Source organism: Streptomyces sp. x-80 (assembly GCF_046549095.1).
GTDB classification, from domain to species: domain Bacteria; phylum Actinomycetota; class Actinomycetes; order Streptomycetales; family Streptomycetaceae; genus Streptomyces; species Streptomyces celluloflavus.
This window is the reverse complement of sequence record NZ_JAJPWM010000006.1, coordinates 401392-509453: the sequence shown is the minus strand read 5'-3', so window position 1 is coordinate 509453 and position 108062 is coordinate 401392. Positions and strand designations below refer to the sequence as shown.

Sequence of the window (108062 nt, the reverse complement as noted above, 5' to 3'; positions counted from 1 at the left end):
GGAGATCCGGCGGCGGGACCTGCCACGGACCCTGACGACAGGAGTGTGGCCACGGCGGCCCCAGGTGCGTGCACGAGGCGGCGTCATCGCAAACCCTGCCTCGTCCTCGAAGACGATCCAGGCGCCGAGCGCCGCCGCGGCGCTTTTACCTGCGGCCACACCTCCTTCTTCCACAACTCCACCGCATGTTCGTCCCGTTCCAAGGCCCTGCGAGCCGGCGCCTGCCATGACCAGCCACGCCTTTTCAGCAGCCGCCACACAGTCGCTACCGACACACTCACCCGCAAGCGGCGGGCGATCACCGCTTGGACCCGAACCAAGGTCCACCGCTGATCTTCGAAGCCATGGGCCGCCGGGCCCCTGCCCAGTTCCTCCTCCATCACTGCAAATTGGGCATCTGAGATCCTCGGCACCTTCGCCGGCCCAGCGGAACGCAGGGCCTTTGGACCACCCTCCCGCCAGGCTCGACGCCAGCGTTCCACCGAACGCTCGCTCACCCGCAACTCCTTTGCGATCACCGCGGTCTTCTCGCCCGCTGCGAACCGCCCGCCGGCCTCCAGCCGCACCTGTTCACGAAACGCCCGCCGCTCAGCAGTCAGGCCCCCACCGTCCGCATACCGCATCCCACCGGCATAGCGCAGGGATCATCAACAGTCACTCCCCGACGACAAAGCGAAAACCTCAGTAATCCTCAGAATTTCTGGCGCATCACACTAGCCGAAGGTGGCGGCCGGCCGTCCACCGGCCGCAGCGACAGTCCGGCCAGTGAGGCTCTTGGAGCCGACCCGGGTACCCGCCGGCCCCACTTTTGACCGTCCGCCACTGCACTGGCCGTTGACGGACGCCTCGTCCGCATCGATGCGGTAGTGGGAACGGTGCGCGAAGGTCCCGGCCTGCCCTCGCCATTCGCGCCCAGGAATGATCACCGGGCGCCCACCGACGGCCTTGCCGCCGAAGGCGGATGAGACGGGTTTCCGCCAGCTCGCCACACCCACCCCGCCCCGGCGCCTCATGCTCGAAACCAGCCCGTACAACCCGCGACCAGCTGAAATATCCACCGAATCATGGGAGGTGGGTGAAACCTATGATCAGCACGACTATTCTCAAATTATCCCCACAACACCTCAGGCCATCCCATGCGGCAGCCCTGTCAAGCTCGTTCACACTCTTCGCAAAGAATCAACGTCGCCCCAGCTCACACCCGACGCGCATCCCAACCAGCGGCCGCGGAACGACATCATCGAGCCGTTCCGGGTTCCCCTCGGGGAAAATGGCCGATCTCGCGCTATGGCCGAACTTTTGCCTTGTTATTCGGTGTTGTTGACGAAACAGGTGTTGCCCAACGTAAGCTCTGTGAATCCGATAGCCGCTTGAGCAGAGAGTGGCTCGGGTCAGGTCGAGAGTGCTTCTGTTCCGCTTCGTGACGGTTCCGGTAAGTGTCAACATCGTCGACCGAGGGGCTCCCGGTGGCTGAAATAGTTCAGGCCGATTCACCTCTGAAGAGCAGCTACAGAAACGTTCCTGCTGCTGGAGTCCAGGGGAGCGGCCTATCGGTCGGACAACGGACCACTCGTATAGCGACCAGGTCGCTGTTGGCAGCCGACTCACCTCGCAGCACCGGAGAGAACGCCGAGCACATCCGCTTGCTCGCCGATTCCGGAGCTCGGCTGCCACCCATCGTCGTGCAGCGCTCGACCATGCGGGTCATCGACGGGATGCACCGGCTGCGGGCTGCCGCGCTCCGCGGCGAGACCGAGATCGAGGTGCGGTTCTTCGACGGAGCGGAGGAAGACTCCTTCCTCCTCGCGGTCAGGTCCAATATCGCCCACGGACTGCCACTGTCCCAGGAGGAGCGCGCCGCGGCCGCCAAACGCATCATCCGCTCCCATGCCCAGTGGTCCAACCAGGCGATCGGCGAGGTCACCGGGCTGGACGCGAAGACGATCGCGGCATTGCGACGAGACTCCAAGGATGTACCGCAGCCGGACGCCCGGATCGGCAGGGATGGACGGGTGCGGCCCGTCAACGGAACCCAAGGGCGCAGGCTGGCCGGCGAATTGATGGCCGAGCAGCCGGACGCGCCGCTGCGCAAGATCGCACATGCGGCAGGGGTGTCGCTGGGCACCGCCTCCGACGTGCGCCGGCGGATCCGCAGTGGCCAGGACCCGGTCCCGGCCGGACGGCGGACGGCTGACCCGCAGCCACCGGCCCGGTACACCGCGTCGGAGGGCCGACGCGGTACGACTGCTCCGCAGGCCGCCGAGCAGAACCGGCGCGTCCTGCTGCAGAAGCTGCGCAAGGACCCCTCACTGCGTTGCAATGAGGCCGGGCGTGCCCTGCTGCGCTGGCTGGAGGTGCAGGCAGTGGAGGGCGGGGAATGGGAGCGGCTGCTGGACAGCGTGCCGATGCACTGTACGGCAGCCATCGTGGAACTGGCGCGGGGCTGTTCAGGCGTCTGGCAGGAATTTGCCGCGCAACTGGAACGGCGTGGACGGGAAAGTGCGTGAAACGCGCAGAGTTCGGATCTGCGCGTTTCACGCAGAACGAGTTCCCGACGCTTCCTCGATGACCTCTCCTGTGAACCAGGGAGACCAGCGGCAGGGCTTCGGCGCAGACCTTGTCCGTAACGGTCAGCTGTCGAGTTCGGCGAGCCTCGTCACCGAGGAGACCCACCGGGCCGAGCTCCCGGGGCGCGACTACGGAAAGCCCGGCCCCGGACATCCCCATGAGCTCGGCGGAGAGGGGCCGACGACCGGGACGGACTCCTTGCCGGAGGCGGCCAGGGCAATCGGCCGGCTCCGGCCCGGCGGCTTCCGGACCGCGTCGCACAGTCGGCGGCCGCAACGGACGGTGGTGTTCAACCCAGGAAAATCCTTGGTTGAACACCAGCGGGGCGGGCGGGTGCGGTGCGAATGTACGGGGACTTGTACGTGAAGGGGAACGGGGATTGACTGCCGGGGGACAAGGACGATTCCCACGGGAATTCCCGGGCCGACGGCATGCCGATTTCGGGGTGCCGAGAGGGATGCGCCTGGGGCAGCAATCCACGCCCCCCATTCCGCCTGCTCAGCGGGAAAACCTCGACGCCAAGACCGAGAAAGACCTGACGGTGTCCTATGAGAAGTCGGCGTCGATGCCTGCCTGACTCCCGGCCTTGCCCGGACTCAGGTGTGTGCTCGACACTTCTTGACGCTCTCCCTCGTCACACCGGGATCCACCGGTGAAGACGCTGGAATGAGAAAACCCTTCACAAGTGCACCCGCGTCACGGAGGCACACCAGAAGTGCCTTGGGACAAGGAAATGAGGCTGAACTGTGCTGGATACGGCGGTAATCGGGTCGGGCATGGCGGGGACGGCGGTGGCCACGGAACTGGAACGACTGGGCCGCGACTACCTCGTGCTGGAGGCAGGCCCACACCAGGGACGCGCGCATATCGCCGCGGACGAGGGCACCGCTCACCTGGCCGAACCGGCGCAGGATCCGGCCTTCACCCCATTCCTCGCTCAGCCCGGGACACCGTACGGCCCGTTATCGGGGTACCGGCGACGCGTCGGCGGGCGGAGCCTGTACTGGCGCGGGATCTGCCTGCGCATCGAGGACGACGCGCTGCGCGAGTGGCCGACCGAGGTACGGCGCGCCTTGCTGGGAACGGACGGCGAACCGGGGCTCTACGCGCGAACCGAGGCGGCCCTGAGGGCGTGGTCCGGCGGAATCCGGCTCACGCAGGCCCGCACCGAAACAGAGGAGGCGATGGCGAAGGAACTGGCCGGGCTCGGATACCCGGCCGTGCCGACCCCCCGGGCCATACGGACGCTGGGCCAGGGCCGTTGGGAAGCGTACTCCCCGGTCACCGGCCTGCCGTCCGAGCGCATCCGCACGGGGCAGCGCGTCAGTGCCGTGCGGAAGCGGGCCGAAGGCGGCTACTCGCTGATCCTCGACGACGGGGACGGGCCCGCACTCGATGCCCGGCACGTCGTCCTGTGCGCGGGCACCGTCGGCAATATCGAGCTTGTCGACGGTCTGCTGCACGGTCGCAACCGCGAGGCGCGGCGGTACTCCCTCGTCGACCACGTGGCCTGCGGCATGCTCGTCGTGGAGGACGGCCGGCACGAGGCGATGGAGTCCTCGGTGCACGCGGGGTTCGACGCGCCGTCCCGCTCCAATCTGATCGTCGAACGCCAACGGCACGGCAACGGTGTCCTCATGGACGCCTGGGCCATGGGGGAGCAGCCGCCGGAGGCGGCGTCCACCGTCCTGGTCGGAGACGGGACGAGCATCGTCCTGGAGCCCCCGGCCCTTGCCGCTCTCGAAGCGGTGCGCCGGGAACAGCACAGTCTGCTGAGGGAATTGGCCAGGCGCACGGGGCTCAGGCCGCGCTTCCCCGAGGAGTACGTCTCGTTCGACGAAGCCTTGGCCCAGGCCGAGGCGCAACCAGGCACCGCCGTCATCTACGACGCAACGATCGGGGAACTCGACCACGAGAGCGGGGGATTGCCGCTGGGCGGGGAGCACGTAGACGTCAGGGGACACCTGCGGGAGGCCCCTGGCGTGGCCGTCGCCGGCCCGTGTCTCATCCCCCGGGCGGGAGCGGCCAACCCGAGTTTCACCACGCTGGCCCTGGCGCGGTACGTCGTCCAGCACCTGCGCTGAGCACCCCGCGACGCCGCGCTCACCGGGCCGCGGTATCCGCGGAACGGGATCGTGCCCACGGCCGGCCGCGGGCCTGTGGGCAGCGGCGCCGCCCACGGTCAGGACAGCCCTTCGGGAAGCGGGTCACCGGCGATCCCGTGTACCGGATGAGCCCGCCGGGTACGTCACGCCGCTTCTTGTAGCAGCAATGGCTTTCCCCCAGAAATTCTGTTTCGGCTCACGCGCATTGCAGGATTGTCCGAGCCTCTTGAGGAGAACCTGCGTACCGCGGGCGCGCTCTTCGGATTGACGGGGTATTTCTCGAAGTTCCGTACGGCCGGCAGCTCACGGATGATGCCAAGGGACGTCGGCAGGGCCGCCTTGTTTCCCTGTCCCATTACGTCAATTCTGTCTGGTACAACGTCAGTTGGGGCGGTAGGGTCGGCAGCATTGAACGGCCGTGTGGGTCCTTACAGGTAGCTATGCAGCACTGCTTGGAGAAGAGCAGGTCGTGCGGCAGTCGTGGATCGGCCGTTTCCGCTATGGGCGTGTGGGGGAATATGCAGAGTGGTATGTCGGGTGATTCCGAAATTTCCTGGGATGGTGAGTTCTGAGTCCGTGAACCCAGTGCAATCGTTGATGCGGCCGAATGCTCTCCAGGTTCCATGGATATGCAGGATCTCCAGGATTTCCGGAGGAACAGCGTTGGCGGGCGTGATCGCACAAGCCCTCTCCACAACGGAGGGCTACGCGCGGCGGGAGTCACCGACGGAGAACTCGCCGACCCACGCTGTGCGAAGGCTGCACCACTCCTGCCGCGCACGCGGACAACATATCCGCGCAGCGCCCAGGGATGCCGATTCCACCGCCTTCCTCGACGGAGGGCACTCGCCCACGGCCGCAACGCCGGTCGTGGCGGTCCGGCGCACGGGGGAAGCCGGCGTCGCTCGACGTCATCTTCCAGGCGGCGCCCCGGACATGACGGCGAGGGCATCGCGGGACCTGGACCGGACCGCCGATGAGCGAATGGCCCACCACCGACACCGAACAAGGAGCCAAGCGCATGATCGAGGTCACCGGCCTCGGCCGAGTCTTCGTCAAAAAGGGGCGGCAGGCGAAGCGTGCCAAGCAGAGCGGACCGACGGCGCGGGACAGCCGTGTCGTCGCACTGGACAGCGTGAACCTGTCCGTTCCCGAGGGCGAGACCCACGGCGTCCTCGGGCCCAACGGGGCGGGCAAGACCACCCTGGTCAGAATTCTCAGCACCATGCTCCTGCCGACTTCCGGCCGGGCGTTGGTCGCGGGACACGATGTGACCACGGAGGCCGACCAGGTCCGCCGGCGCATCGGTATCGTGTTCGGCGGCGACAACGGCCTGTACACCCGGATCACCGCCCGCCAGAACCTGGTGTTCTGGGCGACGATGTACCGCGTCGACGCGAGTGTGGTGAAGCGACGCAGCCAGGAGCTGCTGGAGCGAGTGGGGCTCGCAGACCGGGCCGATGAGCCCGTGGAGGGCTTCTCCCGCGGTATGCGACAGCGGCTGCATCTGGCGCGGGGCCTGATCGGTGACCCGGCCGTGCTCTTCCTCGACGAGCCCACCATGGGCATGGATCCCCTCGCCACCCGTGACTTCCGCGACCTGGTCCACGAGTTGAAGGCCGAGGGACGCACCATCCTGATCACTACCCATGACATGTCCGAGGCCGAGGCCCTCTGCGACCGGGTGTCCCTCGTCGACCACGGGACGATTCTCGTGACCGAGCCGACCGCCACCATCGGGCGGATGCTCTCCGGACACGACCGGATAGACATCACCCTGCGGGAGGACCAGTCGCCTCTGCTGTCCGAACTCGCCGGCCTGCCGCAGGTGGAGCGTGTCGACAAGCTGTCGGAACCGGGATCCGTACGGATCCACACCGTGTCGGCCGACGCCAACCCCGTCGTACTGCGCTGGTTGCTGGACGCGGGCATCGACGCACTGCGGACGGGGCGGCCCACTCTGGAAGAGGTCTATGTCCACCTCGTGGGGAACCGGGGGCTGACCGTATGAGCGTGCGCGTCATGGCGGCCGCGGCCAAGGTGCAGTGGAACACGAGCATGCGGGCGCCCGAGCACATGCTGATCGTCGTCACGGCACCGGTCATGTCCGTGATCTTCCTGTCCATCGTGCGGTACAACGACCGCGACGACCTCATGGCCAACGCCGTCATCGGCACCGGGCTGTTCGGTATCTGGTTCGTGGCGGTGGATGTCGCCGGCGGCGTCATCCAGAACGAGCGGTGGATGTCCACCTTGGATCTCGTCCTCGCGGCGCCACGGGCCTTCGCCCTGGTCGTCTGTGGACGCATCCTGCCCGTGATGCTGATCGGCGCCTTCACCCTGGTGGAGTCCTGGCTGGTGGCCACGGTGGGCTTCGGTGCCCAACTGCCCGTGCGGCACCCCGGTATCGCGCTGATCGCCCTGATCGTGACATTGCTCGCCACCGCGTGCACGGCGACGATGCTGGCGACGTTCTTCGTGATCAGCCGTGACACGACGATCTACCAGAACGCGCTGAGCTATCCCTTCTACATCCTTGGCGGCGTGGTGTTTCCGCTCTCCGTCCTGCCGGACTGGATCCAGCCTCTGGGACGCGTGATCTTCCTGTCCTGGTCGGCCGATCTGTTGCGCGACAGCCTGTCCGGTGACGAAGTCCATGACGTGGTGCCGCGCCTGGGTGCGATCGCGGGTCTGGGTGCCATCGCGCTCCTCCTTGGCATCGTCCTCATCCGCAAGGCCGCGGACCGCGCCCGGCGCACCGGGATGGTGAGCCTCGCATGAGGGTGAATCAGGTCGTAGGTCAGGCCGCTTTTGTGGGCTTCTCCGAGTTCAAGCACGTCTATACCCCCAAGACCTGGCTGACGGGATGGATGCTGCGCCTGGTCAGCCAGGTGGTCTTCTTCGGCCTGGTGGGCAAGATGGCGGGCGACCACATCACGGCCGAGTACGTCCTGCTGGGCAATGCAGTGACGGTGATCGCGATCGAGGCCACGCTCGTGATCACTACGGCGTCGCTGGAGCGGTACCAGGGGACCTATCCCATGCTCGTCGTCTCGCCCACGAACATGGGGCTGGTCTACCTCGGCCGCGGTCTGCACTGGGTGCTGGCCGGACTGGGCAGTTCCGCCCTTGTTTTCGCGCTGGTGTGGGCGCTTTTCCGGCCCGACTGGAACTGGCGGGCAGCGGTCTTTGCCCTGCCGTGCCTGATAGTGATCGGGATCGGCGCCTATGTGTACGGAACGTTCCTGGCCGCGTGTTCGCTGCGCCACTACAAGTTCCGCTGGGTGTACCTGAATTTCGGCTTCATGGTCCTGATGACCTTCTGCGGTACGAACGTTCCGCGGTCTTTCTGGCCCGCGCCGATCGAGTGGGCCACCCAGGTCCTGCCCCTCTCGCACGGACTCACCGCCATGCGCACCCTGGCGGCCGCCGGCCCGCTCTCCGATGTCCTCGGCCAACTGGGGCTCGAGGTCTGCGTCGCAGCCCTGTGGGCGGCACTGACGTTGCTGTTCTTCGAACGCATCGCGAGCAAGGGCCGCCGGGACGGGTCGCTGAACTTCACGTCATGACGCTTCCGGGCGGTGGTGCCGGCCAACAGGCCCGGCACCACCGCCCGGCAGGCATGCGCCGTCCGGAGTTCGCTGTGCGGGCAGCCGGCCGTAGGGAAAGGCACATCGAATGGCGACCGCGGGGAACGGGCGGCGTGCCGGCCGCCCCATTCTTTTGGTCCGCCAACACCGTCCATATTCATGCGGTGCTGTCTCACCCATCAATCGGTGAATTCCTGGAGCGTTTCTCCCGAATGGGAGGAAAGCGATGTACTCTCACCAGGAGTCCTCTCCCTGGAGGCATGATGATTGGCTCGCCGCCAGCGATAGTTCCCCCACTCGTCGAGGAGATTGATACAGCCGTCGAGTGCGATCGGCGCCAGGGTTTACGCTCACTCTCCCTGCTTCCGGAATCGCGGACCGGAGAATTGCCTCGCCTCCTCGGAGATTGCTTGTCTCCAGGCAGGGATCTGGATTTCCTGGGCCCCGCCGCCGAGTTCCGCTCTTCGAGGCCGCACCTGTTTCTCTTCGCATTCGGCGACCGACTCGCCCACGAGCGCGATGAAAGGCTGATCGAGCCCGGTATCGACGAGACCGTCATGGCCGCCGGCGGCGAGCTCGTGAGGTGCGACCGGGAACGCCGGGCGCCACCACGCCCGCGGCGCCAACATGGAGCGGCCGCCGGGCGATACGGGGGCCGACGAGAAGCCCGCCGCACGGTGCCGCGCCCTCGACGCCGACGATCGCGGTGTGCACGACCTGTGGTGCACGGACGATCGCCACGACCACCGGGCAGCGGCTGTTCGCCCGTGACACCTCCCTCCGCCCCGCACCACCCCTGAAAGGAAGACGGCCCGATGAGCCGCAACATCCGTGTGGACGTGGCAGTGGTGGGCGATGGCCTGATAGGCATGTCGACCGCCCTTCATCTGCGTCGCCGGTATCTGTCCGTCGCCGTCGTCGGTGGGACGACGCAGGGTCGTGCGTCCACCGCGGCCGCGGGCATGCTCACCCCGGCGTGCGAGTACGACCCCTGGATGCCGCAGGAGTTCTACGACCTGTTACGTGAGGGGCTCGACTATTACCCCCACTTTCTGTCCGCCTTCGGCTTCACCCCCGAGTCGGTCGGATTCCGCTCCACCGACTTCACACTGCTGGACCTCGTGGAACGCCCGGACAGCCTCCAGTCCCGTACGGAGTGGATGGACAAGTACGGCATCGAGAACAGGTGGCTCAGCCCCGCGGAGGTCTGCGACGCGGAGCCGCATCTGTCACCTCAGACCTTCCGCGGGGCCATCCGCATCAAGGACGAGGCGGTGGTCAATCCGAGGGCTCTGCTCCAGGCGATGACGCAGTGGGCGTCCGCCGAGGAGTGCCCGGTGCTCGGAGGTGGCCTGACCGGGGTCGATGACGAACAGGACCGGCTGCGCCTGACCACGGGCGAGGGCGACACGGTCGTCGCCGACCAGGTGGTCGTCGCGGCGGGCTCGTGGAGCGGGCAGGTGGGCCGCGCCTTCGGCCTGGACATTCCCGTCTGTCCGGTGAAGGGGCAGATCGTACGGCTGGCCGGCCCTCCCGGACTGCTGCGGAGCGTGGCGTTCATGCCCAGTGGTGGCTGCGGATCGATCGTGTCGCGGTCACCCGGCGAATACATCGTGGGCACGAGCGAGGAGTACCTGCGGCCGGAGACGGACAACACGGCCGGCGTGGTCGGTACCATCCTCAGCCGGCTGTGCGCCGTCGTCCCCGAGGCCGCGGAGTGGCGCATCGAGGAGATGTGGAGCGGCTTCCGCCCCATGACCTCGGACGAGCTGCCCATCCTCGCGCGGGCGGACGACCCCAGGATCGTGGTGGCAACGGGACATCACCGCAACGGGGTGCTGCTGACCGCTGTCACGGGCCGGCTCGTGGCGGCCCTGATCGACGACGAGGCCCCCGGTCTGAGCCTGGACCGCTTCCGCTACGGGCGTCCACTGCGCCCGCACACCCGATTCGCCACCAAGTACTGACGGGCCCGGAGACTGCCATGAATTCCTTCACCATCCGTGCGGCGCGTCCGCATGCGGACGAGACGACGGCCCTTCTCGACTGGAGCGTCGGCCACCTCGCCGAACTGGAGCGCTGGGCCATCCGCCGCCAGGTGCCCATTCCGGGGCCGATCCTGGCCGGGATCCGGCGCCGGTACGCCGAGGACGGCGGCCGGGCACCGGCGTCGGTTCCTCCCGTCTGGGACCAGAAGCCGGTCTCCGTCCCCGCCGGGCAGGTCCCCGAAGCCGCCCTGCTGGCCGCGCTCGAACGTGACCTGCTGTTGTACGCGGCGTCCTTGGCGGAGGGACGCATCGACGATCTGACGGTGACGACGGTGCCGGGTGTTCCCGCGGCGTTCTACGCCCCGGAGAGCCGTCGGCTGTTCCTGCCCGACTGGTTGGCGGAGGCGGTGTCCGGCCGCCTCTTCGCACCGACGGCGCTGTTCCCCGAGCCACCGTCGGCCACGGTCTCGTGGCTGTTCTTCCAGAGTCTGGTCCTCACGCCGCCGTCCCTGCCGTCCGGTCCGGCGGCACACGTCCTGGGCATCCGGGAGTCCGACTGAGGTCAGGTCCTCCTCGCCGGGGCACCAGGGCCTGCTGTCCATTGTGGTCAGCGGGCTTGCCGGAGGCCGCCGGTCCGGAGGGCCGTTGCGCGGAGGCGCATTCGGACGAGGTGGTTCTCAAGGAGGCGTCGTAGCGGGTGACGACACCCCGCCGACTGCATCCTCTTGACGTCCCGTACGGCGCTGTGGCGATCGCGCAGAGCCGGTCGGTGGCCGGGGGATCTCGTCGGTCACCCGCCGCCCGCCGCCGGGCCCGCTGCCGGCGTATGCCACGGTGGTCGGGGCGGGCCGGGCGCGCTCGGCAGGGTAGCCGCCGGATCCCCCCGGGCCACTCACGCAGCCGCACGGGGCACGGACCGACCTGCCGCTCGGCAGGAACGGGGCTATGAACGTCCCTTCTCACCGGCGAGTTGCGCACGCGTCGCGCTGGTGTCCCACCCGACCGCCCTGCGTCGGCGCGCGCGGCCCGTGTCCGAATCCCCCGGCCAAGCCTGGCAGTACGCGAACACGGCGGGTCGGCGCCGAGTTCGGCGGCCCGGCGGCGGCCGAGGGCCCGGCGCCCTCCCCCGAGGAGGTGCGCTTCGTGGGCGCGCGGTCGCCGCCCGGTGGCTGGCCCAGCGCGGCCGCGGCTGGGTCGCCGAGCTGCTGCCCCCGCGCCCCGTGTCCGAATCCCCCGGCCAAGCCTGGCAGTACGCGAACGGTGTGCAGAAGCCGACGGCGACGCATGGGCCGTTCCGCCACACATCGTGCTGTCGGCCGGCGGGGGAGACCACATCACGCTCGGTGGCTGTGCGGTATGAGCGTGACATGGTCAGGTCCTCCGTCATCGGCCGGAGCCGTGCGGCAGGCCCTCCGGTACCTCTTGAGCCGCGCGGCGGGTCCCGTGGTGTCCTGGCGAGGAGACGCACCAGGAGACGGGCACCGTGCCGACGGGAGGCGAAGGAGGACCGACCCGGCCGCCCGACAGGTTGTCCGTGGAGGCCCCTTCCGTCGCGATCCGGGGCGGGGCGTGCAGCAGCGTGAAGTCGCCGGTCAGCGGGGGAGGGGCAGCCCCGCCAGCTCGGCCACCTCCGCCAGGTCGTCGAGCAGTTCCAGGTCGAGGGGATTGTTGATCTGCGCGTAGAAGCGGACGGCGCCGGCGTCCCGGTATGCGCGCAGGGCCTCAGCCACCTGCTCCGGAGACCCCACGGCGCCGAAGTCCGCGATCTCCGCGGCGGGCTCGCCGGTGTCGGTCACCCGGCGCGCCAGCGTGGTCCGGTCGCTCCCGGGGCACAGGACGAGCGACGCGGACACCGTGATCTCCCGGGGATCGCGTCCGGCCTCCTGACAAGCCACCGCCACCCGCCGCGCGGCCGCCCGCACCTGCTCGGGGGTGGTGAACGGAGCGTTGAACTCATGGGCGTAGCGCGCCGCGAGACGCGGTGTCCACCGCTTGCCCAGACCACCGACCAGGAGCGGGGGGTGCGGCGTCTGATGCGGCCTGGGCAGCGCCGGACAGCGGTCGAGGCGTATGTGCCGCCCCTGATAGGAGACCTCCGCTCCCGGCTGGGCCGTCCACAGCCGCCGGATCACCTCCAGCGTCTCCTCAAGCCGGGAGAACCGTTCCGTGACGGAGGGGAAGCGGATGCCGTACGCCTGGTGCTCGCGTTCGTACCAGGCCGCTCCCAGGCCCAGCTCCAGGCGGCCGCCGCTCATCACGTCAACCTGCGCCGCGGTCAACGCGAGGACGGACGCGTGGTGGAACGTGACGGCGGACATCATCGAGCCCAGCCGGATGCGGTGCGTGTCCCGGGCCAGGCCGGCCAGCAGGGTCCAGGCGTGCAGCGGGCCGGGGCCGGGGGATCCGTCGCCGATGCGGACCAGGTGGTCGCTGGTCATGAGGGCCTCGAAGCCGAGCTGCTCGGCCCTTTGGGCGAAGGCGCACACGGCGTCGTAGGTGGTGCCCTGCTGGGGCTCGACGAGTAGACGGAGGGTCATGGCGTCCATACCTTTCCTCGTGGCTGATCAGGGACATGCGTGGCGCGGGACGCCCGGCGGCTGCCGGTCGTGGTGTCATGACGGTGCCGCGCTCGTGGTCTGAGATCATCGGCCGCCCGGCGTCCCGCGACAACTCGGCCGCGGGTTGTCGTGATGCGCGAAACCGCGTCGGTGCGTTCGTCGAAGGCCGCTTCCGCGGGGAGCCCGGCGCAGTGGTGAGCACCGGCATGCCCGGCGTCGAGGAGATGTCCGGTGCGGAGTCCGTCGCCGCCACCGGCACAGCGATGTCCGCCCTCGGCAGCGGAGACCGGCTCGCGGGCGTCACCGGGCTCCGTCGGACCTTCGGGACGGGCACGCCTCGCACCGCTGCCGCAGCGTCATGAGACGGGCACCGGCGGGACCGTCCTGACTCGGCATCGGGAGGGAGATCCGTTCATGGGGGAGTCGAGCGGTCGGCCGAGCGGTCAAGGGAGTGGGGCAGTAGAGACCGGGTGCTCACGTGGACCGCCGGTGCGTGCGTACCGCGGTCCGTGGTGCGCACCGCGAGTGCCGCGTACAGCGGAACGCCCAGGTCGAGGGGGCGCAGTTGCCAGTCCTCGGCGTCGGCCCAGGCGCCTGCGTCGACCAGCACGGAGCCGGCCGCACGGAGGTCGGTGCGTATCGCACTCAGGCCGCCGCGTCCGATGCCGTGCCCGGTGGCTTTGGCCAGGGCCTCTTTGAGAGTCCACACACGCAGCAACTCGGCCCTGCTGACCGGGCCCGGCGTCCGTTCGGCCGGGTGCAGCACGCTCTTCGCCATGGCCGGTGGCACCGGCCGGTGCACCGCGGGCTCCGCCTCGATATCCAGGCCGAGAGGGAGCGGCCCCACCGCGCAGGCGATCCAGTCACGGCTTCGACTCGGGCTGAACCCCAGTTCCAGGCGCCGCCCACGGTGCGCGGCCCACGGCCGGCCCCGGGTGTCACGCCGCAGGTCGACGTCGCGGGCCGGTACTCCGGCGTACTCGCCGACCAGGATCCGGGTGAGCAGCCGCCGCCACAGCAGGCGGATCCCGTCACGGCCGGCCACGAACCCGCGCGTGGCCCGGTGGTCAGCCGGGGCACAGCTCTCCACGGGAGGGCAGTGAGGTGGTACCCGGGCGACGACGATCCGTACGGTGCCGGCCGGCGAGTGCCGGGCCGGGCCGTGCTCGGTCACCGGTACGTCCGGAGTCCGGCCGAGGCGTCGGGAGATGACAGCCAGCGCTCGCTCAGTGCCTCCAGGCACCGTGCTGCTGCGTCCCCCTCGCCGTAGCAGACGATGCCCGGACGCCGCATCGCCTCGTACGCCTGAGGGTCGTCGAGCAGCCGGCCGACCTCTTTGACGATGAGTGCCGGGTCGGTGCCCACCAGCCGGGCACAGCCCGCGGCGATGCCCTCGGGTCGCTCCGTGCGGTCCCGCAGCACCAGTACGGGCTTCCCCAGCGTCGGTGCCTCTTCCTGCACGCCACCGCTGTCGGTCAGGACCAGCACGGCCCGGTGCATCAGCTTGATGAACTCGGAATAACGTAACGGCTCACAGAGCAACACCTGCGCGAGGGAGGAGAGGTGGCTCCGGAAAACACGGCGTACTTCTGGATTGGGGTGCAGCGGGATGACGAAACGCAGCGTGGGCCGGGAGCGGCACAGTTCCGCTACGGCGGCGGCGACCCGGCCCATGGGAATTCCCCAGGACTCTCTGCGGTGCATGGTCAGAAGGACGGTCTGCTGACCCTGGGTGAAAGCGTCCAGCTCACGGTTGGTGGAATCATCGGGACGGTCCAGCACGAGGTGCAGGGCGTCGATCACCGTGTTCCCCGTGACGTACACGTCATCGGAACGCACCCCTTCGGCGAGGAGGTTGCCCGCGGCGTCGGCGGTCGGGGCGAAGTGCAGATCGGCGAGCTGGGTGATAAGTCTCCGGTTGATCTCCTCGGGGAACGGCTCGAACCTGTCTCCGGTGCGCAGGCCGGCCTCCAGATGGGCTACCGGTATCCGCTCGCAGGACGCGGCGTAGGCGGCGGCGAATGCGGTGTTGGTGTCTCCCTGCACCACGGCGACGTCCACGAGTTCGTCGAGCAGGGGGTCCCCCAGTTCGCCGACGATCCGGCTCGCCATGGTGCTGAGCCGCTGACCAGGACGCATGATGTCGAGGTTGTACCGGGGACGTAGGCCGAAGAGCTCGTTGATCTCGTCGAGCATGTCCCGGTGCTGGCCGGTGGTGATGATGACGGGCTCGAAGCCGGGAGCGGCGTCGAGCGCGAGCACCAGCGGCGCGAGCTTGATGGCTTCGGGGCGAGTTCCGTAGACGATCCCCACGCGCAGGGCCATATGTTCCTTCTCTCGGGCGCCGAACAGCGAAGAACTGAACGGAAAGCCGACTCTCAGTTCACTGACTTCGACCTGAAACGGCCTGAAACGACCTGCAATTAATGCCTTGAACTCCCCCGTCACACGGTTGATTTGCTTGACCTGTAGGGGGAGTCGAAACGGGTGTGATGGGCGCGATGCGGTCCTTATGTTCGCCGACCTGCGCCAGCCTTTTCCCGCAAATGGCGGGCAGTTTCGATCTGGGTAGCCTTACACACACTCAGTGTCCGGTCAACGAGCTTTCGGGAAGATTGATCTGTTGCCTCTTGCGCGACCATCCGGTCGCTGTGTTAGCGTGCGGCGCACTCCGGCTGCGGTAAACGAATGACGAGCAGCCGGCGAGTGATTGACAACCGGCACGTTCTTTCTCAGGTCTGTAATGACTGTCCGACATGCACGCCGCATCTGTGCGCGTTCATGAACAATCTCGGAAAAGAGAGATCGGGGACCCGTGTGAACCATGCCATGGAAATCGTTCAGGCTGGTGGGGACAGCACGCTTCTTTCGTTCGGCCGCCCCACCTACGACGAACGCGAGATCGAGGCCGTCGTAGCCGCTCTCCGTTCCGGGGAATTGGCAACGGGGGTTACCACCAGGGAATTCGAGACCGAATTCGCCGAATCCTTCGGCTTTGCGCACGCCCTCGCGGTGACGTCCGGCAGCACCGCGAATCTCCTGGCCTGCGCGGCCATGCTCGAACTCGGCCGGGCCCAGCCGGGCGACCGGGTCATCGTGTCCGGCGCGACCTTCGTCAGCGCGGTCACTCCCGTCGTCCAACTCGGCCTGGTCCCCGTCTTCGTCGACGTGGCCGCCGGTCACGTCAACGTCGACCTCGACCTGGTCGAGCAGGCCGTCATCGAACACGGCGCGCGCGGTGTGCTGCTGCCGCACACCCTCGGCCAGGCGCTGCCGATGGACCGTCTCGCCGAGATCAAGCGCCGCCACGGTGTCTTCGTCATCGAGGACTGCTGCGAATCGCTGGGAGCCGCCGACGGGTCCACCCCGGTGGGTTCCGCCGCCGACGTGGCGACCTTCAGCTTCTACGCCGGCCATCACCTCACCATGGGCGAGGGCGGCGTGGCGGCCGGCCACTCCGAGGAGATCGACTCCGTCCTGCGCAGCCTTCGTGCCTTCGGACGGAACCCGGACTACCGACTCGGGCGCTTCGAGCACCCGGTGGACGATCGTCCGCTGGCTCCGGAGGAGCGGTATATCCACCTCAGGCTGGGCTACAACGCCAAAATCACCGATTTCCAGGCCGCGTTCGGCCGCGTGCAACTGACGCGCCACGCGGAGCTCGCCCGGCAGCGCCGGCAGCTCGCCCATGAACTGGCGCTCGTCCTGCGGGAGTTCGGCTGGGGTGTCCTGGGAGACCCCGTCTCGCCGGGCGCCTCCCCCTTCGCGGTGGCGACCCTGCTTCCGGAAGGGCTGCCGCTCAAGCGCGCCGTCGATGTGCTGGGAGAGCACGGCATCGATCCGCGTGGCTTCCTCGGCGCGTCACAGCCGCATCAGCCCTGCTTCGACGGCGTGACCACGGTCATCCACGAGCCGTACATCCATACGCGAACGCTGGCCAGACGCGGGCTGCTGCTGGGCTGTCCGCCCCGGACCGACCGTGCGGCAGCCGTCAAGGCGCTGCGTGGAGCCCTGGAGACGCTGTCATGAAGATCCTGCTCGTGGCGGAGAAGTATCCCCCCATCGTCGGCGGCGGCGAGACGCACCTCCACCAGCTGGCCGAGGGGCTGGTGACGCGCGGCCACGAGGTGACGGTGGCCACCGAGGCCGTCCCCGACGGTCCGGAGCGCCGGCTGTACCGCGAGGGGGCGGTGCGCGTCCACGAAATCACCGGGTTGATGGACGCCTGCCAGCGCCTGGACGCCAAGGCGGCGGTGGCGAGCCTGCACTCCGTGCTCACCACCGACGACGCCGACATCGTCCATGTCTTCAACTACGTGCCGGCGCTCCTCACCAGCTGGCTCCGGCCGGCAATCGGCGCCAAGCTCGCCGTCTCGCTGTTCGAGACCCATATGCCGGGGCAGCGGGTCTTCGACCTCTGGGGCGACTACCCGCTGGAGCGGGCCCTGCAACGCGGGCTCGTCGACAACCTCCGGGCCGATGTGATGGTATGCGGCTCGCAGGCTTACCGGCGCTGGGCACTCGACGCCGGCTTCACGGACCGGAACATCCACGTCGTGGAGTTCGGCACCGACCTCGACCGCTTCCGTGACGACGGCGCTGCCCGCACTCGCTGGCGGACCCGCCACGGCGTCGCCGATGACGAAACGGTCTTCCTGGTCCCCGCCCGGCCCGTACCACGCAAGTGCATCGAGGACGCCGTGACCGCGCTGGCCCAGCTGGCCGGGCGGCACCCGCGGGCCCGCCTCGTCCTGACCACCCCGACCGCGCGCACGCTGGACTCCTACGCCGAGAAGCTACGGGCCCTGGCCGACGAACTCGGCGTCGCGGACCGGGTGATCTGGGAGCAGGGACTCTCCTGGCACGACATGCCCATGCTGTACGCCGGCGCCGACGCGGTGGTACTGCCCTCTTCTCACGAGGGGTTCGGCATAGCCCTCGTCGAGGGGATGGCCGGCCGGCGTCCCGTGATCACCTCGGATGTCGAGGGCCACGACGAAGTCATCGACCACGAACGGACCGGATTCCTCTACCCGGCCCGCGACGTCGAGGCACTGGCCCGGTGCATGGAGCGCGTCATCATCACCTCGGACCTGGAGAACCTCGTGGCGGCAGCGCACGCCGAAGCGGTGCGCCGCTTCTCGTCGACGGCGGTCGCCGCCGGGCACGAACGTGCCTACGAAGTGGCGTGTGGTCAGCCGTGACCGGACACCACGTACTGCCCCAGTCAGCCCCTGAGACCGAAGAGCGGGATATGAGCTCACACCAAGCCCTGGCCGATCAGGTGTCGCAGGTACCTGCCGAACGCGCGGACCGGCTGGCGAGGGCACTGGCCGCCTGGCTCCGCGGCGGCGGCACCCAGCGGGCCGACGGCGCCTACTGCGGATGGCAGACACCCGACGGCCGCCTTTCCTACCCGTATCCGGAAATCACCGGATACATCTTGACGTTCTTCGCCCACGAGACACTGGACGCGCCCGAGCGACAGCGGGCGGACGCGGCAGCCTCCTGGCTGGCCGACCGCATCGACAGCGGGGACTACTCGTGCCGCCCCGATCACGGTGACGGCGGAGTCTTCCTCTTCGACATCGGCATGATCACCCACGGTCTGCTGTCCTACGGCCGGCGCACCGGTGACCAGCGACTGCTCGCCTCGGGACGCGCCGCGGCCCGATTCCTCCTCGACCACCTGCCGACCCATGGCCACCCCCACCCCTTGGCCACGGGACACCGTCCCGAAGGATCCGAGCCGACCTGGTCGAACTCCGGCAGCGCCCATCTGCTCAAGCTTCTGCAAGCACTGATCAGCGCGGACGACGCGGGCGTCAGTGGAGCGGCAGAAGCCGCCGAGCGACTGGTGGACACCCTGCTCGCCGACCCGTGTCCGCCCTCCGCGGCGCCCGTCACGACCTGCCCGGACAGCGATCTGATCAGCCTGCACGCCGCTTGCTACGCCGCCGAGGGCCTGTGGATCTGGGACACGGCCCGCCGCCGGCCGCAGGCGCGGGAGCGCGCGGTCCGTATCACCGAGTGGGTGTGGCAACAGCAGCTCACCGAGGGCGGCTTCACCACATACGCACACCGCACGGGCGGCCCCGCTTCCGACCGGATGCAGTCCGACGTCCTGGCTCAGGCGATACGTCTGGCCAAACTGCTGGGCCTGCGCCCCGACGGCTTCGACAGCGCGGTCTCGACGCTGGCCGACAGCCTCCACACCTACGACGACAAGGCAGCGGTCCTCTACCGGCCCCAGGCCGCGGAGCCGCACCGCAACTGCTGGAGCTCCATGTTCGCCTGCCAGGCCCTGCGCCTGTGCGGCGGCGAGGCCGGTCCGGCCTGGCACGAACTGGTCTAGTCGCGCCACTCCGAAAGGCTCACGACATGAGTGACTCGGTCCTGCTGTCGGCGCGTCAGCCACTGCCGCCGATCGACTACAGCCATGCCGCGGGAGCATGGATCCACACCGCCGAAGGCGACCGTCTGCTGGACGCGGCCAGCGGTCTGGTCTGCGTCAACATCGGGCACGCCCACCCGCACGTGGTCGAACAGATCGCCCGCCAGGCACGCACCGCCACCTTCGCCTCCCCCGGGGTGCTGCTCCCGGCGGTGCAGGAAGAGCTGGCCGTCCGGCTGACCGAAGCCGTCAACCGGCCGGGGGACGGAGCGAGCCTCGCCTGCTCCGGAACCTCCGCGGTGGAACTGGCCATCTCCTACGCACGGCTCATCCAACGCTCGCGCGGCGAGGACGGCAGGCATCACATCCTCACCGCCCGGCTCGGCTACCACGGCAACAGCGCGCTGACCCTGGGGCTGTCCGGACACCGCCGGCGACGCCCGCACCCCGACGACGCCCTGGGCCTGGCACCCGCCTTCGACCCGCCCTACCCCGGACACCACCGAGACTGCCCCCACGACCGGTGCCGGGCGAGCTGTGCCGACTCCGTGGCCGAGGCCATCGACCGCCGTGGGGCCGAGTCCGTCGCGGCGGTACTCATCGAACCGGTCAACGGCACGACGGGCGGTGCCTATGCGCCACCCCCCGGTTATCTGGCGGCGCTGCGCCGGGCCTGCCACGAACGCGGTGTGCTGGTCATCCACGACGAGGTCCTGACCGGCCTGGGACGGACCGGCCTGCCACTCGGCGCGGACCACTGCACGGACGCCGCGGCGGACATCGTGGTGATCTCCAAGGGACTGTCCGCCGGATACCTTCCGCTGGCGGCGGTGCTCGTGAACCCCGCCGGAGTGGCCCAACTCCGTTCCTCCCCACGGCCACTGCCCCTGATGGGCACCATGTCGGCGACCCCCCTCCAGGCCGCGGCGGGGCTCGCGGTGCTCGACGTGCTCGGCGAGATCGGCGCTCTGGACCCCACGCGCGTCCGGGGCGGGGACGTCACCACTGCCGTACGGGCGGTGGCCGGGCTGCCCGTGGTGCAGGAGACCCGGGGAGTGGGCTACTTCCACGCCGTGGAGCTGGCGCCCGGCACCCAGGCCGCCGCCCTCGCCGCCGCCCGTGACGAGCGGCTGCTGCTCTACCCCTTCAACGGATTCCACGCCGACGGCACGGGCGAAGGACTGATCGTCGCTCCGCCGCTGAACTCCACCCCGTCCGACGTCGAATTCCTGGCACAAGGGCTGCACCGTGCGCTCCAGCGCGTGGCCGCCCGGTCCGAAGACTGATCCCACCGCTGAAAGGCACCTCTTGATGTCACCCACGACCACGCACTGGGCAGGACGCCAGGTGCTCGTCACGGGAGCCGACGGATTCATCGGTTCGCACCTCACCGAGACCCTGGTGAGCCGCGGCGCCCGAGTCACCGCGGTCGTCCGACGCGTCTCGGCCGCACAGGTGACACACCGGCTCCGCAATCTTCCCGCCGCGACCGTCGACGCCCTTGAACGGGTGGTGCACGTGGACCTCGCAGGGCCCTCGGCGGTCGACGTCCTCAGCCGACTGGAGGCCGACACCTGGTTCCACCTCGCCGCGGACGCCTACGTACCGGCCTCGCTGGACCAGCCCGCCGATGTGGTGCGCACCAATGTGATGTCCACTCTCCATGTCCTGCTGGCAGCCCAGCAGCGGCAGCCCGCGCATCTCCTGGTGACGAGTTCGAGCGAGGTCTACGGCAGCCAGCAGGACGCGATCACCGAGCGGCATCCGCTGGAACCGGCCACGCCCTACGCGGCGTCCAAGGTGGCCTGTGACCGCCTGGCCTGGTCCTGGCACCACACCTACGGCCTGCCGCTCACCATCGTCCGGCCGTTCAACAGCTACGGGCCCCGCCACGTCTATGACGCGGTGCCGCTCTTCCTGGCCAGAGCGCTGCGGGGAGAGCCGATCACCATCAACGGCAGCGGTGAGCAGACACGCGACCTCACCTTCGTGGCGGACACCGTCGCGGGGTTCCTCGCCCTGGCGGAGCTGCCGGCCACGGGCGAGACGTACAACATCGGCACCGGCACGGACCACCGCATCATCGACGTGGCCCACGCCATCGTGGAACTGACCGGGTCGCACAGCGAGATCGTGCACGGTCCGGCACGCTCCGGCGAAGTGCTCAAGCTCCAGGCCGACCCGGCGAAACTCACCGCGGCCACCGGGTGGCGTGCCGAGTACGACCTGGCCGAGGGCCTGGCGGACAACCTGGTCTGGATGCGGGAACACGTGGAGACGGTATGGCCGACACGATCCTGATGGACGCCGGCGGCGTCCTCTTCAACAACGTCACCGAAGAGACGGATTTCCTGGACCGCCTGGCCGCCCGCCACGGTGCCGACACCCAGCGACTGCGCAGGGAGATCGACGCCCGCGACGCCGCGTACGAGACCGGACGCGCCCATGTCCACGACGTCCTGCGCGACGCCCTCGCCGCCGCCGGGGCCCCGGCCGGCGTCGCGGTGGACGCCCGATGGCTGGACGACCTGTACCGGGACTGCCTGGCCGTCCACCCCGGGGCGTTCACGGCGATCGACGGTATCCGCCGGCATCGCCCGGACATCCTGCTGGTACTGACGAACAACGAAGCCGCCCACTGGGACCGGGTCAAGGACGACCGGTTCGGGCACCTCGGACGCTTCGACGTCATCGCCTCGTCGTGGCAAGTGGGCGAGGTCAAACCCACCAGGGAGTTCTTCGAGGCCGTCGCCCAGCGGTGCGGCCGCTCGCTCGACAACGCCGTCCTGCTGGACGACAACCCGGACGTACTCGCCGAGGCCCGCCACCATGGCCTGCGCACGCTGCACGTCGAATCGCCCGGCACGCTTCCCGAGGCAGTGGCCCGCCTCCTGCATTTCCCCGTCACCGTGGCCGATAGGAAGGGCCGGAAATGAACGCGACCTCCCCCGAGGACATCCCGGCCGCGCAGGGCACACCCCTCCTGCCGGAGCAGCGCCGCTTCCTCACCCGCAACCTCCCCGACGAGCACCACTGGAACCAGGTGGCACTGCTCAAGGCCCCACCGGAGCTGACCGCGCACCACGTCCGAGAGGCGTTCCGGGCCGTCGTCAACCTCCACGACGGGCTCCGGCTGTGCCTGTCCGCCGAGGAGCGCGGGCCGATGGGCGTGCAGGGACGGCCGCTGGACGAGCTGCCGGTCGAGACCTTCGACCTGCGGGACCGGGACCCCGCGGCCGCCGAGGAGGCGATCACCCGCGAATGCACCCGGATCCAGGGATCGATGCGCATGCACCGGTCCCCGCTCGTCCGGCTGGCGTATTTCACCCTGAACGGCGACGAACGACGGGTGCTGCTCGTCGTCCACCACTTCGTATGTGACGGGCTCTCGTTCGGAATCGTCCTCGCGGACCTCGAACGCGCCTGCCGGGCCCTGCTGGCCTCCCGTCCGCTGTCCCTCGCCCCGCCGGGCACCACCGGCGCGGATTACGCACGGTGGCTCACGAAACTCGCCGCCGAGCCCGAGCTGCGCGAACAGCTGCCACTCTGGCGGGACCTGGGACGCCCGGCACCGCCCGTGCCCTTGGACCGGGACAAGGAAAACACCATGGCGACCACGGACACCGTGGTCGCGCGGCTGAACCGGGCCGAGACCGCCCGGCTCATGGACGAGGTGCTGCCGGGCCGCGGCCTGGGCATGACCGACGTCTTCCTCACCGCCGCGATTCCCACCCTCCAGGGCGCGGGCGGACGCCGCGCAGTGCGCTCCAATCTCATCGGCCACGGTCGCCGGGGCCTGCCGGACCAGCCCAACGTGGCCCGGACCGTGAGCTGGCTCTCCACCCGCTACCCCGTCTCCGTCGAGGTGGACACCTCCGAGAGCTTCGCCGCACAGCTTCGGACGGTGACCGGCCGGCTGGCCGGCATCCCCATGGACGGCGCCGGTTACGGCATCCTCGCCCATCTGGGCGACGAGGCGACGCGCGAGGCGCTCGCGGCCCAGGGCGAGCCCGACATCACCGTCAACTACCTGGGCAAGGTGGGCGGCGGCGCCACCGCCAGAATGCTGCCCCGGGCCCAGGAGGACCCCGGACCTGATGAGACGGCGACCGGGCTGCGCGAGCACGTGCACGGAATCGACGTGCTGGTCACCGACGGGGAGTTACGCGTCGTCTGGTACTACAGCACCCACCAGTTCGACCGCGCGACGGTCGAGGGCTACGCGTCCGAGCTGCTCGACCGGGTACGAGGCGGGCTGCTGCGATGACGGCCGCCGTCGACTCACCGGAGGACCTGGCACCGATCCAGGCACGGACGCTGTTCGTGATGCAGGACGGCAGGCTCACCGCGATCAATGACGTCGGCCGCCCCGCCCCGCCCCGGTGCTTCCTCTCGTACACGGCCTCCGCCGTGACGGCGTGGACCAGCACCGCCGTGCCGGCGGACCTGGCCGACGCACTGCACCGATGGGCCGCCGACCAGCCCCCGGCCACCCTGACCGAGACCGTCGGCCCCCCGGCCGACGTGGTCCGGCTGCTGGCGCGGCACGCCCCGGTGACGCAGAGCTTCGCAGGCCCGGCCTTCGCCGTGCCCGACTCCGCAGGCACGCCGGCGCCGCCGGGCATCACCCTGCGGGACTGCGATCCGTCGGAGTCGTCCTTCTTCCGCGAGACCTTCCCGGAAGTGGCCGGCACCCTCGCCGAACGACAGCCGGCCGTCGCCGCGTTCGACGGCCACCGAGCGGTCGCCGTCTGCTGCGCGGCCCGCGACGGCGGCGAGGCATATGAGGCCGGTACGGAGACGCTGCCGAGCCACCGCGGCCGCGGTATCGCCTCGGCACTGGTGACCCGCTGGGCCCGGCTGGTGCGCGCCCGTGGCGCCCGGCCGCTCTACAGCACCGAATGGGACAACCACTCGTCCCTGTCCGTGGCGAAGCGGCTGGCCATGGAGCAGTACGCCGTCAACGTCAGCCTCTACTGACCTTCCTGACCACCCCCGACCTGCGGCCGGCCGCGCCTTCCGTGGACGCGGCCGGCGGCGGAAAGGCCGAGCCCCGGTGCCGGACAACGAGATGGCCCGAGATCTGCTGCGCCGTGCCCGGAATGCCGTCCGGGACGACGCGCACACCACACTGCGACAACTCGTCGGCGAACTGGTCGACAGGGGCAGCACCGGCGAGATCCTCTCGCTCAGCCGCATCCTTGAAAACGGCGGGCCACCTCCCGGCGCGCCCCGCATCAGAGTGGCGCTGATCGGCAGTTTCACCGCCGACCTCCTCGGCAGGGTCCTGCGCGTCACCTTGCGCCGGTGCGGGATCGACGCCGTGGTGGACGTTTACGGCATCGGACAGTACGGCAGCCTGACCGCGGATCCGGGCAGCGCTCTCTACCGCAGCGACCCCGACTTCGTCGTGCTCGCGGTCCACCACGACGAACTGGGCCTGCCCGATCACTCCACCGCCCCGGACGAGGACGTCGAGGCGGAGATCCGGCGCTGGCGCTCACTCTGGCGGAGAATCCAGGCCAACAGCCGTGCGCGCGTGGTGCACTGGCTCTTCGCGCTCCCCGACGACCTGGTGGTCAACGCCCTGGACGTGCGCCTGCCCGGATCCCGTTACCGCATGGCGGTCCGCGTCAACGCCGGGCTGGCGGCAGCCGCAGGCAAGGATGTCCTGGTCGTGGACTGCGACCGGTTGGCCGGGGTGGCCGGGAAGCTCGCCTGGTTCGACGACCGGTCCTGGCGGATGGCGAAGCAGCCCTTCGCGTCCGACGTGCTGCCGCTCCCGGCCCGGGAGACCGCCGGTCTGATCGCGGCGGACCTGGGCCTGGCCAAGAAGTGCCTCGTCCTGGACCTGGACAACACCTTGTGGGGCGGGGTGATCGGCGAGGCGGGGGTGCACGGCATCGTCCTGGGCGGTGACGCGGGTGAGGGGTTCGTGCGCTTCCAGCGGCACGTCCGGATGCTCAAGGAACGGGGGATCATCCTCGCCGTCTGCTCCAAGAACAACCCCGCGGACGCGGAGTCGCCCTTCCAGGAGCACCCGGACATGCTGCTGCGGCTCTCCGACATCAGCTGCTTCAGCGCGTCCTGGGAACCCAAACCGGAACAGCTGCGCCGCATCGCCGAACACCTGGGTATCGGCCTCGACTCGCTGATATTGGTCGACGACGACCCGGTGGAGCGCGCCCAGGTCCGCGCTCTCCTGCCCGAGGTCGAGGTCGTCGACCTGCCGGAGAGCTCCTGGGAGTACGTCCGGGCCGTACGCAACCACCCGCTCTTGCAGCAGGCATGGGTGACCGAGGAGGACGCCGCCCGCACGGATGCGTACCGGGCCCGGGACCGGGCCAAGCAGTACGAGGAGGAGAGCGACACCCTGGAGGACTTCTACCGCGGCCTTGAGATGTCCGCCCGGTTCGCACCGGTGGACGCGAACTCGCTGCCGCGCGTGGCCCAAATGGTCGTCAAGACCAATCAGTTCAACGTCCTGAGCCGTCGCCACTCGGCGGCCCGGCTGGCCGAACTCGTCGCCGGGCCGGGAACCCTCCACCTCACCGCCCGGTTGCGCGACCGGTTCACCGATCACGGCCTGGTCGGATTCCTCCTGGCACGGACGGACGGCGACACCGCCGAGGTGGACTCCTGGCTGCTGAGCTGCCGGGTCATCGGCCGTGACCTGGAGCGGTCGATGTTCGGCGCCTTCGCCCGGGAGGCAGCGGCGACCGGACTGCGACGACTGGTGGGGGAGTACCTCCCGACGCAGAAGAACCACCTGGTGGCCGATCTGTACCAACGGCTCGGATTCAGGCTCGTGCGGGAGGCACCGGACGGTGCCACGCGGTGGCAGTACGACCTGGTGCAGCAGGGACTCCCCGAGTCCAGTCCGTTCATCAAGGAGGAGAGCTGATGCCCATGGCACCCGACGAGCTGGTCGCCGTCATCGCCGAGGAGGTCGAGGACCTGCGCTTCGGCGAGATCCTCGCCGCGGACATCACGAAGGAGACGCTGCTCTGGTCCGTCTCCGCCGACACCAAGAGCCTCGGACTGGAGTCCGTGGAGCTCTTCGAGCTGGTCTACCGGGTGGAAGCACGCACCCGGCTGAAATTCCCCGAGGATTTCGAACTGGTCTCCATCACCTCGGTGGGAGACTTCGCCCGGCGCCTGCTGCCGTCGTGACGACGGATTTCGCCGACCGATGCGGACGGGTGGGATACGGATGAGTGGCAGGCCGGGCGGCCACGCGACGGTGCGCGACCGGGCGACCCGTGCGGCGCATCCGGGCCGTCGGCCGCGACCGCAGCCCGCCGGCCCTCCTATGGACCGCCCACCCTCGTCGTCGGCCGGCAAACCACCGAACAGGGAGGCAGCGACGCCGCCTTGGTGACACACCCGGCCGGCCGCGCCCGGTACGGCTCGCACCGCGGCATCAAGATTCTCGAACGCCGGATGCCCGGCCGCGCAGGCAGCCAACTCCCCGCAGGCGGAGCCTCCTCACTCGGTAACCCGGTCAGTGCCGCGCTCGGCCGGGACATACGATGGGGGCGTGACGATCACGTACGAATGGCGGGGCGATTTCGACAACGCCGCTCTCAACGCGCTGCACGCCGACGGTTTTGGTCCCCCGGTCGCTCAGACCGATTGGCGAACACGACTTGAGCGCCACAGCCTCGGCTGGGTCTGCGCATGGGAAGACGGCGGGCTGATCGGATTTGTCAATGTCGTCTGGGACGGCGGAGCTCATGCCTTCATCCTGGACACGGTCGTCGCCCAGCACTGCCGGTCGAGAGGAGTCGGCGCCGCGCTTGTCGCCAACGCGGCCGAAGAAGCCCGCGCCGCGAACTGCGAGTGGCTGCACGTCGACTTCGAGGAGCATCTGCGCGCGTTCTATTTCGATGCCTGCGGCTTCAAGGAGACGACGGCCGGGCTGATCGCCCTGTAACGAGGGCGCCCACGCCCCGGCTGTTGCCTGCGACCAGGGGGTGGTGTCAGTCGAACCCAGGGTGAACGGTCGATCGCGAGGCCGTGCTTGATCAGGTGGGCGTCCCCGCACGGCTGATGGGGATCCGCGCATGTGGCGCTGACCGCGATGTCGTGAAACCGAAGATCGGAACGGGCGACGAAAGATCGTTCACCCTCACTGGTTGTCCGAGCCTCCGCACTGTCGGCGCAGGCCCAGCCCACCCCTGAGGAGCAAGGTGTTCGACCACCCCGTGCCACCCGTGCTCAAACACCTCGGGCACGGCTGGTCGAGCGTCCAGCGTGCCTCCGATGGCTGACGTTCCGGCGGCAGTTGAGGCGCTGCGGCTATGGGGAGTGTGGCGCCCTGCGGTGCAGGGAACGCGTCGCAGAGGCGGTTCGCCTCCGCTTGCGTGGCGAGCACCGGCCGAGAGTCAGATCAACACGATCGCACCGGTTCACGTCCGCCTGTGCGGAGAGCGCTCTTCTATGACGGTGGAGAAGAGCAATGCGCTCGACGTCGGGAAGGGGACCGCAGCGGTGAGGAGTTGACCTACCGCGTCGTCCGTGCAGGGGGCCAGGGCGGACGGTGACATACGCAGGTCTCGCTTGAGATCCGCCTCGCGGAAGCAGGAAGCCGTAGCCCAGGGCGGGACGTTCGACACTGTGGTGGGCTGGTGGGCAGTGAGGCGATGCGCAGAATCCCCGATGCCGGCGGCCGGACCGCGGCGACCGAGGAGGCCGTGCGGGTGCTCCGGCCCGGCCGCCCGTACCGTGGGAGCTACTTGGTCAGTGATGTGGCGGCCTTTTTGATGTCCTGGACCGTGGTGCCGAAGGTGCGTATGCCGCTGACGATCTCGTTGAGGGACGCGGTGAAGAGGCGCTCGCGCTCCGCGTCGGTCCGGTGCGGGGTGCCCTTGGGCGGGACGGTTGCCTCCTGGCAGTCCTGGGCCCCGTGGTGCACCTGGTTCAGCGCGGCGGACCAGTTCTTCTGGAGGTCCTGGTCCGGGACGGGGAAGTAGTCCCGGGCCTCCTCGACCCGCCGGCCCAGGGCGCCGCAGAGGCGGTGGAACGCGTTCTCGTCCAGCGCGACCTTCCCGTCCGCGTTGCGCTTCCCCGAGGCGGTTTTGAGGAGTTCGGAGTCCAGCGCGATCGAGGCGGCGTTGATCTGCTGTGCATGCCGGGTCCCGCCGTCGTTCAGCCAGGACGCCGCCTGCCAGGCGCGGGTCTGCGATGCCTGCGCCGGCGGGGCGGGCCCGCGTTGCTTCCCGGCCGCATCGGCCGCTTCCTGCCACTGGTGGGAGTCGTCGGAGGCGGTTTCCTGGGTGAAGGTCACGGCGGCCAGCGCCACCGCCGGTACGGCGAGCGCGAGGAGCGTGCCCGCCTTCAGGAGCATCGAGGGCGGGCGGACGGCCGCGCTCGATGCCGGTGCTGCGGCGCTGTCCGCGGCCGGCCGGCCGCGGAACCGGCGCACCGCCCACGCCAGACCCGCCCCCACCAGCGCCGCGCAGGCCGATCCGAGGACGGCGTTGACGAGCGTGAGGGAGGTGACCGTGCCGTCGATGAGCAGGCCGTTGCGGGGGCGCCACCGGCATACGTCGAAGGCGGTGTTCAGCGGCCCCAGGCAGCCGTCGGCGGAGAAGAGGAGGAACACCTCGGCGTAGGCGAGCAGTTGGACCACCTGCGCGGCGAGCAGCGCCCGCAGCAGCCAGAACCGGTGTCCGCGGGCGGCCACCACGGCGGCCGTCAGCAGGCAGGCCGCCAGGACCGTCACGGTCACCCACCACGTATGGACGATGAGGAAGGGGCCGGCCGGCCCCTTCGCCATTGTCGGCCGCGACTGGTTCATCATGAGCTGGGCCAGAACGAGGCCGGCCCCGCACACCAGGGCCCCGGCGAGGCCGGCGCCGAGCGTCCGGCGCAGCCGCAGCCCCGTGCCCGTCAGCCCCGTGCCGGTCGGCCCCGTGCCCGTCAGCCCCGTGCGCCGGAGCAGGGCGAGGGCCACCGGTACCAGCCACATCAGCAGCGCGGCGGCCCCGGCCAGGATCTCGCGGCTCAGCGGGGTGAGGAGGGTGAGGCCGGTGGTGAAGGCGGAGAGGTCCGGGCCGTAGCCGTGCCAGTCGCCCGGGACCGTCCGGGTGTAGTAAGCGGCCAGTTCCGCGCCGCGGTCGAGGACGCCCAGCGAGAGCGGCTCGCCCCCCGTCCGCCACCATCGCAGCCCGGCCCACAGCACCGTCGCGGTCACCAGCGCGCAGCACACCGCGGCCGACCAGCGTTGCCCCCGCCGGGGCAGGGCGAGTGCCAGGCGCAGGGACTGGGACCACCACACCGCGGGCACGGTCGCGATGAGCAGGAACGCGAGCAGGTACTGGGGCCGCGGCAGCAGCCAGTCGATCCGGTACTGGCCGCTGGACACGAACTCGCCCAGCAGCAGGCCGAAGCCGAGCCAGAGGCCCGCCGCCGCGGCGGACCGCCCGGCTCCGCCGGCGGTGCCCGAGGCCCGTACGAGCGGCAGTCCCAGGGCGAAGCAGAGCACCGGGGTCACCGCGCCGACCGTGATCCAGATGGAGCCCGGCCCGTCGGAGAGGACCGGAAGCGTCATCAGGGACTGGTACAGGAGCGCCGCCGAGATACCGGTGAGGAACATCGCCAGTCGGCTGACCTGGTCGAGGTGGCCGGCGTCGGCGAGCGCGCGCCAGCGCTCCGCCCACCGCGGATGGGTCCCGAGCAGCCCGGCCGTCCGGCGCAGCCACGGTGCCACGGGGCCGGCCGGGTCGGGGCGCTGCCAACTGGCGACGTCCGCGCCCCAGGCGACTGCCCGGCGGTCGGCGTACAGTTCGCGCCGCCGCAGCAGGTCGGCACGGGCGAGGTGCACCAGCCCGGCCAGCAGCAGTCCGACCAGCACGGGGGCCAGCAGCATGGCCGCAGCGCCGGGCCACCACGGGGACTTGGTGCCGGACAGCGCCAGGACGAGGATCCAGCCGGTCACGGCGAAGGTCGGGATCAGGGAGAGCAGGACATAGGCCCGCCACAGGGCGGTACTGGCGTAGGCGTAGTCCACGTCGCGGTGGTGCACATGGGCGAGTTCGTGCAGGACGACGGCGCGGAAGCCCTCGGGGTCGGTGCCGAGCCGGGGGAGCAGACCGGAGTGCAGGGAGACGGTGTAGCTCCCGGAGCGGCCGTGGACACTGGCGCCGGCGGTCGTCCGCGCCGGGTCGACGCGGAAGCGCAACCGCGCGCGGAGGCCGGTGCGGGCGCACAGGGCGGCGAGCTCGGCCCGCAGTGTGCCGTCGGGGTCGACGGTTTCGAGCGGCACCGTCCGGCGCCACCGTTCGCGGGCCGCCGGCAGCCACCAGTACAGCCCGGCCGCGAGGGCGAGCAGCACCAGGGTGGCGAGGGCGCCGCGGTACGGGACGAGCGAGTGGTCGCCGAGGCACTTCTGCAAGGTGCCCGGCCGGCTCAGAGCCGTCAGGAGGTTCGCCAGATCGCTGCTGCCGGGGTCGAATCCGGCGGCGTACAGACAGCCCGACGGGCCGTGCAGACCCTCTCGGCCGTCGCGCAGGCCGAGGAGCACCGGGACGTCCTGGAACAGCGTGTCGAGCGTGGGGATGCTCGACGCCACGACGAGGACCATCAGCAGCGCGAAGCGGGGGCCGGTCCCGGCCGCGCTCCGGAGCGCGACGAGGGCCTTCACGAGGCGGTGCCGGGGGTTTCGGGGGGTTCGGGGCGGTCTTCGTCGGCCGCGGCCGACGTCGCGATCCGCGCCACGACGCTGTCGGCCAGCGCCTCGGCCTGCCTGCGGTCGGCGCCCAGCTCGGTGGCCCGTGCCACGATGTGCGTTCTGACCAGCGCCAATTCGCCGGGTTCCAGCGCGACCAGCGTGCGGTTCGCAGTGGCCGGCGCCCGGCGCAGCAGCTTGCGCACACCGGCCCGGCCGCGCGTCAACAGGCCCTCCGTGGCACGGTCGACCGTGCGGCGAGCCGCCTGATCGAGGACGAGCCAGACGACCGGCGTGACCAGCGCGGACATCTCGGCATAGCCGAACCCGAGCGGCTCCCGCTTCCGCCCGCCCCCGGCGAGGGTGCGGACGACCCGGTCGTCGTCCAACGCCCGCAGACTGTCGACGAGCGGCAACTCGTGCGCCGCGTGCTCCGCCACCACTTCGCGTACCAGATCGCGCACATACAGCACCGGGCAACCTCCGTGCGTAGCAGTCCAGTTCAATGCATTGCAGCACCCTAGGGGGAGCGGAGGGTACCCCCGAGGGGGCACGGCGACGGACCGTGGCAACGGCGCGCGCCGGCGCGGACGAGCCGTCACTGACGAGCTGTTACGGACCAGCCGTCACGGACGAGCCGTTACGGACCGGCCCGGCGGCGCAGTGCGTACGACCGGCTGCCCGCACCGCCTCGACCCGGGGTCCCGGTCAGCGGCCGCCCGGCTTGTCGTCCCCGTCGGCCACCGCCGTACAGCCCCAGCGGACCAGTACGGCCGCGGGGGCGGCGTCGCGCCTCACCACGGGTCCCTCAGGAGCCCGGCGATCTCCGTGAAGCCACGCCGCTCGGCGTGCTCCAGGGCCGTGACGCCGTCGCCGTCCGGGAGGCCGGGCGTGGCCCCCGCCGTGATGAGCAGCTGCACGATCTTCTGGTGCGCGCGGCCGCCGTCACCGAGGACCACGGCTTCCAGCAGGGCGGTCCAGCCGAGGCCGTTGACGTGGTCGACGTCGGTGTCGGTCTCGCGCAGCAGGGCGCGTACGTAGTCGACGTGGCCGCGTTCGGCGGCCGGGATGAGGGAGATGCCGCCGAAGCGGTTGCGCAGCTTCAGATCGGGGCCCGCCGGGAGCAGGACGCGCATCATGCGGACGCCGCCGGTGACCCCGGTGACCAGCCAGGGACTGTCGTCACGGTCGTCCTGGGCGTTCGGGTCGGCACCCGCGGCGACGAGCGCCTCGGCGGCGGCCACGTGATCGCCGAGCGCGGCCAGCAGGAGGGGGTGCGGCGGTGCCGGTCGCGAGCCTCGGCGCGGGCACCGGCGGCGAGGGCGGCCCGCACGGCGTCGGCGTCGCCGCGCTCGGCGGCATCGAGCAGGGCACGGTCGTTCGGGGTCATGGTGGCTCTCCTCTTGACTGCGGTTCTCCCCAGGGCGGACATCGTGGCTGCCGTGATCCTCCCCGCGGAGATCCGGGCGCCCGAAATCCTGCTGACGGAGATCCGGACGGCGGTCGGCAGCGGCATGGGCGGGGTCCTTGCGGCCTTCCGGCTTTTTGGTTTTCCGGCCTTGCGGTCTTCCGGTCTTCCGGCCTTCCGGGGCCATGGGGGTTCTCCGGGTTCTGGGTTCGTCCGAGCTCGTACGGGCGCCGGGTGCGGGCGGGATCCGTACGGGCGCGGGCCGGGCCGTGCGCAGGCAGGATGCGACCGGGCTCGGACGAGGGCACGGAACGACGGGACCGGCGGTACCCGGTACGGGGGAGCCGGGTACCGCCGGGGTCCAGGGGGCGGACGGGGCGGGTCTTAGCTGAGCGCGGCCACGCCGGCCTGGGCGAACTTCTCGTCCAGGTCGCCGGAGGGGGCGCCCGCGACACCGATGCCGGCGATCGGCGCGTTCTTGGCCGTGACCGGGGCGCCGCCCGCGAGGAACAGGGTGCCCGGGATGTCCTTGAGGTTCGGGGCCTGCTCAAGGCGCTTGGCCAGCTCGGAGGTCGGGGCGTTCCAGGAGACGGCGGTGTACGCCTTCTGCTCGGCCGAGACGTAGGACTGCGGGCCCGCGCCGTCGCCGCGCAGGGTGACGACGGTGTTGCCGTTGCGGTCGACGACCGCAACGGTGACGTGCTGGTTCTCCTTCGTGGCGGCGTCGAGGGCGGCCTGCGCGGCCTTGGTGGCGGCGCCGATCGTCAGATGGGTGGACGTGGTCGTGGCGGTGGTCTGCACATTCGCCGCGGGCCGCGCGGTCGTGGCGGCGCTCGCCGAGACGGTGCCGAACGTGCCGGCGGCCACGGCCGCGAGGGCGACGCCGGTGGCGATGCGGGCACGCTGGGAGTACTGGGAGATCTTCTTCATGGCTCGGCAACTCCTGTGAATCGTGGGCGGCGTCGGTGCGTCGACGTCCGTCGGCTGTCCGGCGCTCCGGGCTGCGGCGCCGGGTCCGGGTTCGGGTCCGGTGCGGACCCCGGTGTCCGGGTTCCTCGGCCGGGAGGGCGTCCGTGCTTCGTCGCCGTCCCGCTCCGGTAGCCATCCTGGTTCCGTATCCGGGTCCGGACCGTCGGCGTACCGGCTGGCCCCGGCGGGCCGAGCGGTCGATGCGGGGGTCAGCCGATCGGATGACCCCGGCTCTCTGCGGGTGTCGGAGAATAGGAGTGTTTGCCCAGTTCATTTGGGGTTTCCCGGGCTGGTCATTCGGGGTTTCCCAGGTTGGTCATGCGGGGTTTCTCGCACGAGTTCCGTTCCCGACAGCCTGAGCGAGTTCACCAGCCGGGGCGAGTTCACCAGCCGGGGCGAGTCCCCGGCACGAGACGAGGAGGCGGGGGAAGCGGACATGCCTGCACACCGGTTCCGGGCCGCGGACCGACGCGGACCGCGGCGGTCTCCAGCCGCCCCCGCACCGTCCGAAGCCACGACACCGTCCGACACCACGACACCGGGCCCAGGCCCGGACCAAACCCCCTCAGGCCCAGCCCCAGACCCAGCCCCAGCCCCGGCCCCGGCCCCGGCCACCGCACCGACCGGCACGGCCCCGGACACCGCTGACGACGCGCTGCCCCAAGAAGCCCTCGACCCGGACGCGCGCTGGCTCAGGGCCGTGCTGCACGGGGCGTTCTTCCTGCTCCTCGGCTCGTCCCTGGCCCGCTTTCTGATACGTCACAGCGGCTCGGCCTACCTCCCGTGGATCACCGCCCTGAGCGTGGTGCTGGCAGTGCTGTACGTCCTCGGGCCCGGCCGGGACCTCCGCCCGGCTTCGCGCGCCAGGCTGCCGCGCCACACCTGGCTGTGCGCCGTCGTCACCGTCTGGGTGGTGCTCGTCGTGCTCGCGCCGAGCTTCGCCTGGTGCGCGGTGCCGCTCTTCTACACGGGTCTGCGCACGTTGCGGCCACGCGCCGCCATCGGCCTGCTCACACTGCTCGTCATCCTCGTGGTCGTCGCGCAGCTGGAGCTGTCGGGCCGGTTCGACCCGGACCTGGTGTTCGCACCGCCGGCCGTCGCCGCGATCGCCACGGGCGTCTTCATCCGGATGGAACGCCAGTCCGCCCGTCAGCGCCGCCTCATCGACGACCTGATCCGCACCCGTCGCGAACTCGCCGCGGCCGAGCGCCGCGAGGGGACGCTGGCCGAGCGGCAGCGCCTGTCCATGGAGATCCACGACACCCTCGCCCAGGGACTGTCGAGCCAGCAGATGCTGCTCCAGGCGGCGGCGCGGATCTGGGGCACGGACCCGGTCAAAGCCCGCGCCCATGTCAGGACCGCCGAGTCCATCGCCGAACACAACCTCACCGAGGCCCGCCGCTTCGTGCACGACCTCGCCCCCGCCGACCTCGCGCGCGGCGACGGCCTCGACGAGGCGCTGCGTGCCCTGGCCGCACGAGAGTCCGGCGACCGCCTCGCGGTGCGCGTCCACATCGACGACGGCAGCAGAAGCCCTCATCTGCCCGACCGCGTCCAGTCGGCCCTGCTGCGGATCGCCCAGGGTGCCCTCGCCAACGTCCGCGAGCACTCCGGCGCCACCGCCGCCGCGCTCACCCTCACGCTCCTCGACGACCAGGTCGTCCTGGACGTCGCCGACAACGGCCACGGCTTCGACGCGACGGGACCGCCCAGCACCGCGGCCGGGGTGCGCGGGCACGGACTGCCCGCGATGCGCGCCCGGGTGGGCCAGCTCGGCGGCACACTGACCATCGAGTCGGTGCCCGGCGAGGGCGCCGTACTGTCCGCCGCGATCCCCCTGGAGACGCCGTCATGACCGGCCCGGCAGCACCCCGCCCCGTCCGCATCCTGGTCTGCGACGACCATGCCGTCGTACGGGCGGGCCTGCTCGCCCTCCTCGACAGCGCGCCGGACATCGAGGTGGTGGGCGAGGCGGGCACCGGCGAGGAAGCCCTGGCGCTCGCCGCGAAACTGGCGCCCGACGTGGTCCTGATGGACCTGCAACTGGGCACGGGCATGGACGGCGTGGCGACGACGCGCCGCCTGACCGCGGGCCCCGGCGACACCCCGCACGTCCTGGTCCTGACCACGTACGACACCGACGCCGACATCACCCGGGCCATCGAGGCGGGCGCGACGGGCTATCTGCTCAAGGCCGAGCGCCCGGAGGAGCTGTTCTCCGCCATCCAGGCCGCAGCGCAGGGCCGTACGACGCTGTCGGCCCCGGTCGCCGGCCGGGTCGTGGCCCGTATGCGCAGCCCGCGCCCCTCCCTCACCGACCGCGAACGCGACATCCTCGCCCAGCTCGCCCAGGGCCTCGGCAACCGTGATATCGCGCGTGCCCTGTTCATCAGCGAGGCCACGGTGAAGACCCACCTGGGCCGCATCTACGACAAGCTGGGCGTGGACACCCGGGCGGGCGCGGTGGCGGTGGCAAAGGAACAGCGCCTGCTCGGCTGAGCGAGGAGACCTGCTCGGCCGTCCATGGCCTGCACGACGTCGGTGCTGGCCACCATGTTCCCCGCGGAAGCGGGGCAAGCCCTCCGGTAACTGAGGCCGACCGCTCGACGGCAACCCGGCCGACCAGCCGTGCCGCTGAGCGACCGGCAAGGCGGCCCCCTGTTCCGGGACGGACAGCGGAGCCGCCTGACGCATGCCCGGGGCAGAGGGGCCCGCCGCTGAACTCGATCGGGCGGTGTCGTCAGACCACTCGACCGGAGGGGTGGGAGTGGGAGTGGGGCGGGGACATCGTCTGGGGAGCCCCCGCCCAACGCTCGATCAGCTCCAGGTCATGTTGATCTCACGCTCGAAATTGATGTATCCAGCGCGCCGGAAGGCGTTCGCCATCGGGATGTTGCCGAGGTCTGTGGCGGCGCGGACGCGGGGGACGTTCTGCTCGGCGAGGATGCGGGTGCCCTCGGCGAGGATGTCGTCGATGTAGCCGTTGCCGCGGTGCGTGGGCAGGACCGCGAGGTAGGCGATGATCGGGTTGTAGTTGTTGCGGGCCGGGATGATGAACCCCACCGGCTCTCCACTGGGCAGTGTGGCGATTCGCCACCAGTCCCGGGGGCTCGTGTAGCGCGCGAGCTCGTCCTCGTAGTGCTTGACGGCCGCTTCGTGGACGGACATCCGGGTCAGGTCGTCACGGCCATGTGCGTCCAGCGTTCCGTCCAGCACCAAGGCCATCAGAGCCACGAGCTCCTTGTCATCGTGGACCGGCCGGAACGCGAGGCGTCCGCTGGGCGCAGGAACTGGCGACTGCGGACGCCATTCCAGCCGCAGTCGTTCGACGAAGAGCTGGGCACCGGTCCGTTCCAGTACCGTCATGCGCTCCCCGACGGCTTGTCTGGTTGTTGCGTTTTCACGCCAGTCGGGCGGGACGAAACGGCTGTACTCAGGGGGACGCGACCCGTTCGGGAGGGTAGCTGCCGTCGCGGTGCGCAGGAGTCGCGCCCCGATGTCCACGCGATCGGGACCTGGGGCGCTGTCGTCGATGTCGAGGACATCCAGGATGAATGGTGCGTCGCCGTCTCGTCGGCTCCACCAGGCGGTCCTGGCCAGCAGTCGGTCCCCGCGCAGGGCGACCCACATCCATGCGGGACGTCGGCGGCCGGCGGCGAGGTCGTCCGCCAGTTCCTCGTTGCGGACGTAGGGCAGTTGGGAGAAGAGGTCGAGTTCTTCGCGTCCGGTGATCGGACGCATGGTCAGGTCGTTCTGTTCCACGGTCAAGGCACGCTCCGGTGAAGGCGCCCGTCCGCTCCGGGGTCAGATGTGGTCCGCGCCCCGGGAGGACACAAGCGCGGTGATCATGGGGATCATGGGCTTATCCCTCCTCTCACTGTCGTGGCCCCTCAACCCTCTCGGTGCGGGGTCCAGCCGTAACGTCCATCCAACCGCAGCCCCGCCCGCCTGCTCAAGCTCGCCTGCTCAAGCTCGCCTGAACGCGCCGCCATCAGCCGGCGCGGTCCGCGCCGGAACTGCGGCTTCGAGGTGAGGCGAACCCGGTGTCACGTCGGCCCGCAAAGCCCGGCTGTGGTCTTGCGGGCCGACGTCGTCGCACGGGGAGGGCATCGATCCGGCCCGTGGCCCATGCCCCGGTGCTTCGGGGAGAGTCCGGCGCGACGACGGTGTCCGCGGGCGTCCGCAGCCGTGGGCGGCGGGATCCGTTGCAGGTGGCCGGCGCCGACCGCTGGGCCCGAGCCTGTTGGCCCTGCCGGGGACAGCGTCTGACCCGCACGCCTCCCACGGCCGGCCCGTGCCCACTCGGGAGGAGGACCTCCGCCCCTCGCTTCCCGGCGAGCGCGGCGAACCGTTGCACGTACGGGCGGGGCAACGGGATCTGCCGACCGCCGACCGCGAGGTCACCGATCTCCGGGCCGCACAACGCAGGACAGCGGGCGAACTCGCCCGGGGCGGACCCTCAGCCCTGGACCCGCGAGGGTCCCGACAGTGCCCGACCTGTCGCGGCGAGCGGGACGAGAGCCGCCGGATTCGCTCCGGCGATGTGAGATCCGGTGATACGTGAGAGGGCCGGGCGGGTGAGTGAGACACCGATGCGCACCCTGCAATACCGCCTTGACGGGCCGGAAGACGCCCCGGTCCTGATCTCGGGTGCCGCACTGGGTACCACCTGGCACAGGTAGGCGAAACCGTCTTCTGGCGTCTACGTGATCCAGGTCGGGATCGTTTGGACTGGTCAGAGACTTGTGGTTCAGGCGCGTCGACACTGTTGGTGACATGCGTGTGACCGCTGTCACCGATGTGGCCCCCCGTCGGCTCGATCCGGCGGGGGTCTCTGCGTACGGGGACGGGCCTGGTTGAGCGCTGGTCGACGAGGTGTGCTCTGCTCGGGTTCGCTGTTCCGGGCTGCGAGCGAGGGCGGCTGTCGCGAACCTTGAAGGCGTGCCATCGAAGTTGAGCGGCATGCGGGTCAGCGCCCCGCCGCATGAGGAGGGGGAGCAGTGTCACCACGGCGACACCGACGACGAGGGCGGCGCGAAACGACGGTTGCTCGAAGGCGACGTACACAGTGCCGCAGCCAACGAGCATGAGCAGCACCGTCCGTTGATCTATCTGCCCGAAGTTCATCGCCCCTTGTCCCCCTTGACCGGATTCGGATTCCGGTACCGCTTGGCGGCATATCCGTACGGCGGCTTCCCGATTTCCAGCCCTCACGGATGTGTGCGCATAGGCCATCCCAGGATGTCTCAAGCGCGTTGTGCACCTCGTACTCGGCCACCGACTGGTTGATCCGGCGCTGCAAGATCTGCTGCGACCTGCCGCCATCCAGCCCGACCGACTCAGTCCAGGCTGCGATCGCCCGGGGGGTTCGGTCTGAGGAGGCGGCGGCCGAAGCCGGGGTGTCGCCCGCGGTCGGGACACGGTGGTTTCGCCGCTCTGGGGGCGTGGGACCGAATCTTTCACCGGCGGTGTCGGGACGCTATCTGCCGTTCTCAGAGCGCGAGGACATTGCTGTGTGGCGCGCTCAGGACGTCGAAGTCCGTGAGATCGCGCGTCGGCTCGGCCGGTCGCCGTCGACGATCTCGCGGGAGCTTCGCCGGAACGCGTCAACGTGCCCCTACCGCCTGGAGTATCGGGCGTCCACCGCGCAGTGGCATGCGGAGCGGCGGGCTCGGCGGGGCAACTCGGTCAGGGCCTCGCCGACCAGGGTGTGGGCCCGGCCGCACGACGCCCGTCACCCATGACGGCGGTGCTTCAGCCGCGAGCCGAATAGGAAGACGCCGCCGCCCACGACGAAAGTGCCAGCGGCCAGCAGAATCAGATCCTTGGTGTCCTGGCCAGTCATCGCGGTGGTGCCCTGCACCGTAGCGTCGGCATGGGATGGCGACAGAGCCGACGCCCCGGCGGAGGCCGAGCCGGTCGTGGCGCCCGTGCCCGAAGTGCCGGACGCGGGCGAGCCGGTCGTTGTCCCTGTCCCTGTGATCGCGAACGATGCTACGACGGGTGACTGGTGTGCATCGAGCTTGCACGCCGGGTTGACCTGGCCCAGGGGTTTGCCGTTCGCCTGCTTCCCGACGAGCGTCAGGTTGAGGTGGCCGACGGCGATCCGCACGGTGCCCGGCTTGTGGAACGTGCGAGAGGGGACGGTGCCGGCCGCCGTGACGGCAAAGGCACGGTCGGACTCGGGAATGGTGACCTTATTGATGCTGAAGCGTACAGGGGTTTTGAAGTTTCCCTGCTGCGACCGCAGTTCGACGTTCGTGTCCGCCGTGCCCTCAACGGACTTCAAGTCCCCGAGGAGCGCGTGCATCAGGTGTGTGTCGTCCTTGCTCGCCGTCGTCGTCGCGGCGAATGCGAATTCCGGGCTGGGCTTGCCGACTGCGACCGAATCCGGGACATCCGCATGGATCTCCATCGGGATGGACCGGCTGACCCCAGAAACTGAGCATGTGTAATTCAGCGTGATCGAGACCGGGTGCGCGGACGCGGTGCCGGACCCGGGAGCGCCCACGATCCCGACCGCAACTCCTGCTGCCGTTACGAACCTAAGGGCGAACCTCGCCTTTGGCCTTCCCGAACTGTTCCCAGTGCCCATGAGTTGTCCCCCATCAGTTGATCAGTTGCGATATTCATCGGTCAACGCCTGTCGGGAATCCCCGTGTTCATGGCGACGTTCGTCCGCTCTCCCATGGTTCCCGGCTTGCCCACCGGTTGAACTCCGCGGCCGGTGCGGTCCTGGCGCGCCCGGTAGACGTGGGCCAGGTGGGCTTCGAGCTGAGCGTGGCGGAATTGGTAGACCGCACCGGCCTTGCGCAGCACGCCTCGATCGTGGGCGTCATCCAGGAAAGCGATCACTGCCCAGGGCAGACGCCGGGTCAGCGGCAACCACATTCGTGACAGGGCCACCCACTGACCCCAAGCGGTGAAACTCAGCCCGTACCCGAGCCCGCCCGCGAACGCGCCCTCCATCCCGAAGACGAGCCCGGCCAGCAGCCCGAGCACGGGCCCGGACGCGAACCCGCCTACGCGTCCGGGCGCGAGGCCGATGGCGATCCCTGCCGGGACCCCGAGCACGAGCAACCACACAAGCATATGGACGAGCGCGTTCTTGCGGTTCGTCCTCAACAGGTCCGAGGCGCTGATAACGGATGCGGTGTCAATAGGAGTTTCAAGCCACGCCATGATGGCAAAGGCGGTTCCGGCGCCCAAACCGAGCTCCACCGGGAACAGCAACGCCCCCCTGAGCCCGCCGCTGAGTCCGTCGTCGAACCCCAGCGGCCCGACGACCAATCTGTCCATGAGCTCCAGCGCGACTGCGCTCGGCACCCCGAATACGACCCCCAACATGAACCTCCGGGCGATCTCGGCACCATTGCGCCGGGTCTCGCCGAAGATCTGTATGCGCAGAGTCGACGGCTTGGACGCCGCCCCTCTGGGCGCGAACTCGTACACGACCCCGAACACCAACCCGGCCACCAGTCCGTGCAGGAGCCAGACCAAAAGCCCCCGCACGATCGCGAACCCGAGCCCATGCGAGGTCGCGACCAAGTCCACGGGCAGGTTCCCGATCCCGGTCGGCACCCCCAAAGCCATCCCGGCGAGGAACCCGATCACGAGCATGCGCGAAGAACGGCGCATCGTGGTGCCCAGTTGCCACCAGGCGAGGTCATGGGTCTCAAGTTGTTCCAGGTGCGCGGCGAGGTAGCCGAGCCAGTGCTGGGCCTGTTGGGGCGTCCAGTGACGGCGGTGACGGGGACCGTCGGCGTCACGATCGTCATTCGGCGCGGATTTGTAGACGGCGGGGACGAATGCGGCCAGGAGATGGTCTTGAAGGGCTTCAGGCGTGGGGAAGTGCAGCAGCTTTTCGGGGTCGCGTCTGGGAGCGTCGCTGTAGATGGTGCGGGCCAGGGAGACCATCAGCGGGGTGGTGAGAACCTCGGCGAGGTTCGCCGTGCCCAGGGTGTATGGCCCTTCGCGCAACCGGGCCAGGACGGCATCCCATACCGTGCGGTCTGCGCCGCCCCCTCTGATCGTCCGGCTGGCGCGGATCAGGTAGTCGGCGTAGTCGTCTACGGTGAGGCCCTCCAACTCGATGACTGCGGCGCCGGTGAGCACGTCGGAATCTTCGGAGTCGTTGACGGCCTTGGCGTATTCGTCGGGGCGGCTGGTGAGCAGCAGTGGCATGGTGGTGGCCTGGTTGAGCGCATTGAGCGCTATACAGTGCAGGCCGCTGGGGATCTCGTCGAAACCGTCGAGAACGGGCAGGATCTTGCCCTTGTCGAGCAGGACGCGGGCAAGATTGCCTCCGCGCGCGGCTGGAGCCGCGAGGAAGGGATGGTCACGCACCAGCTGAGCGCACATCCAGTCGCGCAGCGAAGTCGCGGCCGGATCCCAGGAACCCAGGCCGAAGATCACCGGTACTCGGTCGCCGGGGGTGCGGGCATCGAGCCAGTCGACGAGGAAACGCAGGGTCAGGATCGACTTGCCCGACCCGGCCTCACCAAGCACCACCAGCCGACAGGACGGGACGGAGGCGTACGCGTCCACAATCTGGTCGAGTTCGCCGTCCAGAGGGAGGGGCTCTGCGGCCGCCCCGCGCGGGAGCTTGCGGATGTTGGCCCAGTTATCGAGGACATCCCGGTCGGTGCACCGAAAGCGCACGGGGAGCGGGAACGGGTCGTGCACCCGCTGCTGCTCCTCCTCCTTACGCCACTGCTTGGACACCTCGTCGGCGAGGGCCTCGGCCGGGTCACCCTCAGCCGGCGGTGGATGTGACGTCGGCGGTGGGAGCCGCGTGAGGTGGACGGCGCGGGCCGGCAGGCTGATCAGCTCGCCCAGTTGATCGATCTGGGCTTGAGTGAGGCGTTTGTACCAGCGTTGCACCCTGCTTGCCGTGAGCCTGCCGGCTCCGTCGGTGAGGTGATGCGCGCTGACCACTCCGATCAGGCACCCACCGCTCCACACCGCGGCTCCCGACATTCCCTCCCATGGGGAACGGCCCTCCGGATCGGGCCCCGGAGCGCCCACGGAGATCTCCAGAGTGCCCCTGCGCAGGTCCGCCCACGGCGTGGTCTTGCCCTGCGCATAGTGGGAATCCCGGTACCGTACAACCCTATTGAGCTCCGACGATGCGTTATCGGGGCGTAGCTTGAATTTGGGGAACCCCAGCGCTTCACAATCCACCGGCTGAGTGATGAGGCCGAACCGCACCGGCCGGACCTCGGCGGCGTAGAGCTCATGGCTGTCCGTGTCGTTCGAGATCTTGAGCACCGCGACATCGACGTCGGAGTCCTCCCACAGCGGCTCCGGCTCGCCGGACAACTCCGTTACATCACCGTCCTCGGTGAGAAAGCGCAGCGTGACCGAGACCGCGTCCCGCACCACATGCGCGGCTGTGAGTACCGCATCCCCGCTCACGCGGTAACCCGATCCGCGCCACTCCTCGCTTCCGCGCCGGGTGATGACGACTTGGACCACTCGACGTACGTCGAACTCGTCCGGCCCGGATGCCCTCGATGCGCTGCCGTCCGCAGGGCTCATTGCTCGTTCCGGCCAGCACGGCCGGAGACGAATGGCGGGTCAAGCGACCCTTGGAGGGTCGGCCGCAAAGCCAGTTTGATCAGCTGCGCCGAGGTGGCGTTCACCGTCGCGTCCGCACCGGACTCGACCACCCAGAACCGCACCTTTGCCCCCGCGTGCCCGGTTCGCTCCAGTGCGACCGACAATTCCAGCTCGATCGTCCCCAACTCGAAGCGCAGCGTCTCACCCTCCGCCGCGACGACCGCCTGCTCCAACTCCTCCCGCAGGTCCCTGATCACACTGGCTAACTCGATCACCCACGCCCCCTACACCGATACCAGTTGTCAGTCACCAACGACTCTAGCCCTGTCAACCGCCTGTGCGGAGCGGTTCGGAGCGGTCGCCTCGACGTCAGATCACCCTGCCCACTTTGTAATCTTCTGCGTCAGATCATCATGGTATTTATGATGGCCTGTTCGATGTCCAGCCGGTCGGGAAGAAGACCCGGCTCACCGACCGTCTGGAGGAGACCGGAGGCGAGTCTCTGGTCACCGGCCCGTACGGGTGGCTGATCCGGCGGGGCCTGGTGCAGCGGCCCGCCTGCTCGGACCGGCGCTGCGACGACGGGATCCGGCTGGACACCGACAGCGAGTGCGAGAACTGCCACAACGTGATCCACCTGCGCCGGACCCGCCGCGCCCGGATCGGCGCGGAGACCGGCCGGGAGCTGCCCGGCCTGTCCGACGGCGAGCGCCGACAGGCCCTTGAGGAACGGCTGCGCGAGCAGGCCGCCATCGAGGCGGAGGACTTCGCGTGGCGGCGGGAGCAGGCCCGCACGGAGCAGGCCCGGCGCGATGAGGCCCGTGCCGCCGCGCAGGAGCGGTCGGAGCGCGAACGAGAGGCCGCGGCCGCCGCCGACGCGGTCCGTCAGGCGCCGGCGTGCGAGGACTGCGGGCAGGAGCAGGCCGGTGGGCTGTGCGAGGCGTGCGGCTACCGGCGCCGGACCGAGGCCCTGACGGTGGAGGCCGGACTGGTCGCGGCGACCTGGGCGGCCGTGCTGGATGACCCGGCCGACGTCGCCGCCGTCACCGCCGATGTCCGGGCGTCGCTGGCGGCCGACATCGAGCGGGTCTGGGGCGAGTTCCTGGAGCTGGTGGAGCCCGGCGATCTGGACGCGGATCCGGTCGCGGCGGCGTCCGCGCTCGCCTTCGCCGCGCTCCAGGCGGTGGAGCAGGCGCTGCCGGAGTACCGCAGCAGCGCTCTGGGGCGGCTGGGCCGGACCGAGGAAGCTGAGGCGGAGGCCCGCCGGGCGTTCAAGACCGAGCAGGGCCGCCGCTGGTTCCAGCACAACCCGACCGGCGCGGACGCCATCGCGGCGGCGACGAAGGCCGCCGACGCGGCCCGGGAGCGCGTCGCGCAGTTCCTGCTGGCGGCGCGGCTGGAGCAGCTGCGCGAGCAGGCCGCCGCCCTGGGCCGAGACGCCCGCGGCCGCGCCGTGGACGGACCGGCTGCCCGAGCTCGCCGCGCGACCGCTGGACGACGACGCCACCGGAGCGGTGATGGCGTGAGCACCGAACCGCAGCGGCGAGGCTGCCTGCCGAGCCCCAGCCCGACGACGCCGGGGAAGCCGCACAGGCGCAGGAATCGTGTGAGGTCAATCCGCGCCGGTATCTTGCTGCCATTTCCGGTGGGTGGCAGCGCGGCGCTGGATTTTCGGCGCGCATTTGTAGCACAGCCACCCTTCACTGACCGGCATCACCGTCCCGTTGTGGCAGTGCTCGCCAGCACAGACGGTTCTCTTCGGCCCGAAGGCGGCTTCGAGGGGGCCGGGGTGGGGGCGTTGCTGGGGCAGCAGGTCCGCCGGACGCTGATGGAGAATGTGCGCGTCGTGGCGCAGTGCGCTGAAGTGGACCCACTCCGGCGCTTCCGCGTCTGGTGCGGAGTTCTTCCAGTGAGCCGGACAGCGCTGCTTGATCCACCGGTTGAGAGAGTCGTAGTCAAGGACGTTCAGGACCCAGACCCACATGGTGCTGCCGGCTGCGAGTACCTGCTGTCCGGAACGTCCAGGCGCAAGCGGGGTGTCGGCCTCTTCCCAGTCTCCCTCGGGAGAATCTTCTGCTCGCACCGCCTTGGAACACCGGTCGTCGCCAGAGCGTGCAACGCAGCGCAGGTTCTGAATCGTTGTGGGGGCGAGCCAAAGGCGGGTGGAGTGACGGACGACATGACGCTCGGCCCCGTCCGCGACGGTGACGTGCTGTTCGGCAACCTCATCCTCGTCCAAGGGCTTGAACTCGCGCGGCACGAACGTCTTCGCGTCGATCGCCTTGCGGGTGCGAACCGCCAGGGCGCGGCGAACGCTCTCCGGTTCTCTGTCACCGTCTGTGTGCGTCACCATGGGGCAGACGGTCGGGTGTGGCAACCGGCAGGTTCCCCTGCTGGCAGCGTCGATGTAGGCGACGCCATTGTCGACTTGCCAACGATGCCGTGGGGGGGATCCGCGCGGACGGGAGCGCCATGGGGACCATGGGGATCCGGCCGCCATCGAACCGGTTGAAGCACTCCATGATGTGGCCGCAGTAGACGCACCGGTCCTGTGCGTTTCTTCGCAACGTTTTCGAGGCACTGGAACGCCACACCCGCATATTCCGGGGCATCCAGGCGTCCCGCCGACTTCCATCCCAGTTGAAACCTGACTTTCCGTCGTTCATGGGCCCACGTGTAGGCCTGCCACGGGAAAGGAAGGAGGAAGGTCGGAGCGCATTTCACCCGGGAGCCCGGGAGAAGGACCGAAACGTCAACCCTTTAAAGAGATGCACGCGAAAAGTGATGCCGCTGACAGCTCCCGGCCACCTCTCAGGACCCGTGGAAAGCACTCCACTTCGCGGCCCGCCCGGGATGAGGCAGCCGTCATCGCCCCTACGAGGGGTACCAACGCGAACCGGCACCGACTCCTACCGGCTCGCCCATGCCAAGGCCCAGTACGACGGCGGCTGGCCGATGGCCAACAGAGGGATTACCGGAGCGTGAACGACGCTCGCTGCTGCCACCTTGTTCCGTCGTGGACCACCAGATCGACCGACGACACGCGGGCAGTGACGGGAAGCTGACTGCGAAGGCCGGCCTCGGCCTCCGCCAGCACGGCGTCGTCTTGCCCCTGGGCGATGGTCAAATGCGGGACGACCTCGTCGAACTGCCCGCCGAACGGCGGGGTCTCCGGCCACCGGTCCGCGATCGCCTCGGTGAGCCGACGGAACGGGACGTCTGGTTCGGGGACGAGATACAAGATCCCCGGGAATCGCCCGCAGCGCTCGAACCGGGCCTCGAAAGGCCGGTGGCGTCCGATCACTTCTCCGATGGCAGCGCAAACGCCGTTGTCGATGCGACTCTCGTCGAGGAACGGGAAGAGGACGGTGACATGGGCCGGAACACCCGCACGGGCTGAAGGGTCCAGCCGGTCACGCCACGCTCGAACAGCAGGTTCTGCCTCGGGGACCCTCACGATGAGTCCCGACTGCCCTGCTTGATACGCACCGGAGTCGTCGCCTGCCATCGCACATATGTATCAGCAAGACCAGAACGGCAGCGACCCGATGACGACCGCGGGCGGTTGAACCCGCGGTCGACACCCAACGCGACCGCGCTCAGGCGGAGACGAACCACTGGGCGAACCACCGCCGGAGGACCTCAGCCGGAGACAGCCGCGCGACTGCCGGCCACCGACCGAATTTCAGCACCACACCGGACCACAACACATAATCGACGACCCGCTGCAAAACCCGCCGGCAACCACGGCGCTACGCAACGCACGACCAGCGGGTTTACCCGTGGGGCCCTCCTCGGCCCCTACGAGGGGTACCAACCCGGAGCGCTGCGCCGGCCAGGCCATGCGGCGAGACGGGCGCGAGTCGCTCGGACCCGGCACCGCAATCACGGTGATGATGGCCGAGCGCGGCATGGTCGTCCCGGTCGCCGGCGGCAGCATCCTGGCTCAGTTCGACGGCACCCTCGCCGCGGCCGCGGCCGCGTCCGAGCTCGCCGGGCGCGCCCGCGCGGTGGCGTTCGACGCGGACACCGGCCGCCTGGACGTCGCCCCCGACGCCCCGGCCTGCGGCACCAAGCCACGCTGGAGCGCACGGAAGCCGATCGCGGCGACCAACGCGAAGACGCACGGCGCGAACGTCCGCGCCGTGCACGTCCTGCCGCCCGTACGCGGAAGGTCGGCCCCGCCACAGCGGCCGCCGTGGCGGGGCAACGGCGGAACCCGATGACCGGCAGGCTCCACACCTGGGCGCCGTCGTCGTCATCGCCTCTACCAGGGGTTCCAACATGACGAGACAGCAGCCGCGGCTGCCGGTCGCTGATGTCCCGTCTCAGATGATCTGGTCCGAGACCATAGCGGTGATCTGCAACGACCAGATCAGGTGAGACGTGTGGCTACCGGGAATCTCACATGACCTGGTCCCTGGCGTATTGATGCTGGCTGGTGTCTCAAACGATGTGGTCCGGTGCCGCCGTTCCAGGGACTTGGCGGTGCGGCAACGCCGAGCGGGACATCGCCGGCCCCCGGGCCACTCCGCCCGAATCGGCGTGGCGGGCTGAGTACCAAGGCCACGTGGCGCCCGCGGGTTGCGGATTGCTCCCACCGCCAAGGTGACAGACCTGAGGGCTGTCCCGTCATACCTGGCGGGCGCGCGACGACAGCTACGGCACCTCGCCGCGTTGTCGGAACGTCCACATACAACCAGTATGCGGACGCTCCTCCGCCGTGCGATGCACCGCATCTGACGCCGCGCGCTGATCCACCAGGTATGACGGGACAGCCCTTAGGCGCGGCGGGCCTTGGTGATCTGGGCGGGGACGGTGCTGAGCCACCAAGTCGGGTCGGCTGTGCCGTCGGTGGTGCGGCCGTCGCGGTGGACGTAGTGGCGCACGTCGCGGCCGGGCTCGGCGAGTTCGCCGTTCAGGGCACGCTCGACCCACTCGGCGCCGAAGCGGAAGATCTCGGCCGCGACGCCGCCCAGGGGGTGGAACTCGTTCTCGTAGACGCGCATCTCCTTGGGGGCGCGTACCCGCTCGTAGTTGGCCAGGGCCTGCTCCAACTGGGTGAGCTCGTCGAACTCGCCGATGCCGTACAGGACCGGGCAGGCGATGTCGGCGACCAAGTCGCCCAGGGGCATGCGGGCGACCAGCTCGCGGTCGAAGGTCTCTTCGTCGCTGTAGCCGGACATGAACATGTAGTTGTTCTTGAAGGTCGGCTGGGCCCGCTCGAAGATGGTGGCGAAATCGCCGGTGACGGCCTCGAAGGCGGCCAGGGCCGCGAGGCGGTGGTCGGTGGCGGCGGCGCGCGAGCCCCAGTAGCCGCTCATGCTGATGCCGAACATGCCGATCCGGTCCGCGTCGACCTCGGGCAGCGTGGCCAGGTGGTCGATGTAGCGGCCGATGGCGCGCTCGTAGTTGGTCAGGTCGACGGTGAGGCCACCGGCCCGCGACTCGCCCTGCCCGGGGCCCTCGATCGACAGCGCGACCATCCCGCGCGAGGTGTAGTAGCGCTCGGCGGCGTAGATGTAGTCCTCCTTGATCATGTCCATCCCCGGGCCGAGGATCACCGCAGGCGCGCCTCGGACCTCGCCGGGCGGCAGGTGCAGCAGGGCGTAGATGTGCCGGTCCTCGAAGTCCAGGACCACCCGGCGGACCCGGCCGCCGCGCAGGGCGCCCAGCCGCTCGACGCAGTGGTTGGCGTGCTCACGGAAGGCGAGCTTGCGCGGGTCGGCCGCGTCGAAGACGGAGTACTGGGCGCGGCCCCACATCACCGCGGCCCGCACGTACAGGTCGGCTGCGGTCTGCGAGAAGCCGCCCCGCTCGTGGTGGGCGGCCCGCTCCTCCACCTGCCCGGCCACGGTCGCCCACGCCTTGGGCAGCATCGCCCCGCTGCGGACCAGCTCGAAGACCTTGTCGAAGTCGGTGTGGTCGTGTCCGAGCTGCTCCAGGGTGCCCTTGGCACCGGGGTGCAGCGCGTCGAAGCCGCCCTGGGCGAGTGCGATGTCCAGGGCCCAGGTCTGGCCGGCGGCACGTGTGGTCATGACGGATGTCCTCTCGGGATTCAGCGGCGCAGTCGTTCGCACATCACTAAGTACTTAACTATTAAGTACTTACGGTATTCTGCATGTCAACCGCACGGCATTGCCACGACCGCAGAACCGGAGACTCGCCCCCATGACCCGATCCGCCCAGGCCACCTCGGTCGGCAACCCCCGAGACCAGGCCCTGGACCGGCTCGCCCGCGCCGCCTACAGCCTCAGCGCCGCCGACTCCCGGCTACGCGGACGCGCCACCCGCACCGCGGGCGCGCTCTCCCTCACCCACGCCCGCGCCATGCGCGCTCTCGCCGACCAGGGCCCCCTCAGCGTCACCCAGCTCGCCACCGCCACCGAGACCACCAACGCCGCCACCACCCAGCTCGTCAACGGCCTCGTCAAGGCCGGCTACGTCACCCGCGAACGCTCCGCCGACGACAAACGCACCGCCGTCGTCACCCTCACCCCCACCGGCACGCAGCGCCACCGCGACCGCCAAGCCGCCCTCACCCGGGCCCTGCACACCGCCCTCGGTCACCACGACACCGCCACCCTCGACACTGCCGCCGATGTCCTGCAACACCTGGCCGCCATCTACGACCAGCTCTGACATCCCGCCACAACGAAGCCCGCGACGGTTGTTCCCGGGCCTCGCGCCGGAATACGGCTGCGCGCCCGGGGCACCGCTTCCAGCCGGGCAGACCGCTGAGCGCCCGCCGTCGAGCGGGACCAGGTCCACACCCCGGAGAAGGGCTGACGGGCCATGTCAACTGAGACAACGAGCGGATCGGACCTGGCCAACCGAGACGAGGACCAGATCATCAGAGACGGGACAGCTGATCGAATTTCAGCGCCACACCGAGCTACTGTTCCGTCCCATCCGACCTTCTCGCCACGCACCTCGGTGACAAGGGGATAGGTAAAACACGGTGAGGACGGCAGCTCACGGAATCCCAGGGGGTGTTGTCGCCGGGACCGATACGGGCGCAGTCGTCTCAGCTTCCGTTGTCGGCGGGTTCGTGATGCCGCCGGCCGGAAGGTCAGCTGGGCAGCGTCGCCTGGTGTTCCTTTTTCGGCCTTGGGGCACAGCGGTACAGCGGCTCTCCGGGCTGTTCTCTCAGAAATGCCTCGCGCAACATGCCGGTTTGGAGAGGACTTCTGCGAACGGCAGCCTGCGGAATGGCTGTGGGCGACCGTTCGGAGGTCACCTCCTCGCAGGCCCTCTCGTGCGGCGGGCGCCCAGCTCTCTCAGAACGGCATCGAGATTGCGGGCCTTGGTGATGTCGTCGAGTTCGATGCCGAGTTGGAGCAGGGGCAAGGCGACGGCAGGGCGTATGCCGACCAGGACGGGGCGGGCGCCGAGCAGGTTCGCGACGGACGCGATCACGGAGAGCTGGCGGCCGACGAAGGTGTCGACGGAGTGCAGGGCCGTGACGTGGATGACGACACCGCGGGCGGCCCTCTTGACGATTCGGGGGGACAGGTCGTCCTGGGGGGAGAGCACCGCCGTCTCGTCCAGGTTCGCCGGAACGGTCGCCAGGAGGATGCTTCCGATGCTCAGGACCGCGACGTGCTCACTCGTGTTTTCTCGCTCTCCCCGAGGGCGCCGCGGCGGCCTGTCCGGCCGAACTCGCCGTTCGCCAGGCGAACCGTGGCCGTTTCAAGGACACCTTGCTCCGTACCTGGTTCGATACTCCACGCCCCACCGAGGTGTCCTGGCCGCTATCGGGGCAGCAGGGCCCTTACGGTCTTCGCGCCGGCCGCCGGCCGCCGGCCGCCCGGCGGGTCACGGCGGTGGTGCGGGCGAGGCGTTGACCAGGGGCCAGCCGAAGCCGCCGGTGCCGCCGTTCAGGTCGGGGTGCGCATCTGCGGGGTGCGGTGGCTGTGATCGTGCATGGCTACGTCGATGTCGTCGGGGTGCGCGGTCAGGCCCAGGGTGCAGGTGCCGCCGCCGTGTCGCAGGGCGTTGACGAGCTCGGAGACGACCAGACCCACGGATTGCCCAGCCTCGCGGGTGAGGTTGTCGAGGAAGAGGCGGGCGCGCTCGCGTGCGTCGGCGGGGTGACCCGCTTCCCCGCGCTGGCGAAGTGCCGGTCGACCTGACGGGACCGGGGCTGTCGGCACCGTGCCAGGTGCGGTTTACGTGCCGCGCTGGTCATGGGTGTCCCGGCGGAGCTGTGCGGTGTGCTGTGTGAGGGCATCGATGCGGTCGGCGAGGTCGGCGGCCTCGGGCCGCAGGTGGGCCCGGGTGGCGGTCAGGGGGCGCACGAGGCGGGCGGGGTCGCTGTCGGCGAGGGCCAGGTTCAGCTCGCCGACCGCGTCTTCGGCGCCGGCGGGCAGGTCGGTGAGGGCGGTGATCTGTCCGGCGAGGCGGCGAAGGTCGGCGGCGTTGTCGCGGGCCCAGGCGGTGACGGTGCGGTCGGCGGCACGGGTGTCGCGGGTGGCCTGGACACGCTCTTCGCCGGTGCTCCCGGGGGTTCCGGGGCGCAGGCGCAGGTAGCGGCGTTCGGCGGCCTGGCGGCTGGCGACTCCGAGGGGGCCGGCGAGGTCGGCCCAGCTCGCGCCCTGTCCGCGGGCGGTTTCGATCAGCCCGCTCTCCCAGCCGGCGAGCTGTTCGCGGACCTCGCGCAGCATCAGCAGTGCGGCCAGGGCCGAATGTGGGCCGGCGTCGGCTGCGGGCGGCGCTGCGGTCATCGGCGTTGGGGCGGGGGACTGCTGTGCGTCTTTTACGGACTGGTTGATGGCTTCCAGCGCCGCGGCGGCGGCAGGGAAGGGAACCGGGGTGGTCGGTGGGGTGGCTTCGTTCATGGGGTTCTCTTTCCCTCTGTCATCCTCCAGATGACTTCCTGCTTGTCATCGTTTCGATGACATGTTACAACGGACGCACGTTGAAGCGCATTGGCAGTTTCTGCCTGAACCAACTGGAGGTGTTTTGCGATGTTGATGCGCACCGACCCGTTCCGCGAGATGGACCGGATCGTCCAACAGCTGTCGGGGACGTCGGGCACGTGGTCGAAGCCGTCCGTCATGCCGATGGACGCCTACCGCGAGGGTGACGCATACGTGATCGCCTTCGACCTCCCGGGTGTCAGCACCGAGGCGATCGACATCGACGTCGAGCGGAACATGCTGACCGTGAAGGCGGAGCGCCGCCCGGTCACGAAGGCCGACTCCGTGAAGGTGGAGCTCTCCGAGCGGCCTCTGGGTGTCTTCTCCCGCCAGATTGTCCTGGCCGACACGCTCGACACCGAGCGAATCCAGGCCGACTACGACGCGGGTGTCCTGACCCTGCGCATCCCGATCGCCGAGCGCGCCAAGCCTCGCAAGATCAGCATCGGCGGGGAGTCCGGCCGCCAGCAGATCTCCGGCTGAACCCTCCAGCGTCAGCCGGCAGCGGAGGGCGGGAAGGTCCGATTCCCCCTCCGGCACCCCGCCCTCCGCACCCTCTTTGACCCCTTCACCCCGTTCCCGGAGGTGACGTGATGTCGATGCGCGGGGAGTCGTTCCTGGCCCACATCCAGGAACGCGGCGAGTACGAATCCGTGGAAGAGGCCGATCGCGTTGCCCGTGTCGTCCTGGCCCTGCTGGGCGCACATCTGGTGGGCAGCGTGCGGGCCGAGCTCGCCGCCCGGCTCCCCGAGACGTACGCCCTGATCCTCCTCAACCCGTTGCAGGCGGCGGAACCGCTCTCATCCGAGCGCTTCGTCCGTGCGACCGCGGCCTGGATCGAGGGCGCCACCGCGAAGACAGCGCTGTGGGACATCGGCGCCGTCCTCTCCACGGTCGCCGCCGCTGCGGGCGACGTCCTCACCCGCGAGGTCCTCCTCCAGCTCCCACCTGGCTACGACCTCCTCTTCGGCCACCCCCATCCCACCTGACCACCACCGGCCCAAGGCCGCATCCTTCGCAGAGAAAGGCAACCGCAGCCATGTACGGCCAGCCTCGACGAGCGAACCCGTCCCATCCGGCTCTGACGTTCGACCAGATGCTGGAACGCGTGCGCTACGAAGGCGCCTACCCCACCCGCGAACGGGCCGCGGAAGTCGTCCACAACGTCATGTCCGCCCTCGGCCGCCAGCTCACCGGCGACGAACGCGTCGACCTCGCCCAGTGCCTGCCCATCGAGGCCGCTCTCGCCCTGACCACTCAGATCCCCGACACTGAACCCCTCACCGGCTGGAGCTTCGTCAAGGACCTGGCCGCCCGCACCGGTGCCAGCCCGGCCACCGCCCGCTGGGACACCGGCGCCGTACTCGCCGTCGTCACCCGCCTCGCCGGTCCCGACCTCCTCGCCCGGATCCTGCACCGGCTCCCCAGCGGCTACGCCCTCCTCTTCGGGCAGGCAGAACTGCGTCAGCCCCAGCCCACCGCCGCTTGAGCGAGCCGGCCGCGCGCGGACATACGTGGGGGAGTTCGGAGACGATCAGGACGGCGGTGTCGGCGGTGTCGGCGGTGTCGGGAGCGACGGCCGGCCGGAGAGTCCCGAGGATGTCCGGGGCGGCCTCACGTGCCTCGGCGACGGCGCGCGCGGAACGGGCGGCTGTGGCGTCGATGCTCACCGTGCCCATCCGGGCACTCCCTGGTCCGCCGATGGGGGATCCAGCCTGGCTGTTGCGTCCTGCCTACAGCCAGGCAGGACCGCCAACCCCGATTACCTCATCACGAAGCACTCGAAAATCTATGTCGGCTGGAGTAGACATTGGGTGGTCGCCGTGGTTATGGTTTCTCTCGTAGCCCAGAGAGAATGAAGGGCCTGGCAGAGACGAACTGCCGGGCAGCAGTACAGGTAGTCGCAGTACGCAGGACGGTGCGGTGGCGGAGTTTCGAAGCCAGAGCGGTTGCAGGACGGCGACGGGACTGGCGACCGGACCGGGTGGCCCGCAGTCATCAGGGGCCGCCGACAGCAGTTGACGCAGTGGCAGTACCCAGCAGTGAAGTGAGCAGTACCTCGGTGAAGGCGTCGGCTGCGGGCGCGCGCACCGGGAGGTTCGGCAGTGGGGTTCCAAGCCAGAGCAGACGCACGATGGGCGACGGGGCTGGCTGCCGAAGAGTGGCGCTCGCACAGGTCACCGGTAGTTCGTATCACCGGCAGTACAAGCAGTTCGCGGTATCAGCAGTACGCAGTCCCCCGTTTGGTAAGGCAGTTCAGTCAGAGGGAAAGAACGGAGGAACAGGCGCCATCAGGATCGCCCGGACGGATTGTCGAGTCCGGGTACCGCAGGACATCGATAGTGAGGTGGTCTCCGGTCAAGCAACCGCGATCCCCGCATCCCCGACAGCATCACGGTCGGGTCGGCGGAAACAGAAGGCCGGCGCAGTACCAGGACCGGCAGATGGTGTAGCAGTTCCTTCGGGGCCCGGGTGCCACATGGCATCCGGGCCCCTCCACGCGTTCCACAGAGAGGTGCTAATGACAGCAGGCGATTCGTTCGGACGTCTCGATGACGACGACTACCCCGCCTACACCATGGGCCGGGCCGCGGAGATGCTCGGCACCACCCAGGGCTTCCTGCGCGCGATCGGCGAGGCCCGCCTGATCACCCCGCTGCGCTCCGAGGGCGGACACCGCCGCTACTCCCGCTACCAACTGCGCATCGCCGCCCGTGCCCGCGAGCTCGTCGACCACGGCACGCCCATCGAGGCTGCCTGCCGCATCGTCATCCTCGAAGACCAGCTTGAAGAAGCTCAGCGCATCAACGCCGAATACCGCAAAGCTGCCGGATCCTCGAACCCGACGACCGCGACCTGAGGCCGACACGTCCCGGCGCTGAAGCGCGCGGTGCAGCTGCTACCAGCCCGCGCACCATGTACGCGTCGCGATCCACCGCCCGGTCGGCAGAACGGCGTTGGCATAGACCGCCTTGCGCCAGGCGGCCGGCACCAGCACGTCGTGTCGTCGATCTCGCGCGGCAGCAGCGGCTTGTCCTCCACCCCACCGCTGCGCCAGCGCAGGCAGCCGCTTCACCCCGGGAGCGTGAACGGTAGCCGGTTCGTGGCCGGTTCGCCTTGGCGAGCCGCTTCACATAGGAATCCCATGATTCGCGGTGCAGCGGGGCAACGGTGCGGGGCAGGGCCTGAAGACGGCGCGGCGAGAGAGAAGTGATCACGCTGCGTCCCCGATGTCGTCCTCGGTTTTTCTGGGCGGGCGGGGATGGTCGGACCGGGTGCTGTGGTCGATCGTGATGGTGTGGAGCAGGTGGCGGGTGATCTGTTCGCTGCCTTCGGCAATTGCGCTGATCGCGGCGGCACGGATCAGATGGGACAGGCTGCTGATGCTGCCGCCGGTGCGGGTGTGGAGATACTTTGCCTGGCGGGACAGCATGCCGGGGTCGTGATGGTGCAGCCGCAACGCGTGCTCCATCGTGGCGATCATCGAGCGCCATTCACTGCCGTAAGGGAAGTTCGCGGTGTGCTGCATGACGCAGCGGGCGGCGATCTGCTTGCCGCGGACTCCCGTGAACAGCTCCTCCCGCTCGACGTTGATGCCGACGTAGACGAACGTCGCCGGGATGTGTTCAGCGATTACTTGAGGTGGGTGGTCGGAGATGTCCTTGCCGTTGGACGTGCCCATCTGGATGTTGTGGATCTCGTCGACCAGGAGCAGATCGCAGCGGGCTTCGGTGAGGATCTCGCAGACCGCGTCGGCGATGTCCATCTCATGGTGACGGGACTTGAGGGGCAGCCCGAGGAAGTGCGCGAAGCGGGTGGCCAGCTTGCGTGGGGAGCCGTTGGGCGGGGCGGAGACGTAGACGACCTGGATACGGTCATGGTCGGGATAGCGCCGCCGTACTCACAGTTCGTGGGCCCGGCCGAGCTGCTTGATGGCGGTGGACTTCCCCGTCGCCCAAGGACCGGAGACGATCAGACCACGGCGGGCACTGATCTCCCGGCGGTTCACCAGGGTCAGCAGACGTCCCTGGTGCAGGATCTCCCGGATGGTCGGGGTCTCCACGATGATCAGTTCGGAGTGGTAGTCGACGCGCGTCTCGTCGTACTCGTCTCGCTCCGTCTTGGCCAGCGCCCGCCAGTCCGGCGCAGTCACAGAACCGGAGCTGCGACAGGTTGACCGTGATCCGTTTGTGTGGCGGCGGCGGTGTAGAGGGTCGTGCGGAGGCCCGGGGCGGTGGCGATGTCCAGTTCCCCAGTGACGATCACCTGGCAGATGTCGGGTCCGACCTCTGGGCGCCGCCGGGCTCGCCCGCCGTTCGCGGCGTTTGTTCGGACGGGGCGGGGCCCGTCAGCCGTACAGGGTCTGCGCGATCTCCAGTGCCAGGCGCACTTCCAGCAAGTTGCCGACGTCGATCGGCGTGGGGAGCAGTTCCTCCGCGCGCTTGACTCGGTAGGTGACGGTGTTGCGCGCCACGTGCAGACGGTCGGCCGCCGTCCGCAGGCCGTGTTCCTCGGAGAGGTAGACGCGCAGAGTCTCGCGCAGCTCTTGCATCCGGGCACCGTCGGAGGCCAGCGGGCCGAGGACGTCCTGCACGAACCAGTGCGCGTGTTCTGGCTCGGCGGTGGCCAGGGCCACCAGACGGACGTCCTGGTAGTCGTACAGCCAGTCGTTTCTGGCGTGGAGGGCGATCCGTTCGGCCTGTAGGGCGGCCAGGTGGCTGCGGCGCATGCCCTGCGGGCCGTGTGCGGCCGGGCCGAGGGCCGCGCGTACCCCCGCCGGAGGGTCGAGGGCGTCCCGCAGGCGCTCGGCCGGGCCTGCGGTCTCTTCACCGGGCAGGGCGAGCCACACCCATGCCGTCGTGCCGGTGGCGGGGATGAGCAGCATTTCTGCTGCTCCTGCGGCGCGGGCCATGGCGGCCGCGGTCCGCTGCAGCCGTTCCGGGGCGGGCAGGCCGGGCTCGGTGTGGTCGCACCGCAGCACGGCGGCTGCGTGGGTGCGGCGGATGTCGTAGCGCAGGCGCCGGTTGGCGGCCTGTACATCGACCGGGCGTCCGGCGATCAGGTCGTCGATGAGGGCGCGACGTGCGGCCTCGTCGCTGCCGCGCCAGCGGTCTCGCTCGGCGATGTACTCCTCGGCCATCTGGCTGGCGTGGGCGTCGGCGTAGGCGAACAGCATTTCGTTGACTTCGCGCAGTTCGGCCAGGCGTTGGTCGAAGGGGACGTGTTCCTCGATCGCGGCCGCCAGGTCATGTGCCAGTCGGGCGTGTCCGAGCCGGACGCCTCGCAGGACCCGGTCGAGGGGGACGCCGCGGCGGGCGAACTCGCGGCATCCTTCAAGTGTTTCCTCGGTCGAGGCGGCGACGGGCCGCGGGTGCGGTGTCAGCAGCAGGTGCAAGGTCGCGAGGACGGCGGATTCGGTGGAGCGTCGCAGGGTGGTCATGGGGGCTTGTCCGCCGCCGTGCTCGGGAACCTCGTCGAGGATCTCTGCCGCCATGGCGGCAGCCGTTTGCACCGCCCACCGGACCGGGTCCGCCCCGAGGGTTTCCGCCGCGGCGGCCGCGGCCGCTTGTGGCATGGCAGGGTCAACCGCCCGGTCGGGGGCCGGTCGAAGCTCAAGGAGCCACTCTCGCGTCACAGCCCGCCTCGATATCTTGTGCGGCGCGTGGCCGCGCGGTGCACGCCCGTCACTCGGCAGGGCCATCCGGCCCGATGACCACGTCGACGACGGACGTGACCACCACGGGAGCGCCACCTCTGACACCAAAAATACGTCTGAAGAGCACCGCACGAGCAGGGCATCTGCTCGTGCGGTGCGCGAGGTGACGAATGTCCCGTGGATGACGGGCCCATGGCACGTCGGTTCCCGTCGGCTCAAGGGGCAGAAGCCAGCATGCTGCCCGCGGTGAGTTCGTCGCGGAGCGTGGCCAGCAGGCCGGGCACGGCGTCCATGTCCGGAGCGCCGCCGAAGACATAGAAGTCGGGGCGCACGAGCAGGGCCTGCTGTCCGGTGGCAGCCAGGTGAGCGAGGTACGTGCCGTCGAGGTCGACAACGTCGACCGGGCCGGCGGCGGTGTGGTCGTCGGTGATCCTCAGGAGTCGGATCCCGAGCCGCTCGCACCAGCCGAGGGCGTCGTCGTCGAGAACCTGTCGCGGATTCCGGGTGGCGAGCAGGGTGAATCCGGTGCCGACGGCCTGGTCGAACAGGTCCGTGCGGCCATGGGAACGCACCCGGCCCTGATGGCCGAGCTGTCCGGCCGGCTCCACGGGGGCACCGCCTGCGTCGCAGGCCAGCAGGCCAGCGGTGAGCGTGCCCGGCAGCATGCTCACCAGGTGGTCGCGCCCGGCCTGCTGGTCGGCAAGCATCCCCTTGTCGCGTTCGGCGGCCGAGGTTGGGTCGGTCTCGCAGATGATCCGCCCCAGGTACACCGACGCGTCGATGGCGTGCCGCAGGTGCTGGGAGCGTTCGGTGGTGTAGGTGTCCAGCAGCGACGCGTCGGCGTGGCCGGCGAGGACGAGGTCAAGTTTCCACGTCAGGTTGGTGGCGTCGCGGATGCCGGAACACATGCCCTGACCGGCGAACGGGGGCATCTGATGGGCTGCGTCGCCGGCCAGCAGCAGGCGGCCCTGGCGCCAGCGGTCCGCCCACCGGGCCTGGAAGGTGTAGACGGTGTGGCGCTCAAGGGTGGCGTTGTCGGGGCGGATGTCCCAGGGGGCGAGAAGCTGCCACGCGGTCTCTTCGCGGTTGAGCTCGGCAATCGTCTCGCCGGGCAGTCGCATGAACTCCCAGCGGCGGCGGCCGGGACCGCCCGAGACGGCCGTGGTCGGCCGGGCCGGGTCGCACAGCTGGAGGTTGCGCGGGGACCAGACGCGATCCCGGTCGTGGGGGATGATGTCGATGACCAGCCAGTCGAATTGGAAGCCCAGGTCGGTCATCGAGGTGTTCATGCGGGAGCGGACGAAGCTGTTCGCACCGTCGCAGCCGACGACGTAGGCGGCGCGCAGTGTGCGGTGTTCCCGCACGTCATCGTCACCCGTCGGCCGGCCCCCGGCGTTCTCGGCGATGGTCAGGCGCACGGCGGCCGACTCTTCGGCGAGGTCCACGGCCGCCCAGCCGCGCAGGATCTCGACACCGGGCAGGGCACGGGTGCGATCCTCCAGGGCGGCTTCGAGGCGAGGCTGGGTGAAGATGTTCTCGTACGGCCAGCCGGAGTAGCTGGTGTCCTCGAACGCAAGGCGCAACAGTGTTTCCCCTTTGCCGTTGCGCCACTCGTAGTCCTCGGCCGGCTCGCTGACGGTGCGCAGGGCATCGCCCAGGCCCAGGGAGGCCACGATGCGGGCGATCTCGTGGTCGAGGACCACCGCGCGGGGCAGCGGGTACCGCTCCGGCCAGCGCTCGACGACTGCGACCCGCCAGCCCCGCATACCGAGCTGGACTGCCGTGGTGAGCCCGGTGGGCCCCGCGCCGACGACCAGCACGTCGTACTCGTTCTGCCGGGCGGTGCTCTCCTTGTTGATCGTGTGCATGGCTCTGTCCTTTCTGGTCAGCTCGTGCTGTGAGCACCGGTCATCAGCGCGGCGAGATCGTCGGGGCGGATGAACGACGGCGGTACCGGCGGGCCCCAGCTGTACAGCGCACTCGCGCCCTCCCATACGCCCGGCGTCCACACCTGGTCGTCGAGGATGCAGTCCATGTCGGAGAAGTACTCGGAGAAGTTGCCAGCCGGATCCTTGAGGTACCAGAAGAAGTTCGAGCCCAGGAAGTGGCGTCCCAGCCCCCACACATGCCGCTCAGGGTGTCCCTCGAGCATGCGGGTGGCACCGCGGCCCACCTCGTCCACGTCGTCCACCTGCCACGAGGAGTGGTGAAGGAAGGGCACGGGTGCCCGCTGGACGAGGACGTTGTGGTGGTCGGTGGAGCAGCGCAGGAACGCCGCGCCCGGGACGAGGTCGCTGACCTTGAAGCCGAGACCTTCGGTGAAGAATCGCTGGGACGCCTCCTGGTTCGTCGAGCCGAGGACGACGTGTCCCAGGCGCCGGGGCCGTACCGGCTTCTCGCGCAGCACGCCGGGGGCACGGACGTTGGCGCGCTCGATCCGTCCCGGCGCGTTGTACGGCGCGGCCGCGGGAGCGTCCTGGACGATGCGCGGCCGGACCTCCACGCTGACGGTGACCTCGGTGCCGGGATCCACCGCACGCAGCGCATGCGCGTCGCGGACGCAGGACACCTCCAGCCGCTTCAGGGCGGCTGCGATCCGGTCCAGATCGTCCGGGTCGTCGGCGCCGAGGACCAGCTCCTCAAGGCGACGGCGCGGCGCGTGGACGACCTTCAGTTGCTCGCCGCCGTCGGTGGTGGCGAAACGTTGGCGGCCCAGGTGGGTAAGTCCGAAGTCGGCGTAGTAGGCCGCGGTCGACTCGACGTCGGGTACACCCATGGTGATGTGGGCGAGACGGTGCAGGGCCATGACTGGCTCCTCGATGCTCTCGTGACTCTCGTGGTGTGTGGCCGTCAGGCTGATTGGGGGCCGTGGGGGTAGCTGCGGCCGGCGATCAACGGGTTGCGGAGTTCGCCGATGCCCTCGATCCAGCTGCGCAGCTCTTCGCCGGGGCGGAGGAACCGCATCGGATTCCGGGCGCCGCCCACGCCTGAGGGGGTGCCGGTGAATACCAGGTCGCCGGGGAGCAGCGGGCAGATCCCGGAGATCCAGGCGATCTGCTCGGAGACCGAGAAGATCATGTGGCTGGTCCGGGATTCCTGCATCGTCTCGCCGTTGACCGCGCAGCCCAGTGGGAGATCGTCGGGGTTCTCGAACTCGTCAGGGGTCACCAGCACCGGGCCGATCGGGCTGAATCCGGGGAAGGACTTTCCGAGTGAGAACTGCGCCGGTGAACCCCGCAGCTGGATGCGACGCTCGGACAGGTCCTGACCGACGGTGAGGCCGGCCACGTGTCCCCAGACGTCCGCGGCCGCGACCTGGTGTGCCCGTGTTCCGATGACCGCGACCAGCTCGATCTCCCAGTCCACGGTTTCGCTGGGCAGTGCGACCGTGTCGCGGGGGCCCGTGACGGACGTCGGGTACTTGGTGAAGATCGTCGGCTGGGCCGGCTTGTCGGCGGCCGACTCCGCCACATGGTCGGCGTAGTTCAGGGCGACGGCGAAGACCTGCCGGGGGCGTGGCGCGGGCGGGCCGAGCTGCCGCTCGTCGAACGCGGCACGCTCGTATGCGGCCGGAACGTCGGACTGTGCCCAGTCACGGAACTGCGGCCAGCGGTCGAATACGGCCTGCGGGTCGGACGGGAATTCCCCGTCACTTGCCTTCTCCACGTCCACGACACCGTCGTCGTACACGAGCACCAGGCGGTCATCGAGATTGGCTGTGCGCATGGCGTGCCACCTCCGTAGAGACATCAGAAGTCGTTGATCGGTTCGCTCGGATCCGCCGTGACGTCCGGAAACCGAAACGGTCGGCCGACGGTGTCAGGGCACCTGGCGGACGTGTCGGGTCGCGGGCCGGCGCCAGCGCAGGACGGACGTGGAATCGCCCGGTGAAACGGCCGTCAGCTCCAGAGTTTCCGGAAGAAAACGGACGCGGCGTTCCAGGGTCGTACCCACCCATGGCGCGTAGTGGCTGATCATGACGTGATGGAGCACCGCCCCGTCTGCCGCGCGCTCCCAGCGGCCGGCATACGCCACGGTGCCGTCGGGAGCCTCCGGCTCCTCGGATGCACGGACATTGCGGGCGGGGTCGGTGGTCAGCAGGGCGCTCATCCAACCGTTTGCGGTGTACAGAAGCATCCCTCTGGGCCGTTCCCCGAGGGGATGGGAGGTCACTCCTCCGCGTTCAACGGTGAAATCTTCCAGGACCCACGTTCCCACCATGTCGTCCACAATCGCCTCGCATGTCGCTCACGTAGGCCACGGGCAATGCGACAGGCAGTGCTCGATGGGCCCATCCACGTGGCCGACCTCCGTCGCCCACACTTTTAAGTGAACGTCGCCCCCCGCTGCAGCTCTCGGTCCGAGAGGCCAATAAGTCGCCACATCTTTGAGCCGGCGGCCTGCATGCCGTGAAGCCGGACGGCGCCTTCCTTCTCTCTTTGGGTGCCAAGGCCCTGGTCAAGCCGGTGGAGGACGACAACACCGGAGGTACTTTCGCGATCGGAAGTCTTGTTTCCGGAAGACCTTTGCCGAGCAGATCAACGGTCTGACCGAGCGATACCGACGGTCGAGCGTCGGGCTGAAGGTGGCTGGGGTCCATCGCGGTGGAACTCGGCGGAGTGACGCCCTTCGCAATCGGCGCCGAGCAGGCGCCGGCCCCTGGCCTGGGCTTTTGCCTCGCGCCCTCGCCCTCGGCTGCAGCATCATCTGCTGGCGACGCCTGAGAACCTCATTTTGCCTGCAGTTCTTTGAGGTCAGGGATGTGGTTGTAGAGGGTGCCGACAGAGACGCCGAGGAGCTTGGCGATCGTCTCGACGCTGTTGTCGGGGTTGGGGAGCATGTCGCGGGCTGCGCGCAGCAGCTCTGGCGTCACCACGGTCGGCCGACCTCCGACCCGGCCGCGGGCCCGTGCGGCGGCCAGGCCCTCGTTCGTGCCCTGCTCGATCAGTTCGCGGAGGAACTCCGCCAGGGCGGCGAAGACGTGGAAGATCAGCCGCCCGCCCGGGGTGGTGGTGTCCAGGCGCTCGTGCAGCGAGGTGAAGCCGATGCCACGGTCGCGCAGAGCGGCGACCATGTTCACGCGGTCCTGGAGCGAGCGGCCGTAGCGGTCCAGGGAGGGGACGACGAGGGTGTCTCCGGTCTGGAGGAAGGCGTGGCACGCCGTCAGCTCCGGGCGCAGGTCGTTCTTCCCGGACTTCTTGTCGGCGAAGATGCGTCGGCACTTCGCTGCGGTGAGGGCGTCGACCTGCCGGTCGAGTTTCTGCCCGCCGGTGGAGCCCCGCGCGTAGCCGATGCGGATCTCGGTCGGGTGGAGGGGGAAGGCGGTGAGGAGGTCATCGGCGGAGCCGAGCGCGTCGGTCAGCGTGGTCACGAAAGGCCAGTCTGGCCTCAAATAACCAACGTTTTATGAGGATCGGCCGACGAGCACCGGAAAGGGCTCCAGAGCCCTCAACAACTCCCTCAGAAGCCCCGGACCGTCAACAACACCCGGACACTCTTTCCTGACGACGATCAAGCTCTGTGATTACCGTCCGGCATTGCTGTCCGCCGCCAGTTCGGGAAAGGTCCACCCGATCGTGTGGATGCGGTCGCTTGTTCGGGCGTGGTGGTTCTGTCACATCGCTCCAAGGGCAGGACGCGGGCCCCGTCGTGCTCCTGCGGATTCAGGGTGATGCCGCGGATCTGCGCCGCGGTGGGACGGCCGCCGTCGAAGACCATCCCGATCGTGCTGTAGGGCCACTCGGCACCGGGCAGCCCGTACACGGTGGCCAGCAGCCGGGGCGGTCCGGACACGGTCAGGCCGGTCTCCTCCTGGCACTCGCGCACGGCCGTTTCCCAGGGCCTCTCACCTTTGTCCATCGTTCCGCCGACCGAAGCAGGCGGGTTCGCTGTTTTCTGGCGGGGGAGTCGCAGGAACCCGCGTGTGGGTGGTTCCCCAACGGGTCTGAGTATGGCGGGTTCACGGCCTGGCTAAGGGCTGTCCCGTCATACCTGGCGGGCGCGCGACGACAGCTACGGCACCTCGCCGCGTTGTCGGAACATCCGCATACACCCAGTATGCGGACGCTCCTCCGCCTTGCGATGCACCGCATCTGACGCCGCGCGCTGATCCACCAGGTATGACGGGACAGCCCTTAGTCGTGGAACGTCGTAGTCGCCGCCAGCGCCACGCGTCCGGCACTGACCCGGTTCACCGGTGCGGCACCGTCGGCGTAGCCGAACGAGACCCCAACGAGCAATTTCCCCTCGCTGACGCCGAGTACGCCGCGCACAGTGTCGGTGTAGAAGCTCAGCAGCCCCTGCGGACAGCTGTCCACGCCGTACGCGGCCATCGCCAGCAGCAGCGTCTGCATATAGGCGCCGACGTCCGCGGCCGGCCGCGCGTCGGCACGGCCTGAAGAGACGAAGAGGAACGCGACGTGCGGTGCACCGTAGAACCGCAGGCTCTCGGCGTCGTAGGCCACGCGTGCCGCGGCGTCGTCGCGGCCGATGCCCAGCGCGCCGTAGAGCTCGGCACCGAAGGCGGCACGCCGTTCCTGCTGTATCGGCGCGTACATGTCGTCGCGGTACGGGAAGTCGGTGGAGGTACGACGTGCGGCGTGAGCCGCCTGCAGGGCGTCTGCCAGACGGTCGCGCAGCGCGCCGCTGATCACCTCCACCCGCCACGGCTGCGTGTTGGAGTTGGACGGCGCAGCGCCGGCCAGCGAGAAGATCGCACGCATCGTCTCCGGGGCCACGGCGTCGGGCCGGAACGCACGCACGGCGCGTCGACCGCGGATCAGCCGCTCCGCGTAACCACTCAGCTCGCTGTGACCGGACCGACTCATGGAGTACTCCTCACCTGGACGAAAGTAAACGCAACCGTTTATTTGGATGGACGCGACTCTACCCACGCGCCGCACCGGAAGTAAACGCCCCCGTATACTCGCCCCATGAGTGCGGCACCGGAGACGGAAGCGGAAGTACCTGCCCAGCCGGCGCAACGACCGGGGCGGGGCGCACGGGAGCGCATCCTGGCCGCCGCCACCCGGCTGTTCGCGGACCAGGGGATCACCGCGACCGGCATGGAACAGATCGCGGAGGCGGCGCCGGTGTCCAAGCGCACCCTCTACGCCCACTTCCGGACCAAGAGCGACCTCGTGATCGCCTACCTGCGGGCGCTCACCATGTCGGGGAACACGCTGGAGAGTGTGCTCACCCGTGAGGACCTCGACCCCCGCGAGCGGATCCTTCGACTGTTCGACCCACCCGCCGCGAAGGCGGCCCCGGTCCGGGGATGCCCGTTCATCGACGCCGCGGCGGAGTTCCCCGACCCCCGGAGCCCGATCCACGCCTATGCCCGCGAACAGAAACTGCTGATGGCCCATCTGGTCACCACGCTCGTGGCGGAACTGGGCTGCGCCCAACCCGCCGCGCTCGCCGAGCAGTTGGTGACCCTCGCGGACGGCGCTGCCAGCCGCGCCATGGTGCTGAACGAGACGGACTACGGCCGGCACGCGCGCACAGCTGCCGAGACCCTCCTCGCACACGCTCTCCCTCGGACAGGCCGCCCGTGATCCGTCGGACAGTCACCAGCCGCCCTCAAGGCGTTCAGGGCTCTCCGATCCGAGGAGAGGTTCGCTCCGGGGGAGGCGTACGTGGCGTCCGGCTGCGTGCTGGTGCATGAGGCGGGAGATGCATTCGCGATCAAGCAGCTTCGTCGGCGTGCGTACCGGCTCATGGAGCTTCTCGGCCTCCGTCGCGTCAGGCTCTACGACGCCCGCTCGTCGTGCTTCACCTTCCTGGCCGACAACGGCGTGCCCGACCACATCCTCGCGCTATGGGCCGGGCATGCGAACGTAAAGACGACCAAGAGGTGGTACGTCGAGCCGGACGTAGCGGGCCTCCGCGGTGCCGCCGCCACATGGGACGGCCTGCACGGGGTCGCGGCGGAGGAGCAGGCGTGAGCCACGAGCTCCGCCGGCCGAGCGGCCTGCCGAGCCGTATGGCCAGCGGGGTTGAGGCGGATTCGGAGTCCGGCTGCTGGTTGTGGACCGGTAGCCGGGAGGACCCATCCGGCTACGGCCAAGCCTCGTGCAAGGGGAGAACAGATCTTGTTCACCGCGTGGTGTTCAAGCTGCTGGTGGACGAGATTCCGGAAGGTTTCCAGGTCGGTCGCGCCAAGCCTCGTCCGTGTCACCGCACTCGGTATGCCACCCGGGTCACCTGGAAGCCGTGGCCTACGAGCAGGAGGGCGCGTCCGGAGGACCCACTGTCGACGCGGTCACGAGTGCATGCCGGAGGACACGTACCTGGACGCTCAAGGGTTCCGGCAGCGCCCGGACCTGCCGTCGCGAGAGGACCAGGAGCCGCTAGGTTCACCCCGGCGATGTGACATCACGTGACAGATGAGAGGGTCGGACGGGTGAGCCAGACACCGGAGAACACCCTGCAATACCGCTCTGACGGGCCAGAAGACGCCCCGGTCCTGGTTCTGGGAGCCTCCCTGGGTACCACATGGCACATGTGGGACCGGCAGATCCCCGAGCTGACCCGCCACTGGCGCGTCCTCAGATTCGACCTGCCGGGGCACGGCGGCTCGCCCGCCCATCCGGCCGCCTCCGTCGCCGAGCTGGCCGACCGGCTGATCGCCACCCTCGACGCCCTGGGGGTGGACCGCTTCGGGTACGGCGGCTGTTCCATCGGCGGGGCCATCGGCGTCCAGCTCGCCCTCACCCGCCCGCACCGCGTCACCTCCCTGACGCTGGTGTCCTCCTCGCCGCGCTACGGCACCGCCGACGCCTGGCGTCAGCGCGGTGTGGTGATCCGTACGAACGGGCTCGACCCGATCGCCCGCACGGCCCCCGAGCGCTGGTTCACCCCCGGATTCGCGGAGTCCCAGCCCGCCATCGTCGAATGGGCCGTCCAGATGGTGCGGACCACCGACCCCGGCTGCTATATCGCCGCCTGCGAGGCGATGGCCTCCTTCGACGTACGGTCCGCGCTCGGCCGGGTCGGCGTGCCCACCCTCGTCGTCGTCGGTTCCGCGGACCGCATCACCCCGACCGCCGACGCCCGCACGCTGGTCGCCGGCATCCCGGACGCCAGCCTGGCCCTGGTGCCCGGCACCTCCCACCTCGCGCCCGTCGAACAGCCCGCGGCCGTCACCGACCTCCTCATCCGGCACTTCACCACCGCCTGGCAGGACCGGCCCGGCGGCGGCCCGGCCGCGCTCGGCGCCACCGCGAACACACCGGTGCTCGCGCCCCCGCGGCCCCCGCAGCCGGTCCCCGCCGCCATCGAGTCCGGTCTCGCCCAGCCGGCGCAGCTGCGCGGCAGCACCTACGAGCAGGGCGTCAAGATCCGCCGCGAGGTGCTCGGGGACGCCCATGTCGACCGGGCCGAGGCCGCCACCGACGGCTTCACCGGCGACTTCCAGGACTTCGTCATCCGCTACGCCTGGGGCGAGACCTGGAGCCGCTCCGGTCTGGACCGGCGTACCCGCAGCATCGTCACGCTCACCGCGCTGGTCGCCGGCGGCCACCACGACGCGCTGGCGTCGCACACCCGCGCCGCGCTGCGCAACGGCCTCACCCCGGCGGAGATCAAGGAGATCCTGTTGCACACCGCGGTCTACTGCGGGGTGCCGGCCGCGCACGCCGCCTTCGCGGTCGCCCAGCGGGTCATCCGGGAAGAGACCACCCCGGAAGGCTGACCCGGCCGGACCACGAGCCCGTGGCCCGGTGGTGCGCGGCACGCCGCCCCGGGCGGCCGCGGCGTCCCGGGCGCGGCAAGATGGCGGTCATGGAACTCACGAAGAAGACCCATGCCTGCGTCCGGCTGGAGAAGGACGGGCAGACGCTCGTCATCGACCCGGGAGTCTTCAGCGAGGCGGACGCGGCCGTCGGCGCCGACGCGATCCTGGTCACCCACGAGCACCCCGACCACTTCGACGAGGAGCGGCTGCGCGCGGGCATGGCGGCCAACCCGGGCGCCGAGATCTGGACCCTCGCCGGCGTCGCCGAGCAGCTCACGGCCGCCTTCCCCGGCCGGGTGCACACCGTCGGCGAGGGCGACACCTTCACCGCCGCGGGCTTCGACGTGGAGGTGCACGGCCAGCTGCACGCCGTCATCCACCCCGACATCCCGCGCATCACCAATGTCGGCTTCCTCCTCGACGGTTCGGTCTTCCACCCCGGTGACGCGCTCACCGTCCCGCAGGGCCGCCGCGTCGACACCCTGCTGCTGCCGGTGCACGCCCCCTGGAACAAGATCGCCGAGATCATCGACTACGTCCGCGAGGTCGCGCCGCGGCGGGCCATCGACATCCACGACAGCCTGCTCCAGGACCACGCGAGGCCGATCTACGACCGGCTGATCGGCGGGCTCGGCGGCGCCGACCACGGCCGCCTCACGTCCGGCACGCACACCGACATCGGCTGACTGTCGGTGCCTCGCGGTAGGTTACGGACATGCGCATCGCGACCTGGAACGTCAACTCGATCACCGCCCGTCTCCCGAGGCTGCTGGCCTGGCTGGAGAGCACCGGCACGGACGTGCTGTGCATCCAGGAGACCAAGTGCGCGGCGGACCAGTTCCCCGTCGGCCAGCTGCGCGAGCTGGGGTACGAATCGGCGGTCAACGCCACCGGCCGGTGGAACGGCGTCGCCGTGCTGTCCAAGGTCGGCCTGGCGGACGTCGTCACGGGCCTGCCCGGCGGCCCGGAGTACGAGGGCGTCCAGGAGCCGCGCGCCGTCTCCGCGACCTGCGGCCCGGTCCGCGTCTGGTCGGTGTACGTCCCCAACGGCCGCGAGGTGGGCCATGAGCACTTCGCCTACAAGCTGCGCTGGTTCGAGGCGCTGACGAAGGCGGTCGCCGAGGACGCCGCGGGCGGCCGCCCGTTCGCGGTCCTCGGCGACTACAACGTCGCCCCGACGGACGAGGACGTCTGGGACCCGGCGGTGTTCGAGGGCCTGACCCATGTCACGCCCGCCGAGCGCGACGCGCTGGCGACCCTGCGCGGGACGGGCCTGACGGACGTTCTGCCGCGCCCCCTGAAGTACGACCGGCCGTACACGTACTGGGACTACCGCCAGCTCGGCTTCCCCAAGAACCGCGGGATGCGCATCGACCTCGTCTACGGCAACGCCCCGTTCGCCGAGGCCGTCTCGGACGCCTATGTCGACCGTGAGGAGCGCAAGGGCAAGGGTGCCTCGGACCATGCGCCGGTCGTGGTGGATCTGGACGTCTGAGGCCGCCCCCACGGGCGGCCCCGCCCCCTCCCGGGGCCGGTGATCCGGTGTCCCGGCGCGCCGCCGCCGTACGCGTCCCGCGCCCCGTCGTGCCGCCGGACGGATCGGCCAAGAACGCGGGAGCGCAAGGCGGTTGCCGCGCGCCCTGTGGCCGCCGCCCCGGGCCGGATGCGACCCTGCACACCATGAACATGTCTTTCCTGGACAAGTGGCGCAGGCATCCGGACGCGGACCGCCGGGTATCCCTCGCGGAATCGGTCCGCGCCGACCCTGGCAGCGTCGTCGAGCTGCTCTCCGAATGCGAACTGCTGCGGGCGCAGGCCGCCGACTCGGGCGTGGAACTCGACGACTCCGTACGGTCGTTGGAGGAGTTGGACCAGTTGCAGCCGGTGTGGCGGGACGACCCCGAAGTGCTGCCCTGGCTCGGCAACGACGCGGGTCTCTATCTCGGCACCGTCCTCGTGCGGACGGTGCGCGGCGCCGTGTGGCAGGTGCGGCAGGACGGCCGGCCGGTGGTCCGGCTGGCGTCCGGCCGGGAGGTCGATGTCGTCGCGGCGGGCCAGGACTGGGCCGATGTCGGGGCGCCCGAGCTGTCCCAGGAGTACGCCGAGGTCGCCGAGAGCTGACGCCCGCGGAGCGTACGCCCGAGGCGCCCGACGCGGCCCCCGGCGCCCGGTGCCGCCGTCCCGGAGCCGCGCGGCAATCGCCCCTGACACGGTCTTCGGTGACCCGGCGTACGCCTGGTCCATCCGCCCGCTTCGGCTCCTCTGTGCGTGTCAACGATTAGGCGCCCCTTTTGTCCCGGTAAGTTGCGGCTCTCCGCTGTACGGATGAGAGGGAGCAGGTCCGCATATGGCCGGTGAGGCGCTGATCGAACTGCGCGGGGTCAACAAGTACTACGGAAAGCTGCACGTCCTCCAGGACATCGACCTCACCGTCGGCCGCGGGGAGGTGGTCGTGATCATCGGACCCTCCGGGTCCGGGAAGTCCACCTTGTGCCGGACCATCAACCGCCTCGAAACGATCGAGTCGGGCACCATCACGCTGGACGGCACACCACTGCCCGACGAGGGCCGCGCGCTCGCCGAGCTGCGCGCCGAGGTCGGCATGGTCTTCCAGTCCTTCAACCTCTTCGCGCACAAGACCGTGCTGGCCAATGTGATGCTGGCGCCCGTCAAGGTCCGCAAGGCCAAGAAGGAGGCGGCCGCCCGGCGGGCCCGGGAGCTCCTCGACCGGGTCGGGCTCGCCTCGCAGGCCGAGAAGTACCCCGCGCAGCTCTCCGGCGGCCAGCAGCAGCGGGTGGCCATCGCCCGCGCGCTCGCCATGGACCCGCTGGCGCTCCTCTTCGACGAGCCGACCTCCGCGCTCGACCCGGAGATGATCAACGAGGTGCTGGAAGTCATGCAGCAACTCGCCCGGGACGGCATGACCATGGTGGTCGTCACCCACGAGATGGGCTTCGCCCGCTCCGCCGCCAACCGCGTGGTGTTCATGGCCGACGGCCGCATCATCGAGGACCGCGCCCCCGAGGACTTCTTCACCGCACCGCGCAGCGACCGGGCGAAGGACTTCCTCTCCAAGATCCTCAAGCACTGAACGGCCCGCCGCGATGCCGCACTCCCGTACCCCGCGCCTGCGCCGCGCCCTGCTGGCCGCCGCGCTCACCCTCCTCGCGCTGGCCGCCGCCGGCTGCGGCCGCAACGGCAGCCCACCGGTCAAGAGCCCCAAGGCCGGCGAACTGCCCCACTACCCGGTCGCCGAGAACTTCCGGCTGCCGGACTCGCCCACCTGGCGACGGGCCGAAGCGCGCGGCCATCTCGTCGTCGGCGCCAAGGAGGACCAGCCCTACCTCGGCGAGCGGGACCCGGCCACCGGCGCGTACAGCGGCTTCGACATCGAGATCGCCAAGATGATGTCGGCCGCCCTCGGCTTCGACCCCGCGACGACCCGGTTCAAGACCATCGCCTCCGCCAACCGCGAGACGGCCTTGCAGAACGGCCAGATCGACTTCTACGTCGGCACCTACACCATCAACGCCCTGCGCAAGAAGCAGGTCGGCTTCGCCGGGCCGTACTACCTGGCCGGCCAGGGACTGCTGGTGCGCACCGACGAGAAGGACATCCACGGACCGCGGGACCTGGCCGGTAAACGCGTCTGCTCGGCCGCCGGTTCGACACCCGCCCAGCGCATCGCGGCCGACTACCCCCAGGCGATTCTGGTCACCTACGACACCTACTCGGTGTGTGTGGACAACCTGCTCACCTACCAGGTCGACGCGGTCACCACCGACGACGCGATCCTGCTGGGCTACGCCGCCAAGGCGCCCGACGAGCTGAAGGTCGTCGGCAAGCCATTCTCCAAGGAGCCGTACGGCATCGGCGTCCCCCGCGACGACACCGCGCTGCGCTCCGCGCTCAACGACGCCCTCGTCGCGGCCGAGCGCAACGGCTACTGGAAGCGGGCGTACGAGGCGACGCTCGGCCTGTCCGGAGTACCCGCACCGCAGCCGCCCCCGGTCGACCGCTACCCGGCGGGCTGAGGAGCAAGGACCCCACGATGAACGTTCTCCTCGACAATCTCTCCCGCTACGGGAAGGGCCTGCTGGGCACCGTCGAACTCACCGTCTACGCCTCGCTGCTCGCGCTCTTCCTCGGCTTTGTGACGGCCGCCTGCCGCGTCGCGCCGGTCCGCTCGCTGCGGGCCTTCGGCACGGTGTGGGTGACGGTGCTGCGCAACACCCCGCTGACGCTGCTGTTCTTCGCGGTGCTGCTGGGCCTGCCGCGCTTCGGGCTGGTGCTGCCCTTCCAGATGTTCGCCGTCCTCGCCCTCGGCTGCTACACGTCCGCCTTCATCTGCGAGGCGGTGCGCTCCGGCATCAACACCGTGCCGGCCGGGCAGGGCGAGGCGGCCCGCAGCCTGGGCATGACCTTCCCGCAGACCCTCGGCGACGTGATCCTGCCGCAGGCGTTCCGGACGGTCATCCCGCCCATCGGCTCCACCCTGATCGCGCTCGCCAAGAACTCCGCGATCGCCGGCTCCTTCAGCGTCGTCGAACTGCTCGGCACGTACCGGACGCTCAGCGAGCTGGGCTACAGCATCATCTGGACCTTCATCTGGATCGCCGTCGGCTATCTGATCGTGACCCTGTCCATCAGCGCGCTGTTCCACGTGCTGGAGAAGCGCTGGGGAGTCGCCCGATGACCACCGCCCTCTACGACGTACCGGGGCCGAAGAGCAAGCGGCGGCATCTGCTCTACGGTGCCGGGTCGACCGTGGTGCTCCTCGGTCTGCTCGGCTGGCTCGTCCACCTCCTCTTCCACACCGGCCAGTTCACCGCCCAGAAGTGGACTCCCTTCCTCTACAAGGGAATTCAGGAGCTGCTGCTGCGGGGCCTGGGCAACACGCTCCGGGCGTTCGGCTACGCGGCGGTGCTCTCCCTGGCGCTCGGCGCGGTGCTCGCGACCGGCCGGCTCTCCGTCCACCGGCCGGTCCGCTGGGTGAGTACGGCGCTGGTCGAGTTCTTCCGCGCGATGCCCGTACTGGTCATGATCTTCTTCATCTATGTGGCGCTGAAGGCCGAACCGCTGACCGCCCTGGTCGCCGGGCTGACCCTCTACAACGGCTCGGTGCTCGCCGAGGTCTTCCGTACCGGCATCCACGCGGTCGAACGCGGCCAGGGGGAGGCGGCCTACGCACTGGGCATGCACAAGACCCAGGTCATGACGCACGTCCTGGTCCCGCAGGCGGTACGCGCGATGCTGCCGACGATCATCAGCCAGCTGGTGGTCGCCCTCAAGGACACCTCGCTCGGCTACCTGATCACCTACGAGGAGTTCCTGCACGCCGGCAAGCTCATCGCCGCCAACCTCGACTACGGACTGCCGTTCATCCCCGTCGTCATGATCATCTCGCCGATCTACATCGGGATGTGCATGCTGCTGTCCTGGTGCGCCCACTGGGTCGCCCGGCGGCAGCGGCGCAACCCCAAGGTCGAGGCGGTGGAGGTGGGCGCCCCGGAGCCGGGCACCCTGCTCCCGGGCGGCCCGTAGGGGACGGCGCACAGCGCGCCCCGGCCGGCTGACGCGGTCGGAGGTTCCGCCGTGGCGGGCGCGGCTCAGCGGAAGGTGCGGGCCATCCAGGGGCTGAGGCCGCGGAAGATCAGTTCCTTGTAGGTCTCGTCGCCGGGCAGCGGCACGACCAGCCACTGGCCCGGCGGGAAGACCCGCCCCTTCACATGGGCGAGCCCGCCGTACACCGAGAGCAGGAACGCGGGCACCGAGTCCCGGGGGACGTCCGGGAACGTCACCGAGTCGACGGTGATCCGCGCATCGTCCTCCGGGAAGATCTGCACGCTCACCGCGGGCGACCCGCCCAGCTCGACGAACGCCTCGTGCGGCAGCGAGCCGTCCGCGTCCAGCACCGTGAACGCCCCGGACGAGGTACGGCGGGACGTCTGGTCCGCGCCGATGTCGTCCGTGACGGTCAGCTCCAGGCGGTACTCGTCGGCGATCTCGCGGATCGCGGTGACGGCGGCCTCGGTGGTCGGCAGATGCGGATGTCCCATGGGAAGGATCATGCCCTATGGGGCAGTTGCCCTCAATCGCGTACCGGCACCGAGACATACGACGGGTCATCGGCGGGCGAGGAGAACGTCAGCCGGGCGCCGCTCGGATTGTGCTCGATGTACAGCGGATCGACGGTGTCCACGACCACCGCGAGCCGGTGCCCGGCCGGTACGTCGTACGCCGTGGAGAACAGCTCCAGGTCCACACCGAACGGCCGGCCGGGGGTCTTGCCGTGGAAGGTGAACGGCGCGTGCGAGACCAGCTTGCCGAGACCGAGCGGGCCCACGTCGTAGAGGTAGGCGATGGCGGTCCCGCTCTCGGCGGTGCCGGTCACCGTGGTGTGCAGCCGGGTGGTCCCGCGGACCCGCTGCTCGCTCGCGTAGCGCCCGGACTCCCAGACGGCGGCCACGGAACGCGGCAGCAGCGGGATCGAGGCCATCGGCGGCAGCCTGAAGAACTGGTCCAGCATGCTGGAGAGGAAGATCAGCCCGCCGTCGGCACCGGAGTCGATGCCGGTGCGGATCCGCTGGGTGCCGGTCAGCTCGATCTTCCGGTGCCCGGACGGTACGTCCCGCCAGCTCTTGTACCCCTCGTACGCGCCGGTGGAGCGGGACTTGAGCAGCACCGGCGCCGCCCGGTCGATCCCGTTGTCCGCGCCCTTGAGGTAATGGTCGAACCACTGCTTGGTGTGGCTCCAGGTGTCGTTGGGCAGTCCCAGCAGCCCGAGCCCCTCGGCGGTCGCATGGTCGCCGGGGCGGAACTCCAGCCGCTTGGGGCCGGTCAGCTTCTCGTAGAAGTCGGCGTACTGGTTGGGCGGGAACAGGGAGTCGCCCCATGCGTTGCCGAGCATGATGGCGGCGCCGTTGGCGTTGATCTTGTCGACGTAGGTGGCGGGGGAGCGCTTCTTCCCCCACGCGATCATGTCCTGCTCCTTGGCGAGGTTCGAGCCGAGGAAGTCCTTGAGGATGCCCTGGAGTTCCGGGCCGGGGCGGCCGGTGAGCTCGCCCAGGCCGCCCAGCAGCTGGGCGGCCTGCCGGTGCTGGGTGCGGCCGCTGTAGATGGAGCCGATGAGATCGCCCCAGCCGCTGAGCGCCGCGACTGCCTTGATCCGCTTGTCGAACGCGGACGCCAGCAGGCTGATCCCGGCACCGTAGGAGACCCCGCCCATGCCGACCTGCTGCGGATCGGCCGGCGTATGGGCCAGCGCCCAGTCGATGACCTTCGACGCGTCGGCGATGTCCCGCGGACCGGCCGTCTCGATCTGACCGCCGGACTGCCAGAAGCCGCGCGAGTTGTATCCGACGACCACATAGCCCGCGTCCGCCAGCTTCTCGGCCTGGGCCAGGTACTCGACCTGCGGCATCGCCCAGCTGGTGGGCAGCACGATGACCGGGTACCGCCGGGTCCCGTCGGCGCCGGCGGGCGTGATGACGTTCGCCTTGAGGACGATGCCGCCGTCACCGGTGATGTCGACGAACTTCACCGACCCGGGGGTGCGCGGGGACGGGGAGGCGGCTGTGACGGCGGAGACGGGGGTGGCGGGCGATACCGCGGCGGCGGGCGGCCCGCTGAGTACCGTGGCGGCGAGCACCGCCGCGGAGACGGTGCCGATCGCGGCGCGCAGCGTCGTGCGGGAGGGCGTCATCTTCTGCTCCAGATCTCGATGCGGACCTGGTCGGGCGCTGTCCGAGGACAGGAGGGGCACCCGGCGGTCCGATGTGACTGGAGAGTAAAGTTCGCGCTTTACCCGTGGTAACCCGTCGGTAGGTTACGGATGGGTAACACCGTGGGGGAGCGGGGAGGGGTGGTGGCGCGGACCGGCCGCCGGGATGACGCGTCCAGGCATGCCGAAGGCCGCCCGCCCCGCGCCGTCGTCGAGCAGGCGAGGTCACCCCCGAACATGACGAACGGCCCGCACGCCCCGCCAGAGGTGCGCGGACCGTCGTCCCCGGGTCCCCGCCGCGCTGCGTCGGTGGCGGCCGGAACTCCGGGTGGGGTCACATCGTCCCGGGGCCGTCGGCCCCGGGCTCACAGTCCCAGGTCCGGGCCGAAGACCTCGTAGTGGATGTCGGCCGGGCGTACTCCGGACTCCAGGAGCTGGGCGCGGGCCGCCCTCATGAACGGCACCGGGCCGCAGAGGTAGGCGGTGGTGCCGGCCGGGATCTCCAGCTGCGACAGGTCCATCCGGCCGGTGTGCACGGTGACGGCGCGGTGCCGGTCGCCGGCGCCGTCCTCGCCGCCGACGGAGGTGCTTTCGGCGGCGGCCTCGTACCAGACATCCGCGGTCGCCCCGGTCAGTTTGCCGGTGAGCTGCCGGAGTTCGGCGCCGAAGGCGTGGGTGTGCGGTGCACGGTCGGCGTGTGCCGCGATGACGTGGCGCGGGGAGCCGACGGCGGCCAGGTGCGTGAGCATCCCGATCATCGGCGTACAGCCGATCCCGGCGGAGGCGAGCAGCAGCGGTCCGGCGCCATCGTCGAGCACCACATCGCCGAACGGCGCGCTCACCCGCAGCGTCTCCCCGCCGTGGAAGTGGTCGTGCAGATGCCCGGAGACCTCGCCCGCCGGATCGCCGGCCGGGTCCCCGGCCACCCGCTTGACGGAGAACTGCACACCGCCGTCCGGCTGCCCGGACAGGCTGTACTGCCGTATCTGCCGTGCCCCGTCGGGGAGTTCGACCTGCACGGAGACGTACTGGCCGGGCCGGGACGCCGGGACGGGCGCGTCGTCGAGCGGCTGGAGGAAGAACGTCGCGACGTCGTCGGCCTCCTGGACGCGTCCGGCTACCCGGTACGTACGCCACACCGCGCCGTCCGGGGTGCCGGTCTCCGCGTAGAGACCCTTCTCGATGGCGACGAGGGCATGCGCCATCAGCCAGTACACCTCGTCCCAGGCCCGTACGACCTCGTCGGTCACCGCATCGCCGAGTACCTCCGCGATGGCCGCGAAGAGGTGTTCGCGCACGATGGGGTACTGGTCCTCGCGCACCCCGAGTGAGGCGTGCTTGTGCGCGATACGGGCGAGCATGGTGTCCGGACGGCTCTCCGGGTGCTCCACCAGATAGCCCGCGAAGGTGGCTATGGACCCCGCGAGCGCCTGCCGCTGAGTGCCGTTGGCCTGGTTGGCGCGGTTGAAGAGATCGCGCAGCAGCGCGGGGTGGGCCGCGAACATCTTCTCGTAGAAGAGCGGCGTGATCTCCCCGATGGCCGCCCCGACGGCGGGGAGGGTGGCACGTACGGTCTCGGCGGACTTCGGTGACAGCATCGGAAACTCCAGACTCTCGGCACTCTCGGACTGAGACATAACTTGCATCTGAGATGCGTATTTTTGCGTGTGGCTGTGGCGGTAGCCGGTGGGTGGCGGCTCTGGGGGCGGGAGTTAGTCGGGTGGGCGGGTGGTCAGGGTCAGCAGCAGGGGACCGGTCGGCTTGTCGACCAGGTCCGCGATCGACAGCGGATCGAGCGAGGCGAAGAACGCCTCCTGCGCCGTGCGCAACGCGCCGCGCAGCAGGCAGCCGCCGCGCAGCGGGCACGGCGGATCGTCCTCGCACCCCACGACATCGCCGACCCCCTCCAGCTCGCGGACGAGCCGGCCGAGCGAACCCGTACGCCCCGCGGTGGTCAGCGTCAGCCCGCCGCCGCGCCCGCGCCGCGCCTCGACCGCGCCGAGGTGCTGGAGCTTGCTCACCACCTTGGCGGCGTGCGTGTACGGCACGTCCACGGCGCTCGCCACCTCGCGGGTGGTCGGGGCGTCGCCCGTGTCGTCGAGGACCGCCAGCCGCATGGCGATGCGCAGGGCGATGTCGGTGCTCTTGGTGAGTCGCACAGCCCTCACCGTACAGAAGTGGTATCTGGAATGCCAATTTGTGCATGGCGTCCGCCTAGGGGCCCCTGGTGCGGGTAGTTGAATTCGAGATTGGTCCGGTTCGAAGTGTTGACGCGTCAATGACGCGGGTTCAGTCTGTGAGGCGATTGGTCTGGACCACTTCGTCTCCCGCGGGAGGACCCGTGTCACTTCGAAACGCCAGAACACTCACCGCCGCCGTATCGGCGGCCTGCCTCGCGGCCGCGGCGCTGATCGGGACGGCCGCCGCCACCGGCCATGCGGCCGCCACCGGCCAAGCGGTCACGGCCGGCCGTGCGGTCCCCGCGGCATCGACCGCCGTCGGCAGCAACTGGTACGCCGCCGCGCCCTACCTCATGCCGCTGGACAATGATCCGCCGGACGCCGGAGCGGTCATGGACGCCACCGGTCTCAAGGCGTTCCAGCTGGCCTTCATCCTGGCGCCGAACGGGGGCGGCTGTTCGCCGACGTGGGGCGGTACCAGCCCGGTCGACTCCGACACCGCCGTGGCGGGCGTGATCTCCGCCATCCGCGCCAAGGGGGGTGATGTCTCGGCCTCCGTCGGGGGCTACGGCGGCACCAAGCTCGGCCAGAGCTGCGGCACCCCCGAGGCCACCGCCGCCGCGTACCAAAAGGCCATCGACAAGTACGGGCTCAAAGCGCTCGACCTGGACCTGGAGGAGCCGGAGTACGAGAACACGGCCGCCGTGCACAACGAGATCGGCGCCGCCAAGATCCTCCAGCAGCGGAATCCCGGCATCTATCTGTCCATCACCACGGCGGGCACCGCCGATGGCACCGGCTGGTTCGGCAAGCAGATGCTCAACGAAGCGAAGTCCCAGGCGTTCGTCCCGGACAACTTCTCCATCATGCCCTTCGACGGCGGATTCGACGGAGCCGCGTCACAGACCCAGGCGCTGACGAACTTCAACGCCGTCCTCCGGTCCACCTTCGGCTGGGACGAGGCCACCGCCTATGCCCACGAAGGCATCTCGCAGATGAACGGCCGCAGCGACACCGGTGAGTACTTCACCCAGGCGGACTTTCAGACGGTGCTCGACTTCGCGACCGGCCATCACATGGCGCGCTTCACCAACTGGTCCGTCAACCGCGACCGGCAGTGCTCCCCGCCGGACAACAACGGCAGGACGTCCGGCACATGCAGCAGCGTGCCGCAGGGCGCGTACGACTTCACCGCGTACTCGGTGAAGTTCGCCGGAGCCACCCCGCCCACCCCGACGGCACCGCCGACCAGCTCACCCACCACACCTCCGCCCGGCGGGAGTTGCACCACGGCCGCGTACCGCGGCAGCGCCGTCTACGTGGGCGGCGACACCGTCTCCTACGACGGGCACCTCTGGAAGGCGAAGTGGTGGACACGGGGCGAGACACCCTCGACCGGCGGCTCGGGCGTATGGCAGGAGCAGGGCACCTGCTGATCCCCGGAACGGGCGGCGCCGTGCCCTCGCGAGGACGCGGAACCGGCGGCCTGTCCCGGCCGGTCGCCCGTACCGGCTCAGTACTCGACCCGGATCGGGGTGTATCCCTCGTCCAGCAGGCGAGGCAGGTACCACTCCAGGGCGGCCACGGTCTGGGAGCGATTGCCGCCGCCGTCGTGTGACAGCACGATCGCGCCCGGTTTCATTTCGCTCATGATGTTCGTCGCGATGCGGTCGGCTCCTGGGCAGGTCCAGTCCAGTGAGTCGATCGACCAGTTGACGGGTGACATGCCCAGCTCATTGCAGATTCTCAGGGAGGCCCGGTCCCAGTCGCCGTACGGGGCGCGGGCCAGGGTCGGGGCGCTGCCCAGGGTCTTCTCGATCAGGTCGCTGGTGCGGCCGAGTTCGCTGCGCACCCGGCCCGGGGCGAGCGTGGTGAACTGGGGGTGCGTCCAGGAGTGGTTGGCGACGATGTGGCCGTCACCGACGATGGCGTGCAGCTGTTCCGGGAAGGCGACGGCGCATTCGCCGAGGACGAAGAAGGTGGCCCGGACGTCGTGGCTGCGCAGGACGCGGAGGACCTGGGGGGTGAAGCTGGGTTCGGGGCCGTCGTCGAAGGTGAGCGCGATCTCGCGGGTGTCGGTGGGGACCGTGAAAGCGACCTCGGCATGGGTCGGCGGGGCGTCGGGGTACCACGGGGACGGTTCGCCGGCGATGGGGCGCAGCCGGTAGGTGTCGGGGGCCTGTGCGGGCAGCGCGCCACGGGCCGGTGGCGCGGGCGCGGCGGGGTGCGGCTGTACCGCGCCGTGGCGTCCCGCGGGCGCTGTCGGTGTGTCCGTGTCGGGCAGGGTCAGGATGCGGGCGGCGGAGAGTGCGCCGACCGCGACGGCACCGCGGAGAAAGAGCCGTCTCGTTCTTGTGCGTTTATCGTTTTTATTCACCTCACCGTGCTCTCATGCGGCTACCGGTCCGGGCCGCAACGACACGGCGGGCGCGGGATGTCACGCGGGAATCGCACCCGATCGGCCGTCCGGTGGCGGGTGCCGAGGGGGTGGGGCGGCCTTGGGCGGAGGCGGTGCGGGGGAGCGGCGGGGCCGCCGTGACGCCGTCGGGGTGAGCGCCGGGGGTGGACCGGCCCGGCTTTCGCGGGGGCCCGCGCCCCGGCCCCGAGGACGGCTCCGGCCCCTCCCGGCCCCGGCCCGGCGCCTCCGGGGCCCGCCCCGCGAGCCTCCCTCCCCCTCCACTGGATGGCTCATAGTTTGTCCGGCTATGAGCCAATTCTTCAGGCCGAAGCGGATGATGGTCGGCCGTCCGCTGGACAGTGCGCGGCTCGGCGAGACGCTGCTGCCGAAGCGGCTGGCCCTGCCGATCTTCTGTAGCGACCCGCTGTCCTCGGTCGCCTACGCCACCGAGGAGATCCTGCTGGTGGTGGCGCTCGGCGGGGTCGCCCTGCTGCATCTGGCCTGGTACGCGGCGGCCGGCATCGTGCTGCTGCTCATCGTCGTGGTCGCCTCCTACCGGCAGACCTGTTACGCGTATCCCGGGGGCGGCGGGGCGTACATCGTCAGCGCACAGAACCTCGGCCCGACCGCGGCGCTCACCTCGGCCAGCGCCCTGCTCGTCGACTATGTGCTGACCGTCGCGGTGTCCGTCGTCTCCGGGGTCGCGGCCATCACCTCCGCGATCCCGTCCCTCAGCGGCCACAACGTCGCGCTCTCCGTCGGCTTCGTGGGGCTGCTGGCCCTGATGAACCTGCGCGGCGTCCGCGAATCGGGCCGGGTCTTCGCCGTCCCCACCTACGGGTTCATCTTCTTCGTCTACCTGATGTTCGCGTTCGCCGCCGTACGGATGGCCACCGGCGCGAGCATCCGCGCCGAGTCCGCGGAGCTGCCGCTGCACACGGTCTCGGTCTACTCCGGGCTCGCGCTCGTGCTGCTGACGATGCGGGCCTTCGCGTCCGGCTGCACCGCGCTGACCGGCGTCGAGGCGATCAGCAACGGCGTGCCCGCCTTCGCCCGGCCCAAGAGCCGCAACGCCGCCATGACGCTGTCGATCATGGGATTCTTCTCGGTCACCATGTTCGCCGGGATCACGGCCCTGGCCATGGCCTGTCGGGTGCACGTCGCGGCGGAGCCCACCGCACTGGGGCTCGCGCCGGACACCCCGATGCCCACCGCGCTCTCCCAGATCGCCCGCGCCGCCTTCGGCGACGTCCGCTTCCTCTTCTACCTGCTGCAAGCCTTCACGGCCGGGGTGCTCGTCCTCGCCGCCAACACCGCCTTCAACGGCTTCCCGATGCTGGCCTCGATCCTCGCCGCGGACGGCTACGCGCCCCGGCAGCTGCAGAACCGCGGTGACCGGCTGGTCTTCTCCAACGGCGTCATCCTGCTCGCGCTGGCCGCGATCGGGCTGATCGTCCTCTTCGGCGCGGAGCTCACCCGGCTGATCCAGCTCTACATCATCGGCGTCTTCGTCTCCTTCACGCTCTCCCAGGCCGGTATGGTGCGGCACTGGCGGACCGTGCTCGCCGAACGGGGGCCGGACACCGCGCTCCGCGTACGGCACCGGCGCTCCCAGGCGATCAACGCGGTCGGGGCGGTACTCACCGGTGTGGTGCTGATCATCGTCCTGATCACCAAGTTCACGCACGGCGCCTGGCTCGTGGTGATCGCCATGCCCGCGCTCTTCCTGGCCATGCGGGGGGTACGGCAGCACTACCGGCGGGTCGTCGAGGAACTGGTGGTCGCGCCGGACGCCCGTCCGTGGGAGCCGGCCGGAATCCATGTGCTGGTGCTGGTCTCCGCCCTGAACGCACCCGTGCTCAAGGCCCTCGGCTACGCCCGCGCGATGCGCCCCGCCTCGCTCAACGCACTGACCGTCGCGGTCGATCCGTCGGACGTCGTGGGACTGCGCGCGCAGTGGGACGCCCATGACATCGACGTACCGCTCCAGGTGCGCAGCTCGCCCTACCGGGACTTCACCCAACCGGTGATCAACCACATCCTGGACGTCGGGGAGCGGCATCCGGGCGGGGCCGTCACGGTCGTGATCCCCGAGTACATCGTCGGCCACTGGTGGGAACATCTGCTGCACAACCAGAGCGCCCTGCGCCTGAAGGCCCGGCTGCTCTTCACGCCCGGCGTGACCGTGATCAACGTCCCGTTCCGGCTCGCGTCGAGCAGACACCCGCGGGAACGGGACGGGCGGGATGCGTGGGGTGTCCGGGAGAGATAGGGCGGGCGGAGCACGGGCGCGGCCGGTCCGCGCGCCGTGTCAGGGGCTGACGGCCAGCACGATGTACGCGGCCAGCAGGGCCAGATGGACGCCGCCCTGCAACGGGGTGGCGCGGCCGGGGATCACCGTCAGCGTGCCGACGACGACGGTGAGGGCGAGCAGCACCATATGGCTGGCGCCCAGGCCCAGGACCAGGGGGCCCTTCAGCCAGATGGTGGCCAGCGCGACCACGGGAATGGTCAGGCCGATGCTGGCCATCGCCGAGCCGAGGCCGAGGTTGAGGCTGGTCTGCACACGGTCGCGGCGGGCCGCGCGGACCGCCGCGATGGTCTCCGGCAGCAGGACCAGCAGAGCGATGACGACCCCGACGACGGAGGTCGGCAGACCGGCCGCGGCCACACCGGACTCGATGGTCGGGGAGACGGCCTTGGCCAGGCCGACCACCGCGATCAGGGCCAGCGCCAGCTCACCGAGACTGAAGAGCGCGTCCTGCGCCGACGGCGGGTCGGCGTGCTCCTCCGCGTCGATCACCTCGCCCGCCGAGGTCACCGGCAGGAAGTAGTCCCGATGGCGGAAGGTCTGCGTGGTCACGAACAGCCCGTAGAGCGTCAGCGCGGCGAGGGCGGCGAAGACCAGCTGCGGTGCGGAGAACCGCGGGCCCGGCGTGCTGGTGGTGAACGTCGGCAGGACCAGGCTGAGGCCGGCCAGCGTGGTGACGGTCGCCAGCGCCGCGCCGGTCCCCTCGGGGTTGAAGACGGCCACCCGGCGCTTGAGCGAGCCGACCAGCAGAGAGAGGCCGACGATGCCGTTGCAGGTGATCATCACCGCCGCGAAGACGGTGTCCCGGGCCAGCCCGGCGTTCTTCTCGCCGCCATCGACCATCAGTGTGACGATCAGCGCCACTTCGATGACCGTCACCGCGACCGCAAGGATGAGTGACCCGAACGGCTCGCCCACGCGGTGCGCGATCACCTCGGCGTGGTGCACCGCGGCGAGCACCGCCCCGGCCAGGAAGCAGGAGACCACGACGACCAGCGCGACCGGCAGCGTCCGTCCCCAGGTCAGTGCCAGCAGGACGATTGCCAGGATGGGCAGCAGACCGGTCCAGCGCAGGACCGTGGAACGGAGACTGGCGATCATGCCTTCGAGCTTCGCAGATCCTCCGTGTCCCCGCCCGCGGGTACGGGCCGGGTCGCCGCCGGGAACTCGGCCGGACCGGTGGCGCGCCGGGCGGGCCCCGGGACGGTCAGACCGCCGCCCGGTGGCCCCGCACCTCGGCGGGGGCGGTCGCGGCCTTGGTGACATCCGCCACCAGCTCGACGACATCGGGTCCGTACGCCTGCGAGTTGACCACCTTCAGCAGCAGGCAGAACTGGCCCTCGGCGCCGTATCTGCGGGCCAGCCTGGCCCGGTTGCGGACGAGGTGACGGACGGCGGCCCGGTGGGTGACCGGGCGCTGGCCGGCCGCCAGGAACACCGGCCGGCCGCCCTCACCCGCCGTCAGACGGGCCAGCAGGACGTATTCGAGCGCCCCGGGCTCCATCCGGTACGTCGAGCCGCCGATCACGAAGGTGCCGCGGCCCATGCCCAGCTCGTCGCCCGGCTGCACGGTGACGCCCGGCAGCAGACTGGTCAGGTGCGAGGCCAGCCGGCGGTGCGCGGTCGGGTCGCCGACACAGAACTCGGTGCGCGCCCCGAAGCCCTGGAGGCCGGTGTCGTGCGGCGCGACCTCGGGGTGCGCCCCGCAGTTCTCGACCACCGCGGCCAGCCCGAGCAGCGCCAGCGCGTCATGGCGGGGGATGCTCCAGTGGGCCGAGGCGCTGTCCCGGTGGGTGACCAGCACGCACTCCGAACCGGCCGGCAGACCGAAGAAGTCCTGTTCACGGGTGAGCTTCCGGCGGGCCGCAGCCGATCGCACGGCCCAGCCGGCCGCGAGCCCCACGATGAGGGCCGCGGCCGGCACGGTCAGGAGCAGCAGGGTGTCGTCCATGGCGGGCGAGCGTAGCCGCTGCCCGGGAGCGTGTTCGAGGGCGGGGCGGGCGGCTGGGCCGGCTTGTCCCGGTCCGTACGGACCCAGCTGATCCGTGCCGACACGGCTGATTCATGCGGACATATGCGCTCCGAGCCGGCGCTTCGGAGCCGCGCGGATGCCTGCGCTCCGGGCCGGCGCTTCGGAGCCGTGCGGACACCTGCGCTCGGTGCCGGTATGCCGGATCCGTGCCGGCACGTCAGATCCGCACCGGCACGTCAGAGGTGTGCGGACACCCCCGGCCCGTGGCGGCCCTCCTGGTCCGTGCCGCTGCCCCGACCGGCGCGGCGCACCCGATCCGTACGGGCATATCCGGCCCGTACCGGCATAGGGGACAGGCCACCGTCGTGCCCTCTGTCGTCGCGCAATTCCCCCGAGTATGCTCCGCCCGCTGCCGCCCCCGCGCGCACTTTGGAGGAAATTCCGGTATGTCGAACGCCCGACGCCTCACCGTCCTGGGAGCGGCCGCCGCGCTGGCCGGTTCCCTGGTGGCGGTCCCCGCCGCCGCCCAGTCAGCGCCACCACAACCCAGCGGCGCACCGCACTCCGGCCCGGCGGCCCCCGCTGCCGCACCGGCCAAGACCCCGGTCGCCACAGGCTCCGGCGGGGCGGTGTCCAGCGTCGACGCGGACGCCTCGGCCGCTGGTATAGCGGTACTCAAGAAGGGCGGCAACGCCGTGGACGCGGCGGTCGCCACCGCCGCCGCGCTCGGCGTCACGGAGCCCTACTCCGCAGGGGTCGGCGGCGGTGGCTACTTCGTCTACTACGACGCGAGGACCCGGACCGTACGGACCCTCGACGGGCGGGAGACCGCGCCGCGCTCGGCGGGCAAGGACCTCTTCCTGGAGAACGGCAAGCCGATACCGTTCGACGACGCCGTCACCAGCGGGCTGAGCGTCGGCACACCGGGCACACCCGCCACCTGGGACACCGCCCTGCGCAAGTGGGGCAGCCGGTCGCTGGGCCAGGTGCTGCGGCCCGCACAGGACCTGGCCGAGCACGGCTTCACCGTCGACGAGACGTTCCGCCAGCAGACCGCGCAGAACGAGGCCCGCTTCCGGGACTTCCCCGCGACCGCCGGCATCTTCCTGCCGGGGGGCAAGCTCCCGGTGGTCGGCTCGAAGCTGAAGAACCCCGATCTGGCGCGTACGTACGGGGAGTTGGCGAAGAAGGGCGTCGGCGAGCTCTACCGCGGGCGGCTGGGCCAGGACATCGTGCGGACGGTGCGGCGGCCGCCGGTGCGCCCCGGCACCACCCGGCAGGTGCGGCCCGGCGACCTCACCGCCAGGGACCTGCGGGCGTACCGGGTGCGCGGCGAGGCGCCGACCCACACCACCTACCGCGGACTGGACGTCTACGGCATGGGGCCGTCCTCGTCCGGTGGCACCAGCGTCGCCGAGGCGCTCAACATCCTCTCGAAGAGCGATATTTCACGGCTGAGCGAGAAGCAGTATCTGCACCGCTATATCGAGGCCAGCCGGATCGCCTTCGCCGACCGCGGCCGCTGGGTCGGCGACCCGGCGTACGAGAAGGTGCCGGCCAAGGGCCTGACCTCGCAGCGGTTCGCCGACTCGCGGGCGTGCCTGATCAAGGACGACGCGGCGCTCACCAGCCCGCTCGCACCGGGCGACCCGCGCCACCCCCGGCGCTGCGACACCGGCGGCCAGGCCGCTCCGACGACGTACGAGGGCGAGAACACCACCCATCTGACCGTCGCCGACAAGTGGGGCAACGTCGTCGCCTACACCCTCACCATCGAGCAGACCGGCGGCAGCGGCATCGTCGTACCGGGCCGTGGCTTCCTGCTCAACAACGAGCTGACCGACTTCTCCTTCGCGCCCGCGAACCCGGCCGTGCACGACCCCAACCTGCCCGGCCCCGGCAAGCGGCCGCGTTCGTCCATCTCGCCGACGATCGTGCTGCGCGACGGCCGGCCGGTGGTGGCGCTCGGCTCGCCGGGCGGCGCGACCATCATCACGACCGTGCTGCAAACCCTCGTCAACCACCTGGACCGCGGGATGCCGCTGGTCGACGCCATCGCCGCACCGCGCGCCAGTCAGCGCAACGCGGCGGCCACCGAACTCGAACCGGGCCTGTGGAACAGCCCGCTGCGCGGCCAACTCGAAGCGGTCGGCCAGGTGTTCAAGGAGAACCCGGAGATCGGGGCGGCCACCGGCGTCCAGCGGCTGCCGGACGGGCGCTGGCTCGCGGCGGCCGAGAAGGTGCGGCGCGGCGGCGGATCCGCGATGGTGGTCCGCCGGTCCTAGCGGCGGTTCCCGGACCGGGCGGCCGGACCGGCACAGCGGCCGGCATCTGCCGTCCGTGTGTCTTCCACGTGTCTTCCGTGTGCTGTCCGGGCGTCCCGCAGCGCGGCGGCATTGTCGGCCGTGGGCGTGACGACTACCCTCCTGGGACCGTTTGTTCGAATGAACGGTCTCAGGAGGGCGCGCACCGTGAGCGTTGACGAGAGCCGGGAGAGCGAGACCGGGCCCGTACCGGCCGGAGCGGCCGGGGAGTGGGAAGGGCTCGCCGAGCAGGCGCGGGCGCTGGCCGACGGCCGGGTGACCTCGGTCGCCCTCGTCACGCGGTCGCTGGCGCGCATCGCGGCCACCCAGAGCAGTGTCAACGCCTTCCGGCGGGTCCGTGCCGAGGCGGCGATGGCGGAGGCCGAGGCGGCCGACCGCAGGCTGGCCGCCGGCGAACGGCTGCCGCTGCTGGGTGTGCCGGTCGCGGTCAAGGACGATACGGATGTGGCGGGTGAGCCGACCGCGTTCGGCTGCGCCGGGGAGTTCCCGCCCAAGGCGCGGGACGCCGAGGTCGTCCGGCGGCTGCGCGCGGCCGGTGCGGTGATCGTCGGCAAGACCAACGCCTGCGAACTCGGACAGTGGCCGTTCACCGAGGGACCGGCGTTCGGCGAGACCCGCAATCCGTGGCATCTCGCCCACACCCCGGGCGGCTCGTCCGGCGGCTCGGCTGCCGCGGTCGCCGCCGGGCTGGTACCGGCCGCGCTCGGCACCGACGGCGCGGGCTCGGTACGGATCCCCGCGGCCTGGACCCATCTCGTCGGCATCAAGCCACAGCGCGGCCGCATCTCCACCTGGCCCGACCCCGAGTCCTTTCAGGGGATCACCGGGATCGGCCCGCTGGCGCGCACGGTCGAGGACGCGGCACTGCTGCTGGACGTCGCGAGCGGCAACCACACCGGCGATCTGCACCGCCCGCCCGTCATCGGCGCGCGCGAGGCGGCCGGCCGCGATCCGGGGCGGCTGCGCATCGCGCTGTCCTGGAAGCCCGCCTTCACCGGTACGTCCAAACCGCTGCACCCGGAGGTCCGGGCGGCGGTCACCGGTCTGGCTCGTACGCTGGCCCGTCTCGGTCACCAGGTCGAGGCCGCCGAACCGGACTACGGCCTGGTCGGGCTCTCCTTCGTGCCGCGCGCGACGGCCGGGGTGGGGGAGTGGGCGGCACGGGTACCCGACCGCGCCCTGCTGGACCGGCGTACGCGGGAGGCGGCGCGGCTGGGACGACTGCTGGGCGGCCCGGTACTGCGCCGGGCGCGCGCCGTCGAGAAGCGTCAACAGGAGCGCATCGGGGCGCTGTTCGGCCCGTACGACGTGCTGCTGACACCGACCACCGCCACCCCGCCACCGCGCATCGGCACCTTCGCGAAGCTGAACGGCTGGCGTACGGATCAGGCCATGATCGCCGCCTGTCCGTACGCCTGGCCATGGAACGTGCTGGGCTGGCCGGGGGTGAGCGTGCCCGCCGGATTCAGCACCGGCGGACTGCCGTTGGGCGCCCAGCTGCTGGGCCCGGCGCACACCGAACCGCGGCTGATCTCGCTGGCCGCGCAGCTCCAGGACGATCTGCGCTGGCACGAGCGACGGCCCGCCGGACATCCGGTCACCGGCTGACGACGGGAGGTACCCGCTGCCGCCCGCCGGTACCGGCCGGTCGCCGCCGGGCCGCCGCCCGGCGCCGTCAGCCGAGGAGCTCGATGATCGCGTCGGTGGTGTCCGTCTCGCCGAGCAGCGGGAAAATCCGCTCCAGACTGCGGCGGTGGGCCGCCTCGTCGGGGTCCGTCACCGCGTCGGTGGCGACGGTGACGTGGTAGCCGTGCTCGTGCGCGGCACGGGCGCTGGACTCCACGCCGATGCTGGTGGCGATGCCGCCGAACACCACCTGGGTCACGCCGCGGCGGCGCAGCTCCAGGTCGAGGCCGGTGCCGTGGAAGGCGCCCCACTGCTGCTTGGTGACGGTGATGTCGGTGGGCTGCCGGTCGAGTTCGGGCACCAGCTCGGCCCAGTCGGCGGGCGGCGTGCCGTGGCCCGCGCCGGACTCCGTACGGCCCGGCGCGCGGCCCGTGACGTTCACCAGGACGACGGGCAGCCCGTGCGCGCGGAAGGCGGCGGCGAGCCGCGCACCGCGCGCGATGACCTCGGTGGTGGGGTGGACGGTCGGCAGGGCGGCGATGCCCTTCTGGAGATCGATCAGGACCAGGGCGGTCGTGGCGTCGAGTGTGGTGGCGGGCACGGTGAACTCCTTTGACATAACGGGTGGTTCCGGCGCGGCCGAGGCAGGCGGTGTGGCCGGAGGGGGACTGGGGGGTGTCCCGGTCGAGGGGCGGTGCGGGACCGTCCGGCCGGTCAGCCGGCGGCCGTCCGGGCGGCGCCGGTCCGCAGGGCGCGGTCGGTGAGGGTCAGCGCGAGCAGCAGGACGCCGAGGAGGACGCCGAGCCCGGCGATCTCGTGCAGCCCGGCGTCCGTCGCGCGCCGCCCGTACACCAGCCCGATCAGGCTCGAAGCGCTGATCGCGCCGAGGTACTGGGCGGTGCGCTGGAGCCCGGCGGCCGCGCCGACGCCGTCGGCCGGGGCCTGGGCGTAGACGGCGGCCTGATTGCCGGTGGCGGCCAGGCCCTGCGGGATGCCGAAGAGTGCCCCGGCGAAGAGCAGCGCGCCGAGCGGGGTGCCGTCGTGCAGCAGCAGGAGGACCCCGCCGCCCGCCGCGAGCGCGACCGCGGCGATCGTCAGCGGGGCGCGGATGCCCTTGGTCCGGGCGCCGGCCAGCGAACAGCAGGCGGCCGCGCCGGACATCGGCAGCATGATCAGACCGGCGTGGAAGGACGAGTAGCCGTGCGCCTGCTCCAGCCACTGGCTGAACCCGTAGAGCACGCCGTAGATGACGAGATACGTCAGCCCGTGCCGCAGGTAGGTGCGCACCAGCGCGCGGTTGCGGGCGAGCATCCGCAGGTCGAGGAAGGGCGCCGGATGCCGGAGCTGCCACCACACCAGGACGGCCGCCAGGAGGACGGTGGGGGCGAGCAGCGGCCACCGCGGGTCGTCGAGGCGCAGCAGGAAGAACATCGCGGTGGTCAGGGTCGCGGCGAACAGCCCGATGCCCAGCGGGTCGAGGGAACCGCCCGCCGGTGCGTCGCCGGTGGGGGCCGGTGCGGGTCCGGTGCCGCCGCGCCCGGGATCGGCGGGCAGCCACCGCAGCCCGCAGACCAGGGCGACCAGCGCGAGCGGGACGTTCACGGCGAAGACCCCGCGCCAGCCCGTCGTGACGGCGAGCAGCCCGCCGAGCGTGGGGCCGACGGCGGCGCTGCCCAGCGCGGCGAGCGAGAGCCGGCCGAGTATGTGCCGGGGCGTCGGCACGCCCGCCCGCCGCGACTCGGCGCGCAGCATCGCCATCGCGGCGGGGTACGCGGCCGCGGTACCGATCCCGAGCACCGCCCGCGAGACGACCAGCAGGGTGAAGGTGGGCGCGAGGGCGCCGAGCAGGCCCGCGACGCAGACGATCAGCGCCCCGGCGACGAAGACCCGGCGCGGGCCCAGCCGGTCCGCCAGCCGCCCCATCGACGGCTGGCCCACCGCACTGGCGAGGAACATCGCGGAGATGAGCCAGGCGGTGTCGGCGGCGCCGACCTGGAAGTCCCGGCCGATGGCGACCAGGGCGGTGGCGATCATCGTCGAGTTGATGGGATTCAGCGCCGAGCCGAGCAGCAGCGGCGTCATCAGCCGGGCCCCGAAGGCGCGCTCGGCGGGGCCGGGAGCGCCCGGACCGGCAGCGGCCGGCCCGGGAGTCCGACGGGTGCCGGCGCCGGTGCGGGGCGGCGGACCGGTGAGACCCGCAGGACCGGCGGGGGCCGTGGCGGGGCCGGCCGTCCCGTCCCGGCCGGCCGGTGGGGAGTCCGTCATTCCTGTATCAGCCGACGCATCAGCCCGGTCGCCGTGGCGAGGGTCCGCTGTTCCTCGTCGGTCAGCCGCTCGGCGATGGCCACCGCGAGCCAGTTGTGCTTGGCCTGCCGCACCACGTCGAGCATCCGGCGGCCCTCCTCGGTGAGCGAGAAGACGACCTGGCGTCCGTCCGTCGGATGCGGACTGCGGGCGACCACGCCGCTCTCCTCCAGCGCGCCGAGCGTCAGCCGCATCGACTGCGGGCGGACCAGTTCGGCGCGGGCGAGCGCCGCGGTGGTGGCCGGTCCGCCGGTGTCGATCCGCCAGATGACCGACCGCTGGGTGGGGGTGAGTTCGCCCTGCGGGGAGGCGGCGCGCAGCTGGCGCATCAGCTGCGACACGGCCGCGCCGAGGTCGGTGGCCAGACGTTCCTGATCTTTTTCCGGCATGCGCCGAGCGTAGGGGATGCGCAGGGAAACTTGCAAGTTTGCCTGTTGTTTACGTTCCGGGAAGGCCGCCTCCGGCGCGGCCGTCACCTCCGCCGGAACCGCTCCGCCGCCGGGCGCGGGCGGGCCCGGCGGGTCCGCCCGGTACGGACGCGCCGCACGGAAGATGGTCTTGCCACCGTGCGTGGCGGGGCTTACGGTCGCCTCCACACGCGTAGACCCGCGTGGTACGCAGGGTGACGCACCGACAAAGGAGCAGCTCATGGCCGATGTTGTGCGTGCCGCACTGGTTCAGGCGACCTGGACCGGCGACACCGAATCGATGATCGCGAAGCACGAGGAACACGCCCGCGCGGCCGCCGCGCAGGGCGCGAAGGTCATCGGCTTCCAAGAGGTCTTCAACGCCCCCTATTTCTGCCAGGTCCAGGAACCGGAGCACTACCGCTGGGCCGAGCCGGTGCCCGACGGCCCGACCGTCCGCCGGATGCGGCAACTCGCCCGCGAGACCGGCATGGTGATCGTGGTGCCCGTCTTCGAGGTCGAGCAGTCCGGCTTCTACTACAACACCGCGGCCGTCATCGACGCCGACGGCACCTACCTGGGCAGCTACCGAAAGCACCACATCCCCCAGGTCAAGGGCTTCTGGGAGAAGTACTACTTCAAGCCGGGGAACGCCGGCTGGCCGGTCTTCGACACCGCCGTCGGCAAGATCGGCGTCTACATCTGCTACGACCGCCACTTCCCCGAAGGCTGGCGCCAGTTGGGCCTCAACGGCGCCCAGCTCGTCTACAACCCCTCCGCCACCTCCCGCGGCCTGTCCGGCTACCTCTGGCAGCTGGAGCAGCCCGCGGCGGCCGTCGCCAACGAGTACTTCATCGCGGCGATCAACCGGGTCGGCGTCGAGGAGTACGGCGACAACGACTTCTACGGCACCAGCTACTTCGTCGACCCGCGCGGCCGGTTCGTCGGCGAGGTCGCCAGCGACTCCAAGGAGGAACTGGTGGTCCGCGACCTCGACTTCGGGCTGATCGACGAGGTCCGACAGCAGTGGGCGTTCTACCGCGACCGCCGCCCCGACGCGTACGAGGGCCTGGTGCGGCCGTGACCCACGACTCCGCGAGCCTGTACGCCCGCCACCAGGCCGTCCTGCCGTCCTGGCTCGGCCTCCTCTACGAGCGGCCGCTCGAACTGACCCACGGCGAGGGCCGGCACGTCTGGGACGCCGAGGGCAACCGCTACCTCGACTTCTTCGGCGGCATCCTGACCACCATGACGGCACACGCGCTGCCCGAGGTGACCCGGGCCGTCGCCGAACAGGCCGGCCGCATCATCCACACCTCCACGCAATACCTCTCCCGCCCCATGGTCGAGCTGGCGGAGCGGATCGCCGCGCTCTCCGGCATCCCGGACGCCCGGGTCTTCTTCACCACCTCGGGCACCGAGGCCAACGACGCCGCCCTGCTGCTGGCCACGGCGTACCGCGGGTCCAACCAGGTCCTGGCGATGCGCAACAGCTACCACGGCCGGTCGTTCTCGGCCATCGGTGTCACCGGCAACACCAGCTGGTCGCCGACCAGCCTCTCGCCGCTCCAGACGCTCTATGTGCACGGCGGGGTGCGCGGCCGTGGCCCGTTCGCGGGGCTGGACGACGGCGCGTACATCGCGGCGTGCGTCGCCGACCTGGAGGACATGCTCCAGCAGACCGCGGGCGGCGCCGCCGCGCTGATCGCCGAACCGGTGCAGGGCGTCGGCGGGTTCACCGCACCACCGGACGGCCTGTACGCGGCGTTCCGCGAGGTGCTCACCCGGCACGGCATCCTCTGGATCAGCGACGAGGTGCAGACCGGCTGGGGCCGTACCGGCGACCACTTCTGGGGCTGGCAGGCACACGCCGGCAACGGCCCGCCGGACCTGCTCACCTTCGCCAAGGGCATCGGCAACGGCATGTCCATCGGTGGCGTGGTGGCCCGTGCCGAGGTGATGAACGCGCTCCCCGCGAACTCCATCTCGACCTTCGGCGGCAGCCCGGTCACCATGGCCGCGGGCCTGGCCAACCTCACCTACCTCCTGGAGCACGACCTGCCGGGCAACGCCAGGCGCGTCGGCGGACTGCTCATCGAGCGGCTGCGGGCGGTCTCGGCCGGACTCGACGTGGTACGGGAAGTACGCGGCCGGGGCCTGATGATCGGCGTCGAACTCGTCCGCCCCGGCACCGACGAACCGTCCCCCGAGGCCGCCGCCCTCGTCCTGGAGACCGCCCGCGAACGCGGCCTGCTGGTGGGCAAGGGCGGCCTGGGCGGCGCCACGCTGCGCATCGCGCCTCCGATGTCCCTGACCGTGGCCGAGGCGGAGGAGGGTGCGGAACTGCTCGCGGACGCGCTGCGGACGGCCCAGCAGCGGTGGGCTGCCGCGTAGGTCTGCCGTCACCTGCTCGTGGCCGGTGCCTTGCGGTAGGGCGATACGCCGCCATGGACGGTCCGATGCGGCAGGCGAGTTCATCCGTCCGCCGCTGCCCGGCCCGTCGCGTGGCCGCTAGCCGCTGGATGACCGGGTGGTCCCGAACGGGAGCGTGCAGGAGTCCCGGGCCGGTGTGGCCTGGCGGGGGGACGCGCCCGAGCGGCACGGCCCCCGGCCACCGTGCGTACGCATTGCCGCAGATGGGCAAGGACGGCACCGTCACCCGTACGCTCCCGGCCGCTCGGGCGCAGGCGGCCGCGGCCGGTGGCATCGACCGGCTGGTCCCGGTCGACTCCACCGTCGTGCGAGGCCATCAGCCGGCCTCCGGTGGGCGGCGCGTTGTCGACGCCGGTACGCCGGATGAGCGGCGATCGGCGGTGTGCCGGGTTGGCCGGTGCCCCTCCCGGCAGGCTCTGCCCCGGGGCAGACATCGCCGGTCACGGCACCAGGCTCACCACCAGGCGTGCCGGGCGGCGTTGTTCACCATGCGACGCACGAACTGCCGGCTGAGCGCCGGTGGCCGTCCCGTCCTGCCCGACGGGCACACCGCCACCTTTCCCGAGGCCGCGCAGGAGCCGATCATGGAGAACCCGGCCCGTTTCACTGCCGGACCGACTTCGTTCCTGGAGACGATATGAGCAGCGCCCTTCTCGTGATGGACGTCCAACGAGCCATCGTGGACATCGCCGACGACAACTCCGGATACCTGCCACGCCTGCGCAGGGCGATCGACGGGGCTCGGGCGGCGAACATCCCCGTGATCTACGTGGTCATCGCGCTACGTCCAGGCTTCCCGGAAGTCGGCATGCGCAACAGGGCTCTCACCGCCATCGCGCAGGCCGGCCTCTACGTCGAGGGCGACCCAGGCACGGAGATCCACCCCGAGGTCGCGCCCCGGCCGGGCGACGTGGTGGTCACCAAGAGACGGGCGAGCGCGTTCTCGGGCAGCGATCTCGACATGGTGCTGAGGGCGCGCGGTATCGACAGCCTCGTGCTCACCGGCATCGCCACCAGCGCTGTGGTGCTGTACACCCTGTGCCAGGCGAACGACCTGGACTTCGGCCTCACCGTCCTCTCCGACGCCTGTCTGGACACCGACCCGGAGGTGCACCGGGTCCTCATCGAGCGACTGTTCCCGCAGTGGGCGGATGTCGTCACCGTCGACGACTGGCTCAAGACGATCGCACCTCACTAGGCACACCAGGTGGACGACGGCATGGGCGGCCGGCTCCGGCGGGCCTGCCCGTCTTCGTGGGGCGGCCGGCCGGGACGTCGTCGGGCGCGGCGTCGGGCCGCGGTCTGCGGCAGCGGCGGCGGCCCCACCAGCCTCACCGGCCCCGGCGCGAACCGTCCGTCGGGGGCGGGCCGCGGCGGACCCGGACGGTTCAGGGGGCGACGTCCCCGTAAGTCCGGCCGACCGCCGGGCTGTTGAGGTAGGCGGTGGCCTGGCCCGTGACGCCGTCGGAGCGGTAGACGCCCCACTTGTCGGTGACCCAGTCGCCGCGCAGGGTCGCCGCCTGGTACTGCTCGGTGCCGCCGGTCAGCCGCTGAGCCGTGCCGTCGTGCCAGAGCTTGACCCAGCCCTTGGCGGGGTCGTCGGAGATCTTGATCCCTACGACGAAGTCGTGCCAGGTGTTGAGCGTGAGCCCGGTGTGCCACAGCTGTGTGGTCTTCAGATCCGGGTCGCTGTACTCCAGGTCGACGGTGCCGTCACCCCGCGCGCGCAGCGAGAGCGGCGGCGTCGCGGCGCCCGAGCCGTAGTCCTTGAGCTGCCACAGGACCACCCAGTCGCCCTTCTTCGTCGGCAGCGGCCCCCACATCGACCGCCAGCCGATGTAGTAGATGTCGCCCTCCTTCGCGAAGCGCAGACGGGATCCGTCGGCGGTGCGGTGGCCCCGGCTCTCGACCCGGACCCGGGTGGCGTCGTCGATCTTCTTGCCCGAGGTGTGCAGCTGGAACGACTTGCCGTACCGGCCGGCCGGATCGTCGACGACCTGGACCGAACCGGGCTTGGTCTCGGTGCCCTCGAAGGAGGCCAGGCCCCTGGCGGGATCGGCGCGCCACAGCGGCGCCGCGCGGTGCGCGGCACCCTCCCGGCCGGCCGGCGCCGGTGCCTCCTCGGCGGCCGACGCCGTCCAGGTGCCGACCAGCGCGAGGCCGGCCAGAAGAGCAACTCCCCATCGGATGTGGGGGGTTGAGGGTCGTTTCATCTCGGGCTCCCGGAGTGGGGGATGGGATGCGAGTGAAAGTTAGGTTTGTTTCCAGACCTCGTCAAGGGGGTGCGGGGAGGGCGCTGCGGGACGGAGCGCACGGGGTGGGGCCGGTGCTGATCACCGCGTCCGGGTCGCCGGTGCCGCGCGCCGCTGCCGTGTGGCGAGTACCGGCGCCGACGTGGTCCGCCGCCCCTGGCCGCCGCCGGGGAGGCGGGTCACGGCCACTGGCGGAGGCGGGTCACGGCCCGGCTGTCTCCCGGATCGTCTCGGCCATCGACGCGAAGAACCGGGTGTGCGCGCGTCGGCTGCACGGGGCTTCCGGATTCCACGGTACGAGCCGCGCGCGGGCCTCGATCGCCCGCCAGTTCTCGTCGGCGCGCAGCGCTTCGGGCCGGGCGGCGTTGGCCCGTACGTCCGTCAGCACGATATCCGCCGCCAGCGCCGCGGCCTCCGCCCAGCCGACCGTGGACCAGTTCGCACCGGCGCCGCCGGCCGGCTCCAGCAGGCCGACGCCGTGTTCGGCCAGCGCCCGCAGATCGGGCCAGGCGCTCGGCCGGGCCAGATGCACCCGCTCCGGTCCGGCCGGCGACAGTGCCAGCACCCGCGGCCGGCGAGGGCCCCCGGTCGCCTGCCGCAGCGCGTCCTCCGCGGCGTCCAACTCGCCCGCCGCGGCCAGTGGTTCCCCCTTGCCCAGCGAACCGGCGAGCGCCGCGAACCGTTCGCGCACCTCGGCCAGCCCCCGGCCGGGACCCACCGCGACGGTCACCACCGGGACGTGCGCCTCCAGCTCCAGCGCGGTCTTCGGCTCCAGGCCGTAGACCTGCCGGCCGTCGTAGGTGACGGCCACCACGAGGTCCGGCCGGGCCGCCAGGAGGGTGTCCGGGTGCAGCGTGCCGCCCGACCCGAGATAGGGGATCTCCGCGAGCGGCAGCTCACCGCTCTTGGCCCGGTCGGGGCCGGCGCCGTCGTGCTGGGATCCGAAGATGCCCACGGGGCGGATGCCGTGGTCCCACAGCGTCGCCCCGGCCTGTATGTACGCCACGATCCTCAACGGCCGGCTGCCGGCCACCGCCAGGCGCCCGCGGTCGTCGGAAACCTCCCAGGGCGTGCTCTGTTCCATGACGTGTCGCCTTTCTGATGTCGCTGTCCTGAACCTGATGTCCGCAATGTGAGTCCGAGTCCGAATCCGAGTCCTGATGTCCGCCGGCCGAGCCGTGAAGTCCTCGGCCGGGGGCTTCCTCCCGGCCTTCGTCGCGCCGGCCCCGCCGGCCGATCCGCCCGGCCGATCGCGCCGCGCCGTAGGGGCCGTACCCGGCCCGCCGTCCTGCGGAGGTCGTCCCTTGCGCGGCGTCCGCTCCGCCGATCGGACGGCATGGCCGACGGCATCGGCGGTTACCTGCCCACCACGGAGCCTCCGCACCCCTCCGCGCGCCCCCGGCCCGCCCCGCGCGCCGCCCGCCCCGCCCGGTGTTGCCCCGTCCAGCTGATCGTCCGCGCAACACGGCGGCGCCCGTCCATTACCGGCCGGACTCTTGCCACCTGGGGTGACATGCTTCTACGGTCTCCTTCTCGCCCGGAATCTACGGGTGTAGACCGGTCGTGGCGCGGCGTCAGCGGAGCGGACCTGCCGAGGAGATGGTCCGCGTCGAACTCCGCCTTCCGGTGCCGCAGATGCCGCTGGTGTGGAAGGGAGCAGGATTGTGAGCCGTACGGTCATCCGGGGCGGACTGGTCATCACCGCCGCCGACGAGATGCACGCCGATGTCCTCGTGGAGGACGGCCGGATCGCCGCCCTCGCCGCGCACGGCAGCCCGTCCGCCGCGAGCTGGCACGAGTCCGCGGACCGCACCATCGACGCCACCGGCAAGTACGTCCTCCCGGGCGGCGTGGACGCCCACACCCACTTCGACTTCCCGTTCGGCGGGACCGCCTCGTCCGACACCTTCGAGACCGGCACCCGCGCCGCGGCCTGGGGCGGCACGACCACCGTCGTCGACTTCGCCGTCCAGCCCCGCGGCCAGGCGCTGCGCGCGGGCCTGGACCAGTGGCACGCCAAATCCGACGCCCGGTGCGCCATCGACTACGCCTTCCACATGATCCTCTCCGATGTGAACGACCACACGCTCAAGGAGATGGACCGCCTGGTGGAGGAGGGCGTGACGTCGTTCAAGCTGTTCACCGCCTACCCCGGGGTCTTCTACAGCGACGACGGACAGATCCTGCGCGCGATGCAACAGGCCGCCGGAAACGGCGGGTTGACGATGATGCACGCCGAGAACGGCATCGCCATCGACGTCCTCGTCGAGCAGGCGCTCGCGGCCGGCCGTACCGATCCGCGCTACCACGGCGAGGTCCGGCACGTCCTCCTCGAAGCCGAGGCCACCCACCGCACCATCCAGCTCGCCCGGATCGCCGGCGCACCGCTCTACGTCGTGCACGTCTCCGCCGAGGAAGCCGTCGCGGAGCTGATGCAGGCCCGCGACAAGGGGCTGAACGTCTTCGGCGAAACCTGCCCGCAGTATCTGTTCCTGTCCACCGACAACCTCGCGGAGCCGGATTTCGAGGGCGCCAAATACGTGTGCAGTACGCCGCTGCGGCCGCGCGAGCACCAGGAGGCGCTCTGGCGCGGGCTGCGGACCAACGACCTCCAGGTGGTCTCCACCGACCACTGCCCCTTCTGCTTCCGGGGCCAGAAGGAACTGGGCCGCGGCGACTTCTCCCGGATCCCCAACGGCCTGCCCGGTGTGGAGAACCGGATGGACCTCCTCCACCAGGGCGTCGTGGAGGGGCGCATCAGCCGCCGCCGCTGGATCGAGATCGCCTGCGCCACCCCGGCCCGGATGTTCGGCCTCTACCCGAAGAAGGGCACCATCGCCCCCGGCGCCGACGCCGACATCGTCCTCTACGACCCCGCCGCCGAACAGACCGTCTCCGCCGCGACCCACCATATGAACGTCGACTACTCGGCGTACGAGGGCAAGCGGCTCACCGGACGGGTCGAGACGGTCCTCTCCCGCGGTGAACTCGTCATCGACCGGCGGGAGTTCACCGGTCGCGCGGGCCACGGGCAGTACATCCCGCGCGGCACCTGCCAGTACCTCGTCTAGGCGCCTGTCCGTACCCCGTATCCGTACCGCCCGTACCCGGTACGGCGCGTGTCAGTACCTCAGTCAAGGAGTGCCGCTGTGGACTTCGGAGTTGTCCTCCAGACCGACCCGCCCGCGTCCGCCGTCGTGGAGCTGATGAGCCGCGCCGAGCGCAACGGCTTCCGCTACGGCTGGACCTTCGACTCCTCCGTGCTGTGGGAGGAACCGTTCGTCATCTACAGCCGCATCCTGGAACACACCGAGCGGCTGATCGTCGGCCCGATGGTCACCAACCCCTCCACCCGCACCCCGGAGGTCACCGCCTCCACCTTCGCCACGCTCAACGAGATGTACGGCAACCGTACGGTGTGCGGCATCGGACGCGGCGACTCCGCGATGCGGGTGGCCGGGCGGGCCCCCAACACCCTGGCCCGGCTGGGCGAAGCGATCGGCGTCATCCGCGATCTGGCCGAGGGCCGGGAGGCGGACGTCGGCGGACGACGGCTGCGCATCCCCTGGGTCGAGAACGGCAGGCTCCCCGTCTGGATGGCCGCGTACGGCCCCAAGGCCCTCGCCATGACCGGCCGGCTGGCGGACGGTTTCATCCTCCAGCTCGCCGACCCGTATCTGACCGAATGGATGATCAAGGCTGTCCGCCGGGCCGCGGTGGACGCCGGCCGCGACCCGGCCGACATCACGATCTGTGTCGCCGCGCCCGCCTATGTGGGCGACGACCTCGACCACGCCCGCGAGCAGTGCCGCTGGTTCGGCGGCATGGTCGGCAACCACGTCGCCGACCTCGTCGGCCGCTACGGTGCGCACTCCGGCATGGTCCCGGACGAGCTGACGGACTACATCAAGGCCCGGGACGGCTACGACTACGCCCACCACGGCCGGACCGGCAACCCGGACACCGCCTTCGTGCCGGACGCGATCGTGGACCGCTTCTGCCTGCTGGGCCCGCCCGAGGCCCATCTCGACAAGCTGCGGGAACTCAAGGCGCTGGGCGTGGACCAGTTCGCGCTCTACGCCATGCACGACGCGAAGGAAGCCACCATCGACGCGTACGGAGCGCGGATCATTCCCGTCCTCGGCGGCTGAACGGGCGCGGCGGGCGGAACCGGGCCCGGCGGAACCGGGCCCGGCAGACGGGAGCGGCCGGCCCTTCCGGCGGGCCGGACCGGCCGGCCGCCGGCCCGGGGACGAGGACAGCCCTCAGGGGACGCGCGCCGTCCACTCCGCGGTGGCGAACTTGGTGCGTACGAGCTCCTCGGCCTTCGCCATCTCCTCGTCGGTCACCTTGCCGCGGCTGAGGCCGTGACGGTTCCGGAAGGAGGCGATCATGCGCTCGATGACCACCTCGCGGGGCAGGCCGGTCTGCCGGCGCAGGGGGTCCACGCGCTTCTTGGCGGACTTCGTGCCCTTGTCGGACATCTTCTCCTTGCCGATGCGCAGGACGTCCAGCATCTTGTCGCTGTCGATGTCGTAGGCCATGGTCACGTGGTGGAGTACGGCGCCGGGTGTGCCGCCGGGTCCCACTATGCGTTTCTGGGCGGCGCCGGCGATCTTGCCGAGGTCGGTGGCGATGTCGTTGAGCGGCTGGTACCACGCCTTGATGCCCATGTCGCCGAGGGCTTCGAGGACCCAGTCGTCGAGGTAGGCGTAGCTGTCGGCGAAGGAGAGGCCGGAGACGAGGGACTGGGGGACGGCGAGGGAGTAGGTGATGGTGCTGCTGGGCTCCGCGAACATGGCTCCACCCCCGGAGATCCGGCGGACGACGGTCACGCCGTGGCGCTCGGTGCCGGCGGGGTCGACTTCGTTGCGCAGGGACTGGAAGCTGCCGATGATCACGGCGGGGCGGTCCCATTCCCAGACCCGTAGCGTCGGCGGGCGGCGGCCCGCGGCGACTTCGGCGGTGATGACCTCGTCGAGCGCCATGTGCAGGACGGGGGACTGCGGCGCTTCATGGATGAGCTGCCAGTCGTAGTCGCTCCACTCGGTGGCCTGCGCGAGGGCACGCCGTACGGCGACGGCGACCCCCTCGCTGGACAGGCCGAGCAGCACGGTCGAGGCGGGGAGCGCGGCGTCGATCCGGGCGGCGAGGCCGGCGGTGTCGGTGTGGGCGGGGGCGCCCTCCAAGGCCGCGTCGATGGTGAGAATCGCTTCGTCGGGCTCCAGGAAGAAGTCCCCGGCCACCCGCACATTGCGCAGGGCCCCGCCCTCGACGTCCAGGTCGACCACGACGAGCTTGCCGCCGGGAACCTTGTACTCACCGTGCACAGCCTTGCCTCCTGCTCTTGAACCGGCCCACCGATGCATGAGCCTCGAACACGGACAAGGCTAGGGCCTGTCGTCGGATTCCCGTCGTCGCCCGACGGGCGGGCCCGCGGCGTCCGGTGCGTGCTCTCGGCGTGCCGGGTGGAAGCCCTTCCCCATGGGGCACGCTCTCGCCCGTATGCGGGAGCCGTCCGCACAGGCCCGTGACCGGTCGGGCTCACCGGCCCCGTGCGGCTCGGCGGGCAGCACGACCGGTCCCACGGCAGCCGCGGTCCGGACCGCGGCCTGCGGCCGATGTGCGGACGGTTGTCGATACCATCGGGGGGTGAGTGAGGGAACCGTCAAGAGTCTGAGCCGCGGGCTCGACGTGCTGCTCGCGATGGCCACCGAGGAAGGCCCGGCGACGGCGACCGTGCTCGCCGACCGGCTCGGCCGCAACCGGGTTCAGGTCGCCCGGACGCTGAACAGCCTGGAAGCCGCGGAGGTGGCCGTTCGCGACGAACGCACCTTGGCCTATGACCTCAGCTGGCAGCTGTACAGCTCGGCGACCCGCGCGGTCAGGGCGCGCCTGCTGCGGGAGGGGCCGCAGTTTCTGCGGGAGGCGGCGGAGGCGACGGGTGCGAGCACGTTCCTGGCCGAGTTGCGCGGGGACGGCTCGGTGGCGTTCCTGGAGGAGGTTCCGTCGGGTCTGTCGTGGGTGGGGCGTTCCTACCCGCTGTACTGCGATGACGCGGGGCAGGCGCTGCTGTGGGACTCCGGTCGCGAGGAGCTGGAGATCGTGTTCGCCGGTACGGAGTTCGTGGCTTTCGGGCCCTGCGCACCGGCTGATGTCGCCGAATTCGAGGCGCGGCTGATCGCGGCCCGGGAGCGGGGCTACGCCGTCGTGGACGGGGAGTCGGAGCCGGGTGTGTTCGCGGTGGCCGTGCCCGTTCGGGACTTCACCGGCGAGATCGTCTGCGCCCTCCACACGCAGGGGGCGTCCGAGCGGCTCGCCCCGCTCGCGGCACGACACGGCGAGGTGATCAAGGACCTGGCCGGTCGCCTGTCCGCGCTGCTCGGCTGGCGGCCCTGACCTCCAGCACCTGGGCCGCCTCCCGGACGGATGCGGCGACCTCGGCGGCACGGTCGGCCAGCCGGAACCGCGGGACGGCGAGGCTGACCGCTGCCACGATGCCGCCGGACTCGTCGCGGACCGGTGCGGAGAAGTCGACGACGTCGTGTTCGAACTCCCGGTCCGCGATCACCACCCCGGCCGCCCGCGCGGCGGCGTTGTAGCGCGCGAGTGCCGCGGTATCGCGGGCCGCTCGCGGTCCGCCGCCGATGAAATCGACGTCGGTGAGCAGTCGGCCGAGTTCCGCCTCGGAGTGGTCGAGCAGCAGAGCGCGCCCCGCGCCGGTGCACCAGATCGGCAGGCGGGCGCCGAGGTTCGCCGCGACATTCGACGACCAGTGACTGAGCTGGGCCTCCACGGTGAGCGCCGTGTCCTGGGAGCGCACCGAGAGCCAGGCGGGTTCGTGCCAGCGGGCCACGAGACCGCGGAGCAGCGGCCTGGCCGCGACGAGCAGTTGCCGGTCGCCCGCCGCTTCGGCGAGTGCGAAGTACCTGGGGCCGACGCGCCAGCCGCGTATCTGCTCGTCCCTTTCGACGAGTTGTACCGCCGCGAGGTCCTTGAGCATGCGGGAGACCTGTGTCTGGTCGAGGCCGACCTGCTCGGCCAGGTGGGCGTTGCCGGGGTAGCCGGCCGGGCCCAGTTCCGCCGCGAGCACCGCGTGGAGGAGCGCGAGTCCTCTGTCGAAGGTCGTAGTCACCCTCTCACCCTAATGCGATTCAACATAAGCAAGAACTATTGACGATTTTGAACCTGTCCTTTCATGATGGGCGGCATCCCACCACGAAGGAGGCGGCATGTCGTCAGCCGATCCGCCCCAACCGCCCTTTGCTCTGCGGCGTTTCGACGCGACGGCCATGCTGCTGTGCGCGATCGTCGGCCTCGACACCCTCGGCTCGGTCGCGGCCCGCGGGCCCCAGGGACTGATCTGGATGGCCGTGCTCGGGCTGCTGTACTTCGTGCCCTACGGGCTCCTGATCGCCGAACTGGGATCCGCGTTTCCGCAGGAGGGAGGCCCGTACGTCTGGACGAAGCTGGCCTTCGGCCGCTTCACGGCGGGCATCAACCAGGTCTTCTACTGGATCTCCAACCCGGTCTGGCTCGGCGGCTCGCTGTGCGTGACGGCGATCGCCACCTTCGAATCGTTCTTCTTCCCCCTGCCGGGCGGCTGGAAGTACCTGGCCGGGGCCGTTTTCATCGGGGCGGCCGGACTCGCCGTGCACGCGTCGGTACGGTCGGGCCGCTGGGTGCCGATCGCCGGAGCGGCCGCCAGGATCGCTCTCCTCGGCTTCTTCGTCGTATCGCTGGTGCTGTACGCCCTGCGTCACGGTGTGCACCCGCCGGCCGCCGGCGACTACACGCCCACGTACCTGGGACTGGTGGCGCTCGCTCCGGTCATCGCCTTCAATTACATGGGTTTCGAGGTACCCAGTGCGGCCGCCGGGGAAATGGCCGACCCCAAGCGGGACGTGCCCGCCGCGCTGCTGCGTGGCGGACTGCTCTCCGCTCTGCTGTACGGGGTACCGATCTTCGGCACGCTGCTGGTGCTCCCGAGCGAGCAAGTGGGCTCGCTCACGGGTTTCATCGACGCCTGCCGGGCCGTCTTCACCGTGTACGGAGGCCACGTCGGTGCGGACGGCACGGTCGTCCTCACCGGCGCCGGTTCGGTGCTGGCCATGGTGGCGGCGGCCGGACTGATCATCGGGCTCCTCACCAGCGGCACCGCCTGGGCGATGGGCGTGAGCCGGGCCCAAGCGGTGGCCTGCGCGGACGGCGCCGGACCGCGGTGGCTCGGTGCCGTCTCGGCCCGGCGTGGTACTCCGACCCGGGTCAACCTCATCTCCACGGGGATCGCCGCGCTGGTGATGGTCGCCTCACTCGCCCTGAGCGGCGGCGACGCGCAGAAGTACTTCACCGCCGGAATCGGCCTGGCGATCTCCGCGACGGCGATTTCCTACCTGCTGACGTTCTCCTCCTTCATCGTTCTGCGCCGCAAATACCCCCACGTGAGCCGCCCCTACCGGATACCCGGTGGCCGAGTGGGGGCCTGGACGGTGACCGTCCTCACCGTCGGCACCATGTTCTTCGCCGTCGTCGCCCTGATCTGGCCGGGACTGGGCATCGGCTGGTTCGGCACCTCGGGTGACCCCGCCGGCTATCTGCCGACCGGATTCGAGGGACAGCGTGCCGCCTACACGGCCACCCAGCTCGTCCCGGTCGTCCTCATCATCTCGCTCGGCTGCCTCCTCTACGCCCTCGGGGCACGGCATCGCCGCACGATCACCTCCGCCGCCTTCGCTGCCCAGCCCGACCGAGGAGCCTTCGTTGAAACCCACTGACCACGCGGACATCGTCGTCCTGGGAGGCGGCACGGCGGGATGCGTCGTCGCCGGCCGGCTCGCCCGCGAGCACGATGTGCTGCTCCTGGAGGCCGGCCCCGACTACGGGCCCGACCAGGCCGACTGGCCCGCCGATCTGCTGGACGCCACCACGCTCCCCGCCTCGCACGACTGGGGCTACCGAGCCGGCCGCCACGTCTTCGAGCGCTGCCGCGCCATCGGCGGCTGCTCCACCCACAACGGCTGCACCCAGAGCTCCGGCTGGGCCGGCGACTACGACGCGTGGGCCGCCGACGGCTCACCGGGATGGGACTCCGCATCGCTGCGGCCGTTCTTCGACAAGGCGGCGCGGGCGCTGCGGCTGAGGAACTACCGCGAAAGCGAGATCCAGCCGTTTCAGCGGTCCTTCATCGCCGCGGGCGCCGCACTCGGCCTGCCCGTACGGCACGACTTCGACCAGCTTGAGGGAGCGGTGGGCATCGGCTGCGCTCCGGTCAACATCACACCGGACGGAGTGCGCGTCAACACGGCCTTCGCCTACCTCGACCCGGTCAGGGACCTGGGCAAGCTGACCATCGCCGCCGGTATGACGGTCGACCGGATCCTTCTCGACAACGGCCGGGCGGTCGCGGTGGAGATCATCACCGAGAGCGGGGACCGGCGCCGGATCAGTGCCGATCTCATCGTCCTCAGCGCCGGGGCCTACGGCAGCCCGGAGGTGCTGCTGCGCTCCGGCATCGGCCCGGCCGCCCATCTCGCCGACATCGGGATCGAGGTCCGGCACGACCTGCCCGGGGTCGGCGAGAACCTGCACGACCATCCGACCATCCAGCTGGAGTTCGCCGGATCGGCGGAACTCGCCGCGGAACTGGCCGACTTCGCGAGCACCCACCTGCTGCCCGACGAGCAGGCCATGGCCAAGCTCCGCTCGCCCCAGGCCGGAGACGCCCCGTACGACCTCCATGTCTTCCCGTGGATCGAACGCGACCCGGCCCTCGAACACGGCTGGCGGTGCATCGTGCCGATCGGACTGCTCCGCCCCCGCTCCCGGGGCACCGTACGGCTGCGCTCCGCGGATCCGCATGCCCTCGCTGATGTGGACCACGCCTATCTGACCGACCCCGCCGATCTCGACGCCCTCGCCCACGGACTCGGCTGGGCACGGGAGCTGGACCTCTCGCCGTACCTCGGTACCCCGCTGCTCGTCCCCCAGGGGGACACCCGCAACTGGATCAGGGACCGTCACCAGCACTACTGGCACCCGGCGGGCAGCTGCCGGATGGGCCCCGCGGGCGATCCGCTCGCCGTCGTCGACCACACCGGCAAGGTGCACGGCCTCGACGGCCTCCACATCGCCGACGCGTCCGTTTTCCCCGATATACCCCGCGGTACTCCCGCATTGCCGACCACTGTCGTCGGCGAGCGGATCGCCGCCTTCCTCCAGGAGCTCCTGTGACCTTCCTCGACATCACCGACCCGCGCACCGGCGAGGTCTACGACAGCATCCCGGCCGCCTCGGCCGAAGAAGTGGACCACGCGGTCCGCAGGGCGGATTCGGCGTTCGACGCCTGGCGATCCAGCACACCGGGCGAACGGCACGATGCCCTGCTCGCCCTGGCCGACGCGATCGCCGCGCAGTCGGAGCAGTTGGCCGCCGCCGAGTGCCGCAACACCGGCAAGGACACCGCCGAGGTCCTGGGGGAGGAAATTCCGGCGGCTGTCGACGAGATACGTTTCATGGCCGGTGCCGCGCGGGCCGGGCACGGGCCGATGGCGGGGCAGTACGTGCCGGGCCACACCTCGATGGTGGTCCGGGAACCGGTCGGGGTCTGCGCCCTGATCGCACCCTGGAACCACCCACTGGGTTCGGCGGTCGACAAGCTCGCCCCGGCGCTGGCCGCGGGGAACACCGTGGTGCTCAAACCCGCCGAGACCACCCCGATGAGTGCCCTCCTCCTGGGCGAGATCTGCGCCGAAGTGCTGCCGCCCGGCGTCGTCAACGTCGTGTGCGGCGATCGGGACACCGGGCGCGCACTGGCGGTCAACCCGCTCGTCTCCCTGGTCTCCCTCACGGGCAGCACCCGGGCCGGTGCGGAGGTCACCGCCACGGCGGGACTCGCCGGTATCAAGCGGCTGCATCTGGAACTCGGCGGGGACGCCCCGGCCATCGTCCTGGCCGACGCCGATCTGGCCGAGGCGGCCGACGGCATCATCGAAGCGGCCTTCTACAACGCGGGGCAGGACTGCACCGCCGCCTGCCGGGTACTGGTCGCGGCCGAGGCGTACGACGGCTTCGTGGCGCTGCTCGCCGAACGCGCCGCGCGCGCCGAGGTCGGTCCGCTGAACAACCGGGCCCATCTGTCCCGGGTCCACTCCTACCTCACCGAACTGCCGGGACACGCCACCGTGGTCACCGGAGGCGCCCCCGCCGCCGGTCCCGGCTTTCATTTCGAACCGACCGTCGTGACAGGCGTGCGGCAGCACGACCCGATCGTGCAGCAGGAGGTCTTCGGCCCGGTCGTCACCGTCCAGCCCTTCACCGATGAGAACGAGGCGATCCGGATGGCCAACGACGTGCCCTTCGGCCTGGCGGCCTCCGTGTGGAGCGGTGACCCGGCGGCCGGGAACCGGCTGGCGCACCGCATCGACGCGGGCACGGTGTGGCTCAACACCCATGGTGTGTACGCCACCGAGATGCCCCACGGCGGCTTCAAGCAGTCGGGATACGGAAAGGACCTGTCCACCTACGCGCTGGACGCCTACACGCGGACCAAGCACATCATGAGCAGCACCGGTTCCTGACACCGGTCGTGGCCCGTGCCCGGCACCGGTGACCTGACAACGACTCGCCCCCGGTCGCTCGGGGGCGAGTCGTTGTCCGCCCCGGAGCCCGGCACCTGAGGCGAAGAGCCGCCCCGTACGCGCCGGGCCGAGCGCGCGCCTGTGTTTTCCAGGGCACCGTCGCTGTCGCCCCGGTCCGGCGGTGGCCGCGGCCGCGGTACCGAACCGGGCCTGACGCTCAGTCGGCCCGCTGCTCCTCGTGCTGCGCCGACGCGGGATTCCCCGACAGCGCGGACGGGCCCTGGCGCTGACGCGGTTCATTCCGTGCAATTCGCTCGTCAGGGCGGTGTTCGGAGACGTTCGACGGGGTGCGGGCGGGGGCGCGCGCCGGTCCCACCCGGAGGGACGGGGAAGCGACTCACCCCTGAATGTCAGTGCCGCCCTCTACGGTGGAGATCCACATGCCGCCGGGGCGGGGGAGGAGGCGACGGGCGTGCGCAGGGTTCCGCCGGAGATGTTCCGTTTCACCACGGGGGAGAAGTCCGGCCTCTACGGTGCGGTGCTGGACGCGTTCGGCGCGGCCGGTGAGCATCTGGAGACGGCGCTGGGGCTCGACGACGTGCGCGAGCGGCTGCGGACGGTGGGGTGGCTGGCCGCGGTCGAGGACGAGGAACTCCACGACGTACTGAAGAAACTCGTGGACTGGGAGCTCCTGGACAGGGTCCACAACCACGCCGAGAACTACCGCACGGCCGAGGAGTACGAGCGGCGCAACCTCCAGTACTCGCTGACCCGCCGGGGCGAGGCCGCGCTCGCCGGGGTGCGGCACGCGCTGGAGGTGCTCGCCTCCACCGGGGCGCTCCAGACGGCCGTACTGGAGGCGATCACCGACCGGCTCGACGAGTTGTGCCTGCTCTCCGGTGAGCCCGCCCCGGCCGATCGCCGGATCTTCACCACGCTGCGCGAGCTGGAAGGGCACCTGGAGGCCCTGGTGGAGAACACCAAGGCGTTCCACGCCGAGTTGCAGCGGCTGCTGCGTGCCGAGGGCGCCGACCTGGAGGTCTTCCGCGAGGTGAAGGCCGCCACCGTCGCGTATCTCCAGGAGTTCCTGGTCAACCTGGACCGGCGCGGGCAGTCCGTCGCCGCCGCCGTCGGCCGGGTGGAGGCGCGGGGCGTCGTCCTGCTGCGCGAGCGCGCCCTGCGCGGCGCCGAGCTGCCACCGGTGGCCGGTGCGGACCCCGCGCCCGGCTGGCTGGAGAGCCGGCGCGCCCGCTGGGCCGGCCTGCGGGCGTGGTTCCTGCCGGACGACGGTGCCCGTCCCCGCATCGAGCAGCTCCATGACATCGCCCGGCGGGCCATCGTCTCCCTCCTCCAGGTCCTGGAGCGGATCAACGAATCGCGGCGCCGCTCCTCCAGCGCCGTACAGGACTTCCGCGAGCTGGCGCGCTGGTT

93 protein-coding genes and 6 pseudogenes (1 of these 99 running past the window's edge) are annotated in these 108062 nt (G+C 70.6%); 54 read left to right on the top strand and 45 right to left on the bottom strand.

The window, feature by feature from the left end:
* Together ACLJWH_RS15190 and ACLJWH_RS15185 are read right to left on the bottom strand one after the other, a co-directional pair.
* A pseudogene (locus ACLJWH_RS15190) lies at positions 1-159 on the bottom strand (IS630 family transposase); the annotation flags it as partial.
* Positions 84-623: a winged helix-turn-helix domain-containing protein gene (locus ACLJWH_RS15185; protein WP_411142198.1), complete on the bottom strand. Its 540-nt coding sequence runs from the start codon at positions 621-623 to the stop codon at positions 84-86. The gene ACLJWH_RS15185 and the pseudogene ACLJWH_RS15190, both read right to left, overlap by 76 nt.
* Positions 624-1592: 969 nt before the next feature.
* Here ACLJWH_RS15185 and ACLJWH_RS15180 point away from each other — a divergent pair.
* From ACLJWH_RS15180 to ACLJWH_RS15150, 7 genes are all read left to right on the top strand, one after another.
* Entirely contained in the window at positions 1593-2507 is a 915-nt protein-coding gene (locus ACLJWH_RS15180; RefSeq protein WP_411142197.1) for a ParB N-terminal domain-containing protein, read from the top strand.
* Between the two features lie 807 nt (positions 2508-3314).
* Positions 3315-4652, top strand: coding sequence for an NAD(P)-binding protein (locus ACLJWH_RS15175; protein WP_411142196.1), 1338 nt, complete (start codon positions 3315-3317; stop codon positions 4650-4652).
* A gap of 997 nt (positions 4653-5649) precedes the next feature.
* Entirely contained in the window at positions 5650-6684 is a 1035-nt protein-coding gene (locus ACLJWH_RS15170) for an ATP-binding cassette domain-containing protein (RefSeq protein ID WP_411142195.1), read from the top strand.
* A gap of 11 nt (positions 6685-6695) precedes the next feature.
* Complete coding sequence (locus ACLJWH_RS15165; RefSeq protein WP_411142194.1) at positions 6696-7454, top strand: ABC transporter permease; 759 nt, start codon at positions 6696-6698, stop codon at positions 7452-7454.
* Entirely contained in the window at positions 7451-8242 is a 792-nt protein-coding gene (locus ACLJWH_RS15160; protein ID WP_411142193.1) for an ABC transporter permease, read from the top strand. Before ACLJWH_RS15165 ends, ACLJWH_RS15160 begins: the two co-directional genes overlap by 4 nt.
* A gap of 836 nt (positions 8243-9078) precedes the next feature.
* Positions 9079-10230, top strand: coding sequence for an NAD(P)/FAD-dependent oxidoreductase (locus ACLJWH_RS15155; protein WP_411142192.1), 1152 nt, complete (start codon positions 9079-9081; stop codon positions 10228-10230).
* A gap of 17 nt (positions 10231-10247) precedes the next feature.
* Complete coding sequence (locus ACLJWH_RS15150) at positions 10248-10811, top strand: hypothetical protein (protein ID WP_411142191.1); 564 nt, start codon at positions 10248-10250, stop codon at positions 10809-10811.
* A gap of 1032 nt (positions 10812-11843) precedes the next feature.
* Here the strand turns inward: ACLJWH_RS15150 and ACLJWH_RS15145 are convergent.
* Positions 11844-12788 carry a TIGR03560 family F420-dependent LLM class oxidoreductase gene (locus tag ACLJWH_RS15145; protein WP_411142190.1) on the bottom strand — a complete coding sequence of 315 codons (945 nt, stop codon included), beginning with the start codon at positions 12786-12788 and terminating at the stop codon, positions 11844-11846.
* Positions 12789-13003: 215 nt separating this feature from the next.
* On the opposite strand from ACLJWH_RS15145, the gene ACLJWH_RS15140 reads away from it, so the two are divergent.
* Positions 13004-13171, top strand: coding sequence for a hypothetical protein (locus ACLJWH_RS15140; protein WP_411142189.1), 168 nt, complete (start codon positions 13004-13006; stop codon positions 13169-13171).
* A gap of 50 nt (positions 13172-13221) precedes the next feature.
* Here the strand turns inward: ACLJWH_RS15140 and ACLJWH_RS15135 are convergent, their stop codons facing one another.
* Positions 13222-13854 carry a 4'-phosphopantetheinyl transferase family protein gene (locus tag ACLJWH_RS15135; protein WP_411142188.1) on the bottom strand — a complete coding sequence of 211 codons (633 nt, stop codon included), beginning with the start codon at positions 13852-13854 and terminating at the stop codon, positions 13222-13224.
* A 125-nt stretch (positions 13855-13979) separates the two neighbouring features.
* On the bottom strand, positions 13980-15134 hold the full coding sequence (wecB, locus tag ACLJWH_RS15130) for a non-hydrolyzing UDP-N-acetylglucosamine 2-epimerase (RefSeq protein ID WP_411142187.1): 1155 nt from the start codon (positions 15132-15134) through the stop codon (positions 13980-13982).
* A 504-nt stretch (positions 15135-15638) separates the two neighbouring features.
* Between wecB and ACLJWH_RS15125 the strand changes: the two genes are divergently transcribed.
* From ACLJWH_RS15125 to ACLJWH_RS15075, 11 genes are all read left to right on the top strand, one after another.
* Positions 15639-16838 carry a DegT/DnrJ/EryC1/StrS family aminotransferase gene (locus ACLJWH_RS15125; protein ID WP_411142186.1) on the top strand — a complete coding sequence of 400 codons (1200 nt, stop codon included), beginning with the start codon at positions 15639-15641 and terminating at the stop codon, positions 16836-16838.
* Positions 16835-18013, top strand: coding sequence for a glycosyltransferase family 4 protein (locus ACLJWH_RS15120; RefSeq protein ID WP_411142185.1), 1179 nt, complete (start codon positions 16835-16837; stop codon positions 18011-18013). Before ACLJWH_RS15125 ends, ACLJWH_RS15120 begins: the two co-directional genes overlap by 4 nt.
* Before the next feature lie 50 nt (positions 18014-18063).
* Entirely contained in the window at positions 18064-19164 is a 1101-nt protein-coding gene (locus ACLJWH_RS15115) for a hypothetical protein (protein ID WP_411142184.1), read from the top strand.
* A 26-nt stretch (positions 19165-19190) separates the two neighbouring features.
* A complete protein-coding gene (locus ACLJWH_RS15110) occupies positions 19191-20489 on the top strand; it encodes an aminotransferase class III-fold pyridoxal phosphate-dependent enzyme (protein ID WP_411142183.1) in 1299 nt (432 codons plus the stop codon).
* A gap of 25 nt (positions 20490-20514) precedes the next feature.
* The gene (locus ACLJWH_RS15105) at positions 20515-21504 is read left to right on the top strand and encodes a dTDP-glucose 4,6-dehydratase (RefSeq protein ID WP_411142182.1); all 990 of its coding nucleotides are present in this window, start codon (positions 20515-20517) and stop codon (positions 21502-21504) included.
* The gene (locus tag ACLJWH_RS15100) at positions 21486-22139 is read left to right on the top strand and encodes an HAD family hydrolase (RefSeq protein ID WP_411142181.1); all 654 of its coding nucleotides are present in this window, start codon (positions 21486-21488) and stop codon (positions 22137-22139) included. Before ACLJWH_RS15105 ends, ACLJWH_RS15100 begins: the two co-directional genes overlap by 19 nt.
* Complete coding sequence (locus tag ACLJWH_RS15095; protein WP_411142180.1) at positions 22136-23470, top strand: condensation domain-containing protein; 1335 nt, start codon at positions 22136-22138, stop codon at positions 23468-23470. The genes ACLJWH_RS15100 and ACLJWH_RS15095 overlap by 4 nt, the downstream gene beginning before the upstream one ends.
* Positions 23467-24183 (top strand): GNAT family N-acetyltransferase, encoded by a 717-nt coding sequence (locus ACLJWH_RS15090; protein WP_411142179.1) that lies wholly within the window; start codon positions 23467-23469, stop codon positions 24181-24183. The genes ACLJWH_RS15095 and ACLJWH_RS15090 overlap by 4 nt, the downstream gene beginning before the upstream one ends.
* Before the next feature lie 76 nt (positions 24184-24259).
* Complete coding sequence (locus tag ACLJWH_RS15085; RefSeq protein ID WP_411142178.1) at positions 24260-26107, top strand: HAD-IIIC family phosphatase; 1848 nt, start codon at positions 24260-24262, stop codon at positions 26105-26107.
* Entirely contained in the window at positions 26107-26376 is a 270-nt protein-coding gene (locus ACLJWH_RS15080; protein WP_411142177.1) for a hypothetical protein, read from the top strand. Before ACLJWH_RS15085 ends, ACLJWH_RS15080 begins: the two co-directional genes overlap by 1 nt.
* A gap of 367 nt (positions 26377-26743) precedes the next feature.
* Positions 26744-27139 (top strand): GNAT family N-acetyltransferase, encoded by a 396-nt coding sequence (locus tag ACLJWH_RS15075; protein WP_411142176.1) that lies wholly within the window; start codon positions 26744-26746, stop codon positions 27137-27139.
* Between the two features lie 798 nt (positions 27140-27937).
* On the opposite strand, the gene ACLJWH_RS15070 is transcribed toward ACLJWH_RS15075, so the two are convergent.
* The 4 genes and pseudogenes from ACLJWH_RS15070 to ACLJWH_RS15055 form a co-directional block, all read right to left on the bottom strand.
* On the bottom strand, positions 27938-30850 hold the full coding sequence (locus ACLJWH_RS15070) for a M48 family metalloprotease (RefSeq protein ID WP_411142175.1): 2913 nt from the start codon (positions 30848-30850) through the stop codon (positions 27938-27940).
* Positions 30847-31347, bottom strand: a complete 501-nt coding sequence (locus ACLJWH_RS15065; protein WP_411142174.1) for a hypothetical protein — start codon at positions 31345-31347, stop codon at positions 30847-30849. Before ACLJWH_RS15065 ends, ACLJWH_RS15070 begins: the two co-directional genes overlap by 4 nt.
* Before the next feature lie 321 nt (positions 31348-31668).
* A pseudogene (locus ACLJWH_RS15060) lies at positions 31669-32264 on the bottom strand (ankyrin repeat domain-containing protein).
* Between the two features lie 402 nt (positions 32265-32666).
* Positions 32667-33212, bottom strand: coding sequence for a GlcG/HbpS family heme-binding protein (locus ACLJWH_RS15055; protein WP_411142173.1), 546 nt, complete (start codon positions 33210-33212; stop codon positions 32667-32669).
* A gap of 475 nt (positions 33213-33687) precedes the next feature.
* Here ACLJWH_RS15055 and ACLJWH_RS15050 point away from each other — a divergent pair, with 475 nt between their 5' ends.
* A complete protein-coding gene (locus ACLJWH_RS15050; RefSeq protein ID WP_411142172.1) occupies positions 33688-35106 on the top strand; it encodes a sensor histidine kinase in 1419 nt (472 codons plus the stop codon).
* On the top strand, positions 35103-35750 hold the full coding sequence (locus tag ACLJWH_RS15045; RefSeq protein ID WP_411142171.1) for a response regulator: 648 nt from the start codon (positions 35103-35105) through the stop codon (positions 35748-35750). The genes ACLJWH_RS15050 and ACLJWH_RS15045 overlap by 4 nt, the downstream gene beginning before the upstream one ends.
* Positions 35751-36068: 318 nt before the next feature.
* Here the strand turns inward: ACLJWH_RS15045 and ACLJWH_RS15040 are convergent, their stop codons facing one another.
* Positions 36069-36992 carry a GNAT family N-acetyltransferase gene (locus tag ACLJWH_RS15040; protein ID WP_411142227.1) on the bottom strand — a complete coding sequence of 308 codons (924 nt, stop codon included), beginning with the start codon at positions 36990-36992 and terminating at the stop codon, positions 36069-36071.
* Between the two features lie 851 nt (positions 36993-37843).
* On the opposite strand from ACLJWH_RS15040, the pseudogene ACLJWH_RS15035 reads away from it, so the two are divergent.
* Both ACLJWH_RS15035 and ACLJWH_RS15030 read left to right on the top strand, forming a co-directional pair.
* A pseudogene (locus ACLJWH_RS15035) lies at positions 37844-37927 on the top strand (3-oxoadipate enol-lactone hydrolase); the annotation flags it as partial.
* Positions 37928-38554: 627 nt separating this feature from the next.
* A pseudogene (locus ACLJWH_RS15030) lies at positions 38555-38944 on the top strand (helix-turn-helix domain-containing protein); the annotation flags it as partial.
* Between the two features lie 41 nt (positions 38945-38985).
* Here the strand turns inward: ACLJWH_RS15030 and ACLJWH_RS15025 are convergent.
* From ACLJWH_RS15025 to ACLJWH_RS14995, 7 genes are all read right to left on the bottom strand, one after another.
* Complete coding sequence (locus ACLJWH_RS15025; protein WP_411142170.1) at positions 38986-39846, bottom strand: DUF6801 domain-containing protein; 861 nt, start codon at positions 39844-39846, stop codon at positions 38986-38988.
* A 41-nt stretch (positions 39847-39887) separates the two neighbouring features.
* Positions 39888-42791, bottom strand: coding sequence for an NACHT domain-containing protein (locus tag ACLJWH_RS15020; RefSeq protein ID WP_411142169.1), 2904 nt, complete (start codon positions 42789-42791; stop codon positions 39888-39890).
* Positions 42788-43087, bottom strand: a complete 300-nt coding sequence (locus ACLJWH_RS15015) for a trypco2 family protein (protein ID WP_411142168.1) — start codon at positions 43085-43087, stop codon at positions 42788-42790. The genes ACLJWH_RS15020 and ACLJWH_RS15015 overlap by 4 nt, the downstream gene beginning before the upstream one ends.
* Positions 43088-43215: 128 nt before the next feature.
* Positions 43216-44319 (bottom strand): hypothetical protein, encoded by a 1104-nt coding sequence (locus ACLJWH_RS15010; protein WP_411142167.1) that lies wholly within the window; start codon positions 44317-44319, stop codon positions 43216-43218.
* Positions 44320-44424: 105 nt separating this feature from the next.
* Positions 44425-45219: a hypothetical protein gene (locus ACLJWH_RS15005; protein ID WP_411142226.1), complete on the bottom strand. Its 795-nt coding sequence runs from the start codon at positions 45217-45219 to the stop codon at positions 44425-44427.
* Positions 45143-45412 (bottom strand): DUF6083 domain-containing protein, encoded by a 270-nt coding sequence (locus ACLJWH_RS15000; RefSeq protein ID WP_411142225.1) that lies wholly within the window; start codon positions 45410-45412, stop codon positions 45143-45145. Before ACLJWH_RS15000 ends, ACLJWH_RS15005 begins: the two co-directional genes overlap by 77 nt.
* Before the next feature lie 371 nt (positions 45413-45783).
* Positions 45784-46320, bottom strand: a complete 537-nt coding sequence (locus ACLJWH_RS14995) for a 2'-5' RNA ligase family protein (protein WP_411142166.1) — start codon at positions 46318-46320, stop codon at positions 45784-45786.
* A gap of 385 nt (positions 46321-46705) precedes the next feature.
* On the opposite strand from ACLJWH_RS14995, the gene ACLJWH_RS14990 reads away from it, so the two are divergent.
* Positions 46706-47038, top strand: coding sequence for a hypothetical protein (locus ACLJWH_RS14990; RefSeq protein WP_411142165.1), 333 nt, complete (start codon positions 46706-46708; stop codon positions 47036-47038).
* A gap of 555 nt (positions 47039-47593) precedes the next feature.
* Here the strand turns inward: ACLJWH_RS14990 and ACLJWH_RS14985 are convergent.
* Complete coding sequence (locus ACLJWH_RS14985; RefSeq protein ID WP_411142164.1) at positions 47594-48850, bottom strand: alpha/beta hydrolase; 1257 nt, start codon at positions 48848-48850, stop codon at positions 47594-47596.
* 133 nt (positions 48851-48983) lie between these two features.
* On the opposite strand from ACLJWH_RS14985, the gene ACLJWH_RS14980 reads away from it, so the two are divergent.
* A complete protein-coding gene (locus tag ACLJWH_RS14980; RefSeq protein WP_411142163.1) occupies positions 48984-49454 on the top strand; it encodes a MarR family winged helix-turn-helix transcriptional regulator in 471 nt (156 codons plus the stop codon).
* A 594-nt stretch (positions 49455-50048) separates the two neighbouring features.
* Here the strand turns inward: ACLJWH_RS14980 and ACLJWH_RS14975 are convergent.
* The 3 genes and pseudogenes from ACLJWH_RS14975 to ACLJWH_RS14965 form a co-directional block, all read right to left on the bottom strand.
* On the bottom strand, positions 50049-50390 hold the full coding sequence (locus ACLJWH_RS14975) for an STAS domain-containing protein (RefSeq protein WP_411142224.1): 342 nt from the start codon (positions 50388-50390) through the stop codon (positions 50049-50051).
* 196 nt (positions 50391-50586) lie between these two features.
* Positions 50587-50968 (bottom strand): annotated as a pseudogene (locus tag ACLJWH_RS14970) (ATP-binding protein).
* Positions 50969-50983: 15 nt separating this feature from the next.
* Positions 50984-51652: an HSP18 transcriptional regulator gene (locus tag ACLJWH_RS14965; RefSeq protein ID WP_411142162.1), complete on the bottom strand. Its 669-nt coding sequence runs from the start codon at positions 51650-51652 to the stop codon at positions 50984-50986.
* Positions 51653-51781: 129 nt separating this feature from the next.
* Here ACLJWH_RS14965 and ACLJWH_RS14960 point away from each other — a divergent pair, with 129 nt between their 5' ends.
* The 4 genes from ACLJWH_RS14960 to ACLJWH_RS14945 all read left to right on the top strand — a co-directional run bounded on the left by ACLJWH_RS14960 (position 51782) and on the right by ACLJWH_RS14945 (position 54593).
* On the top strand, positions 51782-52216 hold the full coding sequence (locus ACLJWH_RS14960) for an Hsp20/alpha crystallin family protein (protein WP_411142161.1): 435 nt from the start codon (positions 51782-51784) through the stop codon (positions 52214-52216).
* A 110-nt stretch (positions 52217-52326) separates the two neighbouring features.
* The gene (locus ACLJWH_RS14955; RefSeq protein WP_411142160.1) at positions 52327-52722 is read left to right on the top strand and encodes a DUF2267 domain-containing protein; all 396 of its coding nucleotides are present in this window, start codon (positions 52327-52329) and stop codon (positions 52720-52722) included.
* A 50-nt stretch (positions 52723-52772) separates the two neighbouring features.
* The gene (locus tag ACLJWH_RS14950; RefSeq protein ID WP_411142159.1) at positions 52773-53222 is read left to right on the top strand and encodes a DUF2267 domain-containing protein; all 450 of its coding nucleotides are present in this window, start codon (positions 52773-52775) and stop codon (positions 53220-53222) included.
* A gap of 1032 nt (positions 53223-54254) precedes the next feature.
* On the top strand, positions 54255-54593 hold the full coding sequence (locus tag ACLJWH_RS14945) for a MerR family transcriptional regulator (RefSeq protein WP_411142158.1): 339 nt from the start codon (positions 54255-54257) through the stop codon (positions 54591-54593).
* Between the two features lie 354 nt (positions 54594-54947).
* On the opposite strand, the pseudogene ACLJWH_RS14940 reads toward ACLJWH_RS14945, so the two are convergent.
* From ACLJWH_RS14940 to ACLJWH_RS14895, 10 genes and pseudogenes are all read right to left on the bottom strand, one after another.
* Positions 54948-55616 (bottom strand): annotated as a pseudogene (locus ACLJWH_RS14940) (ATP-binding protein); the annotation flags it as partial.
* Positions 55617-55634: 18 nt separating this feature from the next.
* Positions 55635-55886: a hypothetical protein gene (locus ACLJWH_RS14935; protein WP_411142157.1), complete on the bottom strand. Its 252-nt coding sequence runs from the start codon at positions 55884-55886 to the stop codon at positions 55635-55637.
* Positions 55887-56081: 195 nt separating this feature from the next.
* Positions 56082-57227 carry a PucR family transcriptional regulator gene (locus tag ACLJWH_RS14930; protein ID WP_411142156.1) on the bottom strand — a complete coding sequence of 382 codons (1146 nt, stop codon included), beginning with the start codon at positions 57225-57227 and terminating at the stop codon, positions 56082-56084.
* A 377-nt stretch (positions 57228-57604) separates the two neighbouring features.
* Positions 57605-59257 carry a bifunctional 3-(3-hydroxy-phenyl)propionate/3-hydroxycinnamic acid hydroxylase gene (locus tag ACLJWH_RS14925; protein WP_411142155.1) on the bottom strand — a complete coding sequence of 551 codons (1653 nt, stop codon included), beginning with the start codon at positions 59255-59257 and terminating at the stop codon, positions 57605-57607.
* A 17-nt stretch (positions 59258-59274) separates the two neighbouring features.
* Positions 59275-60195, bottom strand: coding sequence for a VOC family protein (locus tag ACLJWH_RS14920; RefSeq protein ID WP_411142154.1), 921 nt, complete (start codon positions 60193-60195; stop codon positions 59275-59277).
* 44 nt (positions 60196-60239) lie between these two features.
* Complete coding sequence (locus tag ACLJWH_RS14915; RefSeq protein WP_411142153.1) at positions 60240-61115, bottom strand: fumarylacetoacetate hydrolase family protein; 876 nt, start codon at positions 61113-61115, stop codon at positions 60240-60242.
* A 93-nt stretch (positions 61116-61208) separates the two neighbouring features.
* Positions 61209-61610 (bottom strand): lipocalin-like domain-containing protein, encoded by a 402-nt coding sequence (locus ACLJWH_RS14910; protein WP_411142223.1) that lies wholly within the window; start codon positions 61608-61610, stop codon positions 61209-61211.
* Positions 61611-62118: 508 nt separating this feature from the next.
* Positions 62119-62751: a recombinase family protein gene (locus ACLJWH_RS14905; protein WP_411142222.1), complete on the bottom strand. Its 633-nt coding sequence runs from the start codon at positions 62749-62751 to the stop codon at positions 62119-62121.
* Positions 62752-62900: 149 nt separating this feature from the next.
* Positions 62901-63302, bottom strand: a complete 402-nt coding sequence (locus tag ACLJWH_RS14900) for an NUDIX domain-containing protein (RefSeq protein WP_411142221.1) — start codon at positions 63300-63302, stop codon at positions 62901-62903.
* A gap of 221 nt (positions 63303-63523) precedes the next feature.
* Positions 63524-64216 carry a nitroreductase gene (locus tag ACLJWH_RS14895; RefSeq protein WP_411142152.1) on the bottom strand — a complete coding sequence of 231 codons (693 nt, stop codon included), beginning with the start codon at positions 64214-64216 and terminating at the stop codon, positions 63524-63526.
* Between the two features lie 105 nt (positions 64217-64321).
* On the opposite strand from ACLJWH_RS14895, the gene ACLJWH_RS14890 reads away from it, so the two are divergent.
* The 10 genes from ACLJWH_RS14890 to ACLJWH_RS14845 all read left to right on the top strand — a co-directional run bounded on the left by ACLJWH_RS14890 (position 64322) and on the right by ACLJWH_RS14845 (position 72669).
* A complete protein-coding gene (locus ACLJWH_RS14890; RefSeq protein WP_411142151.1) occupies positions 64322-64945 on the top strand; it encodes a TetR/AcrR family transcriptional regulator in 624 nt (207 codons plus the stop codon).
* An 81-nt stretch (positions 64946-65026) separates the two neighbouring features.
* The gene (locus ACLJWH_RS14885) at positions 65027-65335 is read left to right on the top strand and encodes a hypothetical protein (RefSeq protein ID WP_411142150.1); all 309 of its coding nucleotides are present in this window, start codon (positions 65027-65029) and stop codon (positions 65333-65335) included.
* 458 nt (positions 65336-65793) lie between these two features.
* Positions 65794-67083, top strand: coding sequence for an alpha/beta fold hydrolase (locus ACLJWH_RS14880; RefSeq protein WP_411142149.1), 1290 nt, complete (start codon positions 65794-65796; stop codon positions 67081-67083).
* Positions 67084-67172: 89 nt separating this feature from the next.
* Complete coding sequence (locus ACLJWH_RS14875) at positions 67173-67811, top strand: MBL fold metallo-hydrolase (protein ID WP_411142148.1); 639 nt, start codon at positions 67173-67175, stop codon at positions 67809-67811.
* 29 nt (positions 67812-67840) lie between these two features.
* A complete protein-coding gene (locus ACLJWH_RS14870) occupies positions 67841-68620 on the top strand; it encodes an exodeoxyribonuclease III (RefSeq protein ID WP_411142147.1) in 780 nt (259 codons plus the stop codon).
* 185 nt (positions 68621-68805) lie between these two features.
* Positions 68806-69246: a DUF6278 family protein gene (locus tag ACLJWH_RS14865; protein ID WP_411142146.1), complete on the top strand. Its 441-nt coding sequence runs from the start codon at positions 68806-68808 to the stop codon at positions 69244-69246.
* Positions 69247-69472: 226 nt separating this feature from the next.
* Positions 69473-70216 carry an amino acid ABC transporter ATP-binding protein gene (locus tag ACLJWH_RS14860; protein ID WP_411142145.1) on the top strand — a complete coding sequence of 248 codons (744 nt, stop codon included), beginning with the start codon at positions 69473-69475 and terminating at the stop codon, positions 70214-70216.
* A 13-nt stretch (positions 70217-70229) separates the two neighbouring features.
* A complete protein-coding gene (locus ACLJWH_RS14855) occupies positions 70230-71159 on the top strand; it encodes a glutamate ABC transporter substrate-binding protein (RefSeq protein ID WP_411142144.1) in 930 nt (309 codons plus the stop codon).
* 17 nt (positions 71160-71176) lie between these two features.
* Complete coding sequence (locus ACLJWH_RS14850; RefSeq protein WP_411142143.1) at positions 71177-71821, top strand: amino acid ABC transporter permease; 645 nt, start codon at positions 71177-71179, stop codon at positions 71819-71821.
* Positions 71818-72669 (top strand): amino acid ABC transporter permease, encoded by an 852-nt coding sequence (locus tag ACLJWH_RS14845; RefSeq protein WP_411142142.1) that lies wholly within the window; start codon positions 71818-71820, stop codon positions 72667-72669. Before ACLJWH_RS14850 ends, ACLJWH_RS14845 begins: the two co-directional genes overlap by 4 nt.
* A gap of 65 nt (positions 72670-72734) precedes the next feature.
* Here ACLJWH_RS14845 and ACLJWH_RS14840 read toward each other — a convergent pair whose 3' ends face one another.
* From ACLJWH_RS14840 to ACLJWH_RS14825, 4 genes are all read right to left on the bottom strand, one after another.
* A complete protein-coding gene (locus ACLJWH_RS14840; protein WP_411142141.1) occupies positions 72735-73184 on the bottom strand; it encodes a hypothetical protein in 450 nt (149 codons plus the stop codon).
* Between the two features lie 32 nt (positions 73185-73216).
* Entirely contained in the window at positions 73217-74830 is a 1614-nt protein-coding gene (locus ACLJWH_RS14835) for an alpha/beta fold hydrolase (protein WP_411142140.1), read from the bottom strand.
* 383 nt (positions 74831-75213) lie between these two features.
* Positions 75214-76446 carry a globin domain-containing protein gene (locus tag ACLJWH_RS14830; protein ID WP_411142139.1) on the bottom strand — a complete coding sequence of 411 codons (1233 nt, stop codon included), beginning with the start codon at positions 76444-76446 and terminating at the stop codon, positions 75214-75216.
* Between the two features lie 114 nt (positions 76447-76560).
* A complete protein-coding gene (locus tag ACLJWH_RS14825; RefSeq protein ID WP_411142138.1) occupies positions 76561-77007 on the bottom strand; it encodes an RrF2 family transcriptional regulator in 447 nt (148 codons plus the stop codon).
* Between the two features lie 182 nt (positions 77008-77189).
* On the opposite strand from ACLJWH_RS14825, the gene ACLJWH_RS14820 reads away from it, so the two are divergent.
* Positions 77190-78464: a carbohydrate-binding protein gene (locus ACLJWH_RS14820; protein ID WP_411142137.1), complete on the top strand. Its 1275-nt coding sequence runs from the start codon at positions 77190-77192 to the stop codon at positions 78462-78464.
* 77 nt (positions 78465-78541) lie between these two features.
* Here ACLJWH_RS14820 and ACLJWH_RS14815 read toward each other — a convergent pair whose 3' ends face one another.
* Positions 78542-79405, bottom strand: a complete 864-nt coding sequence (locus tag ACLJWH_RS14815; protein ID WP_411142136.1) for a polysaccharide deacetylase family protein — start codon at positions 79403-79405, stop codon at positions 78542-78544.
* A gap of 328 nt (positions 79406-79733) precedes the next feature.
* Between ACLJWH_RS14815 and ACLJWH_RS14810 the strand changes: the two genes are divergently transcribed.
* Positions 79734-81698, top strand: coding sequence for an APC family permease (locus tag ACLJWH_RS14810; protein ID WP_411142135.1), 1965 nt, complete (start codon positions 79734-79736; stop codon positions 81696-81698).
* A 39-nt stretch (positions 81699-81737) separates the two neighbouring features.
* Here ACLJWH_RS14810 and ACLJWH_RS14805 read toward each other — a convergent pair whose 3' ends face one another.
* Both ACLJWH_RS14805 and ACLJWH_RS14800 read right to left on the bottom strand, forming a co-directional pair.
* Complete coding sequence (locus ACLJWH_RS14805) at positions 81738-82838, bottom strand: calcium:proton antiporter (RefSeq protein ID WP_411142134.1); 1101 nt, start codon at positions 82836-82838, stop codon at positions 81738-81740.
* Between the two features lie 106 nt (positions 82839-82944).
* On the bottom strand, positions 82945-83688 hold the full coding sequence (locus ACLJWH_RS14800) for a hypothetical protein (protein ID WP_411142133.1): 744 nt from the start codon (positions 83686-83688) through the stop codon (positions 82945-82947).
* A 467-nt stretch (positions 83689-84155) separates the two neighbouring features.
* On the opposite strand from ACLJWH_RS14800, the gene ggt reads away from it, so the two are divergent.
* Complete coding sequence (gene ggt, locus ACLJWH_RS14795) at positions 84156-85994, top strand: gamma-glutamyltransferase (RefSeq protein ID WP_411142132.1); 1839 nt, start codon at positions 84156-84158, stop codon at positions 85992-85994.
* Between the two features lie 186 nt (positions 85995-86180).
* Positions 86181-87641, top strand: coding sequence for an amidase (locus tag ACLJWH_RS14790; RefSeq protein ID WP_411142131.1), 1461 nt, complete (start codon positions 86181-86183; stop codon positions 87639-87641).
* Between the two features lie 67 nt (positions 87642-87708).
* Here ACLJWH_RS14790 and ACLJWH_RS14785 read toward each other — a convergent pair whose 3' ends face one another.
* The 3 genes from ACLJWH_RS14785 to ACLJWH_RS14775 all read right to left on the bottom strand — a co-directional run bounded on the left by ACLJWH_RS14785 (position 87709) and on the right by ACLJWH_RS14775 (position 90352).
* Entirely contained in the window at positions 87709-88260 is a 552-nt protein-coding gene (locus ACLJWH_RS14785; protein ID WP_411142130.1) for an isochorismatase family protein, read from the bottom strand.
* Between the two features lie 113 nt (positions 88261-88373).
* Positions 88374-89741 carry an MFS transporter gene (locus ACLJWH_RS14780; RefSeq protein WP_411142220.1) on the bottom strand — a complete coding sequence of 456 codons (1368 nt, stop codon included), beginning with the start codon at positions 89739-89741 and terminating at the stop codon, positions 88374-88376.
* Between the two features lie 179 nt (positions 89742-89920).
* Positions 89921-90352, bottom strand: coding sequence for a MarR family winged helix-turn-helix transcriptional regulator (locus ACLJWH_RS14775; RefSeq protein ID WP_411142129.1), 432 nt, complete (start codon positions 90350-90352; stop codon positions 89921-89923).
* A 259-nt stretch (positions 90353-90611) separates the two neighbouring features.
* Between ACLJWH_RS14775 and ACLJWH_RS14770 the strand changes: the two genes are divergently transcribed.
* From ACLJWH_RS14770 to ACLJWH_RS14755, 4 genes are all read left to right on the top strand, one after another.
* Complete coding sequence (locus tag ACLJWH_RS14770; protein ID WP_411142128.1) at positions 90612-91454, top strand: nitrilase-related carbon-nitrogen hydrolase; 843 nt, start codon at positions 90612-90614, stop codon at positions 91452-91454.
* Complete coding sequence (locus ACLJWH_RS14765) at positions 91451-92764, top strand: aspartate aminotransferase family protein (RefSeq protein ID WP_411142127.1); 1314 nt, start codon at positions 91451-91453, stop codon at positions 92762-92764. Before ACLJWH_RS14770 ends, ACLJWH_RS14765 begins: the two co-directional genes overlap by 4 nt.
* A gap of 527 nt (positions 92765-93291) precedes the next feature.
* Complete coding sequence (locus tag ACLJWH_RS14760) at positions 93292-93444, top strand: hypothetical protein (protein WP_411142126.1); 153 nt, start codon at positions 93292-93294, stop codon at positions 93442-93444.
* Entirely contained in the window at positions 93441-94001 is a 561-nt protein-coding gene (locus ACLJWH_RS14755) for a cysteine hydrolase family protein (RefSeq protein ID WP_411142125.1), read from the top strand. The genes ACLJWH_RS14760 and ACLJWH_RS14755 overlap by 4 nt, the downstream gene beginning before the upstream one ends.
* Before the next feature lie 190 nt (positions 94002-94191).
* On the opposite strand, the gene ACLJWH_RS14750 is transcribed toward ACLJWH_RS14755, so the two are convergent.
* Together ACLJWH_RS14750 and ACLJWH_RS14745 are read right to left on the bottom strand one after the other, a co-directional pair.
* Positions 94192-95016 carry a heparin lyase I family protein gene (locus tag ACLJWH_RS14750; protein ID WP_411142124.1) on the bottom strand — a complete coding sequence of 275 codons (825 nt, stop codon included), beginning with the start codon at positions 95014-95016 and terminating at the stop codon, positions 94192-94194.
* A gap of 241 nt (positions 95017-95257) precedes the next feature.
* Entirely contained in the window at positions 95258-96139 is an 882-nt protein-coding gene (locus tag ACLJWH_RS14745; protein ID WP_411142123.1) for an ABC transporter substrate-binding protein, read from the bottom strand.
* Positions 96140-96719: 580 nt separating this feature from the next.
* On the opposite strand from ACLJWH_RS14745, the gene hydA reads away from it, so the two are divergent.
* Positions 96720-98126, top strand: coding sequence for a dihydropyrimidinase (gene hydA / locus ACLJWH_RS14740; RefSeq protein WP_411142122.1), 1407 nt, complete (start codon positions 96720-96722; stop codon positions 98124-98126).
* Between the two features lie 78 nt (positions 98127-98204).
* Positions 98205-99206: a TIGR03842 family LLM class F420-dependent oxidoreductase gene (locus ACLJWH_RS14735; RefSeq protein WP_411142121.1), complete on the top strand. Its 1002-nt coding sequence runs from the start codon at positions 98205-98207 to the stop codon at positions 99204-99206.
* Positions 99207-99320: 114 nt separating this feature from the next.
* Here the strand turns inward: ACLJWH_RS14735 and ACLJWH_RS14730 are convergent, their stop codons facing one another.
* A complete protein-coding gene (locus tag ACLJWH_RS14730; protein ID WP_411142120.1) occupies positions 99321-100385 on the bottom strand; it encodes a biotin/lipoate A/B protein ligase family protein in 1065 nt (354 codons plus the stop codon).
* Positions 100386-100707: 322 nt separating this feature from the next.
* On the opposite strand from ACLJWH_RS14730, the gene ACLJWH_RS14725 reads away from it, so the two are divergent.
* Positions 100708-101454, top strand: coding sequence for an IclR family transcriptional regulator (locus ACLJWH_RS14725; RefSeq protein ID WP_411142119.1), 747 nt, complete (start codon positions 100708-100710; stop codon positions 101452-101454).
* Here ACLJWH_RS14725 and ACLJWH_RS14720 read toward each other — a convergent pair.
* A complete protein-coding gene (locus ACLJWH_RS14720) occupies positions 101405-102190 on the bottom strand; it encodes an IclR family transcriptional regulator (protein ID WP_411142118.1) in 786 nt (261 codons plus the stop codon). The two genes, ACLJWH_RS14725 and ACLJWH_RS14720, sit on opposite strands and share 50 nt — an antisense overlap.
* Positions 102191-102287: 97 nt before the next feature.
* On the opposite strand from ACLJWH_RS14720, the gene ACLJWH_RS14715 reads away from it, so the two are divergent.
* From ACLJWH_RS14715 to ACLJWH_RS14700, 4 genes are all read left to right on the top strand, one after another.
* A complete protein-coding gene (locus ACLJWH_RS14715) occupies positions 102288-103829 on the top strand; it encodes an APC family permease (protein ID WP_411142117.1) in 1542 nt (513 codons plus the stop codon).
* Positions 103816-105285: a GMC family oxidoreductase gene (locus tag ACLJWH_RS14710; protein WP_411142116.1), complete on the top strand. Its 1470-nt coding sequence runs from the start codon at positions 103816-103818 to the stop codon at positions 105283-105285. The genes ACLJWH_RS14715 and ACLJWH_RS14710 overlap by 14 nt, the downstream gene beginning before the upstream one ends.
* A complete protein-coding gene (locus tag ACLJWH_RS14705) occupies positions 105282-106631 on the top strand; it encodes an aldehyde dehydrogenase family protein (RefSeq protein ID WP_411142115.1) in 1350 nt (449 codons plus the stop codon). The genes ACLJWH_RS14710 and ACLJWH_RS14705 overlap by 4 nt, the downstream gene beginning before the upstream one ends.
* A gap of 472 nt (positions 106632-107103) precedes the next feature.
* On the top strand, positions 107104-108062 hold the 5' portion of the coding sequence (locus ACLJWH_RS14700; protein WP_411142114.1) for a TIGR02677 family protein. The gene runs 598 nt beyond the window's last position; only the first 959 of its 1557 coding nucleotides appear in the window; its start codon is at positions 107104-107106; the stop codon falls past the right edge of the window.

What these genes read in the sequence shown, in the direction of transcription:
- ACLJWH_RS14925 (WP_411142155.1), bottom strand. Translation starts at nt 59,257, where the DNA reads ATGCACACGATCAACAAGGAGAGCACCGCCCGGCAGAACGAGTACGAC.
- ACLJWH_RS14920 (WP_411142154.1), bottom strand. Translation starts at nt 60,195, where the DNA reads ATGGCCCTGCACCGTCTCGCCCACATCACCATGGGTGTACCCGACGTC.
- ACLJWH_RS14930 (WP_411142156.1), bottom strand. Translation starts at nt 57,227, where the DNA reads ATGGCGGCAGAGATCCTCGACGAGGTTCCCGAGCACGGCGGCGGACAA.
- ACLJWH_RS15185 (WP_411142198.1), bottom strand. Translation starts at nt 623, where the DNA reads ATGCGGTATGCGGACGGTGGGGGCCTGACTGCTGAGCGGCGGGCGTTT.
- ACLJWH_RS14945 (WP_411142158.1), top strand. Translation starts at nt 54,255, where the DNA reads ATGACAGCAGGCGATTCGTTCGGACGTCTCGATGACGACGACTACCCC.
- ACLJWH_RS15160 (WP_411142193.1), top strand. Translation starts at nt 7,451, where the DNA reads ATGAGGGTGAATCAGGTCGTAGGTCAGGCCGCTTTTGTGGGCTTCTCC.
- ACLJWH_RS14860 (WP_411142145.1), top strand. Translation starts at nt 69,473, where the DNA reads ATGGCCGGTGAGGCGCTGATCGAACTGCGCGGGGTCAACAAGTACTAC.
- ACLJWH_RS15170 (WP_411142195.1), top strand. Translation starts at nt 5,650, where the DNA reads ATGAGCGAATGGCCCACCACCGACACCGAACAAGGAGCCAAGCGCATG.
- ACLJWH_RS14870 (WP_411142147.1), top strand. Translation starts at nt 67,841, where the DNA reads ATGCGCATCGCGACCTGGAACGTCAACTCGATCACCGCCCGTCTCCCG.
- wecB (WP_411142187.1), bottom strand. Translation starts at nt 15,134, where the DNA reads ATGGCCCTGCGCGTGGGGATCGTCTACGGAACTCGCCCCGAAGCCATC.
- ACLJWH_RS15120 (WP_411142185.1), top strand. Translation starts at nt 16,835, where the DNA reads ATGAAGATCCTGCTCGTGGCGGAGAAGTATCCCCCCATCGTCGGCGGC.
- ACLJWH_RS14895 (WP_411142152.1), bottom strand. Translation starts at nt 64,216, where the DNA reads ATGAGTCGGTCCGGTCACAGCGAGCTGAGTGGTTACGCGGAGCGGCTG.
- ACLJWH_RS14770 (WP_411142128.1), top strand. Translation starts at nt 90,612, where the DNA reads ATGGCCGATGTTGTGCGTGCCGCACTGGTTCAGGCGACCTGGACCGGC.
- ACLJWH_RS14890 (WP_411142151.1), top strand. Translation starts at nt 64,322, where the DNA reads ATGAGTGCGGCACCGGAGACGGAAGCGGAAGTACCTGCCCAGCCGGCG.
- ACLJWH_RS14715 (WP_411142117.1), top strand. Translation starts at nt 102,288, where the DNA reads ATGTCGTCAGCCGATCCGCCCCAACCGCCCTTTGCTCTGCGGCGTTTC.
- ACLJWH_RS14805 (WP_411142134.1), bottom strand. Translation starts at nt 82,838, where the DNA reads ATGATCGCCAGTCTCCGTTCCACGGTCCTGCGCTGGACCGGTCTGCTG.
- ACLJWH_RS14865 (WP_411142146.1), top strand. Translation starts at nt 68,806, where the DNA reads ATGAACATGTCTTTCCTGGACAAGTGGCGCAGGCATCCGGACGCGGAC.
- ACLJWH_RS14835 (WP_411142140.1), bottom strand. Translation starts at nt 74,830, where the DNA reads ATGACGCCCTCCCGCACGACGCTGCGCGCCGCGATCGGCACCGTCTCC.
- ACLJWH_RS15155 (WP_411142192.1), top strand. Translation starts at nt 9,079, where the DNA reads ATGAGCCGCAACATCCGTGTGGACGTGGCAGTGGTGGGCGATGGCCTG.
- ACLJWH_RS14955 (WP_411142160.1), top strand. Translation starts at nt 52,327, where the DNA reads ATGTCGATGCGCGGGGAGTCGTTCCTGGCCCACATCCAGGAACGCGGC.
- ACLJWH_RS14830 (WP_411142139.1), bottom strand. Translation starts at nt 76,446, where the DNA reads ATGCTGTCACCGAAGTCCGCCGAGACCGTACGTGCCACCCTCCCCGCC.
- ACLJWH_RS14855 (WP_411142144.1), top strand. Translation starts at nt 70,230, where the DNA reads ATGCCGCACTCCCGTACCCCGCGCCTGCGCCGCGCCCTGCTGGCCGCC.
- ACLJWH_RS15110 (WP_411142183.1), top strand. Translation starts at nt 19,191, where the DNA reads ATGAGTGACTCGGTCCTGCTGTCGGCGCGTCAGCCACTGCCGCCGATC.
- ACLJWH_RS15000 (WP_411142225.1), bottom strand. Translation starts at nt 45,412, where the DNA reads ATGCGGGTGTGGCGTTCCAGTGCCTCGAAAACGTTGCGAAGAAACGCA.
- ACLJWH_RS14995 (WP_411142166.1), bottom strand. Translation starts at nt 46,320, where the DNA reads ATGGCAGGCGACGACTCCGGTGCGTATCAAGCAGGGCAGTCGGGACTC.
- ACLJWH_RS14910 (WP_411142223.1), bottom strand. Translation starts at nt 61,610, where the DNA reads ATGGTGGGAACGTGGGTCCTGGAAGATTTCACCGTTGAACGCGGAGGA.
- ACLJWH_RS14755 (WP_411142125.1), top strand. Translation starts at nt 93,441, where the DNA reads ATGAGCAGCGCCCTTCTCGTGATGGACGTCCAACGAGCCATCGTGGAC.
- ACLJWH_RS14990 (WP_411142165.1), top strand. Translation starts at nt 46,706, where the DNA reads ATGATGGCCGAGCGCGGCATGGTCGTCCCGGTCGCCGGCGGCAGCATC.
- ACLJWH_RS15145 (WP_411142190.1), bottom strand. Translation starts at nt 12,788, where the DNA reads ATGACCCTCCGTCTACTCGTCGAGCCCCAGCAGGGCACCACCTACGAC.
- ACLJWH_RS15025 (WP_411142170.1), bottom strand. Translation starts at nt 39,846, where the DNA reads ATGGGCACTGGGAACAGTTCGGGAAGGCCAAAGGCGAGGTTCGCCCTT.
- ACLJWH_RS14875 (WP_411142148.1), top strand. Translation starts at nt 67,173, where the DNA reads ATGGAACTCACGAAGAAGACCCATGCCTGCGTCCGGCTGGAGAAGGAC.
- ACLJWH_RS15095 (WP_411142180.1), top strand. Translation starts at nt 22,136, where the DNA reads ATGAACGCGACCTCCCCCGAGGACATCCCGGCCGCGCAGGGCACACCC.
- ACLJWH_RS14845 (WP_411142142.1), top strand. Translation starts at nt 71,818, where the DNA reads ATGACCACCGCCCTCTACGACGTACCGGGGCCGAAGAGCAAGCGGCGG.
- ACLJWH_RS14965 (WP_411142162.1), bottom strand. Translation starts at nt 51,652, where the DNA reads ATGAACGAAGCCACCCCACCGACCACCCCGGTTCCCTTCCCTGCCGCC.
- ACLJWH_RS15040 (WP_411142227.1), bottom strand. Translation starts at nt 36,992, where the DNA reads ATGCGTCCGATCACCGGACGCGAAGAACTCGACCTCTTCTCCCAACTG.
- ACLJWH_RS14915 (WP_411142153.1), bottom strand. Translation starts at nt 61,115, where the DNA reads ATGCGCACAGCCAATCTCGATGACCGCCTGGTGCTCGTGTACGACGAC.
- ACLJWH_RS15100 (WP_411142181.1), top strand. Translation starts at nt 21,486, where the DNA reads ATGGCCGACACGATCCTGATGGACGCCGGCGGCGTCCTCTTCAACAAC.
- ACLJWH_RS15045 (WP_411142171.1), top strand. Translation starts at nt 35,103, where the DNA reads ATGACCGGCCCGGCAGCACCCCGCCCCGTCCGCATCCTGGTCTGCGAC.
- ACLJWH_RS14800 (WP_411142133.1), bottom strand. Translation starts at nt 83,688, where the DNA reads ATGGACGACACCCTGCTGCTCCTGACCGTGCCGGCCGCGGCCCTCATC.
- ACLJWH_RS15050 (WP_411142172.1), top strand. Translation starts at nt 33,688, where the DNA reads ATGCCTGCACACCGGTTCCGGGCCGCGGACCGACGCGGACCGCGGCGG.
- ACLJWH_RS15080 (WP_411142177.1), top strand. Translation starts at nt 26,107, where the DNA reads ATGCCCATGGCACCCGACGAGCTGGTCGCCGTCATCGCCGAGGAGGTC.
- ACLJWH_RS14750 (WP_411142124.1), bottom strand. Translation starts at nt 95,016, where the DNA reads ATGAAACGACCCTCAACCCCCCACATCCGATGGGGAGTTGCTCTTCTG.
- ACLJWH_RS15115 (WP_411142184.1), top strand. Translation starts at nt 18,064, where the DNA reads ATGAGCTCACACCAAGCCCTGGCCGATCAGGTGTCGCAGGTACCTGCC.
- ACLJWH_RS15165 (WP_411142194.1), top strand. Translation starts at nt 6,696, where the DNA reads ATGGCGGCCGCGGCCAAGGTGCAGTGGAACACGAGCATGCGGGCGCCC.
- ACLJWH_RS15105 (WP_411142182.1), top strand. Translation starts at nt 20,515, where the DNA reads ATGTCACCCACGACCACGCACTGGGCAGGACGCCAGGTGCTCGTCACG.
- ACLJWH_RS15055 (WP_411142173.1), bottom strand. Translation starts at nt 33,212, where the DNA reads ATGAAGAAGATCTCCCAGTACTCCCAGCGTGCCCGCATCGCCACCGGC.
- ACLJWH_RS15020 (WP_411142169.1), bottom strand. Translation starts at nt 42,791, where the DNA reads ATGAGCCCTGCGGACGGCAGCGCATCGAGGGCATCCGGGCCGGACGAG.
- ACLJWH_RS14960 (WP_411142161.1), top strand. Translation starts at nt 51,782, where the DNA reads ATGTTGATGCGCACCGACCCGTTCCGCGAGATGGACCGGATCGTCCAA.
- ACLJWH_RS14745 (WP_411142123.1), bottom strand. Translation starts at nt 96,139, where the DNA reads ATGGAACAGAGCACGCCCTGGGAGGTTTCCGACGACCGCGGGCGCCTG.
- ACLJWH_RS14840 (WP_411142141.1), bottom strand. Translation starts at nt 73,184, where the DNA reads ATGGGACATCCGCATCTGCCGACCACCGAGGCCGCCGTCACCGCGATC.
- ACLJWH_RS14985 (WP_411142164.1), bottom strand. Translation starts at nt 48,850, where the DNA reads ATGACCACACGTGCCGCCGGCCAGACCTGGGCCCTGGACATCGCACTC.
- ACLJWH_RS15150 (WP_411142191.1), top strand. Translation starts at nt 10,248, where the DNA reads ATGAATTCCTTCACCATCCGTGCGGCGCGTCCGCATGCGGACGAGACG.
- ACLJWH_RS14775 (WP_411142129.1), bottom strand. Translation starts at nt 90,352, where the DNA reads ATGCCGGAAAAAGATCAGGAACGTCTGGCCACCGACCTCGGCGCGGCC.
- ggt (WP_411142132.1), top strand. Translation starts at nt 84,156, where the DNA reads ATGTCGAACGCCCGACGCCTCACCGTCCTGGGAGCGGCCGCCGCGCTG.
- ACLJWH_RS14980 (WP_411142163.1), top strand. Translation starts at nt 48,984, where the DNA reads ATGACCCGATCCGCCCAGGCCACCTCGGTCGGCAACCCCCGAGACCAG.
- ACLJWH_RS14780 (WP_411142220.1), bottom strand. Translation starts at nt 89,741, where the DNA reads ATGACGCCGCTGCTGCTCGGCTCGGCGCTGAATCCCATCAACTCGACG.
- ACLJWH_RS15090 (WP_411142179.1), top strand. Translation starts at nt 23,467, where the DNA reads ATGACGGCCGCCGTCGACTCACCGGAGGACCTGGCACCGATCCAGGCA.
- ACLJWH_RS15125 (WP_411142186.1), top strand. Translation starts at nt 15,639, where the DNA reads ATGGAAATCGTTCAGGCTGGTGGGGACAGCACGCTTCTTTCGTTCGGC.
- ACLJWH_RS14850 (WP_411142143.1), top strand. Translation starts at nt 71,177, where the DNA reads ATGAACGTTCTCCTCGACAATCTCTCCCGCTACGGGAAGGGCCTGCTG.
- ACLJWH_RS14760 (WP_411142126.1), top strand. Translation starts at nt 93,292, where the DNA reads ATGCGACGCACGAACTGCCGGCTGAGCGCCGGTGGCCGTCCCGTCCTG.
- ACLJWH_RS14950 (WP_411142159.1), top strand. Translation starts at nt 52,773, where the DNA reads ATGTACGGCCAGCCTCGACGAGCGAACCCGTCCCATCCGGCTCTGACG.
- ACLJWH_RS14810 (WP_411142135.1), top strand. Translation starts at nt 79,734, where the DNA reads ATGAGCCAATTCTTCAGGCCGAAGCGGATGATGGTCGGCCGTCCGCTG.